Origin of the sequence: Kribbella rubisoli (assembly GCF_004217145.1) — a bacterium.
GTDB lineage: Bacteria > Actinomycetota > Actinomycetes > Propionibacteriales > Kribbellaceae > Kribbella > Kribbella rubisoli.
In genome coordinates this window covers 456,326-571,668 of the sequence record NZ_SHKR01000015.1, presented here as the reverse complement: position 1 = coordinate 571,668, position 115,343 = coordinate 456,326, and the positions used below count along the sequence as shown (strand labels likewise).

Here is a 115,343-nt window from a genome sequence, read left to right as displayed (position 1 = left end):
ACCAGCATGTAGTAGAAGGGGAACAGGAAAACGAAGGCCCCGAGTAGTAGAGCCAGGAATCGCCACAGACTATTCATCGAGCCTCCCGCCCGACGAACCGGCGTTCGAGCAGGGCCAGCAGCATCACGCCGATCACCAGCAGTACGCCGATCGCCGAACCCACATCGGGATTGCCCTGCTCGATGCCGCGTTGGTACATCACCAGCACCGGCGAAGCGGAGGCGCCGTCGGGCCCGCCGCCACCGGTGAGCAGGTAGGGCTCGGTGAAAAGGTTCGCCCCGGTGACGGTCGCCAGCAGGACGACCAGTGTTGGGGCGGGCCGCACTCCGGGAACAGTGACATTCCAGAAAGACTTCTCCTACCGTGAGCTGATCGTCAGCTGATGTACTGACAGCCCCAGGCTCGCGGCGACCGGCACCCGTCGGCGCCGGTAGGTCCCCGGGTCCGATCCCCGGTCTGCCTGACCTGGGCGCGAACGGACGAGGCGGAAGGGCTGCACGCGGCACGGCAGAGTAGGGTCTGCGCCCCATGCCGATCGCCTCGGGAGCTTGCCAAACCGGTGGGCGTACTCCCTACCATCGACCATGGGTCCGTCCAGCGGTCGCCCGCGGTCTGTGTTGCGTGGTCGACGCAGTGAGTGCGAGGTACTGGCCACCCTGCTGGACGGGGTACCTACAGGGCAGAGCTCCGTGCTGGTGCTGCGCGGTGAGGCTGGCTGCGGTAAGTCGGCTCTGCTCGACTTCATGCTCGAGCACGCGGCGGGCTTCCGCGTCGCGCGAGTCGTCGGCGTCGAGTCGGAGATGGAGCTCGCCTATGCCGGCCTTCACCAGCTCTGTGCGCCGATGCTCGACCGGATCGAGAAGTTGCCACCCCCACAACGCGATGCGCTGCGGGTCGCATTCGGGCTGCAGGACGGCGCCGCACCTGATGGTTTCCTCATCGGTCTTGCCGTCCTGACCCTGTTGGCGAGTGCGGCTGAGGAGCAGCCGCTCGCTTGCGTGATCGATGACGCGCAGTGGCTCGATCGAGCCTCCGTGCAATCTCTGGCCTTCGTTGCACGACGACTGATGGTCGATCCGGTGGCCTTGATATTCGCCGTGCGGGAGCCCAGCGACGAGCTGACCGGCTTGCCGGAGCTCAAGGTTCAGGGCCTCAGCGAGCGCGACTCCCACCTGGTCCTGGCCTCGGCGATTCGTGGACCGCTCGACGTACAAGTGCGCGACCGCATCGTCGCGGAAACGCGGGGCAACCCGTTGGCGCTGTTGCAGCTGCCGCGCGTGCTGACGCCGACAGAGCTGGCGGGCGGATTCGGCCTGCCCAACACGGCGGCTGTGGCGAGCCGCGTCGAACAGAGTTTTTATCGACAGTTCCAATCGCTTCCGGACGATACGCAACAGCTTCTGCTCACCGCTGCCGCTGAGCCCATCGGCGACATCACGCTCCTACGCCGCGCAGCCGAATTACAGGGAATCGGAGGCGACGCTGCAGCGCCTGCCGTGGCTGCAGGACTGGTCGAGCTCGGCGCCCGGGTCCGGTTCCGCCATCCGCTGGTCCGCTCGGCGGTCTACCAGTCGGTGTCCGCGGGCGACCGGCAGGCGGCACACCGTGCGCTGGCAGAAGCAACCGATCTGGTGCTCGATCCCGATCGGCGCGCCTGGCATCTCGCCCGTGCGGCGTCAGGGCCGGATGAGGCAGTGGCCGACGAGCTGGAGCGTTCGGCCGAGCGGGCGCGCGCCCGCGGCGGCGCGGTCGCGGCGGCCGCGTTCCTGGAACGCGCGACCGAGCTGACGCCCGATCGCGCGCGCCGTGCAACGCGTGCACTCGCCGCCGCTCAGGCCAAGCTCCTGGCCGGCGCGCCGGACTCGGCCCACGCGTTGCTTGCGGCGGCCGAGCTGGCGCCGCTCGACGGCATCCGGCGGGCCGGGCTGGAGCGGCTGCGCGCACAGCTGTCGTTCTTGCTCAGACGCGGCAACGAAGCTCCATCGCTACTGCTCAACGCCGCCGTACACCTCAAGGCGCTGGACACACAGTCGGCGCGTGAGACTTACCTCGAAGCGCTCGGAGCGGCGATCTTCGCCGGCCGCCTCAGCAAGAGCGGTGGCAGCGTGGCCGACACCGCCGCAGCAGCCCGCACGGCGCCCCGGGGCCCGCAGCCGGCACGTGCGATCGATCTACTCCTCGACGGTCTCGTGACAAGGTTCACCGAAGGCTACGCAGCGGGGGTCCAGCCGCTCCAGCGGGCGCTGCGCGCGTTGTCCGAGGAGGAGGGCCGCAGTCAGGACGACACCCGCTGGCTCTGGCTGGGATGCCGAATCGCCCCGGATCTGTGGGATGACGAGTCGTGGCATGAGCTGACCACCCAGCAGCTTCGGCACGCGCGGGATGCGGGCTGGCTGACCGCCCTCCCGATCGCGCTCACCTATCGTGCCGGCGTTGAGATACATGCCGGCGAGTTCGCCTCCGCAGCAGAGCTCATCGATGAGGCCGCCGTGATCACCGAGGCAACCGGCAGCCCCCCGTTGATGTACAGCTCGCTGGTGCTCTCCGCATGGCGGGGTCAGGAAGCCCAGGCCACGACGCTGATCCGGGCCAGCATCGAGGATGCAACAGCCAGGGGTGAAGGAAGGGCGATCGCCTTGGCGGACTACGCCACAGCGGTGCTCTACAACGGTCTCAGCCGCTACCAGGACGCGCTCGCCGCCGCGCAACGGGTCTGTGAACACGATGACCTGGGTCTCTTCGGCTGGGGTCTGACCGAGCTCGTGGAGGCGGCTGCGCGCAGCGACCGATCGGGCATCGGCGCTACAGCCCTGCGGCGACTCGAGGAACGAACCCGCGCCGCCGGGACGGAGTGGGCGCTCGGAATCGAGGCCCGCTCCCGCGCGACGCTGAGCGACGGCGACGCCGCCGACGCCCTCTACCGAGAGGCGGTCGAACGCCTCGCCCAGACCCGGATAACCGTCCACCTCGCCCGTGCTCAACTCCTGTACGGCGAGTGGTTGCGTCGGGGGAACCGTCGGGTGGAAGCCCGCCGGCAGCTCTACCTGGCCCACGACACGTTCAGCCGCGCCGGGGCCGAGGGATTTGCCGAGCGTGCCCGACGCGAGCTGCTCGCCACTGGCGAGACACTTCGAAGGCGGACGGTCGAGCCGCACGAGGAGCTGACCGCGCAGGAGGCGCAGATCGCCCGGCTGGCCCGCGACGATCTCACAAATCCCGAGATCGGCGCCCGGTTGTTCATCAGCCCTCGCACTGTCGAATGGCACCTTGGCAAGGTGTTCGCCAAACTTGACATCACCTCCCGCAAACAACTGCGCCGTGCGCTGCCCGACTCGAGCTCGGCCGCCTCGTCGTCAGACGATTCGCCTTGATCGTTCTCGACGATCTCCTCGATCGGTGTCCGGTCGACGGTGAGTACGACCTGAATGTTGCCACGGGTGGCACCCGAACAAGGGCCATGCTCGTCTGCCTCGGCCATCAGGTCCGCGCTGTGCCCGGACCGGCCGCCTTCGGTGACCGCCTGGGCGGTGTAGACGACCCGGTTCAACGCAGTGACTGACATTTCATTGCCTCTCCCAGTCGGGTCGAATGTCGCATCACATCGGTGTCGGAGAGGCGGACGGCTGGTCCAGCGTGGCGTGGACCCGGATCTCGACATTTCCCTCCAAGGCTCGCGAGACTGGACAGCTACGTTCGGCCTCATGGGCTGCCCGTTCGAGCGATGCGGCATCGGCTTCAGGGGCTAGAGCACGGACGTCGAGCAGGCTCGAGACGATCGTGGGATCGCCTGATGTCTCCAGCGTGACTGTGGCGATGACCTGCAGGAACTCCGGAGGCGTCCCCTGTCCCGCAAGTACAGAGCCCAGCGCCATGGCGAAGCAACCTGCGTGCGCCGCCGCGATGAGCTCCTCGGGGCTGGTCTTGCCTGCAGGCTCACCGAAACGCGATGCCAGCGTGACCGGCAGGTCCCGGATCGCGCCGCTTCCTCCCGAGGTGACCCCGGTCCCCCGGGCGATGCTTCCTGTCCAGTCAACTTGCGCCGTTCGCTGTACTGCTGTCATCTGGGATGCTCCTTCAATCATCGATGCGGACGGGACCCGCGGCTGCGGATTTGCCTGACACAACTGTCATGCCGCGCAGAGCCCCATCGCGCCCGGGAGACCCCGGGCCATATCCCCGGGCGTGGCCCGGTACACCGCAGAGCAATCCGTTCGGGCTGACGCAGTTCGAGGCCTCGCTCTGCGCTCGCGACCTGGATTCTCCTCAAATGCTGATCTCTACGCGTGCGGTTAAGGCGCGTGTTCCTCCTCGGACACACAACTCATCGCCAGGGGTCCCCATCGGGCGGGCGGCGTTCAGCGTCGTCGTCAGGTGGCCCGAGCAAGGGCCGCGTGTGCTGTTCGCGCAGCTGCGTGGATCCCAGCCTGCATCCGATGCTCTGCGCAACTTGTTCATGTCCCGGTGGACCGGATCGAACAGCGAGCCGATTCGCCGGTTGATGCGCGGAACGATCAACCGCAGCCGAGAGCTCATCGATCACAAGCACCTTCAGCCGGTGCCGTTCAGGTGCCTTCGCGGATGCGGGCGCGGACCGGCGTCAGCAACGACGTACCCGCAACAGCGGACCTGACCCCTGGCTGCGTGCCCATTCTTGCCAAATCGGCGCGTTGCTGGCGAAAACGGGCAATTCGTTTACATCTGTCCACGGCGCTGATCAGATTCGGTCACTCCAGACCACCGAGAGGACACCATGCGTTCTTCCGCCCGTCGGCTGCTCATGCCGGGCGCCGCGTTTCTCCTGGTCGTCGGTCTTGCCACTCCGACGACGGCCGGCGCCGAACCTCCCCCACCACTCCCCACAGCCCGCGGCGCGGCCGCGGCTGGAGGGACACCTCTCGACCTCACGCTCATCACCGGCGACAAGGTCACGGTCGCGCCCGGTCCCGGCCGCGCCGTGTCGGTGCAGGCCGTCGAACGCGCTCCGCGGTCGACCGGACCGGTACGGGTCAGCGTCGAGAACGGCGACACGTTCGTCTACCCCGGCGCCGCGATGCCGTACCTGGCGACCGGGCAGCTCGACAAGCAGCTGTTCAACGTCAGCGAGCTGGTGGCCCAGGGGTACGACGACGCGCGGAGCAAGGCTCTCCCGCTGGTCGTCACCGGCTCGCCCGGCGTGGCCGCCAGGACCGCGCGCCGCTCGGCGCTGCCGGGCACGACCACCACGCTCGACCTGCCGTCGGTCGACGGCGCGGCCGTCAAGGCCGAGAAGGCGGAAGCGGCGGCGCTCTGGTCGGCGCTGACCGAGCAGAGCGGTCTGCGGGCGAAGGCGAGCACTGCCGCGGCGCCCTCGTTCGCGGCGGGGGTCGGAAAGGTCTGGCTCGACAGCAAGGCGCGGACGATGCTCGCGGACACCACCGCACAGATCGGCGCGCCAACGGCGTGGGCGGCGGGCGTGACCGGCAAGGGCGTGCGGGTCGCGGTGCTGGACTCCGGTGTAGACCTGGGGCACCCGGACCTGGCACCGCGGATCGTGGCGACCAAGAGCTTCGTGGCCGGTGAGGACGTCGTCGACCGCAACGGTCACGGCACGCACACCGCGTCGACCGTCGCCGGTACCGGCGCGGCCTCGGACGGCAAGGAGCGCGGCGTCGCACCGGACGCCGATCTCATCGTGGGCAAGGTGCTCGGCGACAGCGGCTCCGGCCCGATCTCCGGCATCATCGCCGGGATGGAGTGGGCGGCGCGGACCGAGCACGCCAAGGTGATCAACATGAGCCTGGGGACGGCGGCCTGGCACACCCAGGACGATCCGCTGAGTCGGGCCGTGAACGAGCTGAGCGCCGAGACCGGTGCCCTGTTCGTGATCGCCGCGGGCAACTCGGGGAGCAGTCCGTACAGCGTCAGCTCACCGGGCACCGCGGACTCCGCCCTGACCGTCGGCGCGGTGGACGGTTCGGACCAGCTCGCCGACTTCTCCAGCGTCGGACCGCGGCTGATGGACGACGGCCTCAAGCCAGACCTGACCGCACCCGGCGTCGACGTCCTGGCCGCGCGGTCGCAGTACACGAACGACGGCGGCGAGGGCTACTACCGGACCGACAGCGGTACGTCGATGGCGGCTCCGCACGTCGCCGGCGCGGCCGTCCTGCTCGCTGCGCAGCACCCGGACTGGACCGGGCAGCAGCTCAAGGACGCGCTGATGAGCACCAGCAAGCTGACGCCCGCGTACACGCCGTACCAGGCGGGGACCGGACGCGTCGACGTCGCGGCGGCCTCGCTGCACGGCCAGCTCATCGCCAGCGGATCGGTCGACGCCGGCCTCGTCGCGTGGTCGCCGAAGCCGACCCGGACGCCGATCACACGCCAGATCAGCTATCGCAACACCACGGACAAGCCGCTCACGCTGCAGCTGTCCACCGACCACGCCGAGATCTTCCGCCTCGCCGCGACCCAGGTAACAGTGCCCGCGAGGGGCACCGCCGCGGTCGGCTTCACGGCGGACCCGAACGGACTGGCTCCCGGCCAGTACGCCGCCCAGGTCATCGCGAGTTCGTCGACCGGCACCGTGCACACGGCCGTCGGGCTGGCCGTCGAGCCCAAGAAGTACAACCTCTCCATCCACCTGAAGGACCAGACCGGCAAGCCGGTCAGCGGCGAGGTCGAGGTCACCGGCGCCGACGGGAAGTCCACTATGTTGTGGGCAACGGATGGCGAGCTCACCAGCCGGTGGGCGCCCGGCTCGTACACGATCGTCTCGACCCTGGACGTGCCCGGCAGCAACGGCCCGCACTCGCTCGGCCTGGCCTTCCTGACCGCACCCGAGGTCGACCTGACGGCGGACCGGGACGTCGTCCTGGACGCGTCGCGGAGCCGTCCGATCAAGGTCGACACACCCAAGCCGACGACCGTCACCACAAGCAGGTTCGACCTGTTCCGGTCCTTCACCTCGGCGCAACCGACCCCCGACGACAGGGCGGCGCTGCACGAGATCTTCATGCCGCCGCCGGACTACGACAGCTTCTGGGCGCTGCCGACGAAGAACAAGGTCCGCACCGGCAGCTTCGTGCTGACCACGCGGTTCCGGGCCGAACAGACGCCGCTGACGATCAGCTACGACGGCCGCAGACTCGACGACTCGCTGCTCGTTCAGCCCGGCTCCCCGGCGTTCCGCGCCGGTACGACGCGCGTCACGGCCGTCTTCGCCGGCACCGGCACGCCCGCCGAGTACGCCGCTCTGGCCGCGCGCGGCAAGGCGGTCGTCGTCCGCAACAGCATCGACGTACCGCCCGCGGACCGGGCCGCCGCGGCGCACGCCGCCGGCGCGGCCATGCTGCTCGTGGTCAACGACGGCATCGGCCGCTACAACGACTGGTACGGCGGAGCCGACGGCCGGACCCTCGGCCCGATCCCGACCGCGTCGCTCACCCTCGACGACGGCGAGGCCCTGATCAAGAAGCTCACCACGCGCCGGACCGAGCTGACCGTCGCGGCCAACCCGGTGCCGTCGTACCTGTACGACCTGGTCGACTACCACCAGGGCAAAGTCCCGGACGACCCGTCCGCGGCCACGGACCCCGGCAGCCTCGCCAGGATCGAGAACGACTTCGCTCCCCCGAACGGGCAGCAGGTCCTGGAGAGCCGCGAGGACAGCCCGGCGTACGAGTACTTTCCGGCCGCCTTCCCGTACGCCGTCTACGGGTCGATCCGGGTACCGCGGTTCCCGGCGAAGCCCGCGGTGGGGCACCGGACGGACTGGGTGTCGGCGGGCGCGAAGTGGCAGCAGTACGCCTCGATCAACGGCTGGGCGACGTTCACGGACATCACGAGCTACCAGCCGCGCAGCGTGCAGAGCCAGCGGTGGTTCGGTCCGATCGTGCGGCCGCGGATGCTCGAGTTCGAGCTCCCGCACCGGGTCGGCAACGCGATGGGCGGCATGATCGCCGGGTTCGGTGACGGCGGGTCCGCACACAGCGGCGACTCGCTCATGACACGCAGCTTCGCGCTGTACCAGGGCGAGGAGAAGCTGGTCGGGAACGGCCCGCGTCCGGACTTCGGCGTGGGCGACCTGGCGCCGGAGAAGCGGCCGTACCGGTTGGTGGCCGACACCGTCGGGAACGCCGAGCTGACGCCGTACTCGACGAGCACGCACACCGAGTGGACCTTCACTTCCGGGGAGGCGGAGAACCAGCCGCTGCCGCTGGCCCAGCTCGACTACGGCGTGGACGTCGATGCGTCAGGGCGGGCGAAGCGGAACTCGGTCTTCGCCGTCAAGCCGGTGGTGCTGGGCAGTAGTGCCCGGCAGGACGCGGTGGTCTCGGTCGGGCTGGAGGTCTCGTACGACGACGGGGCGACTTGGCAACGACTGCAGCTGAAGGAGAGCAAGGGCAGCTGGGAGGCGCACCTGCAGGCGCCGCCGCGGGCCGGGCAGGTGTCGGTGCGCGTCACGGCCAAGCAGCGCAACGGCGGCGGCATCAGCCAGACGATCGTCCGGGCCTTCGGGCTCAGATAATGCAGGCGGGCGGCCGGCGGACGCCGGCCGCCGCCTCGTTCGGTTATGGGACAAGTTGCTGGTGGCAACGTTCAGTTGGTCTGGGTGACGGCCTGCAGCTGGGGCAGTAGGAGGGCCGCCTGCTTTGCCCGGGCGGAGGTGCCGAGCATCTCGCGGGCCAGGAGGACCAGAGAGATCGGGAACATCACGATCGCTACCAGGATCACGAAGATCGCGGCGAGGCTGTCCAGGGCCGAGTCGTTGCTGCGGGCGTCGCCGCTACTCGGTGAGGAGAAGTTCAAGCTGTCGCGCTTGCCCGTCTCGAGCAGACACCGCAATTTCGGCTTGTACGGGCGCACCGTCGCCTTGCTTCCGTCGGCGAACCGGAGCCTGATGCGGCTGCGGATGAACACGCCGCGGGCCACCTTCGTCACCGGGGACAGTTGACGCCATGGACGGTCGGAGCGCTCGAGAACCGAGACACCGCCTTCGTTGACCTGCAGTCCAGTGACGGTCTTCTTCATCAGGACCATCGTCACGCCCGCGGGTAGCGGCGCCTCGCACGCGGCGCGAATCTCTTCGACCGTGTATTGCGGCAACGGGTCAGCCTGCTGCTTCGCCACGATGTCCCCCCGGAGGCCATGATCGATCCGTCCCGGAAGACTAGCGCCTGTCCACCGGCCACTCGGTGATCTGAGTCGCGCCGCCGCACTGGTGTCGTTCGCATGCGCGGCGACGGCTCGTCCCCGTGTCTCAGCCGCTCGGGTGTTGCGTGACGCTGTCTGCGGGACCGGCCCTGGTTGTTCGGGTGGTCGTGGTGGCGAAGATTTGCTTCGTGGGTTGTGATGCCTTCCCAGTGGCTTGGTGCGGGGGCACCATGGGGAGGAGTTCGGGGCGGCTGGTTTGTTGTGGGGGTGGGGGATGGTTTGTCATGCCTTCTTGGGGTTGGGGCGGTCGTGAGTCCGAGTGCGGCGGGGACGCCGCGTGGGATTCCGGGGCCTGATGCGCTGTCGGGGATGGCGTTGTTCGCTGCTGCATTTCAGCGGGCGGACCTTGATCCTCAGACCAAGGCGCGGGTTCTCAAAGCGCTCGGGGACACGATCCCGCTGGCGCCTCGTGGGCCCGGGGCCGCAGCGGCCGACAGGTCTGTCACGCCGGACATCCTGAAGGCGTTGATTCCGACGGCGGCCATCGTGGCTTCTGGGCTCGACCCAGCGAAGCTGACGCCACCGATTCCCGCCGTGTACTGGGAGGAAGACGGGAACGAGCTCCTGGTGAAGATCGCCGAGGTACGGGCGGACCTCCGCACCGGCGCGGTCGTCGTGACGATCCCGGTCTCGTGCGATCAAACCGGCGACGCGGAGGTCACCGTCTCGTTCATCACCGGTACGCCGGACCGGCCGGCGGGCGGGATCGCGACGTCGGAGGACCATCCGCGTGGACCGGCGCCCATCGTCGAGAACTGGGCCGAGCAGCTGATCGCACTGGCCTGGCACACCCTGGTGATAGCGACCGGGTCGCTGAGCCATGGCGGCGGCAACGACCGGTCAGGGCGGGAGCTTGTCACCGCGGGGTTCTCGGTGACCGCCGACGGACTCGCCGTGACACCGATCGGACGCCACACGTTCCTCGCCTCCCGGACGACCCCGTGACCGGCTTGCCGACACTGGATCCGGAGATCGCCGACCTGGGGCTGGCGATCGGCCTTCTGGCCCAGGGCGACAGCGGTGTCGAGCTCGACAGCGACTGGTTCGGTGATCCGGCCGCGCTACTCAGCGGCGTACTCGCGGACGACGGCCGCAGAGCCGCGATGGTGCGTTTCGCCGAGGCCGTACTCGCCGCGGGCGAACACAACGAGAGCGGCGGAGTGACGCTGCTGCACCTGTTCGACCTGCGAACGCTCGCTCCTGGCACCGACTTGCCCGACTTGACCATCAAGGTCTCGCTTGACGCGAATCCTGCGGACTACATCGAGATCGGCCTGGCCGTCTTCTTCAGCACCGAAGATCCGGCGACCACGACCGACGTGCGCATCCCGCTGTATCGCGCAGCCAAAGCCGGAAGATCGGTGGCGCAACCGTTCGCCTTGCTGGCGGGCGGCTTGGTCCATCTGTCGACGGACCTCACCCTCTCGTCGCAACAGCCGGCCGTCGACGAGTTCGGGCTCGCCGGCGTCAGCATCGGACTGGACACCGCGCTCACTGCGGGCGCAACGCCGCAGTTCCAGTTGGTCCTGAAGGACTTGCATCTGCCTGGCGCTGCCACCAGCCAAGACCTGACCATCGGCGGGGCGGGGCAGGATCTGGAGCAGACACTGCTGTCGCTCGTACTCGGTCTGGTCCGGCAGAGCGCCGACAGTCTCGCCGGTCCGGCCGGCGCGGATGTCCAAGCCGCTTTGAGCCTGCTCGGACTTGGAGCCGCGGCCGGCATCCCGCCATTGCCCGTGGCCGAACTGCTGAGTCAGGGTCCGAGCAGGCTGCGCGACTGGTTCACAGCCATCATGGGCTCGCCGACCGCACGAGACGCCTGGCTCGCTGTCCTCGCTGAGCTGCTGCACGGATCGCTGTCGTCCGGTCTCGTCAAGATCCCGATTCCCGGCGGTCGAGCCACCGCTGAGCTCGAGTTCGCCGCACAGACCGGGCCGAGTGGCCATTTGGTCGTCACTCCACGGCTCACCGTGCGCCTGTCGACCGACGTCGCCGGCGCCGTCCGGCTCGGCGCTGAAGCAACGGCCGACCTCTTCACCATCGACACCGCCAACGCAGCGATGCAAGTCCTTCCGAACGCCGAGATCGCCGTGACCGCAACCGGCGCCGGGGTGAAACTCGTCGACACCAACAACTTCGCGGTCGGCGCAGTACGGCTCGGCCTGACTCTGGACCACGGCGTACCGCGCGCACTTGTGCAACTGCTGGATGTCGATCTCGACGGCCATCCCTATGAGCAGTTGGACCTCTCCAACCCGGACGCCGTCGTCGCCGCTGCCGGCCAGGTCGCGGCCACGTTGCTCGCGGATGCCCTGGATGCGCTCGGCGGTGCCGGCGCGGAGCTCAAAGGTCTGCTGGGACTGGTTCCGACCGGTGCGATGCCGGCGCTGAACGGCGTCGACCTGCTCAGCAATCCGCTCGGCGCCCTCGCGCAGTGGTGGCGTGAACTGCTCACTGTTCATCCGAGCGAGGTGCCTGCCGTCCTGACCCGGTTGCGCAACCTCGTGGCCGGTCCTGCCCAGATCACCGAGGCGATCTCGGTGGTCGACGCCGCCGTCGGACCGTGGTCTGTACCGATCATCGACCACCTCCGGCTTGATCTCGCGCTGGTCGACGGCGTCCTCGTGGTCGAGCCTGTCGTCTCGCTGCTCGTCGACGACCTCGGCGGCGGATGCACCGAGGTGCGAACCGAGGTACGGGTTCGGCTCGCGGCGCTCGACCTGGCCGGCCCTCGGGCCACTTTCCCGTTGCAGATCGACCTGACCGTGAAGCTCCGGGCCAGCGGCGGGACCGAGGCTCGACTGGCACTCGGGCCGGTGGCCATCGCCGCGGACTTCATCGGTCTCCAGGCCGGTTGGAGCCCGGACCATGGCCTCGCCGTCCAGTTGCTCGCGCCGGGTCTGGCGATCGACACCGGAGTCGACCGGATCCCGCTCGTCCTGCCGACAGTTGATGCCGCGGGACATATCGACGTACCGGCCGAAGCGTGGAACTCGGTGGAAGCGCTGTTCGGCGTACTCGCCGCGAACGCGCCGCTGGGTTGGTTCTCCGACCTCGTCGACCTCACCGGCTGGACCTTGTCGGGCGGGCTGACCGGTCCGCGGCTGTCGCTGCAGTCGCTCGTCGCCGCGCCAGGTCCCACACTCACGGCCTGGCTGCGCGCGCTGGTGACCGACGCCGACCTGTTGGGGAGTCTGACCTCGACCATCGCTCATCTGCTCGGTGGGAGTCTCGACGGCTTGGCGGGATCGTTCAGCGGCTCCGGTACGCCGGTTGACCCTTGGCTCGCGGCGCTTACGCCAACCGGGACCGGACCAGCTCTGTCGGTCTGGATGGCTCCACACGGACCGGTACTCGCAGCCTCGGTGGCCGGTCAGGCGTTGACCGGTTGGCGTCCTGGCATGCCCGGTCTACCGCCGGACGGCCTGGCCCAGGCGCTCTTCGACGAAGCTCGTGCCGGTGCCGACGTCGCTGCCCTCGCGGCCGGACGGGACGGGATCGCCGTCGGGCTCGCGGCCCTCGTAGGTCGCTGGGTCGGTACCGACGGGCTGGTCGCGCCGCCACCCGATCCGATCGAGGCGCTGACCGTCGTACGGTGTCCCGACCTGGATCACACCGGCCTGGCCTCACTCCAACTGGACACGCTGGTGAACGGCGGTCTCCCTGCCAACGCCGTGGTCGTCCGCGTTGCCATCACCTCAGCGAGCGACCCGGCTTGGACGACTTCGGCCGGACGACTGCTCGACCTGACAACCCCTGGAGTCGCACCCGCCTCGTTCACGGTGGCCGCTCCGGCGACAGGTGACTGGGTCGTCGCCCTCGCACCGCGAGCGGACGCGACTCTCGGCGGAGTGGACGACCCAACAGGTCTGGTCGGCCAGGCACAGCGTCTCGAGAATGTACTGCGGAGTCTCGCGACCGCCGGGCCCGTGGTACTGGTCGCACTCGGCGGTGCCGGACACGCCGCACGAATGGCTGCCGACGCAGTGGCCGGTGTCACCCACCTGATCACCCTGGGTACGCCGTGGAGCCCGGTCACCTTCGATTCGGCGCGAACCGGAGTACCTGCCGATGCCGTGCGGCTGTTGCGCGCACTGCTACCGCCGCCGGATCCGGCCGAGCACGACGATGCCGATCTCGCGCTCGGACGGCAGCTCGTCGACGGCTTCATGGCTGCTGCTCGCGGGGTCCCGTTCGTGACCGATCTCGAAGCACCGCGGCCTCAGCTTCCCGTCCGTACCGGCCTGTCCGCCGTTGCCGTCTTCGGCGTACTCGAAGATGCCGCCGTGGCACGTGCGCTGACCGCGGTGTTCGCGGCCGGACTGTCGGGCAGAGCTCAGGCTCGGGTCGCCGAAGCAAACGCGTTGCCGGAATCGACCAGGGCGGCTCTGCGGGTGCCATTCGACCTGCTCCTGCCGCCGGGAGGCCATGGCGTAACCGTCACCGGCGCCGTTTCCCTGACTCTCGGCGAGGTCTCGGCAGCGAGCGCAGGCCTGGTTCTCGAACTCACTGTCGCCGATACGGACGGGTGGCTGATCGGCGGACCGGGCGTCGTACCGAGCGGCGGTGCACTTCCGCTCGAACTTCGCCGGCTGAGCGCTCGCATCGAGATCGCGTTGCATGGCGGCGAATCGTCCGCACAGCTCACCTTGCAGGAGGGCTCTGCCCTCGGCGCCGACTTCTCGGCCTTGCTCGCCGCACCACCCGGGCTGGCGACCGGAGAGCTGGAAACCAAGCCGATCCTGCCCGAGGCGCAGGCACTTGTCGCAGCGGTGACAGCGAAACTCGCGGCCGTGCCGACCGGTCCGGCCCAACTGCTTTCGTCGTTGTTCAGCGCGCTGGCGATTACTCAACCCGGCGGGGCGCTCGTCCCCGACGCCCTCCTGCATCTCCTGCATGATCCGCGCGGGCATGTGGCCGCATTGGCCGCGCAGGCGACCAGCCGGACAGCCTTGCTGGACGCCCTCGCCGCCATCGTTCCCGGAATGACTGTGACCGGTGACAGCGTTCGGGTTGCGTCCGGCCCCGTCACCGTCGCAGCCGATCTCGCCGCGCGCACCGTCGGCTTCACCGCGGCGGCGAACGACGGTCTCCTTGCCTGTCACGCGACCGTCGACTTCGACAGCTCCGGCCGCCCGACGGCGGCATTCGGCCTGGGCGATCCGGTCGCTGATGCCTTCGCGTTGTCGATCGAGACCGCTCCGCTGCGGGTCCAGCTGCTCCGGCCCCCCGGCGTACCGCCGATAGCTCTCTTGCCGACGCTCGATCTGGATGGTCTTGCCAAGCTCGCCATGACTGCGGTTCCCGCCGAGGCCACCCGGATCCTGCTCGAGGGACTGCGACGGATCGATCGCCGGGTCGGCCTGGTGCTCGAGGCGCTCACCGACGCACTCGGCATGCTGAAAGCCGCTGACGCGCAGGGTTTCCGGGCGATGTCGTCGCCGGTCGGACTGTTCGAGGATCCGGCCCGCTGGTTCCGGGAGGCCGGGAAGCTCTCGGTCGTGTCCGGCGGCCCGCTCGACGCCGACAAAGTCATCAACCTGTTCGAGTCGCTGAAGCCCTTCCTCGGCTTTGTGGCAAGCCCTCGCGGTCAGTGGCCGATCGTCAACGGCGTCACGGTGACCGCCACGCCAGGATCATCGGGTCCGGTGCTCTCCCTCGCCGTAGATGTCACGTCGTGGCTGGCCTTGCCTGCCTCGGTCGCGGCCGGCTTCACCGCCGGCCTGACCTTGTCAGGGACCTCCCCCAGCCCGAGCATCGAGGTGTACTTCGGGGTGCCGGACGGTCCAGCCGGTACGACGACCCCGCAGCATCGCCGGGCCGCGCATCTGCTGGTCGGCGGCGGCGCCCTACGGCTGATCCTTCGCCCGGCGACGGGCGCCGACGTCGAGCTCTACCCGAACACAGCGGGACTCGGGGCACTGCTCCAGACCGGTGTCGTCGAGGTACTGCCCCGAGCTCTCACCGAGTTGGCCGCGCTCTCGGGAGACGCCGTACGGACCGAGATCGGCGAGCTGGTCGGAGCGATGGGTCGCGGCCTGGCTCTCGCCGCAGGAACTCCTGCTGTCTTCGACTCGACTGCGTTGAAGGCGTTGGCCGCTGACCCGCCCGCCTACCTTCGTGCCCGTCTCGCTTCGCTTCTCACCGAGAGCGTTGCCGCGCTCGATCCGCTGCTCGTGCGGCTGCTGGACCTGCCCGCGGGCGAGCATGCAGCCGTACTGTCCGGTGCCGGCGTACTGACCGTTGACATCGGCGCCGCGCGAGCGGTCATCCATGCGAACCCGCTGGCGGTCTCGGTGTCGGCGAGCGTGACCGGCCTGCCCGTCATCGACGCCGTCGACCTCACGATGGACCTCGACGCCACCGGCTTGACCGGGTGGTCGGCCGGCGTCGGCCCGGCGACCATCGACCTGGACGGACCGATCGTACGGCCGTTCGTGCGGGCCGGCTCGGACGCCGGATCCGGCTGGGAGATCCAGGTCGGGCTCGGGCTCGACGCGCTGTCCCCGACCACCGCCGGTCATCGGGAACTCGCGGGGCGCTGGCGGCAAGCGGACGGTCTGAGCGTTCTCGTCAGCACTCGGACGAATACAGGTGACGTTGCGCAGGACACCAACGCCACAGCGGTCGCGCTCGCCGCGATCAGTGCCGTGCTGGACCTGGTCGGCGGATGGGTACTCGGCGTCCAAGAGATCCAGGACCTTCTCGACAAGGCCGTCGGCACCGGCGGCCTGAAGGTCAAGGACGTCCTGGAGGGCTCGATCCTCACCGACGACGTCCCGCCGCGGCTGCTGCCCGACGTGCTGTCCGGCTGGCCGGGAAAGCTGCTGACGCTGGCCGACGAGTTCGCCACGGCAGCTCCCAAGGTCACCGTGGGTCAGTTCGAGTTCGGAGCCGCGAACACCGACGGCGTGCTCGGGGTATCGCTGTCAACGTCCGACCAGGCGGGAATCGACCTCACCCCCGACGGCGAGCTGAGCCTGCGTCTCGTGGTGGATGCGTCGTGGATCGAGCCGCCCACCGGCCCGCGCCCCTCTCCCGGCATCGTGCTCGACCTGCTGCGCGTCAACGGGGCCGGCATCGAACCTGCACCGGGGATCGCGATCAACGGGGTCGGTCTTCGTCTCGGCAAGTCGACCGGGCCGCTGGTGGATGCCGGGTTGAAGCTGGAAACCGTCGCGCTGCATCTGTTCGGCAGCATCGTTCTGGGCGGTGGCGGTGTGCCGGATCTGGCCGGCGGCGTACACGTCGAGCTCGGCGGGCTTGCCGTTCCGCTCGGGTCCGGAGGCGGCGAGAACGCCGTCGCGAAAGGGATCATGCGGGACGCGGGCGGCAGCGGCGCGCCACCGCGGCCGGCGTTCAGCCCGGCCCTCGCGGTCCAGGACCACGGCACTGGCGTAGCAATCACCTTGCAGGCAGGTCAGGGCGACGGTCCGTGGTTCCTGCCGATCCAGCGCGCGTTCGGGCCCGTGTACCTCGAACAGGTCGGCCTCGGGGTCGCGTACCGGCAGAACCTCACCCCGCGGCAACTGGAGATGGTGAGCCTCTACCTCGACGGACAGGTGTCGCTGCTCGGTCTGACCGCGGCGGTCGAGAAGCTGCGGCTGAGCTACCACGTCTCCCGGCCACTGTTCTCTCCGACGTCGTGGGAGGTCGACGTCGACGGTTTCGCGATCGCAGCCAGCTTCGGCCCGTTGACCCTGGCCGGCGGTTTGGTGAAGTTCCCGCTCGATGCCCCGCTCAGCGGCGTCGAGTACCTCGGGATGCTCCAGATCGGCTACGGCACCTACCGGGTCGACATGTTCGGCGGCTACGCCCACCCGACCGCGCCCGGCGGCGAGGAGTTCGCCTCGTTCTTCGCCTTCGGGGTCCTGCATGCCCCGATCGGCGGCCCGCCGGCGTTCTTCGTGACCGGCATCGCCGTCGGCTTCGGCATCAACCGCGCCCTGCACACGCCGACGATCGACGAGATCGGCACCCATCCGTTCATGCAGGCGCTCCGTGCGTTCGGGCCGCCGCCCGAGCCGATGCGCCAACTCCAGGACATGCGCGCGATCGTGCCTGCGGCCCGGGGCGAGTACTGGGTCGCGGCCGGACTCAGCTTTACCAGCTTCGTCCTGGTCACCGGAGAGATTCTTGTGACGGTCCAGTTCGGCGACGGCCTCGAGATCGCCGTCCTCGGACTCGCCCGCGCGCTGCTCCCGACGCCGGTGCTCACGCTGGTCTCGATCGAGCTCGCGCTGCTCGCGAGGTTCTCGACCAAGGAAGGGCTCCTCCTGGTCCAGGCCCAGCTCACCGAGAACTCTTGGCTGCTCGACAAGTCCGTCCGGCTCACGGGTGGATTCGCGTTCGAGACCTGGTGGAAGGGCCCGAACGCCGGGCAGTTCGTGATCACCGTCGGCGGGTACCATCCGCGGTTCCATCACGACGGCTATCCCGAGGTGCCCCGGGTCGGCCTGCGTTGGCAGCCGAACGGCAACATCAAGGTCGAAGGCGGCGTGTACTTCGCGTTGTGCTCCGAGGCCATCATGGCCGGAGCCAGCATGCACGTCGCCGCTCACCTGGGACCGGCGCACGCGTCCCTGGACTTCGGCGGCGACGGCATCGTCTTCTTCGACCCGTTCTTCTTCGACATCGACGTGTACGCCGAAGCCCGGGTCGGCATCACCATCTGGCTGCTGTTCGGCAGCATCGACATCGACGTGTCGCTCGGCTTCGACGTCAACGTGTCCGGGCCGCCGATCCACGTCGAAGGACACTTCTCGATCTGCGGGGTGGGTATCCCGTTCTCGTTCGGCGACCGGGCCGACCCGGCCGAGCGGGCCCTGTCGGCCGGCGACTTCGCCCAGAAGTACCTTCGCGGCGAGAAGGACGCCCAGGTCGTGCAGGCAGCCGTCATCCGCGGCGCGCTGACAGCCGGAACGTCCGGTACGCCGAACTCGGGCGGTGTCGCCAAGCCGCCCGACGGAAGCGCCGACTTGCCGTTCCGCGTCGTACCCGAGTTCCAGATGACGTTCGTGACCACGGTCCCGAGTCAGCAGGTCGCCCTCACCTCCGCCGCCGGATCGCACGCCGAGACCGTGGCCACACCTGGCCTCGGCGTCGCCCCGATGTACGCCGCGACGATGAACTCGACACTCACGGTCAAGGTGACGTCGGACGTGAACCAGGCATTCAGCCTGGACGCTGTCCGGCTGACCCTGCGACCGGCAGCCCAGTTCCCGAAGGGCGTCTGGGGTCCGGCGCAGAACCCGGACGCGAAGACCATTCCCGCCGGCGACACCGTCAACGGGTGCGACGGATTCACCGTCGACACTCGGCTGCCCGACAGCCTGTTCACCGGCGCGAAGCCGATCAACTATCACCAGGTCGAACTGCCGCTGGCCGGGCGGAAACCGCTCCCGTTCATCACCAACCGCGGGCAGACCGACGGCCGGGTCGCGGAAGCGAAGGCGCTGAAGGACGCCGCGAAGGTCCTGGTGGCCGGCAGTCCGGGCGCCGATCAGCGGTTCGTCCGCGCCGCCCTCGTACTCGATGCCGCAGGCAACGGACGGACGACGGTCGCCGCGCTGCGCGGTGAACGCGCGGCGGCGCCGACGTTCGGCTCGCTCGCCGACGATCTCGTCGACAGCCCGGACGCGGTGTCCACGGAAGTGACCGCAGTCGTCGACCGCTCCCCCACGCCGCCGCGCCGGGTGCCACCGATGGTGAAGAGCGTGCTCGGCGTCCCGATGACGTTGACGCTCGACCGGCCGGTAAGGACCACGGTGCGGGACCGCGGCACCGCCGTACCGTTGGCTGCACCGCGCCTCGCGACCGTTCAGGCCGCGTCAGTGGGCCAGACCCAGATGGCGCTTCACCTCATCCCGCGGCGGGCGCAGGCTGCCGGACCGACCCTCTCGGCCGTCGGCGTGACACCGCTGACGCGGCTCGCGTCGGAGGCGGTCGGCGCCGTCGCCAACGCGGCGCCTACGCCCGCTGCGCAGCAGCGCCTTGCCGCGATGTCGGCGGGTCTCGTCGCTGGACTGCCGAAGACAGGCAAGAGCACCAAGGGCGGAGCGATCCTGCATGACGGTGAGCTTGCGGTGGTGACGATCGCGAATCGGCCGACGGGTAAGCACCCCGACGTCCTGAGTGTGACGGGCGGAGTGCTGACCCGGGTCCTGTGCCTCGCCGCCGGTGGCCAGGTGCTCGACGATCGCATTGTCGGGTCGGAAGGGCCCCGGATCGACGTCGAGTTGCCGATGGCAACAGAACGGGTCATTGTCGTCGGACTCGGACAGTCGGCCGCACTGGGCGGCTCCTTCGCGGGCTGGTACGCCGGACAGTCGCTGCCTGCTCTGGGCTGGGGAGCCGCACTCGGCGACGGCGTGGTCGTCACAGCTCAGGGCAGCAGAGTGCCCGGCAACCGTGAGCGAGGCGACGGCGGCTGGGTCAGCGGACGGGAACTGGCAACCGCGGCCCGCGTGGTCACCGCTTTCACCGACCCGGTCGGCGCAGTCGCAGTCGTCATCGACGACCAGGTCGGCGGCGACGCGGCGGCCGAGGTGTCGATCAACCTGGCCGACGCGGTCCGGTCGCTTGACGCAACCGGTACGCCGCAGCCGCCGCGGGTCCTCGTTGACGGAGTGCGGACGATCCTGATCTACGCGGTCGAGACCGAGGGCCCGAATCCACGGGTCTCGGTCGAGGGCTGCGGCACGGGACAGCTCGCCGGAGTACTAGGGACGTCTGTCGATGCGGTCGCGATGGCCGAATCGCTGGCCAGGTCCGGGATCGCCGCGGCGGTGCGGCAACCGCTGGTCGGCGGGCCCGGCGATCGGCAGGTCAGCATCGCTCTCGGCGACGATACCGCCGACGACAAGCCCAGCAAGACCGCCAAGAAGGTCACCAAGAAGGTTGCGAAGAAGGCCGTCAAGAAGGCTGCGAAGAAGCCTGCGAAGAAAGCCGCGAAGAAGGGGGCACGCCGGTGACGACTCCGGGCTTTTTCGAGCTGTACCCGAGTGCGCGTCCTGCCTTACCGGCCGGCGCCTACACCGCGACGGGCTCGCAGCAGGTGATCGCTCAGACTCCCCACGACGGCCCGGCGACCGTGCCGATCGACGACACCGCCTTCCATCTGGTCGTCGACGCCCCGCGCTACAAGCTGCCGCCGGACCAGATCCTGTCGACGTTCCCGCCGGCCGGGACCGAGGGAGACTGGCGCGAGCGACTGCCCCAGATCGTCATCAAGCGACGCACGCTGCCGTGGGAACGCAACCCCGCCCCAGGCAGCCCGGCCGGGCAACAGCCCCCGTGGCTCGCGCTCGTCGTACTCGCGGACGGCGAAGGGACGTTGTCGCCGGACGTCGATCCTTCGCGGTGTGTGTCGGCCGGCATCGACCTGGGCCCGGAGGCCGACGTACCGAAGGCGAAGTATCTCGAGGTCGGGCAGGACATCGTCGACAAGGTGTTCCCCTGCCGCGACGAGCTCGACCTGCTGTGCCATGTCCGCAAGGTGGATCTGCGCGACACCGAACTCGCCCTCGGCGACGACGACGGTTTCCTCGCGGTGGTGCTGTCCAGCCGGCTGCCGCAACCGGCCGCGCCCGCGAGCGCGGGGGCGGAGGCCAAGCCGCTCAAATACACGGCGTACCTGATCAATCTCGAGCGCCAGCTCGACGTCCTGCTGCCGACCGAACCCGCGCCGTCGCACTCCTTCAACGCCACCCTCACCACCGACCTCATCGACCAGCAACTGCTCGCGCCCGCTCCGGATGCCACCATCGACCAGATCGCCATGACGCTCGGGCCGGCGCTGCAGATCCAGGGCAAGGGCGTGGCGAAGGCAGTCGAGTCCGGCAGCCTCGTGCCCTTCAGTACGGCGCAGGGCATCGAGAGCAAAGCCGGCGCGTGGGCCATCGGCCCGGTCGTCAACGGTGTCGCCGGGTCGGCCGACTTCCAGACCGCGAGCGCGTACAAGGCCGGCGTCAACGCCGGGTTCGCCGAGGTGCTCGTCCGGAAGCTGCGATTCCCGGTGCTGGTTTCCTGGGAGTTCACCTGTACCGGCGAGGGCGGCTTCGAGCGGTTGATGAACAACCTGGACGTGGGGCTGCTCGGCACCGTGGACGAAACGACCGCGCCCCCGAATCTGGAGGTCGCGGCGACCGGGCACATCTCCCTCGCCCATCGCACCCGACGCGGCGAAGCAAGTCGTTCCTGGTACCGCGGTCCGCTCACGCCGCAGCCGACCGTGCGTGCCGAAGCCGTGCAGGGCGTCCTTCCTCTCGCCCACACCGGCGACCAGCTGCGGAAGGTGGTGCCGGACGGCCGGGAGGACATCTCGCTCGCGGCGCTGTTCGAGATCGGCCGGTTGCTGACGCTGAACAAGCCGACCCTGGTCGCGCAGTTGATGCAGTGGCGCCGCGAGCTGTTCGGCGCCGCGCGGGCCCGCGAACTCGCCGACGCGTTGGCAAGCTCGGTCGTGACCGGACTCGGCCTCGGCGCTGCGAGCGGCCGCAACGCGCTCGAAGACCTCGTGCGTACCGTCGTCGTCGATGCCTTCGTCACCCTGCCGGCCGATGCTCTCGGCCCATCGGCCCCCGCCGTCACGGCCGCGCGGATGCCGGCCGAGCTCCTGCAGCTCCAGACGTCCGACGTACTGGCCGGCCTCGGCCTCGATGCCGACCGGCTGATGGCGATCACCAAGGCCTACGGCGTCGACGGCCTCGCAACCGTGCCGGTGCAGACACAGGAGGCACCGACGATCCCGGCGGCCGGCGACAAGGCCTCCCTGCTGGCGTTGAACAACACCCTCGGCCTCCGGGTCGACGATCTGGTGATGAGTGCGTTGAAGGCGACCGAGGCGCCGCCGCACGGCCAGAAGCCCCGGCGCGGCCGGAAGAAGGACACGCTCGACCGGTTGATCGGCGAAGCCGCTGCCCGGGCGCGGATCAACGGGCCGGAGGACTGACATGGAACTGCAGACCAAGACCTACGTCGATGCGATGAAGGCGACCGTCGGAACGCTGGCCCTGACCCTCACCCAGCTCCCCCGCCCCGACGGCGTCGAGGACGGCATCAGGCCGGACGGCGTCGTACCCGCGGAGATCGTCCGGTTCCTGGCCCAGCTGCGTCTGCTCCAGGGCGTGCCGTTCAGCTATCTGGTACCGGACGCCGAGCTGATCCCGGCCGAGACGATCCGCTTCTTCTACCTCGACCGCAACGCGACGGACGCCCTTGTCGAGGGCGCATTGAGCGCGAGCACGGTCAATGCCGCGGACCGCATCCAATTGGCCGAGCTGTACCGGACCGTGCGCGACGAGGTCGATGCAGCGGAACGCCTGGTACGGATGAAGGATTCGGACGCCCCGGCCGTGGACGCCGAAGGACGACCGATCGGCGCCGGGGGTCAGATCAGCGGCTTCCTGCTGCGTTCGCGCCTCGTGTCGGGGTGGCCGGGTCTGCACGTCCGCGCCTATGCGACGGACACGCGCCCGGACGACCAGACCATCCCTGATATGGACACGAGTCCGGACCGGGTCCGGTTGCTCCGGATGGAGCGACTCGCGCCGGCCGTTCTGCTGGTGCTGTTCGACGGTGTCCCTGCCGTCGTACACCTCGAGGAACCTCGGTCCGGCATCCAGTTCGGCGTGCGGCTCGACCCGGGCGCCGATCCGGCCCAGCAGACCGCGGTCGTGACGGTCCGGGATGTGGCTGCTCCGAACAACGGTCCGATCAAGTCCGGTGGCCAGGACGTCACGGTGCCGGTGCCGTTCCGGCCGGGCGCACCGGGCGTCATCAACATGAAGAAGCTCAACCAGGACATGATCAACATCGCCGCAACCAACATGGGCGCATCCGTCGACTCCGCCGAGTTCGCCCTGCAGATGCTGCGCTTCCCGCTGCGCCAGGTGTTCGGTGACACGTCGGTTCCGGCGACAGCCGATGCCTTCGTGGCGACGATCAAGATCGGCGCCCTCGCCGACAGGTTCCAGCTGGCCGCGAAAGTACTGGGTGGTCTGTGATGAGCCAGTTCGACCCGGACCAGGTGCGGGCGGCGGCGTTGACACCTCGCTGGGCCGCGCTCAGTCAGCTCGGCGCGATCGCGGCCGACCTGAACAACTTCGACACCTTCCTCGTCCGCGAGCCCCGGCTGCTCGTTCCGGTCGACGTCCAGGCGCTGGTGGTACGGGCCGGAGGCAACGATTCCGAGCCGATGGTGCGGCTGCACTGGCGGGACGGCAAGACCGAGCCCCCGCCGTTGGACGTCAACGACGCCGGCACGCCGCGCCCACCCGGCGTACACCTGCTGTGGTCGCCGCCCGCGGCGCTCAGCCGGGGGACGTTCGTCGACGATCCCGCCGCCCCTGGGGACGCGACCCGGCGCAGGCTCAGCCTGCCGGTGTTCCCGGACCGCTGGGTCGTGATTCGGCTCGCCGTACCACTGGGCAGTCCCACTCCCCTGGCGACCGGCTGGGTCGTCGAGGCCGACACCGGCAACGTCACGCCGCTGTCCGACTGGCCGGCTGGAGTCCCAGCGTCGGTTGCCGATCCGGTACCCGCGGACCAGCTGACCGCGCACGCCGGCGGTGCCTCGTGGGCCCAGTCGTACGACGCGGCGCTCGGCCGATTCAGCTTCTACGACGATCTGGCCGACCTGACCGGCACGAAGGTCGAGGGCGACGCCGTGTCCTATCTCGTGGCGGCGTGGTGGTCGATCTCCGGACATGACCCGCTCGACGGCGTCGGCACGGACGTCGGCTACCGGAGCCGGCTGAAAGACCTGAGATGGAACGACCCCGATCATCCGAGCACCAACACGGATCAGCGCGCGGCTTCCGATCGGCGGTACCGCGTGGCCGACACCTTCGGGTTGCCGGCGACCCAGCGGTACACCCAGCCGCTGGCGTTCGACGCCGGCAAGGCCGCCGCGTCCGGCGTACTCCCAGGCTCGGTCAGTCCGGTGGCGCAGACCCTTTCGCCGATGGTGAGCGGATTCCTGCACGACGTGGTCGCGGCGGCGGCACTTCCGCCGGCGCCGACGCGCACGACCTTGCTGCACGGACGCATCCACGGCGTCCCGTTGAACGGAGCACCGACCCCGGACAGCCGGCCGGCGTCCGACGACCTGCGGGTGGTGCTCGGCAGTTCCACCCCGGAGCTGGCGGCGACACTGTCCGCGGCCGGCACCGACCTCGGCCCGGCCGACCCAGCCGACCATGACGCTCGACGCGACGCCGAACGGCTGCTGGCGGCCTTCGCCTCCGGCGAATTGATCCGGATCGGGAACAGCGACATCTGGTCCGACGTCGCCGAATACGAGCACGCGCACGGATTCGTCTCGCAGCCCGGCGGCGTCGAGGGCGTCGACCGATTCGTCGACAAGCCGGCGCCGTCGGCCGACCCGGGCGCGCGCTTCCGCCGTACGACGGTCTCGGGCACCGCGGGCAAGACCCCGATCGTGCTGAAGGCCAGTGTGTTGTGGAGCGCCATCGAGCGCCCGCAGTTGACTGCCAAGGAGACGTTCGTACCGCAAGCGATCTCGCGCTTCGACGGGCTGCTCAACGCGATGCCGCCCGCGGCCCCGGCCGTCGTTCGCGAGGTCCCGCGGCCGGCGCCCGCGTTCCACCAACCGGCCGCGCCGATGGTCGGTGTCGCCGGCGGCGGCCGCGTCCTGTCCGCGGTCGAGCGCGAGGAAGCCAACGGAGTCCTGGTCTGCCGGCTGTCCGATCAGGTCTCCCGCGGCCACAGCGGAATTCTGGCCGGCGCCGAACTGCTGGCGAGTCTGGGCACAGCCGCGATCCCGGACGAGATCCTCGCCCTCGCCCGGGAGTCCCTGGCAGAGGACCCGTTCCTCAGCAGCTGGCGGACCAACCGCGCCAAGGCCGGCGGGACCGACAGCTCCCTGGCCTCGATCCGGTACCTGGCCGAGTCCGCCGTCGCACACGCGTACTACTCCGCCGACGACAGCCGGCTCGCGACCTTCACCGGCGCGGCGGTGAACTCCGCGGCCACTCGGCAGAAGGCGACCGAAGGCTTGCTGCGTGCCTCCCTCTCGGCCGGCGTCTGGGCGCATCCCGAAGGGGTGACGATCTGGGGACAACCCTGGCGGCCGCTGTTCTGCGATTGGGAGGTGAGCTTCGGTCTGGTGCCCGCAACCGGCTGGCAGCTGACCGGAACCGATCTCGAGCCGCTCGCCGACACGCTCCCGACAGCGTCCGAGACGCTGACTTTCCAAGGCCGTTCTCCACTGGCCGCAGGCGCGGCCGGCACGATCGCCGCAGGCCTGGACCGCTGGCTGAACGAGGAGAGACAGCGCGATATCGGCGGCCACGGCCTGGCCGATCCGTCGACAGAGAACGCCTTGGCGGGTTTGCGCGACTCCTTGCGCGAGCTCGATCTGATGTCACTCGCCCTGGACGGCATTCGCGAGCAACTGCTCGGGCTCAGCTATGACCGTGGGCTGTTGCACAAGGACTCCGAGCAAGCCGATGACGGCACCCGGCAGGCTGTCGTGTCGGCTCTCCCCCGACTGCTGGCCGAAGGTCTGATCACGATGACATCGGCGCGCTTGGTCGACGCCTTCGGTCGCTGGGTACCGTTGCCACTCGATCGGGTGCTGGTTCCGGAGCGGGTCCGGTACGGCGACGACGGTGCCATGCTCTGCCGCCCACGGCTGACGCCGCCGTCCCGCTGGCGGTTCGACCTGGTGGACGCCACGTCGACGTCCACGGAGGCAGCCTTGGCCCGCGTCGATCAGGCCGATCCGGCCGCGCAGGTGAATCCGGTTGCCGGCTTCCTGCTCCCTGACCACCTCGACGAGTCGCTGGAGGTGTTCGCCACCGACGGCCGGCCGCTCGGCGAACTCCTGCACGATCCGTTCTCGGACGCAGTGTCCTGGGAGATCGCACCGGGCCGCACGGACGTCGCGCCGGCGGCAGGACCTACCGACGATCCCGATGTCACTCATCACCGGGTCGGCTGGATCGCCGCCGGCGTCGTCGCCGCCGATGCCAAAGCCCGGCAGGGTACGCCGGACCGCGCCGGAGCGGAGTCCGCGTTGTCGGCGCTGCTCCGTGCCATCGACACGACGCTGTGGACCGTCGATCCGCTCGGTTCGCTCGGCACCGAACACATCGCCGGCGTGGTGGGCCGGCCGATCGCCGTCGTGACTGCGCGGCTGTCGCTCGACGTACAGCGCGATCTCGACAACCGCGTGTACTCCGACGAGTCGCTGCGGACCGGCCGGCAAGCGGCGTACGACGCGCTCGCGCAGGAAAGCTTCGAGGTCAGGCTCGGTGAAGTCACCCGTTCCGACGACGGCCTGCTCGGCTATTTCGTCGACGACGACTTCTCGGTGTTCCACCTCGTCGACCGCGTGATCGCGGACGAGGCGCTGCCCAGCGGCCGCGGGCGCGGCGTACTGGATGCCGACAACGCCGCCCCGCTGGCCCCGGTCCCGATCGATCCGGAGCTTCCGTACATCGATGCCGAAGGCAGCATCCGGATCCGTCCCGGCCAGACGATCCGGCTGACCCTGCTGATGCACCCCGGCGGCAAGGCGCACCTCAGCACCGGGATTCTGCCGCGGACGAGCCAATCGCTGGCGAGGGACTGGGTTCAGCCCGGTCTCGCGACCATCGCGCCGTCGCTGCGCAGCGGACCGCTGCTGATCGACGCTGACAAGGTCCGGCTGCCGAAGGTGGCGTCGTTCCCGGCCGAACAACTCTTCACCCACCGGGACACCCCTTCGAGCTGGAGGGACGACCCGATCCTGTCGGCGACCCAGTCGGCGCTGCTGCCCGACACCCAGCCGGAGGTTCAAGAGGGCTGGATCCGGATCGCCCCCGATCCCGGCACCCCGGCCGACGGCACGCCGACGAGCAGCTAGGAGACCGCGATGGCGAGGTACGACTGGCCCGCCCCGCCCAGGGGCGACGACAGGCCGCAGGCGCGCGCTGCCTTCCTCGACCGGTACCGGCCGATGCAGGATCCGGGCACGACCGGCCCGCTGCCCAAGCGGGCCCGCAGCCGCAGCCGTCGCGCCGTTGCGCACACCGCGCCGTCCGGCGACCACAACCTCTGGCTGCCGATCGGCCCGACCGTGATGACCAACGGGCAGGCCGGCGGCGATCCCAACGTGGCGGGCCGGATCCGCGATCTCCAGATCGAACCCGTCAAGGGACGCCGTCTGTACGCCGCCTCGGCCGGCGGCGGGGCCTGGTTCTCGGCCGACCGCGGCGAGACCTGGACCCCGTTGGACGACTTCCAGCTGAGCGACCTCAGCGACGTGGCGACGATCTCGAGCGCCCTGTCCTGTGGCGCCGTCCACGTGATCTGGGGCGCCCAGGACGACGGGTCCGACGACGTCGTCTGGGTCGGCACCGGCGAGCCGCGTCTCGCCGCCGGCGGTCTGATGCCCGCGCTGCCGGCCGGTGGTGACCCGGGCGGCGGCCTGCCCGGCGGAAACCTCCTCGGCGTCGGCTTCCTCAACCGGGACCCGGCGGTAGCCGCCGGCGCCTGGCAGGTGGTCAAGGGCGATGTCAGGACCACCGACCCGGATACCCTGCGGGGACACGGGTTCTTCCGAATCGCCGGCGATCCGTCGGTCAAGAATCAGCTCGTCGCGGCGACCACGAACGGCCTCTATGTACTGGTCCCGGGCGGGACGTGGACGAAGGCAGTGAGCTGGGTCAACGGCCTCGCGACGCAGCCGCTCGATGTGGTCCTCACCCGTCTCGCACCTGACAAGCTGCGGATCTGGGTGGCGACTGCCAGCGCCCTGATGGCGGCCGAGCTGACCGGCGCCGACGCCAACCCGATCAACCTCGGAGCTCTGGTCTTCACGGCCGTAGGTCTGCCCGGCGTCGCCAAGAATCCGCTCCCGCGGACCGCCCGGCTGAACCGGGGCGGCACCCGCATACGGCTGGCAACTGACGGCACGAAGCTCTTCGCCCTCGGCCGCGCCGTCATCCCCGCCGGCAACTCGCGCCAGGATCCCCCGGCCGCGTTGTGGCTGGTCGATGCCGCGGCGGCGTCGCTGGCGGGTCTCGCGGCGGTCAGGCTGACCGGGATGGCCGAGGACCTGTTCTTGTCGGCCTCGGACCAGTCCGACTACGACATGTGCATCGAGACCCACCCGACGACCGCCGGCCGGGTCTACGTCGGCGGTGCGACCGTGTCCACGTCGACGGGATGGAACGCGGCCCTCTACCGGTGCGACACAACGGCGACAGCGGCCAACCCCACCCTCGTCGGCGAGGGGGTGCACGCCGACGTCCACGTCGTACGCGGCGGGCCGGTCTCGCCGGCCGATGCGACCAAACACACGCTGTGGGTCGGTTGCGACGGCGGGCTGTTCCGCTCCGACGCCGACGGAGATGCGGGCACGTTCGCGAACCTGAACGACGGTCTGGCCGTGCTGCAGCCCGGGTTCGTCGCGAGCCATCCGACCAACCCCGGTGTCGTGGCGGCCGGATTCCAGGACAACGGAACGGCGATCCGTACCGGTGACGGAGTCTGGCGCCAGTCGTTCCGGGGCGACGGCGGCGGAGTCGTCTTCGACCCCGCCGACAAGGGCCGGTACTTCCGGCAGTACACCCAGGCGACCTGGAACAGCAGCGACGGTTCCGGCATCGCGCCCGTCGAGCGCCGGCAGGCCCGTGCGAAGAGCGCCCTCAAGACCTCGGAGACGATCGAGTCCCAGGCATCCCTGTTCTACTCCGGCGCGACAGCCGTCAGACACGGCGACGAGACCCACCTGGCCTTCGGCAGCGACCGGGTCTGGTACAGCCGCGACTGGGGCCGCTCCTGGGTGACGTTGCCGACAGCAACCGATCCGCGCGGCGGCGACAATCCGAACCTCGCCCAGGACGTGCTCAATCCGGTGGCCGGGCCGGCCACCTACAGCGACACGGTCGGCTCGACGGACTGCTGCAGCAGCACCTATGTGGGGACCGGGGCGAGCGGTTCCGGTGTCATCACGGTCAAGCTGAGCGTCGCGCCCAACGACGCCGGCGGACGTCTCGTGCTACGTGCGGTCGCGCTCTACGCGACCGGCGTGGTCTGGATGGTCGGCAGCCGCGCCGCCGGAGCTTCGGCGCCCTTCACGTGGACGCCGATGGCCACGACGCCACGGCAGAAGATCAAGGATCCACTGCCCGGGGCCGAGACAACCGCCTTCCAAGCGGGGCAGCCGCTCGCCTTCCTCCCGGCAGCCGGCATCGTGAGCGATCTGTCTGTGCACGATCCTGCCTTGGGACCGCTCGGCTCGTGCTACGTCGCCACGACGGGCACGCCGTACGGCGGCACCGGACGGGACACGTTGTGGTTCTTCGACGGCAAGGACCAGTGGATGCCGACCGGTCTGCGCAACCCGCATGCGAACGGCACCTGGTCGACCCCGGCGGACCGAGTCACGTCACCGGCGCTCGGTGTCCTCGTCGATCCGGACCTGCCGAGCACGGTGTACGTCGCGACCAGCGTCGGCGTGGTCAAAGGCACGCTGACCATCGGCGGCGCGCCGACGTACTCGTGGGTCTGGGAGCGATTCATGAACGGCCTGCCGACGGCCGCCGTCCAGGACCTCTCGCTGTTCTCCGGCTCCGGCGTCAAGCTGTTGCGAGCAGCGATCCAATCGCGCGGGGTGTGGGAGGTAGACCTCGGCCAGGTGGTCACCAAACCGCGGACGTTCCTGCGGCTCTATCCGACCGACACGCGGCGGGTCCTGCCGACTCCGACAGGTGGCGCCCTGCTCAACGGCGACCAGCAGAACCCCGTTCATTGGGACGACAGCCCCGACATCGTCATCGATACGACCGGTGCGGCCGCCGCTACCGGACCGACGGAGTCCCAGCTCGCGAAGGTCCCCAAGGCCGGCCCGGCCACCGATCGCGCCCAGGTGTCCACGAAGGCACGCCACCTGAAGGTCCACGTCCTCGTCCATCATCGATGGAGTGACGCCCTGCCGGCAGCGAAAGTGAAGGTCGCGCTGCTGCGCCACAGCTATCCCCCGGACGGCGTCGTACCGATCACTCTGCTGTGGCCCGCGCTGGTGGCCGCCGCGCCCTCGGCCGCGCAGCCCGCAGCGCTGCCCGACGGCTGGTCGAGAGCATCGACGGACCTGTGGCAGAGCCCCGCGGACGGCGTCGACACGCGAGTCCCGAAGGCAGTGACCTTCGACGTCGATCTCAGCGCCGATGCAACCGGCTCGGCGGTGGTCTTCCTGGCAGTGGTGATGAGCGAACTGGATCAGATCAGCGCCGCCGATCTCGCGCTGGGCGGGGCGAACACGGCCCAGACCGGCGACCAGCTGGTCACCTCCTCGCCGCACGCCGCGGCGAAGTCGCTGCAGCTCAGCTGACCGTCCCTAATCGAGGGCGACGGGATCCTCGGTGAGCAGGAAGACACCTCCGCCCGCGTAGCCGGTGACGGCCACCCTTCTCCCGTCGAGCTCGGCCAGGTCCGGGTCGATGCCGAACGGCTGCTGCCCCGTACGCCGCAACAGCCAAGCGTGATCCGGCGTCGTCAGAACCACCGTCACCTGATCACTCTTCGAGTCCGCCGCGACTCGGCGGATCGAGATGGTGCCGGTCGTCGAGGTCGTCTTCACCGACGCACCACCACCCGGACCTCCGGGTCGGCGCCCGGTTGCTCCCGCACCAGAACCAGCGACGGCGGACGTTGCCTGCCGGCCGGGACGAACGCGACATGGACGCGCGGCGACCGCTCGGCCGGTACGCCGCCCGCTGCACGCTCGGTGCGCTCGGTGCGCTCGGTGCCGAAGCTGCGGATCGCCAGGTCCGACGGGAGTTCCCGACCGACCAAGCCGACCAGCGTCTCGCGGTCGATGGCAGCTTGCGGCAGGGCTTCCGGCGTACTCGCCAGAATCGTCTGATCCAGTGCCGTCCCTACTGCAGTCAGGGTGACGCGGCGGGCCAGGGTCGCTGCAGACGCCTTCGGTGGATCGACAACGGACCGCCGGCGACGGCCTGCGGGCGGAGAGCCGCCGTCCGGCATCTGAAACGGTACGGCGGAGGGATCACCGAGCAGCTGGAACTGCGCGAGCGTCTTCACATCGGTCGGATCAATGAACGGCTGGCCGGCCACATACCGCTGCCTCGCCGCCAGCACGGCTCGGCCGAGCGACGCGCCGTTGAGCACCTCTTCACCGAACAGCCGGCACATCACATCAGCGTAGTTGTTCGTGCTGGCCGGGCCGTAGGCAACGGTCGTCGCAGCGAAGACTCCCGCGGCGCCGTTGATCAGGTAGGTCATTGCCAGGCCGGCCTGGCCGCCCGCAGCCGATGGCGGCCAATGGGCAGAGCCGTAGCAGCACTCGGCGGCGACCACCTGACCGGCCAGGCCCGGGAGGTTCTTGGCGGCAAGAGCCGTCGGGAGATTCCAGTTGCTGGGCGTGGCCTGCCCGTACCAGTCCGGATCGAACTCGGCGCCGTGACAGTTGACGAAATGCAGCCTCGGCGCGAACTGGTTCTTGGTCCAGCTCGGGCCCTCCGCCGGCGACGTGTTCACGACGCCGCTCACGTCCGGCAGGCCCGCGATCGACTTCCGGGTCGAGACCTGCCACACCTTCGCGCTCACCGCGAACACCGGCTCCGGGGAGAGCCGGATCATCGTTCGGGCGGTCGCGGCGAGGTCGAGCTGCGTGAGCAGGGCGCCGCAGTCGTGCACCCCGGTGAGGTCGGGCATTCGGCTGACCACCCGGGTCGGGCCGCGATAGGCGGAGGCCGCGAAGGTCAGCGGGGTCGGGCAGGCGTACGGCAGGTCGCTCGGGATGAACTGGTCCGGATCGTCCTGCGGATCGCCGGTCCACAAGGGATTCTGGAGATTCACCAGACAGACCAGCTCCGGACCGCCGAGCAGCATGAGGTACGCCGGGTCCCATGCGGTGAAGATCTGGTCGATGAGCGCCTTCGTGCCGGCGACATCGGCCACAGCGGAAATCTGGGCGGCGCCGACCTTGCGGGCGTCAGCAGCCGAATCCAGTGCTATCAGCCGGGTGGTGATCCCCCTGGCAGCGTCTGCCTTGACGAGCGCAGTGACGGCAGCCCGAATCTGCCGCCACCCGCCCGCGCCGTACTTCGCCCGCGCCGCGGCGCGGTTCGTCACGATGACCTTCAGAATGACAGGCGGCGCCATCCTAGACCGAGTCGATTGCGGTCCGGCGCCATTCAATGCGCGCGACGGCGCTCGACGCCACGCAGATCAGCAGTAACACGCCCACGATCAGCCATTCGGCCGAGCCGTCGCCATGATCCGGATCGAATCCGAATGCCTCCAGCCACTCGTGCCAGAACAATGTCACGACGAACAGCACGCCGGTGACAGCAGCTAGTACGGCCTCGAACCAGAATCGCCGACGAACAGTCACCCGTGATTCGGCCATCGTTTACTCCCTCCAAAAGATCGAAATGCCGGCTATACGCCCGAGAGGTCGATGGTGAACATTCCCCGGCCATGAGTGACGCAGATCAGGGTTTCGTCACTCCAGATCAGGTCTTCGACCGAGCAACTGGTCGGGCCTTCGTTGGTGGCCGACCAGCTAGTCCCGCCGTCGTCACTCGCGAACAGGCCCAACTCGGTGCCTAGATAGAGGAAATCCTGCCGACGTGGATGCACGGTGATCGCCCGGACCGGTGCCCCGGGCAAACCGGCCCCGATGCTCCGCCAAGTCGTCCCGCCGTCGTCGCTGCGCCAGACATTGTTGGCGACATAGCCGCCGAAGGTCGCCAGTACGACGTCCGGTTGGCCGGCCGGCAGTGCGATCTGTGTGCAGAACCGCCCTGTCACGAGCGGCGCCGCGCCCACGCCGTCGACACGCTGCCACAGCGGGGCCGGATCCGTGCCGTCATCGCTGTGCCAGACCTGGCCGTCCTCGTAGCCGACCCAGACCCGATCCGAGTCGCCCGGCGCGATCGAGATCGCACTGATCGCATTGAACGGCCGCGGGGAACCGGGCGAAGCCGACGGCGGCTTGATCCGGGTCCACTTGGGTCCCGACGTCGGGGTGTTCGGCGCCTTGACGTCGTTCGTCCGCCAGAGCGACTCGCCGCCGGCGAGCATTCGGTCGGAGTCGTTCGGATCCAGGGTGAACGGCGCGATGAACGCTGCCCGCTGGGTCTTGGCGTCCGCGATGGTGAACGGGGCGGGCTTGAAGTCCCAACGCTCGTTGACCGCGTCCCAGAACTGTCCACTGATGTAGCGATCGCCGGTCGTGTCGTCGGAGGTTGCCCCGTCGAGGTTGCGGTGGATGTTCAGGAAGACGTACTCGCCGTAGAAGATGTCCGGATCCTGGGGGTCCGCTGCACAGAACCCGCCGTCGCCGCCGAAGATCTCGATCCACTTGTCGGCGCCGTTGGGGGGATGGAAGGCCAGGGTGCCGTTGTCCTGGGCGCCGCCGATGATCGTGCCCTCGGAGTTGACGGCGCCCGAATAGAACTGGGTCACGCCGTAATCGTTGTTCAGGTTCTGCCAGCCGTTGACCTTCGGCAGGTCCGGATCGTCGCCTACCGTGCGGATGTCCGGCGCCCGGTAGACCCCGCCGTCGTTGCCGAACAGCACCGTACTGTTGCTCTGGCCGTCGAAGTTCGGGTGGGATGCGATCGCGTGCTGATCCGCGTGGGCGGACTCGCGGCTCCACCAGGTGCTCATCTCGTTCACAGTGTCGCCGCCATCGGTGCTTCGCCACAGGTCGACGCCGCCGACGACAACCAGGTCGGAGTCCTCGGGATCCCCGGCCCAGATGACGTTTCCGTACCAGCCCTGGTCGCCCAGGTACGACGCGGGATCGCCGTCGGCGTTGAGCGACGTACGTGCGGTGAAGCTGGCGCCGCCATCGGTGGATCGCCAGATCTCTCCGTTGCGGATGTCGACCGACGCGTAGACGACCTCGGGATCCGCGGTGGCGTAGGCCAGTTCGACGCGACCCTCCCACGGCGTGTCGTGCTCAGCCTCCGTCCAGGTCTGGCCGCCGTCAGCTGTCAACCACGCCGTCCCGCCTCGCAGCGAGCCGGCGACAGCCTTGTCCGGATCCGTCGGGTGGCACTTGACGTCTGCGATCTGCGCGGTCAGCACCTTCGTCCAGGCAGTGCGACCCGCATCGGCACTCCGCGACAATCCGCCGGTGCCGGCGGCGAGGAGAACTTCGCCGGTCGCGTTCAAGGCGATCCGGTTGACCGTTGCGAAAGGTGCGCCGAGGGTGGCGGGGAGCTGGCTCCAGGTCACGCCGTCGACCGTGCGGAACAGCCCGGCTCCGCGGATCGCATCGACGTTGAAGAAGCCCTCGCCGGTCCCCGCATACAGCACGTCCGGGTCGGTGGGATCGATCGCGACGGAGGTGACAGCCAGATTCGCCATCAGGTCGTCGACCGGTTGCCAAGTCTGCCCGGCGTCGTCGGTGCGCCAGAGACCTCCGCCCGCGCTGGCTGCCCAGATCGTGTCGGGCTCCTGCGGATGGAAGACCAGGGACCGCGTCCGTCCGCCGATGTTTCCGGGACCGATCGAGACCCAGTTCGGACGGGCCAGCCCGGCGGTCGGCGCCGGATGCATGCCCAGTCGCTGTGGAGCGACCGTGGTTCCCGTCGGCACTCCTGCCACGGCGGCCCGCTCGGCGCGTCGCAGGCGGATGCTGTCGAGCTGGCGGGCAGCGCCCAGCAGGGCGTGCGTGGGGAACAGCCCACGTTCGTCACGCGCTTGGTTCCTTCGGAACAGCTCCCGGGCGCGAGGCATGTCCGGGTACTCCAGCCGTCGCAGCGCACGCGCCAACGCCGACTCGGGGATGGCCTGGATCCCCGCCGAGGACAAGCCTCGGGTCTGTCGCAGAGTGCGTACCTGCTCGATGGTGAGGCCTCGGTCGGCTAATCCTTCGTTGCTGGTCGTCACGTCACGACCCTTTCCGAGTTCCGCGGATCCGTGTCACTGCCGCAAAGGCGGAGGCCGCCGGCGAGTGCCACGTCGATCCAGGACGGTTTCCCATAGGGGAACCTCGTCACCCTCCCGGCTCGCGGTCAGGGTGACGACGGTCGTACCGTCGGAGAACGGCTTCGAGTCGAGCTGGTAGACCCGGCCCCCCGTTGACGTCGTCCGTTGCGCTCGCTCGCCGAGTTCGGCGCCCCCGAGCGTGGATGGATCGACGTCCTGCAATGCGTGCATCTGGCCGGTATCAAGGTCGACCAAGACCGTTCCGCCGGCCTCATCGCCCACGCCGGAAAGGACTTCCGCCGTGGGCGCAGCGCCGCCGTGATACCGCTTCACGGCCCGCCAGGCAACCTGGGACTGGCTCCCCTGTGGTTGCGCGACAGCCACGAAGCCACCACTGGTATCCCATTCGTCCGCGGCCCAGTCAGGTACGGGCAGCGGGCCGATGTCGTTCCTGACATCACCGTTCATGGCGTCGAGCAGGGCCAGCTCGAGCCGGCGTTGCTGTCGCCGTACGACGAGTAAGGCGGAGTCAGTAGCCAGCAGCGGGCGACCGGCTCCGGCGACGCGCCACCGCGTGTCACCGGTGGCCAGATCGATTGCCACGATCTCGTCGCCCGGCAGATTGACGAACCCGGTGTTGCCTGCGGCATCGGTGATCCCGCCCGGAAACGCCCGAGAATCAAGGGCCATGATCGACATTCTGCTCCTTCCGATCAGCCATGGGAACGCAACCCGGCCTCGACCAGGTGCAACGCATGCAGCGGATGAGGCGACACCCGAAAGCCGACGGAAGCCGCAGTACGGCGTTCATCGCTGTCCTCCCCCACGAACACGCACCGAGCCGCCGGCAAGCCCGCCCTATCCCGCGCCAGAACGAAGAACGCAGGCTCCGACTTGTCCATCCCCTCGACCGAGCTGAACAAGCACAATCCCGCGTCGACGAGACTCGCCAACCCCGACGTGTCCAGCAGCTTGTTCATGGTGGCGGCAGTTTCGTCGGTGTTGGAGATCAATCCCAGCCTGGCTCCGTCCGACCGGAGCCGCGCCAGAATCTCCGGCACAAATGGGTACACATCCAGGCGCGCGAGATGCCCCTGCTCGAAGACCCCGCTCGCCAAGGTGTCACCAAGATCGAAAAAGACCGCTATACCGTCGTCCATCGCCTCTCCCCCCGGACGGCGCCCACAAATTGAGCGTCCCACCGGCAGTGCCAGGCCGCAAGACCATCTGACCATTTCTCGACGTCGGGCGGCGCCATTGCCAGGAAGTGCACACCATGGCTAGCGTCGAAATGGGCTGTTCGGTGGGGGGAGGCACTGTGGCCGATAATGGGTCGATTTCGCTGGGTGCATTTGCCGACAAGCTCGGAGTCGGCTTGCCGCATTGGCAGCTGGAGGCTCTCCGCCTGTCGGCGGCGGTCCAGCTGGACAGGAGAGGCCAAGGTGCCACGCGCCGGCTGGGAGTGACACGCTCGATCCTGTTGTGGGCGATCTGCCAGACGTCCTGGGCCGTGGCCGAGGTGATGTCGAGGGCGGGTCTCGACGTACCGGAGTACGGTCGGGTCCTGAAGATCATCAGCGTCCCGATCGTTGACCGCAAGCAAATGGATGTTCAAGGCATCCTCTTCGAGCCCGAGCTCGCGGATGCTCTTCGCCATCACCTGAAGGTGCAAGGGTCCGAGGTCAACGAGGTAGATCTTGCCGATGCTCTCCTGCAGTCCGCGCTGACGGATACAGGTGTGGGCAGACTCGGCATGCGCCTGCATGATCTCAAGGTCGATGTCGAGCGTGCCCGCCGCGAGTTGAGCGAGTTGGCCGCAGGATCCGATGGCATCCGGGACGAAGAGCTGTCGCGCAGTGTGAGTTCGGTCCGCAACTCCCTCGGCCCGACGACTCCGGTGACGGCCGGCGCGATCGTGAAGGCCCTGCAAGTCCATCACCCGGAGTACGCCGATGGCTCCTTCGCCTCTGTGGAAGTTCATGCTGACAAGGGACAGCGACGTACCGTCGACGAGTGGCTGGTCGCGGTTCGGCAGTCGTACGGCCCGGGTGTCGTCCAAAACACTCGCCACCAGGTGCTCGACGGCAATCTGACCGTACTGGCACTGGCCGAGCTGGAGCCTGCGGTGGCGCAGGACCTCGATCAGAACGCCGTTCGGGACCGGATGCGTCGTGAGGCGCCGGTGGAACCGCGACACTTGGCGGCGTATCGCACGGACTGGTCGACCGACTCGCCTGCGACGAAGGATCTGCTCGGCCGTGAAGACCTGGCGGTGGCCCTGGCCGAGCGGGTCAAACGATTGGCTTACGACGACCCGGAGCCGCGAGAAGCGTTTCTGGTGCATATCGACGGGCCGTGGGGCGCCGGGAAGTCATCGCTGTTCTACTTCCTCCAGGACAAGCTCAGGCATGACAATCCCGAGCAGGGCAAGCCCAAACGGGAATTCCTTCCGGTCCCGATCAACGCCTGGCGCGAGCAGCGGGTCGGCGTTCAATGGTGGACCCTGCTCAGCGCCCTGCAGCGGGAGATCGCGCAAGACGCGACCGGATGGCGTCACCTGTGGGTGTGGGGCCGGACCTTCTTCGACCGGTTCCGGGCCCGATGGGTGCCGTTCGTCATCGCCGTACTGGTGCTCCTCGGGGTGATGGCGGCCGGCCTCAGGGGAATCGACCTCACCGCGGGAGGAAAGCTGGCGGACTCCGCCCTGAAGCTGACGTCGCTGGCATCGGTCGTGTTCGCCGGGATCGTGGCAGCGACTCGCTACCTCCTGCCCGGGTCGAAGAAATCTGCCGAGAGCCTGACGGAGAACAGCGAGAACCCGACGCGCCAGGTGGGTCGGCTCTTCGCCCGAACGCTGTCACGGGCCCCTCGTCCGGTGGTCTTCCTCATCGACGACCTGGATCGCTGTGACGCCAAGTACGTCGTGGAGTTCCTCGAGGTCGTACAAACCCTCGTGAAGGAGGCGCCGGCGTTCCTCGAGGATCGCTCGCACGGACAGCGTTCGAAACGCAGGAAGCCGGGGCCGTACGGCTTCGTGGCGGCCGACGGTCGGTGGATCCGCTCGAGCTACGAACAGCAGTTCGCTGCGTTCCAGGCGACCACCGAACCAGGTCGTCCACTCGGGTACCTGTTCCTCGAGAAGGTCTTCCAGCTCCACGTCCTGCTGCCCGTCGTGACGCCTGCCGCGCGCGAGAAGTACTTCACGACCCTGCTGACGCGCGGCGCGATCGAGGCGGACACGACCGCCGAACAGCTGAAGCTCATCGCCAGTGCGCAAGCCGCGGTCGACGGCGCCAACAGCGAGCAGGGGTTGATCTCGGCCGGCCGGATCGCGCAGGGCATCACCGACCCCGGCCGACGCATCGAAGTTCTCGGGCGGGCGGCCGTGCGGTTCTCGGAGCGCGCGATCGAGAACGCGACCACGCACGACCTGGCCCCCTTCGTCCCGTTGCTCGATCCGAATCCGCGCAGCATGAAACTGTTCGTCAACACCTACGGGGTCCTGCGGTCACTGCGGACACTCGAGGAGGCGTTCGTGCCGACCGAGCAACTGGCGCTGTGGACCGTGATCGAGATCAGGTGGCCGCAACTCGCCGACCACCTGCGCGCGCACCCGTCGACGATCGACGACTGGAAGGACAACAAGGACCCCTTGGCGGTCGAAGTCGACCAGCTGCTCCGCGACGAAGCGGTCACAGAACTGCTGCGTGATCCCCGCTGGACCAACCTGAACAGCACCGTGATCCGTGCGTGCGCCGGTGTGGTCTGATTCTCCACCCGACAAGCCCGACCGGGTGTTCAGCGTCGTTTGATCGGCAGGGTGTGGGTGCCGTCGCAGAACGGCGGGATGCCGGTGCGCCCGCAGCGGCACAACGCGACCGTACGCCGGGACGCCGGGATCGGATCGCCGTTCTCGTCCACGAGCTGGAAGTCGCCGCGGACCAGCAGCGGACCGTCCGGGTAGGCGCGAATCTCGTTCATGAAATGCCTGTACCCACAGGGGAATCCGGCCGGGTACCGGGATGCATGCAACTACCTTCCCCGCGGGGGCGGCTCAGCACCTGGTTGACCAACCGGCTGACGCGTCGCGACAACACACCTCTCACTCCAGAGATCGACCCACTTGATCGCCCGTACGCCGACGACGATCTACAACTCGCCCTATGGGTCGCCTATGAACTGCAGTACCGCGGCTTCGACGATGTAAGCCCTGATTTCCAATGGGATCCCGACGTCATCGCCTTCCGTACGAGGCTGGAGCGGCCGTGGACCGACTGGCTGGAGACGAACTGCCGGGTCACGACGACGGCAGAACCGGTAGCGACGCAGTTGCGGGCGTTGACGGATGCCGCTGACGGGCCGCGGTTGGCGCCGTACCTGCGCAGGCATGCCACCAGGGAGCAGTTCCGCGACTTCGTCCTCAACCGGTCCGTGTACCAACTGAAGGAGGCCGACCCGCACAGCTTCGGCATCGCTCGGCTCGACGGCGCGGCCAAGGCGGCACTGGTCGAGATCGAGGCCGACGAGTACGGCGGCGGCCGCGCGGAACGCATGCACTCCGAGCTGTTCCGTACGACGATGCGCTGGCTCGGCCTCGACGACACCTACGGCGAGTACGTCGGCGTTGTACCGGCCGTCACGCTGGCGATGTCGAACGTGATGTCGCTGTTCGCGATGCACAGCCGCTGGACCGGCGCGCTCATCGGCCACCTGGCCGCGCTCGAGATGACCTCCACCCTGCCAAATCGCCAGTACGCCGCGGGCGCCATCCGGCTAGGCGCCTCCGAAGACGAAGCCCGCTACTTCACCGAGCACGTCGAGGCCGACGCCGTACATGAACAGATCGCCGCCCACGACCTGTGCGGAAGCTACGTGCGACAACACCCCGACGCGATCGGCGACGTGCTGTTCGGTGCCCGCTGTTCACTCGCGATCGACGGCCTCTTCGCCGATCACCTGCTCACCAAGTGGAACAACAGCTCCCACCCCGTGGAGTCAGTCGGGGCGGGACTGCTCATTCCTCGTTACCTCCCGGCGTCGTCCGGCGGGCGAGGTCTGCATCGCGGATCTCGTCGGTGGTCTGGGTGAGGATGGTGATCTGGTCGGCCAGGTCCGGGTGGGTGGTCCGAAGCGACCGGGCCGCATCGGACAGTGGCTCGACCAGCCGCGCGGCGTCGTCACTGCCGAGGACCTCGCGCACGCGGTCGATCGCAGTGCGCGCGTCGCCGGAGACGGACCTGGCGGCGTCGGCGGAAAGTGCTGTGATCTGGCCGGCGAGCTGACGAAGTCTGGCCGCGTTGACGCGAGCCCAGTCGGCAACAGCACGCTCGGCGGAACGCTGATTGCGCGCCGCGTCGACGCGGTGTTCGCGGGTCGTACCGGCGTGCTCGACGGCCTGCGGCTTGAGCCGTAGATACCGTCGCTCAGCAGCCTGCCGACTGGCAACCCCGAGCGCCGGCGCGAGCTGCGCCCACGTCAGGCCGCTCGCCCGCGCCACGTCGATGAGCATCGGCTCCCACTGGTCGAGGCTGCCGCGCAGCCGGGCGAGCGCTTCCAGCGCCGCCACCAGCTCTGCCGCGTCCGCGTCGTCGAGACGATCGGCCGTCTCGAGAAGCTTGATGCCGTCGATCAGAGCCTGCCGCTGTTGACTCCAGGCCACTTCACACCATCCGTCATCTACTGGATGACACCTCGGCTTGTCATCGATTCGATGACATGCTACAACAGTGGCGCGTGTTGACACCACTAGAGCTGACATCAGGAGGTGTACGACGATGTTGATGCGCACGGACCCCTTCCGCGAGCTGGACCAACTGACCCACCAGCTCCTCAACGGCTCCGCCCAGCAGGGCACCTGGTCGAGGCCGAGCTCCATGCCACTGGACGCGTACAGGTCCGGTGACCAGTACGTCGTCGCCTTCGATCTTCCCGGCGTCACGCCGGACGCGATCGAGCTCGACGTCGAACGCAACGTGCTGACCGTGAAGGCGGAGCGCCGCCCACCACGCGTCTCCGACGACGTCGAGATGCAGGTCGCCGAACGGTCCTTCGGGATCTTCTCGCGGCAGCTGTTCCTGGGCGAGACCCTCGACACCGAGCGGATCGAAGCGACGTACGACGCAGGCGTCCTCACGCTGCGGATCCCGATCGCCGAGAAGGCCAAACCGCGCAAGATCGCCATCACGGGCACTGATTCACAGCGCGAGATCAACGCCTGAACCATGCGAGACCGATGCCCGACGGGCGGCATCGATCTCGGTTCGCGAGCTGACGGGTGTGGCCGCACGACCAGCGGCCCACCCGGGCAGCAGAGACCAATGCCGGGTGGACGCCCTCACAGCAGGAGAACGAAATGGCGCAGATGGATCGCACCGGAGACATGGCCGCCGGCGGACCGCCGGAGCTGCCCGCACTGGGCCCGGTCGACGTGACGCATGCCGAGGTCTTCGCCCGGCTCGCAGTCGAGATGCACGACGCCGAAGGACTCGAGGAGACCATCGACTCAGTCGTGCAGTTCGCGCTCCAAGCATTGGACTGCAGCTATGCCGGTGTGGCTCTGTCCACCCGTGGCCGGCCCGAGATTCCCGCGGTCACCGACTCCGTTGTCGCCGAGATCTACCAGATTCAACTCGACACAGGTGACGGGCCGTTGGTTGCCACGATGCGAGACCAAGTCACCATCTCCGTCTGCGACACGACCACCGATTCACGGTGGCCGAAGTGGGCCGCCAGAGTCCGCCAACTCGGCGTACGCAGCGTGCTGGATGTGCCGTTGCTGCTCGGCCCTGAGTCGTCCACGGTCGGCGTACTCGGCCTCTACAGCCGTATCCCCGACGGTTTCGGCGCGGATGACGAAGCGATCGCCCAGATCCTTGCGCGGCACGCTTCGGTCGCCGTCGCGAATGCGCGGAATCTGCAGAACCTCACGGCAGCCGCCGACGCCCGCAAAGTCGTCGGCCAAGCCATGGGAATCCTGATGGAACGATTCCAGCTCGACGCCGACCGAGCCTTCACCGTCCTCAAGCGCTACTCCCAGGACACCAACGTCAAACTCCGGGACGTCGCCCAAGAACTCATCAACACCCGCTCACTCCCCGGCTGACGCCCGCATCGCGGGGGCGCCACTAATAGAGAGCAGCGCTCTTGACATAGTGCGCCGCTTCTACTCATGCTTAGCCCTGAGAGCACTGCTCTCTAATGCGTCTCCTGCTCACGGATTGGTCCACCCATGCAAAGCACTCCCCTGGCCCCCGCAGACGGTCTCGCCGTACAGGCCAACGCCGAGCCCGTCACAAGGCGCGCCGGCGCGATCGCGATCGCCGCGGCCGGCATCGCGTTCCTGCTCTACCCGGCCATTCGCCCGTACGGCGACGAAACGACCCTCGCCGGCGCTCGCGGCATGGCCTCTGCCTCCTGGATCGCCGCCCACCTGTCCGCGATCGCCGGCTTCATCCTGCTGGCCTTCGGCGTCCAGGCCCTGTACGGCGTACTCCGGCCGACACCAGCCGGCAAACTCGCGGCCCGGGCGCTGGTCGCAACCTGGCTAGGCACCGGCCTGACCCTCACGTACTACGGCGTAGAAGTCTTCGGAGCCCACGTCATAGCGCAACACGCCCTGGACAGCCATGACGCCGGCGCTCTCGACATGATCAACGACTTCCGCTTCAACCCCGCCGCCGTCACCCTCTTCGCCGTCGGCCTCCTACTCCTCGCGGCAGGCACGATCCTCGCCGCCACAGCCATCTGGCGCTCCGCCCTCCTCGCCCGCTGGTCGGGCATCCCCCTGGCCGCAGCCTTCACCCTGTTCATCCCCCAGTTCTTCGCCACCCCCGGCCTCCGCATCCTCCACGGCGCACTAACCCTCGCCGCCTGCCTCTACCTCGCCAGAACCCTCTGGCGAAACAAGCCTTGAAGCCAGTGGTCCTTGGCAGTGACAGAGCCGAAACAGCGGAAACAGGCCCGGGCCGTGGAACGCGACGACCCGGCAGACTCCTTCGGTTGTGAGTGTCAGTACGTGCAGCGCGTGCGGCCGGAGCGCGCCGTCGCTGCCGCCGGCGTACACCGCGAAGGCAGGTTGTCCGTTGGCGGAGGTCGGGACCAGCACCGCCGGTCCGATCGCTCGCATCTGTTTGGCCAGGAAGGCGAGGATCGTGTCGCGCCCTTCGAACCAGGTCACGATCGGCGGCATCTCCCATCTGGCGTCCTCGGCCAGGACCGCGACGAGTTGATTGACATCCGCGGTTTCGAAGGCAGTCACATAGCGGTCGAGCAAGGCCCGCTGTCGCGGCTCAGCAGGCTCGGTCAGGTCGTCCTGGCTGAGCGGAACCTGGGCTCGGGCGCGCTGGAGCGCGCTGTTGACGGCGGCTGTGGTCATCTCCAGCAGCTGGGCCACTTCCGCGGTACGCCACTGCAGCACGTCGCGGAGAATCAGCACGGCTCGCTGTCGCGGCGGCAACTGCTGGAGCGCTCCGACCAGCGCGAGCCGCACTGTCTGTCGTTCCACCACGACCGTCGCCGGATCGGCCGGTGCAGCGGTGAACAGGAAGTCAGGTATCGGCTGGAGCCACGGCACCTCCCGAGCTTGTGGGCCAAGCGCCGCATCCAAGTTTGTCTGGGGTGCGCCGAGATCCGCGGGCAGAGGCCTGCGTCTACCTTTCTCCAGCGCCTTGAAACAAGCGCGGGTCGCGATGCGGTACAGCCAGGTACGCAGCGATGACCGTCCCTCGAACGCGTCGTAGGCTCGCCAGGCGTCGAGGTAGACGTCTTGCACCACCTCTTCGGCCTCGTCGACCGAGCCGAGCATGCGGTAGCAGTAGGCAAGCAGCTCACGCCGGAACGGTTCGCTCAGCCTTCCGAAATCCTCGTCTCCGGCCTTGGCTTCAGTCATGACGTGCATGATCCACCGATTCTGTGGTGGCTCGATATGCGGCTCGCCCGGTCGGTGTTGTTCATCGTGATGTCCGCTCAGTGGATGGCGATGTCAGCCATGTCGATGGCGACGAAGGTGATCTGGTCGTCGCCCATCGGGGCGTAGGCCCGTCGCGTGGCGGGGATGACGATGCCGTCCACCTCGCGGTAGTCGGCCGCGTGAAGCTGCGACTCGACCGTCTGGCCGACGATGTCGATTGTGAAGTCGTGACGGCGCAGCAAACCGTCCGGGCCGAAGCAGAACACCTGCGTGCGGGTGTGGCTCTTGATGTGATCGGGGAAGATCACCTGCAGCCGCCGCCAGGTTTCACCGTTGACCTCGATCGCGGAGATCTCCTCACAGACGAACCCCGGCCAGGTGAACAGGAACGGCGTGTTCAGATACGTCCACAGTCCTTCCCCGGTGAAGTACGCGAGATGCAGGTCGTCCCACGGCGTCTCGAACTGGTGGCCGTCGAACGACCGTTCCGGGTCGTCGCGTGCCTCGACCGCCGTACCGATCGGTCGTTCCAGGACGACCCGGTCGGGCTCGAAGACCGACCGTCTGTCCTGGCCGACGAAGTCCATGGTCAGCCGCTCCCGCCTGGTGTCGACCTCGAAGCGGACCTTCGTCAGCGCATCGCTTTGTCCCTTGATCTGCCAGAAGGCTCCAGATATGGCGGCGTCGACAGTGATCGTATGGATCCGCCTCCACCGGTCCACGCCGCCGTGTGCGGCAACCGCGCTCGCGAGTAGATCGTTCATTGCTCTTGCTCCTCTATCCAGGGATGCCCCGGCCACCCGAGCGGTGGCCGGGGCGGTCAGGTCAGTCGACGATGATTCCGCCGGTCAGGTTGGCGACGGTGCCGGTCATCGCCGATGCCCGGTCGGAGGCGAGGAACACTGCCGCGTCCGCGAGCTCGGCCAGCGTGGTCGGGCGCCTGCGATGGGACATCGCGCCCGCGGCTGCGGTGAACTGCTCCTTGGTGATGCCGAGCGCGTCGGCGTGCAGCCCGTACACGACATCGATGACCGGTGTCTCCACCATGCCCGTGGTGCGCAAGCAGATCGAGCGCACGCCGTACTGCGCCCATTCGGCCGACAGCGCACGGTTGAGACCCTCGAGCGCCGCCCATCCGACGCTCATGCCGCCCACGAGCGGAAGAGGCATGCGGGCCGGTTCGGGTGTGTGCATCATGATGACCCCCGAACCGCGGGCGATCATGTGCCGTGCGGCGGATTTCGCGGTCACGAAATGAGCTTGGGAATAGGTCGTGATCGGGCGCAGGAAATCCTCGACCGGCAGTTCGGCGAGTGGGATTCCCTGCAGTCCCCGCGGTGAGATTCCGATCGCGTTGAACGAGACGTCGACGCTGCCCGCGTCGGCGACGACCTGGTCCAGGTGCTCAACCACCGCCTGCTCGTCGCCGGCGTCCACGACCGCCGTCTCAGCTTTGCCGCCCGCAGCGACAATCTCCTTGGCGACCGAGTCGATGACGCCGGGATCGCGCCCGGTCAGAAACACCCGGGCACCTTCATGGGCGAAACCGCGCGCCACCGCACCGCCGACCGCGCCGCCGGCGCCGTAAACGACGATGTTCTTGTTCTCCAGCAACATAACCTTCTCTTTCCTGTTTGTTCACGCCAACGCACAAAGTCCGTGGCCGGTGAGCTCGGCCCCGGCGCCACCGAGCTCGGTGACAGGCGTCACCTGCGGCCGTACGGCGGCGAAACGCGGAAGCCGCGCCCCGCTCCGCTGACCACCGTGGTCTGTGACTGGTGCGATGAGCTCATGCCTGTACAGAGGCGAGCCCACCGCGAAACTCATCGCTGCGGCCCTCGCCGGTTCCGAGGATGGCTGGGTGGAACCACAAGTACGGGCCAGCCTTGAGGCCGGCGACGAACTCAGCCGGCATGCGAGTCGCGCCGCCGGACTTGATCGTGCACTCCGAACGTGACCTCTAGGTGATCGACCGCAGGCCCCCACCCGCTTACGCCCCGGGCATGGAGAACGCAATCCGGGACTTTCGGCCCTGGTGTCCTTCCCCGTCGCTCGGCGATCGTCGTGGAGGTGGCCACCCTGACCACGATGTCCTGAAGGATGTCCGATGAGCACGAGTCAACAGTTCGACCATTCCCGGTTGCAGATTCTCGGGCCGGCGGAGTGCCTCAGCCTGCTCGGTTCGGTTCCGCTCGGGCGGCTGGTCTACACGTATGCCGGGCTGCCGGCGATCCGGCTGGTCAACTTCGTGCTGGACGACGACACGATCGTGCTGAGCACGGGGCAGGGTGACAAGTTCCGCGCGGCCGAGCGAGGTGATGTCGTCGCGTTCGAGGCCGACGCCGTGGATCTCGAGCGCCACACGGGCTGGACTGTCACGGCCATCGGCCACCTGTCGGTCGTCACGACCGAAGAGAGCGCCGAACTGCGCCACAGGCTGCCGTTGCATTCGTGGCTACCGATCGACGACCCGCAACTCGTCCGCCTGGGCATCGAGTCCCTCCACGGTCGCGGGCTGGTTCCGTGGGGCCCGAGTCCCCGCTCTCGTTAGTTCATTTTCGGCGGTGACTATGCGTACTGTGGTCGCGTGGCCGAAGACTCGCGGTCCGGGCGGGGAAGCTGGGACGAAGGTGCGCTGGAGTACGCCGGCCTTTCCCGGGTGCGTCTGGATGCGCTCCTGCAGGAACTGCTCGGTCGCGTCGACGAGATCATGGAGTACCAGGAGCGACTGCGCGCGCTCCTCGACGCGGTTGTCGGCATCGGCGCGGATCTCGACCTCAACAGCACCCTTGACCGCATCGTGACGGCGGCCTGCGAACTCGCCGGCGCGCGGTACGGCGCTCTCGGCGTCGTCGGCCCGGACGGGAAACGGCTGGTCCGCTTCATCACCCGCGGCGTGACCGACGAGGAGATCGCCGCGATCGGCCCGTACCCGGAAGGCCACGGCATCCTCGGTCTCCTGATCGAGCACCCCGAACCGATCCGTCTGCACGACCTCGCCGAGCACCCGCGGTCCTACGGCTTCCCGAGCAACCACCCGCCGATGAAGAGCTTCCTCGGCGTACCGATCCGGACCCGCGAGCACGCCTACGGCAACCTGTACCTGACCGAGAAGACCGGCGACGCCGACTTCACCGAGGACGACGAGCGCACGGTCACCGCCCTCGCCACCGCGGCCGGCGTCGTGATCGACAACGCCAGGCTGTACGCCGATTCCGAGCAACGCCGGCGTTGGCACGAGGTGACGGCAGAGATCACCCAACTGATGCTCGGCGAGTTCGACGCCGACGAAGCGCTCCACCTGATCGTGCAGCGTTCCCGGGAGGTCGCGGGCGCACAGGTCGCAGCCGTAGTGCTTGCCGAGGGCGACGAGTTGGTCGTCCGAGCCGTCGACGGGCGACCGGAGTTCACTCAGTACGCCGGCCGGCGACTCCCGGCCGACCTACCGCTGCTTCGCCTCGTCAGCTCGGGCAGCGGCGACCAGATCGTCGTCGAGGACCTGGCGCAGCTCGTCAAGGAGGCCGGCGGACTGACCCAGTTCCCCGAAAGCGCGAATCTCGCCCGAGCGACGATCGCGCCGCTGCCCGCCGGGACAACCGCGACCCGCGGATTCCTCGCCGTGGTGATGGAACAAGGCGCCAACACCAGGGTCGCCGAAGGCGCCGATCTGATCCGGATGTTCGCCGGCCAGGCCACCCTCGCGATGGAACGTGCACAGGCGCAGCGGGACCGCGACCTGCTCGTCGTACTCGAGGACCGCGACCGGATCGCCCGGGATCTGCACGACCTTGTCATCCAGCGCCTGTTCGCGACCGGACTCCAACTCCAGGGGATGCAGCGACTGGTCCAGGCCGAGCACCAGCAACGACTCGGCCAGGCGGTCGAGGACATCGACAGCACCATCCACGATCTCCGTGCGGCGATCTTCGAGCTCCAGCAGCCGCCCGACTCCAGTTCACTCCGCGGTGACGTCCAGAAACTCGTCACCGAGTACGCCGAGCCACTCGGCTACCGGCCCCAGTTGATCTGCACCGGTCCGATCGACACCCTGGTGCCCGCCGTCGTACGACCGCAGATCCTCGCCACCGTTCGCGAGTCGCTGTCGAACGTCGTCCGCCACGCCCAGGCTTCCGAGGTGACAGTCGAGGTCAGCGCCGACAGTGAACAAGTCGTCGCGCGCATCACCGACAACGGCGTCGGGATCGGCGAGCAGCACCGCAACAGCGGTCTGCGCAACCTGACCGAGCGCGCTCAGGCACTCGGCGGCGCCGTCCGGGTCACGGACAACGAGCCGCACGGGACGATCGTCGAACTCCGCGCACCGCTCGCCGGCAACTGACGGCCGAACGGCCTCCCAGGTCGGGACTCTTGCCCGCAGCGCCACCCACCTCCCTCCGGCGAACCTGAAGAAGGAGAACCAATGGGAGGAGCACCCCGTGTCCGAGAAGCTTCCGGCCAACGATGTCGACGTCCTGCTCGCGGCGGCGGTTGCCGCGCCGAGTATGCACAACACCCAGCCGTGGCGGTTCGAGATCGAGGGCCACGCGATCGACGTCCACCTGGACGGATCCCGCACACTTCCAGCTGAGGACCCGACCGGCCGGGCGATGCGGATCGCCGCCGGTGCCGCCACCTTCAATCTCCGGTGCGCGGCCGAGAGCCTCGGGTACGGCACCTGGTTCGGGCTGGCGCCGTACCCGGAGGAACCCGATCTGCTCGCCCGCGTCGTCCTCGAGCCCACGGGGGCGCGCAACGAGGAACTGCTCGACCTCGCAGCACAGATTCCATACCGCCACACCGACCGCCACCCGTCCGAGACCACCCCACTGGCCGACGACGTGCGCGTGGCGTTGGTGCACGCCGCGTACGCCGAAGGCGCCGAGCTCACCTGGCTCGGCGAGACCGAGGTCCACACGCTCCTCGACCTGGTACTCGACACAGACCTGCGCGAGATCCACGACTGGCACCGGCGCGCCGAACGTGGCCGCTGGGTCGGCGGCGAGCGCAGCGCCGACGGCATCCCCAGCTCGGCCCTCGGACCGCGATCGACCAGTTATCCCTCGGCCGTCCGGGACATGGGCACCCGCCCGACCGATCGACTCCGCGACGAAGGACGGTTCGAGGAGAGCCCGGAGCTCGCAGTACTGTCCACCGACTTCGACGAACCGGGCGATCAGGTCGTCGCCGGAGCCGCCCTCGAGCGTGTGCTGCTGACCGCGACCCGGGCCGGCGTGAGCGCATCGTTCCTCAACCAGCCCCTCGAGTACAAGGACCTGCGCACCAAGGTCCAGCGCCTGACCGAGCGCCCGGGGCACGCTCACATGATCATCCGATTCGGCCGCACCCGGCACCACAGCGGCACCGCTCGCCGGCCGGTCGCAGACTTCCTGCCCGAGGAGCAGTCATGACCACATTGCGCCAGGAGATCGACCGTTGGGAGGCCGACCTCGAGAACATCGCCAGCACCAGCCAGTCCGACGACTGGTTCCTCGAAGAGCAGCGGCTGACGGAGGCTCTGCACACACTCACTGCCTTCCGCGGCCGCATCATCCCGGCCCTCGTCGCTCAGGAACCGCATGACGGGATCCTCGTCGACGAGATCGAGCATCTCCTCGACCACCTCCAAGACCTGCGTGACGACCTCTACCGGACCGTCCATCCGCCGAACTCCTACCGGGAGGTCGCCGAAACACTGGGCGCTCTGCGTGCCCTCAGCCGGGTAGCAGTCCGCTTCGAACGAGCCCTCGAAGACGTCTGAGTCATCAACCTTGGGCGAGTGGCTGGTCGCCGCGTAGGTGGCGGGCGTACCAGTCCGGCTCCGGAGTTGCCGGAGTCAGTCGGATCCGTACGTCGACCGCGAACGCACCAGCGGGGGCGGCCACCAGCGGGTTGATGTCCAGCTCGGCGAGCTCGGGTACTGCGTTCGCCAGCCAGGCGATCCGCTGCATGACGTCAAGCACAGCGTCCTGATCAGCGGCCTGCGCGCCGCGGTATCCGGCCAGCACGGGAGCACACCGCAGCGAGTGGAGCATGTCGAGCGCATCCAGATCAGTCAGCGGTAGCCCACGCCACTGACGGTCGGCCAGTACGTCGGTCAGTACTCCCCCGCTGCCGGCCATCAGCAACGGCCCGAAGAGCCGATCCCGGACGACACCGATGACGAGTTCGGTTCCGGCCGGAGCCATCGCCTGGACCAGCACCTGCGGGCTTCCGGCCGCGGCGGCGATCTCGTCGTACGCCTGTCCCAGCTGCACGGCACTTGCCAGGCCGACCCGGACACCGCCGATGTCTGTCTTGTGCACCACGCCGGGTGCGGCTGTCTTCAACGCGACCGGGTAGCCGACAGTCTCCGCCGCGGCGATCGCCTTCGAGCGTGACTCAGCGGTCAGGACCAGCATCATCGGCACGCCGGCACAGTTCAGGAGCTGACTCGCCTCCTCTGGATCCAGCCAGCCGCCGTTGGGCGTGCGTCGCAGGAATCGTTCTACGACGACGCGTGCCCCCGCCGAGTCGACCCGCGCCAGCTCCGGTACGACGCCCTGCGGCCGGGCTCGCCACTCGGCGTAGCGGACGGCATGGGCCAATGCACGGACCGCGCTCTCGGGGAACGGGAAGACCGGAATCCTGCGCCCGTCGGCCAACGCGACCTCCGGACCGGCGTGCGCCGATCCGACGCAGTTCACAACGATCGGGAGATCGGCCTGATCCCCGGCAGCGGCGATCGCGGCATAGATGTCCGCGACGTTCCCGGCCCGCGTCACGGCGTAGTTCACCACCAAGCTGTCGACCTCGCCGCTCGCCACGATCATCCGCAAGGCCTGTTCGAGACTCGCCGGCGATGCCGCCGCGCCGAGGTCGACAGGGTTCGCCGGACCCACTGCACCGAGCGCTGCAAGTTGCTGCTGGACCGCCGCACTCAGTTCGGGCAACTCCAGACCGAGCCGGCTTGCCGCGTCCGCGGCCAGGATGCCCGCTCCCCCGGCGTTCCCGACGACCGCGACCCTGCGACCCTGCGGCAGCGGCGGTACGGCGAGCACGCGCGCCGTCTCCACCAGTTCCTCGACCGTGTCCATCCGCAGTACGCCGGACTGCGCGAACAACGCATCGACGGCTGTCTCCGGTGTCGCGGCGGCCGCGGTGTGCGAGACGCCGGCCCGGCGGCCGCCGACCGAGCGGCCGCCCTTCACGACCAGGACCGGCTTCGTCCGGCCGATCATCCGGGCCAGACCGCCGAACTTGCGCGGGTTCCCGAACGACTCCAGGTAGAGCCCGATCACCGCCGTCCGTTGGTCACCCCACCAATGCAGCAGTACGTCGTTGCCGCTGACATCGACCTTGTTGCCGAGCGAGACGAACTCGGAGATGCCCAGTCCGGTCCGTCCGGCGTGCTCCAGCACCGCGATGCCCACCGCGCCCGACTGCGCGGCGATGGCGAGCGCCCCCGGCGTGGGCGACACCTCCGCGAACGTCGCGTTCAGGCTCACCTCCGGGGCCGTGTTCACCAGGCCGAGGCAGTTCGGGCCGATCAGCCGGATGCTGTGTCGGCGAGCGACCGCCAGCATCTCCCGTTGCAGCTCGCGACCAGCCGACCCGAGTTCGGAGAATCCGGCCGTCAGTACGACCGCGCCCCCGACGCCGCTCTCGCCGCATTCCGTCAGCACGCCGAGCACCTGTTCTGCGGGAACCGCGATGACCGCCAAGGTCGACTATGCGTGGAACCGCCGAGATCGACGGGTACGACGGCACGTCCGCGATCTGGTCGGCTCGCGGGTTCACGGCGTACACGGAACCGGTGAAGCCGCCCTTGACGATGTTGAGCAGGAGCTCGTGCCCGATGCCACCGGGTTTGCGGCCGGCACCGATCACGGCCACCGTCTGCGGGGAGAAGAGGCGATGCAGCGAGCGGTTCTCTGCCGCCCGCTCCCGATCGGCGATCCGCTCGAGGGTTGCGGGGTGGTACGCGGTGTCGAGCACCAGTTCCACCACGCCGCTGTCCATTGTGCGAACCTGCTCGAATCCGGAGCCGACCAGTACGCGCAGCATCTTGGCGTTCTCGCCCAAAGTGTCGGCGCGCAACCGTTCGATGCCGTTCTCCCGGGCCGTCGCCGCGAGTTGCTCCAGCAAGAGGGTCCCGATCCCGCGGCCGTGCACGGAGTCTTGCAGCAGGAAGGCCATCTCCGCCTCACCGGTGCGGAGCGCTTCGTAGCTCGCGACACCGACGACGTGGTCGCCGTACTCGGCCACCAGTGCCACGTGTCCGCCCGACTCGGCCGCAAGGTGATGGGTGTAGTCATCGGCCATGGTCCGACTGACGCCGAAGAACCGCAGGTAGATCGACTCGTCCGACACCCGCGCGTTCATGGCCGCCAGCGCCGATTCGTCATCCACGCGGATCGGCCGGATCCGAACCACCGACCCATCCATCGCCAGCACGTCCCAGCCCGTCCCAGGTGGTGTACCCGGCCGCGCGATCGCCGTCATCCCAGCTCCCTCCCACACCCCACCAGCCCACTGCGACAGGTCCCCCCGGGCCAGTGCCGTAGGGTCCCCGCCCACCGGGACCTTCGCCTCTAGAACGAGACCACCGCCGACCACGACGCTGGGAACGCGGTTCGAGATGGTCTTGCGCAACGACCTCGACCGCGGCGAGGACCTGCCCGAGATCCGCAACTGGCGAAGGAGGCCCGCATGACGGTTGTCGTAGGCATCGATGGTCGCCCCGACTGCGAGAACGCTATCCGTTGGGGCGCATCCGAGGCGGCTGCTCGCGGAGTGGCGCTGCACTTGGTGCACGCGTTCATCTGGACCGAGTTCCGCGTGCCACTCGGCGGGAGCGACGTAGCACCAGGGCTGCGCGCCCAGGCCGATCAGATCGTCGCGGACGCGGTCGAGCTGGCCCGGAAGTTCGCGCCGGAGCTGCCGGTCGCAGGCACCCGCGTCGGTGGCTTCCCGTCGGCCGTACTGCTCGCGGAGTCGAAGACCGCCGACCTCATCGTGATCGGCAGTCGCGTCACCGGGCGTCTCCTCGGCCTGGTGGTCAGTTCGGCGGGTATCGAGTTGTCGGCACACGCTCACTGCCCGGTGGTCGTCGTACGACCGACCGAGGACGCGCTTGCCGGGAACCTGGTGGTGATCGGGTACGACGGTTCGCCGACCGCCGGTGCCGCGGTCGACTTCGGCCTCGAGTACGCCCGCAGGCATCAGTTGCCGGCCCGGATCGTCACGGTGCTCGACGACGAGGACGACGACGATCGCGACCTGCTTGCCGCGGTCCGCCCGTACGCCCGTCAGGCCGAGCTGATCGAGGTGACAGGCCATCCGTCGGAGTTGCTGCTGGAGTGGTCCGCCGATGCGCAACTGCTCGTCGTCGGTTCGCGGGGACGCGGCGGTTTCGCCGGCCTGCTGCTCGGATCGGTGAGCCAGACGATGCTGCACCAGTCAGTGTGTCCGGTCACCATCATCCCCCGTGCGGCGATCGAAGGTCCTCTGTAGCCGGGTCGTTCGGCACTGCCGCCGGGCGGGGCCGCCTGGTGTCCTGGAGTTGACCCCGAAGGAGGCTCTGATGTCCAGCAAGGTATTGGTCGCTTACGCGAGCAAGATGGGCGCGACCGTTGGCATCGCCGACGCGATCGGCGACGAACTGCGGGCGCACGGACATACCGTCGACGTTCTCGACGTCGCGCAGGTCAAGGACATCGAGCCGTACGACGCCGTCGTACTCGGCAGCGCGCTCTACATGCGCCGATGGCGGAAGGAAGCCGTCCGCTTCCTTCGCCACAACGTCGACGCGCTCCGCACGCGCCAGGTCTGGCTGTTCCACAGCGGTCCTGTCGGCCCCGACAAGGATCAGGATGAGGCGATGCCGGCGGCCGTCGCCCACCTCGCCCGCGAGGTCGGAGCGACGCCCGCGGTCACCTTCGCCGGCAGCCTCGACCCCGCCACCGCCACCGGCTTCCTCGCCCGTCGCCTCGCAACCGGCAACCTGGCTGGCGACTGCCGCGACTGGGACAAGATCAAAGCCTGGGCCGCCGACATCAGCGCCGCCATCGAAGCCAGCCGACGCAGCACCTGGCACCGCCCCACCCGCACGGCCGGCTACTACCTCGGCTGAACACCTACGTCCTGTCGAGCTGCAGATCGACCGGGCCGGCCCGGAAATGGCGGGTTACGACCTGTACCTTCCTGGGCGCGGCATCAGCTGCGGGGTTGCTTCTTGGTGTGTTCGATCGCGAAGACGGCGGCTTCGGTGCGGCGTTCGAGGTTGAGCTTGCGGAGAAGCGAGGAGACGTAGTTCTTGACGGTCTTCTCGGCCAGGAACAGGGACTGCGCGATCTGACGGTTGGTCTTGCCCTCGGCGATCTCCGCGAGGATGCGGCGCTCCTGCTCGGTCAACAAGGCATAGCGCGGATCCTCGGTCTCGGTCGGGTGCCGAAGCCGGTCCAGGACCTTCACGGTCATGCTCGGATCCAACAGCGATTCGCCGGCAGCGAGGCGGCGTACCGCGTCGACCAGCGCCTGACCGTGGATCTGCTTCAGCAGGTACCCGGCAGCGCCCGCCATGATCGCCGTGAACAGCGCCTCGTCGTCCGAGAACGACGTCAGCATCAGGCAGGCCGGCGGCTCGTCCATCTGCGAGCGGACCTCACGGCAGACGGTGATCCCGTCGCCGTCGGGCAGCCGGACATCCAGGACGGCGACGTCGGGGCGTACAGCGGGGATCCGCGCGATCGCCTCCGCCGCGGTCGATGCGTCACCGACGACCTCGATGTCCGGCTCCGCGTCGAGCAGCTGGTGCAGCCCGAGCCGCACCACCTCGTGGTCGTCGAGCAGGAACACCTTGATCGTCATCACCATCTCCTTCGGCTTCACGCCGTACCCCGCCCGAACCGGCGCCCGCTTCAGCATCCCGCGACTCCCACGCTACCCGCCAGGGGCCACGGTCCCGGCCGGCCCGGGACCTTTGCCGGGACCGCTTCCGCCCGCCGCGAGCGTCGGCCGGCAAAGCGAGCGGACCGGAACTTCTCGCACTCCAGGGTCAGATGTCCAGTTCGTGTTCGCGGAGACGGGCTCGGGCCTCGTCGAAGTCCTCGCGGGTCATGTCGCCGGCCGCGTAGCGGCGTTCGAGGATGTCGAGGGGTGAGGGGAGAGCGGGGCGGGGCCGGCGGTGTGGACGGCGGAGTAGGTGAACCGCCGCCCAGGCCGCGCCGCCCCACAGTGCGATCACGGTGACGGCCCAGAGCACCGCGCCAGTGGCTGAGTGCATCATCAGTTCATTCCCGTCAGGCAACCTTTGCGGTGCGGGTCAGTAGGCGGCCGAGTTCGTCGCCCCAGCTCTGGGCGCGTTCGATCTCGACGTCGCTGATCGGGCCGGTGGTCTCGTTCACGAAGAAGCTCTCCGACGTGCTGAGCGGCCGGAGGCCCATTCGGCGCAACAGTCTCGCCGCGGACCGGGCCGCCGAGCCCGGCAAGCGCCGTACCTTGGCGATCCGGGTGTCGAAGGTGGCTACCCGGAGCAGGTCCGACTGACGTCCTGTGGGCGGCTCGAGCACGGCCAGCCACTCACGGATGCCGACCTCGATCGGGAACACCACGTCGCCCTGCTTCCACGCCTCCTGCCGCGTCGACGGCCGGCTCATCGAGAACGCATGCGTCGGGCCGCCAACGATCAGCAAACCGACGTCGCCGGGTACGACGCTCGGCGCCCGGTTCACCGGCACCGTCTCGGCCGGAAGGTACTGACGCAACCCGTCACGGATCGCCCTCGCGATCCGCTCGGTGTTGCCGAACATCGTCTCGTAGACGATGAGCGCACGAACAGTCTCGGACATGATTGCTACCTCCGATCAGTGCGTTCGGACGGCCAGGCGGCCGTCGTCCAAGCGGTTGCCCTCGGCATCGGTCAGGTGGTGCGGGACGATCGCGACCGGGCAGGTCATCGCGGCCGTCGAGCGCCGTGCGACCGGGTCGACCGGTAACGGGCCGCCGTGCGCGCCGACGACGATCAGTCCGACGTCGCCGCTCTCGTGCACCAGTGCCGCAGCCGGCGGCCGGCTGCTCAGGAACCGCGTCACCTTCACGTTCGGGAAGCGGCTCGTCCACGGTGCCAAGGTCTCCGACAAGATGCAGTCGGCGCGGCTGATCCACGAACCGTCCGGATCCTCGTCCACGAAGGCACGCTCGGCCGGCAGCCCGGCGTGGACGACGATCAGGTCGCCCTCCCGCCCCGCCGCGATCCCGAACGCGAACTCGAGCGCCTCGGTCGACAACGCCGTACCATCGATGCCGACGGCAACCTTCCGGTCGACCAGCGACGGCTTCCAGGACAGCGGTACGACGACCACCGGGCAGCCGGCCCGCGCTGCCAGCGTGATGTTGGCCTGGGTGTGGACCAGCCGCTGTGGACCGCGGCTTCGAGAGCGCCCCACCACCAGCATCCGGGCCTTCCGTGCGGCAGTTGCGAGGACCCGGAGCCGGGAGCCCTCCTCGGCGAGCGCGACCAGTTCGGTCGCGTACCCGTCGCGGTGCCGCACGTGCGCCACCGCCACCCGCAGCGCAGCGTCCGCCGCCTCGGCGGGCGGCTTCGGTGCGTAGCCCGGCATCATCGGCGAGTACGACCCGTGCGCGGAGTACGGCGCGACCAGCACCAGCTCCGCACCCGTCCGCAAGGCCTCCGCGGACGCGTAATCCACCACGCGAATGTTCTCCGCGCTTCCGTCGACCTCGACCACGACAGGGCCGGTCCGGTTCCAGTCACTCATCTTTCTCACCTCAGGATTGCGTAGGTACGACGGCCAGCGGGCACCCCGTGTGGTGCAGAACTCCTCGCGTCACAGAGCCGAGGAGCATGGACGCCAGCTGGGTGTGGTGGTGGGTGCCGATGGCCAGGAGCTGGGCGTCGGACTCTTCGGCCGCGGTGACGACGCCGTCGACAGGGTGGCCGCGCCGGACGTCGACCTGGATGGTCAGGTCCGGGTACTTCTGGTGCCAATCAGCGGCGACGTTCTCGAAGTGCCGCCGGGCATGCTCGGCCCACTCGGAGCTGATGCCGGCCGAGTTCACCGCGTCCCAGCTGAAGACGGCCGGCAGATCCCAGACGTGCAGGATCCGGATCGGAAGCTTCCGCTCGCAGGCCGCGGCGGTCGCGAACTCCATCACGGCGGCGTTGTCGTCCCCGTCATCGAGGGCGACCAGCACCGGCCCGGCGTGGTCGGACGGCTTCCAGTACTCCGGCACGATGACGACCGGGACGCTCGCCCGCGCCGCGACCACCTCCGAGGTGGAGCCGATCAGCAGCCGTTTGAACGCTCCCGTCCCCCGGCGGCCCACAACCAGCATCCGGCTGTTCGCAGCCGCCTCGGACAGGATCCGGGCCGGCGGCCCGATCATCAGGCCCGCCTCGTGATCCAACGCGCCCGGACTCGCGTCCAGGTGCTTCTGGACCTCGTTGATGAGGTCCATGGCCGCGTCGTCGACGAGATCCGGTTCCCAACCGGCGGTCCGCCGGAGGCGTTCGTCGATCACATGTACGGCCTGGAGTGGCTCTTGCCGAAGTAAGGACTCTTGCAGAGCCCACTCCAGGGCACCCGTATCACGCCAGGAACCGTCGATTCCCACGTGAATGACCGGCTTGACGGTCATGTCGGTCATGTCGGTCACCGCAGCCACGGGTACTTGCGGACGAAGTCCAGGCTGCTCCACCATCTGCCCATACCCCACACGTTGCCAGCAGCAACCAGTGCGAGGACGACGACGGTGATGGCGCCGAGGATGTGGTCGTCCAGCACCGGGTTGGTCTCCGGCGGCAGGTTCGCCGACCACATCAGCAGATACAGCAGGGTCCCGGCGACGGCAGCGATCCGCATCCCGATGCCGAGCGTCAGCGCCAGCCCGATACCGGCCAGACCAATCATGAACAGCGGGGTAACCCACCAGTCACCGACCAGCGAGTGGTAGAAGTCGGCCATCGGGCCGCTCGTGCCCTTGCCCAGGAAGCCGGCCGTCGGGTCGCCGCCATCGATCCAGCCCTTGCCGGACGGGGTCGCGTAACCGAGGCCGAACACCTTGTCGACGAAGGCCCACAAGAAGCTGAGGCCGAACGCGATCCGCAGGACGCCGAGCGCTCGCCCGGCCGCCGTGGTGATGATCGGGTGCCGATCGCCATCGGGCCGCAGTGCAGGAGCCGGCAGGTGCTGCCGGTGCGTGGTGGTCATGGTGTCGTCCTTTCACTATTCCGACACCTCGATCCTGCGATCTCACGTCGCCAACGGTCAGAGCCCTTGTCACCTCTTTCCCGGGAGCCGAACGACCCCTCTGTCCCGGGACGTATGCCGCTGTCCGCGGCGTGCCGCCGGGGCGAGGCTGGATGCCATGACTGTCCCGGGAGGTGCCCATGGCCGGTGATTCCCTCGACCGATGGTTCTGAACACCCAAGGAGGTCAATGTCATGTCGACACAGCCCACCCCGATCGTGATCGGGTACGACGGCTCACCAGGCAGCATCGCAGCCCTGAAATGGGCCGCCGCCGCGGCCGACCGTGCGATGGCACCACTGCAGATCGTCGAGGCCTTCGAGATCGTGATCCTCACCCGGCCGTCCCCAGGAAAGGTGGTCCCGCTCGAGGCGGTGCGAGCTTCCCGCCAGAAGGGTCTGGACGAGGTCGCCGCCGGCGTCCGTGAGCAGCACCCGGGTCTGCGGGTCGAGACCAGCCTCGTCGGCGGCTCCGCCGCGAAGACGCTGGTCGACGCGGCTCGGGACGCCAGGCTCGTGGTCCTCGGATCGCGTGGACTCGGCGGCTGGAGCGGACTGCTCGTCGGCTCGGTTGCGGTCCAGGTCACCGCGCACGCCGACTGCCCTGTCGTGGTGATCCCGCACGACGAGCAGCCGCACGGAGACGCGGGACCGACCGTCATCGTCGGTGTCGACGGCTCCAAGGCCTCGGCGAAGGCCATCGACTTCGCCTTCGACCAGGCCGAGTCGTTACACGCACAGGTCGTTGCGATCCATGCGTGGACAAGTCCGTTCCTGACCTATGCCGACGGTGCCTCGATGCTGCAGTTCGACGAGGAACAGATCCGCGAGGAATCGCGCCTGCTCGTCGCCGAGTCGGTAGCCGGCGCGGCCGCAGACCACCCGGACGTCAAGTGGACGACCGAACTCGCCCTGGGCTCGGCGGCCGAGGCACTCGTACGCCGTTCGGCCTCGGCTGAGCTGGTCGTTGTCGGCTCGCGTGGCCGCGGCGGATTCAGCGGCCTGGTCCTCGGATCCGTGAGCCAAAGCGTCCTGCACCACGTTCATTCACCCATCGCAGTCGTTCACTGAGCGCTCGCGGAGCCACCATGTGCCAAGTCCGAGCCCTTCCCGAACAGCCCACCGCAGTCCGCCGGACCCGGTTGGTCCGCGGCCAGTTGGCGGACTGGGTGCCGTCCGCCTGCGCTGTCGTCGCCGAGCATCTGCTACACCGCGGCATCGCGCCCACGGGCTTCCCGTTCGCCCGGTGTCACCAGCTGCCCGACGGAGCGGTCGAGGCGGAGGTCGGTTTCCCCGTCGCCGCCCCGATTCCGGAAAGCGGACCAGTCGAGCCGTCCACTCTGCCGGGCGGACCGGCGGTCGCGATCTGGCACACCGCTCCGGACGAGAAGATTGATCTGACCTACCAAGCCATCGACAAATGGCTGGCGTCCGACGACGCGATCGCGACCGGAGACAGCTGGGAGGTCTACCACGACCTGCCCACCTGCGACTACGTCGGCACCCGCATCGAGGTTGTCCAGCCCATCACCTTCGTATCTGCCTGATCCGGCCGACGGGAGCAGCGGCCGAAACGCACTGTTCATCAGGACCTTCGGCCCTGCCCACGCCGCATCCTGACGGCTTGACTGGAGCTGCCAGGAGTACGAGTCCAGGAGGTCCTCATGCCCACCCAACTACCGGTGCTGGTGGGGATCGACGGATCCCGCGACGGTCTGATCGCGCTGACCTGGGCAGCGTCGTACGCGCTGCTGCACGCGGCGCCGCTGCACGCGGTGCATGTAGTGGACGAGGACCGCCACGTAGCCGTCGGCGCGCCGCCCGCCACCCGCGACGACGGCAGCGAAGTACTCGACGACGCCCTCGACGAACTCGAACTGATCGGCTTCGGATCCGCGTCGCTCGAAGTCCGGCACGGACGGCCGGCCCAGATCTTGCTCGAGCAGTCCGAGCAGTCCCAGGCGCTGGTCGTCGGGCGCCGCGGCATGGGCGGCTTCGCCGAACTCGTTCTCGGCTCGACCTCCCAGGTGTGTACGGCGCTCAGCACGAAGGTGCCTCTGGTCGTCGTGCCCGATACCTGGAACCCCAAGGCCCCGCCCCGCGGGCGGATCGTGGTCGGCATCGACGGATCCGTCGAAGGTCAGGACGCGCTCCAATTCGCGTTCGAGCTGGCCCCGACGACCGGTGCCGAGATCGTCGGTGTCCACGCGATCGAGGCCCCGGAGAGCTACCCGGACCCCAACGTCTGGGACGACCCGGACCGCGAGCCGTGGCGCGACACCGCCGACGAACTGCTCGCGCGGACCCTCGAGGGGTGGATCGCGAAGTACCCCGACGTCGCGGTCCATTGGCGCAGCATCACCGATCACCCGGTTCTCGCCCTGGCTCGCGAGTCCCAGGACGCCGATCTCGTGGTGGTGGGAGGACTCGGCCGTACGGCGTTCTCCGAGCTACGGATGGGGACCGTGGCCCGCGGCCTGCTGTACCACTCCCACAGCCCGGTCGCCGTCGTACACCATCCGGACTCCTGAGAGGACCGCGCTCACAGCGGGCGCAGCAAGACCGCCCAGCGCAGGGCGGTCTGGCTCTCGGGCGGGGCGTCGATGCTGAACTCACGTCAGCGGTACTGCACCTCGAGCGCGGTACGACGACAAGCCTGGATCGTCACGATCGCCGGGACTGCCGGACGGACCTCGACGACAACGAGCTCACCCGAGCATCCGTCCTTCGCCCACTCCAGGGCTGTCGGCCGGCGGAAGTGTTTGTCCGCGATGACCGACCACCGAGCGAGTTCGCGGAGATCGTCGTCGGTCAGCACCAGGCCGGCTCGCTCCGCCGCGGTCGTCGGGATCGTGCGGGTTCCGCGGAGACCGGCGTACACGGTCTTCGTCCGCTTGGCGCCGCGGTGCTTGACGATCATCGGGCGGGCGCCGGGATGGACGGAGTACAGGTCGGCATGTGCGGCCGACGGCTGGCCGAGCCCCCAGGACGCGCGTACCCGGACGAACGTGCTCTCGCCGCGGGCCGTGCCTGAGCTCCCGAGATCGGAGCGCACCATCCGCTGCACGGTCACCGGCATCACCACCCGGAGATGATCGATGCCCTCGGCCTCACGGTTGCCGACGGCAACGGCGCCGAAAAGCGACGCGAAGCACCGCCGGCAGGCGGCGATCACGTCGGCCCCGGTGGTCAGGTGCAGGAAGACGTCGTCCCGGACGGCGTCGGCCGACGTCACCGGGCTGCAACGAACGACGACCTCGGTACTGTCGCCGCCCAGCGCCTGATAGGCCTTCAGGATGTCGTCGACCACCGTCTCGGGCAGCGACGCATCGCGGAAAGCGGAGCGGATCTCTGCTGCGGCCACGACCAGGTCGCGACCGGCCCGGAACCTGCGGACGGACCGCGCGATCACGGGCCCCAGCCGCGCCTCCCGGACGAACTCACCGTAAGCGTCCGCGGTCACCGCGAAGCCTTCGGGAACCCGGATGCCCTCACCGGCCAGTTCGGCCAGCCGGGCAGCCTTCACGCCTACCTGTGCCGCATCCACGTGACCGTCGAGCCGGACGGCGTACTCGCTGTTCATCGTTCCTCCGCTCCCCTCAAATCCCTGATGTCCCTGAAACTCACAGCGAGGCGGCGACGAGCTCGGTCAGGTGGACCAGGCGGCTCGTGTAGCCCCATTCGTTGTCGTACCAGCCGAAGACCTCGACCAGGTGATCTGGACCTGCGTGCGCTGCGCGCCGAAGATGCACGACGCCGGGTCGCCGATCCGTCTCACTTCAGACTCACCCGGACCGGCTGCCGCGGTCAGAGCCCAAGGTCCCGACCTGCGGGACCACCCGGCCCACTCAGCCCACCCGTCAATCGCGGATCAGCACGTCCCCGACGGCTCGGCGAGGCGTCGGCGGGACCGAGGAACCGTAGCCGAACCGGATCACCGTCTGCGGACGCTGCCACGGGCCGAGCGGATCGTTGATCTGCGCCCGCAGTTCCTCATGCTCGATCGCCTGATTCAGCAACGACATGGACAGCCCTCGTGCGGTGGCTTCGAGGAGCACGTGCTCCAACGCCTGCCCGGCTCGCAGCCACTCGATCGGCCCGTCGTACCGGGTCGCGAGGACCGCGAGTTGCGGCTCCCGTTCGAAAGCGGCCACCGGGCGCACAGCATCGGCCTGCGTGGCGGCCATGTCCCGCGCCACCGACTCACCGCCTGCCGCCCGCGAACCCAGAGCGCTCGACGGCACACCGTCGACCGGCCGATCGCCACCGACCCAACGTCTACGCTCAGCAGTCCGCGCCGACGACGCGTCGTCCGCGGCCACCGCCTCGTTCGTTGCCATCCGCAACCACCATTGCCGGGCCGATGTATCGAGCCATTGCAGTACTGCGCCTTCCATCCGAGCGCACAGGTCGAGCTCGGTCCGGAGCTGAGCCGGCAACCGCTCGTCCGTGAACGGCTCCCGGTTCGTCCGGCGCTCGGTCAGGTACGGCGCGAGCGCCGCCAGCTGTCCGTTCGGCCGCTCTCCCAGCTCTACGACGGCGATGAGATCCGGGCGCCGCTGATCGACCAGGTGGCGCACCTCGGAGCCCATCCCATCCGCCGCGGCCGCCACCCGCAGGTTGAAGATCGCGGCACCCAGCGATATGAACAGCATCCGTCGCGACGGATCCTCAGCCGGCAGCTCCCGCTCGCGGTCCCTGTACACCTCGACCGTCCGCTCCACGAACCGGAACCGCCACGGCTGGGTGTTATGCATCGACGGCGCCGCCACCGCGGCCCGCAGCAAGTCGTCCCGCACCGTTTCCGGCAGGCCGGTGGTCTCATCTGTGGTCATGCCGTCAGTGCACCGCACCCCTGGCCGATGACCGTAGAGGCGAAAGGCCCGTCCCTGTCCCCGCACTTCCGCCCCTGAAGGTCCAAGGTCCCGGAGTGCGGGGACCGATCGGCAGATGCGAACGGCCATCCGCCGGGTCGATGCTCGAAGAACACCGGCTCAGGAGGTGGCTCGTGCAGGACATGCAGGTACGACCGATGCCGTGGGTCCGGCAGCTGGTGATCGACGCCGGCCGCGCGGCACGCCGGCGCCATGCCATCCACGGCTTGTTCGAGGTCGACGTCACGTCCGCGCGGGGTGCCCTGCGCCGAGACGACGCCAAGGAGCTCTTCACCGCGTTCGTGATCCATTGCGTCGCCACCGCGGTTGCCGCCGACCCCAGCGTCCAGGCGTACCGCGATCTCCGCGGCCGCATTGTGGTCTTCAACCAGGTCGACGTCGGCCTCCCCGTCGAAGTCGAGGTCGACGGCTCGCCGTTCGCCTTCACCCACGTCCTTCGGGACGCGGGGCGCCGTACGGTCCAGGACCTGCACGACGAGATCCATGCGGTCAAGACGGACCCACAGCTGAGCTCATCGGTTCGGAAGGCGCCGTGGGTCCATGCATACCTGCTGCTGCCCGGCTTTGTCCGCGTGGCGCTGCTCGGTGCTGTACACCGACTGCCCCGCCGGCAGCGGGCTCTGGCCGGGACCATCGGGGTGACGGCGGTGGGCATGTTCGGCGCTGGCGCCGGGTGGGGCATCGGGTTTCAGCTGCACACCCTCAGTGTCGTCATCGGCGGTATCGCCCGACGGCCCATCTTCTTCCAAGGCGTGCTGGTCGAACGCGAGTTTCTCCAGCTGACCGTCAGTCTGGACCACGACGTCGTCGACGGCGCTCCAGGTGCCCGTTTCGTCGGTCGGCTCCGCGAGCTGCTCCTGGCCGGCGACGGAATCCGCTCGCACCTCACCGAGAAGGAACCGGTATGAGTCACAAACCTGTTGTCGTGGGCATCGACGGCTCCCCCGCCGCAGAGGTCGCGGTCAAATGGGCCGCTGCCGAAGCCGCCTCGCTGCACACCGGACTTCAGCTGCTGTACGCCGCGACGCCCGGCGCCTCGGTGTCCCCAGCAGGCGACATCGTCTACCACGCGGTCATGTTGGCGCGTGGGCAAGAACCTGCTGTCCCGACCGACACCCGGATCGAGAAGGGCACCCCGTCGGTGATCCTGGTGAAGGCCTCCGGCGAAGCCGCGGCGGTGGTGATCGGCAGTCGAGGTCTCGGCGTGATGATCGGCGGACTTGTCGGGGCCACGGGCCTCGACCTCGCAGCGAACGCGCGGTGCCCGGTGGTCGTAGTACGCCCGGACCTCGGCAGCCTGGCCGGCGTACGCGTCGTCATCGGGTACGACGGTTCGCGGGCAAGCGACACCGCGCTCGACTTCGGTCTCGACTACGCCCGCCGGCACGACCTCGCCGTACGCGTCGTCGCGGCCCAGCCCGAAGGAACCGAGCTGCACCGGATCACGGAGGCCGAGCTGCACCGGGCGGTCCAAGCACGCGGTGGCCACGAGGCAGAACTGATCCAGATCACGGGCCATCCCGCCGAACACCTCCTGCGACTCGCCACCGACGCGAGCCTGATCGTCCTCGGCGCCCGCGGCCGCGGCGGCTTCGCCGGCATGCTGATCGGCTCCGTCAGTCAAACAGTCCTTCACCACGCCGACTGCCCCGTCGCGATCATTCCCGCGGCTGCCATCGGAGGCTGACATCACCACGCACCCCGCCACGCCTGGCCACCTGCCACCGGGTCCGAAGGCCTCCGGGACTATTGGTTCTTGAGGAATCTGGTCGGGTCGCCGGCAGCGCTGGCGGCGGAGGCCAACCAGGCCTGCAGTCCCTCGGGATCGCGCCGGTCGAGCTCGTCCAGGCATCGCTGGCGTTCCACGACGATGCGGAGGCGTTGGGCGTCGGTCCTCGCTTGCCGGAGCGCGTCGTAGCTTTCACGCCATTGCCGGCAGAGGTCCGCTGTACTGCGTTCCGGTACGTCGCGGCGACTGGCCGCCGTACCCGGGCCCCGCATCCCGGTGCACCACTGGACGACAGGCGGCGAAGTCGCACCGAGGAGAGCGACGAGCCAGAGCACACTCGATCCGAGGACGACGGCGAGGCCCCCGGCCAGCACGATCGCCGCAGCTCCTGCAGCAGCGGCAGTCATGACCTGCCGCCTGGTCCAGCGGGCCGTATCACTGGCGCTGTACATGGTCGCAGCCGTCGCTCCAGCCAGGAGACCGGTCAGGAACGCAAGCGCCAGGACCTGCGGAAACAGCAACAACACCGCAAGAACGCCGAGCAGGAACGACACCCCGCAGAATGACCGCCACACACCGCGATAGAACGCGCCGAACTGGCCCACCGCCGCGTTGCCGTCGGACGAGAAGCCGCGAGATCCCATGGCCGATCCCCCCTTGCCCATCGGCTCCCTTCAGTGCACCCCATGTCCCCGAGCCCGGACCAGGGCCGAAAGTCCCAACCTTTCAAGAGTCCCGCCGGCCCGTACGCCGTACGGCTCGAGCTCCGATCACTCCGGGGGGACGATTGCCATCAGCTGAGAATGCGGACGCGCTCATGGGTGATCGCTTCGATGTCGGAGGCGGCCGCGTGCAGCAGCTTGTGCGCCAGGTCCGACAGGGCGCGTGCCACGGCGAGTTCGTCGCCGATCTCGGCGATCTCGCTGTCGACCGGGCTCCGGTGCGCGGCACCCCGACCGATCAGGTGAGTCTTGTCGGTGGTGTGCAGGCGAGCCTCGGCGTGGGTCGTGTGCTCGTCCTCGTGCTCGTCGACGAAGATGTCGACGCGCCAGCGTCTGCTCGTGATCCTCGTGGTCATCGTCCTGTCCTTCCGCGTAGAAGTTTCCGCTCTCGCTGCCATCGTCTGTGCTCCCCCCTCGACCGGCCAGGGCCATCCGGTCCATCCGCGGCGGGGACTTCTGCCCTGTCGGGCCGTCCACCACCCGCCCTGTCCGGTCGCAGTCGTGCGAACCGCTGTCCGAAGCGCATCAGCGGAACATGGCGGAACCGCCGGCCCTGTCGACGGGCCGGCGGTTCCGAATCGCGAGGTCAGGCGGTGTGCGGCACCGCAGCGGTCAGTTTCGGCATGACCTCGGCGTCGGCGGGAACCCGGCGCAGGTGGGCGTAGCCAAGGAGCGACATGACCAGCAGGAGCCCGGCCGCCGCCAACGCGGCGATGGCGGCGATCAGAGCGATCTCGCCCATCTTGCCGAAGGCGTAGGCGTTGAGCAGCAGGCCGCGCAACGTCTCACCACGGAAGACGGTCTGCACCTGGCCGGCCAGCTTGGCGTCGTTGGGATTGGCCAGCGACTCCGCGGACAGCTGCGAGTACGTCTTGCCACCGGCCATCTCGTTGATGTGCACGGCGATGAAGTGGTTCGCGTACGCCTCGGCCTGGGCACCGGTCACCAACTGCTGCCCGGCGTACTGCGACAGGTACGGCTTGACGGCCGGGTCGTTGAGGGACTCGCTGCCGGCCTTCGGGAAGAAGATCTGCTGAGCGGCGAGCTGACTCTGGACCTGGTTGTCCACAAAGTTATGGGCCCACAGCAACAGACCGCCCGCCGCGACCAGAACGATCGCCAGAACGAACCCGGCAGAGGTGAGCAGCGCATCGAACGTCTTGCGGCGCATGATCGGTTCCTTTCAAGCCGCAAGCTGCGGCAACAGAGTGCTGAACGATGTTGCTTAGAGTCTTGGTCCACATCACCTGCCGCGACTACGCACCAAACGACCCTGATCCGGGGGCCGATCGGCCCGATCTCCTCGGGTCGACGCCAGGAGGCTCGCGCCGCGTACGTGCCCTCGGCCGCAGACCATCCACGACTCCCCCACTCCGCGCAATAGAAGTACCAGTCATGCCGCCCTGGGAAGATTGACGACGAGGCTTGCGCCGCCGGTCGGCGAGGTGTCGATCTCGATCGTGCCGCCGTGGCTCTCGACGATCTTGGCGACGATCGCAAGGCCGAGACCGGCGCCACCGGACTCGCGGGTGCGAGCCGCGTCGAGCCGCACGAAGCGGTCGAAGACCCGTGACCTGTCTGCGGGCGCGATGCCGGGTCCGTCGTCCGCGACTGTCAGCAAGACACCGCCGGCGGACTCCGACAGCGAGAACGTGACGAGGCTCCGGGCATGCCGAGCCGCGTTGCCGGCGAGGTTTCCGACCATCCTGGCGAGCGCGGCCCTGTCGCCACGGACCTGCCCGGCCGAGACGGCCGCCGTCTCGATGGTCAGGTTCGTTGCCTCACGCAACTTCCTGGCCGCGGCGAACACCACGTCATCAAGGTCGACCGGCGTATCCGGACAACCGGCCGGCTCCTCGTCGGCGCGGGCGAGCAGCAGGAGATCGTCCACCAGGCACTGCATCCTCAGGTCCTCGGCCAGCACCGTGGCGGCAAGTTCGGCGACGCACGTACGGTCGGGATACGCCCGGGCCACCTCGGCATGCTGACGGATCGTCGCGATCGGCGACCGCAGTTCGTGCGAGGCATCCGAGACGAACTGCAGGCGGCTCTCGTGCGAGCGCTGCAGACGGTCCAGCATCCGGTTCATCGTCGTTGCCAGGCGTCCGACCTCATCCCTGCGCGCGGCGGGAACACGCCGATGGAGCTCGGCTGCGGTGATCTCGTCGACTTCGCGCCGGATCGCGGTGACCGGGGCCAGCATCCGACCCGTCACGAGCCACGTCACCCCTCCGACCACTCCCATCATCAACGGCACGCCGACCACGAGCACCCGCCGTACGAACCGCGTCGAGTCCAGTACGTCGACCAGCGGCCGTCCCACGATGACCTCCCCCGCACCGGAAGCCGCCGAGGCGAAGACGAAGTCCTCGGTGTAGCCCGGAGGCTCGACAGCAACGCAACCGCTGCCTGGCGACGCGATACGCGCGCCTGCGGTGGCCGGATCGACCCATTGGATCAGCTCGGTTGCCGTCGAAGGCGGCCGATCGTTGCCCGCGGCAAGTTGTGCGGCACGTTCGTGGGAGTCCTGGCAGACCTGGCCGGTAAGTACGTTCCCCAGCAGCGCGACGAGCAGCAGAGCCCCGCCCACCAAGGCGATCCCGACGACGAGAACCGCCGCCAGCGTCACCCGTATCCGCATCACGCCACCTCGCCGTCACTCGATCATGCGGTAGCCGGCTCCGCGCAGCGTCGTGATGCAGTCGCTCCCGAGCTTGCTGCGCAACCGGCGGATGTACACCTCGACGATGTTCGGATCACCCTCGAAGTCGTAGTCCCAGACGTGATCCAGGATCGTTCGCTTCGAGACGACCTGCCCCCGTCGGCGGATCAGGAATTCCAGTAGTTCCAGCTCGCGCGCCGTGAGCACCAGCTCGGTGTCTCCTCGCCACGCTCGCCGAGCGGCCGGGTCCATGCGCAGGTCGCCGGCCTCGAGCACGCACGGACGCTCCGGCGTACCGCGGCGCACAAGGGCACGCAGACGGGCGACGAGGACGTCGTACGAGAACGGCTTCGTCAGGTAGTCGTCGGCGCCGGTGTCCAGCGCCCGGACCAGGTCGGCGTCGGCATCCCTTGCCGTGAGCATCAAGATCGGTGTCCAGACACCCGCGCCGCGCAAGGTCGCGCAGATCTCGAAGCCGTCGACCTGCGGCAGCATGATGTCGAGCAACATGACGTCGTACGTCTGCTCGCGGGCCAGCCACAGTCCGTCCGTGCCGGTCAGAGCGACGTCGACCGCATAGCCCTCGGCCTCCAGACCGTTCCGGACACCCACGGCCAGGCGGAGCTCGTCCTCGACCACCAGTGCGCGCATCTGCCACCTCCCGGCGACTGTGCTCCATTGTCGCTGAATCCTGGCTGAACGCCGCGTTCAGCAAGGGTTCAGTCCTACGCACCTACCGTCGTTCCATGGCCACCATCGAGGCAAGCGGTCTGTGCAAGCGGTACGGCGCACGCAACGCTCTCGACGGCCTCACGTTCACGGCGGACGCGGGCGAGGTGATCGGTCTCCTCGGGCCCAACGGCGCCGGCAAGACCACCGCGATCCGGCTGCTCACCACAATCCTCGAGCCGACCGGCGGAACGTTCACCGTCGCCGGCTTCCCCGGAGATCAGCCACATCAGATCAGGCAGCGCATCGGCGTGCTGCCCGAGAGCGCCGGCTACCCGGCCCGCCAGTCAGGCGCCGAATACCTTCGGTACGCCGCGCGGCTGTTCGGTCAAAGCAGGCGCGATGCGCAAGCCGCCGCTGAGCGGCTACTGGCCGATGTCGGCCTGAGCGAACGCGCCGGCGCGCGGATCTCGACGTACAGCCGAGGAATGAAACAGCGTCTTGGCATCGCGAGGGCGCTGGTCAACGAGCCGGCAGTGGTGTTCCTCGACGAACCGACACTTGGCCTCGACCCGGCTGGTCAGAGCGAGATCCTGGCCACCATCGCGGACGTCGCCCGGCGACGCGGCGCAACCGTCGTACTGTCGACTCACACTCTGACCGAGGTCGAGCGAGTCTGCGACAGCCTCCTCATCCTCGACCGCGGCAAGCTCCGGGCCGCAGGCCCGATCGCCGAGATCGTCGGCGGAGCCGGCAGCCTGAGTACTGCGTTCCTCCACCTCACCGGGCAGGACAGCCATGACTAGCTGGAACGTCGTCGCAACACAGGAGAGCCGCGACCTCTGGATCGGTGGGCGCGGCCCGGTGCTGATCTTCGGGTACAGCATCTTGCTCAGCGCGATCACCTACCTGGCTGCCACCAACCGCGCGATGAACTTCCTCGAGCAGCGCGAGGCCGTGAACCTCATGGTCCAGGTCGCTCTGGCCGTCGGCGTCCTCCTCACGGTAGCGATCAGCGCCGACACGATCAGCGGTGAACGCGAACGCGGCACGCTGGAGGCTCTCCTGCTCACACCGGCGCCGCGGCGCGCGATCGTCATCGGCAAACTCGCTGCCGCCGCGACGATCTGGCTGGCCTGCCTGATCGTCGCAATCCCGTACCTGTGGGTCCTTGGGCGCGGTGTGTCCGGCGCGGGCCAGGCTGCTGTCCTGACACTGGTGGTCGGCACGCTGGTGGCTGTCGGGCTAGGCGGTCTCGGGATGATCTTCAGCGCCTGGTCGAACTCCAACCGGACCAGCCTTGCCAGCGGACTACTGCTGCTTCTCGTACTGTTCGCGCCGACCCAGCTTCCGGCCCTGCCGAAGACAGGCTTCGGCCAGCTACTGACCCGGATCAATCCGATCGGATCGGCCCTGCACTACATCTCACAGGTCCTGGTCGCCCGGCGTAGCTGGACCCAGGACCTCGACTACCTGATCTCACCGCTGGTCATCGCCGTGGCCGCGGTCGGGGCCTTACTCATAGCGGCCCCGCGACTCGTCCGGCTGACTGCGGGGACACGATGAACCTCCTGAGCCTGATCGCACCCCTTCTGCTCGCCGACCCGACGATCACCATGGACCACGACCAACTGACGGCTCAGATCGGGCAGACCCTCACCGTCGAGTCGGTCGTCAACAACTCCGGTCCTGGTGTCGCGCACCTGAACGTGGTCAGCCTCGACGGCGTCTACGTCGATCTCGAGGACTGGAGCCAGGACGTCACCCAGCCAGTCTCCGGCGGCAGTCAGAGCTCCTTGGACTGGGACTTCCAAGCAGTCAACCCAGGGCATTTCGCGGTGTACGTCGTACTCATCCCGAAGAACGGCGCCCTCGTCGCGGGGCCACCCGTCCACATCACCGTCGCACCACGCCAGACCCTCGACACCGGCGGTGCCGTACCTGTCGCCATCGTCGTACCAACCCTCCTCGCTGTAGCCACCCTCATCGGGCGGGCGGCTTCGAAAGGCTCAGGTGGGTTCTGAACTGGTATCGATCGCCGCGGTAGGCCGCGCGGGTGAACTCGAACCTGCGGCCGTTCTGGTCACGGGTGGTTCGCTCAACGATCAGAATCGGCGCTTCCAAGCCGACGCCGAGCAGGGCCGACTCGGTGGCGTCGGCCGCCGCTGCCGCGTGGGTCTGTTCGGCGTCGGTCGGGATCACGCCGTAGTGCTCTTCGAGTAACGCGTAGAACGACTTCTGCTCGATGGCCCGCACGTCGAACTCGGCGACGATCCCCTGCAGTACATGGATGGTCTCCACACAGATCGGGTCGCCGTTCACGAAGCGCTGCCGGGCGATCCGCAGTACGGGTGTGTGCGGCGTGACCCCGAGCCGGCTGCCGATCAAGGTGCCGGCCGGGATCGTGGCGTGGCTGAGAACCCGGCTGGTCCAGGTCCCGGGTGCTGTCGGGTACGTCGCTCCGTGGGTGCCGCTGATCTGTTGCGCGACCTTGGGGCTACCGACGAACATGCCGCGGCCGTGCTCGCGGACCAGCCGGCCGTCGCGCACCAGATCGTCGACCACCGCTCGCAGCGTGGGTCGGGAGATCTCGAGCTCGGCCGACAGTTGGCGCTCGGACGGGATGGGCTGGCCGACCGCTCGTGACTCGACCAGCCCAAGGAGGTGCTCGCGCGCCCGATCTCGCTTTCGCAGGCTGCCTGCCACGAAGACCCTCCTTGGTTCTGCTGGAAGGTTTCGTATGTTACGCCGCAGCGCTGGGCGTAGAGGTCAGTGCTCCGGTGGCTGGTAGTTCTCGCAGCTCCCGGCGTTGCTCAAGGAGTCCTCGTAGGTGGTGGAGTGTTTGCGGTACTTCGCCACGCGCGCGTCTGCCTGTGTGGGCGAGACGGTGTCGTTCTTGGCGTAGTAGGCCCAGTCGACCTGCTCACGGTACTCACTCGTCGAAGTGCCCTGATGCCCGTCCAGATCGATGAACCACAGGTTCCAGTTCATGCTCATGTCCTGCCGGGGCAGCACAGTGTTGCCGTCCTGGTCGACGGTGTGGTCGGCAGTGAGCTTGCCGTCGATGTAGTACCTCGCGTGGCCGTTGCCGACCTGAGTGACATAGGTGTGCCAGCCGTCGAGCGACCTGTCCTGACGGCTCTCCGCGGTTCGTGCGTCCCACGGGTCCTCTCGGAAGGTGTGCCAGCTCGTCTGGAAGTTGACGGGGCCGGCCTCTCCCCAGCCTCCGTTCGGCAGGTACTCCGTGAAGTCGAGCTCGCTGTAGATCGGGTCGTAGTCGAACTTCGTCGGGCCGATCGCGAACGCGGTCTCGTTGATGTGGTCGCCGTCGGTTCCGATGGCCGGCGTGTCGGCGTACCGGACGCGGGTCGCGTAGGTCCCGTTCCGCAGATTCATGGTTGTCCGGCGGAGCTCGGCGTTCGTCGTACCGGAGACCGCGCCGTTGGTCGTCGCCTTGAGCTGAGCAACCTTCTGGCCGCCGGTGGTGACGAAGGAGATGTTGCTTGCCGGCCAGGCAGTGCCCGGCACACCCGGCCCGCCCATTTCACTGCGCGCATTCCAGCCGTGGGCGGCGAGAGCAGGATCGGTGGGCGCGTTGTACTGGAAATCGTCGAACAGTACGCCGCAGTTGCTCGATTTGCGGTCGGCCTGATCGGACGATCCGACGGCGGCCGAGGCGCCGCTCACCACCGAGGCGATCGACGCGGCGGCGGCGAGGAAGATGGTCGTTCGCTGACGTGACATGGCTCTTCGTGTCTCCTTCGGCAGGGACGGGCGGAAGCCGATCAGGGTCGAGCATGAATGCCAAAAGAGTGAACTGCAAGAGTTCCACGGATCTTTTCGAACGGACTCAACATAAGCAGTATCGGCCGGGAATCACTGGTAAATACCAACAATTGATATCCGCAACTCGTGCCGCGGCTGGCAGGACACCCGGATGGTATTTACCACTTGCCGGACGGTCAGAGCTTGGGCTTGCCGGGCTGGTAGAGCCACGTGTGGAAGAACGCGCTCAGGTCGCGGTGAGTCAGTCGCTCGACGAATCGGACGAAGGTTTGCGTCGAGACGTTGCCGTGCCGGTACGTCGCCGGCCACCGGTTGAGCACTTGGAAGAAGGCGCGGTCGCCGATCTTCAGGCGGAGCGCCTGCAAGGTCATCGCACCGCGGTTGTACACCAGGTCGTCGAAGATGTGATCCCGTCCGGGGTCGGCCACCTTGCCGGTCCAGTCCTTCTCGCCGGCGTACGCCTCCGCGAAGCTCTGTCCCACCGGGGTGCCGTTGAACTTTTCCTGGTAGAGCCATTCCGAGTAGGTGGCGAAGCCTTCGTTCAGCCAGATGTCCGACCAGTGCACCGGTGTGAGACTGTCACCGAACCACTGATGGCCGAGCTCGTGAGCAAGCAGGTCACCATCGACCTCGCTGGTGCGCTGGTCGTACACCGGTCGGCTCTGCGTCTCCAGGGCGTAGTCGACGCCGACGTCGGCGAGGATGCCGCCGGTCGAGTCGAACGGGTAGCGCCCGTACATCGACGACTCCCACTGCACGATCTGCGCCGTGGTCTGGTTGAACACCTTGCCCTGACCGGCCACGGTGTCGATCGACTTGCCGATCGCGGTGATGTTCGGGAGGCCGGCCGTCACACTGCGGGTGACGTTGTAGTTCCCGATCGCGATCATGGTCAGCTCGCTGGCCATCGGCTGGTTCATGTGCCAACGGAAGGTCGTCCGGCCGTTGTGCTTGGTGGTAGGCCCCGGTTCACCATTGGCCAGCACGGTAAGTCCGGTCGGCACGGTGATGGTCTGGGTGTACGTCGCCTTGTCGTCGGTGCTGTCGTTCACCGGGAAATACGTCGCCGCGCCGATGGGCTGATTGACTGCGACCGCGCCGTCCTTGGTGGCGACCCAGCCGGAAACGCCCAGCGCCGGGTCGTCGACCTTCTGCGGGACGCCTGCGTAGGTCACCGAGACGACAAACGTGCTCCCCCGCCACAGGCCGCGCCGCGGAGTGATCACCAACTCCTGCGCACCGCTGCGGGCGAAAGACGCGTCGCGTCCGTTGACCGAGAGCTTGCTGATCTTCAGTGGTCCCTGGAAATCCAGGTTGAACCGGGAGAGATTCTGCGTGGCTCTGGCAAGGATCGTCGTGGTCGCGTTGATCGCCTTGGTCCTGGGGTCGAACGCCAGCCTGATGTCGTAATGGCTGACGTCATAGCCGCCGTTGCCCATGTCGGGGAAGTACGGATCCCCGGCCCCTGGTGCGCCCGGCGAGAACACCGACACGCGTCCGGCGGCGGCATCCGCCGGCAGGCCCGTTGCGGCCACCAGCCCAACAGCCAATGCGCAGATGATCAACAGATAACCGCGGCGACGGTCGACACGTCCCACAATTCCTCCTCCGCAGTCCTCGAGGACTGGCGCGAACGGATGGTCCATCGGGCGTGATCCGCAGGATGAATCTGGCCCAACCGTACAGTCCACTACCCGACAAGTCAGCCAGATCCGGGGCCTCAGGCTCGAGCTTTGACTCGAGCTCTGTCGTGAGGGCCGTGGTTGTCGAGTAGTTGTCCACAGGTTGTGAACTCGTCCGGTTCAGGCCGATGAAAGTCCATATCTTCTTTGGGCAAGGAGGTGCTCGATGAGTGCTGGCAAAGACAGGGACCGTCGGAACGGCTGTGGTGGCGGACGACGGCGCAAGGACGCAGACGGGGATCGGTCGCACCCGACCCTGATGCCGCTGACGATGACCCAGGCGAAGCGGTTGGTGCGTCTGGCCGAGCGTGCGGTCGCCCAACGCGGGCTGCCGCTGCGGTACGACGGCTCGGCGGCGCTGGTGCCGATCGGAGGAGACAGCGACATCGCAAACGGGATGGTCGCGGGTCTCGTGAACCTCGCCCGCACAGTCGCCGGATTGCCAAGACAACAGTGGCGCGCCGCGGTGGCTGCGCACTTCGACCAGATGATGCCTGTCGACGGACGGCCGACAGTTCCGGATGATTTGGAGGGCGAGCTCTATCTTCGCTTGGTATGTGCGACCACGATCGAGCCCACCTGGGCCGAGAGTGTGCCTGAGTTCGTGCCAGGTGTGGTCACCGTGCCGGCCAGCTACGTCGGGCGCGGCGTCGCGATGCATTTCGACGTCGACAGTCTCGGGGTGCCGTGGGAAGAGGCCTCCCGGATAGGCCTGGCGAATCTGCGCCGACTGAAGGACCAGGTCGAGTATGTGCAAGGACCGGATGCCGACGTCGCCATGCTCACCGGCAGTATGTTCACCGCCTCCCGAGCACTGGTCCTCGATACCGTGCTGCGCGAATCGCTGCGAGTCGAGAGTCCGCCGCTCGGCTGCCTCGTCGCCATGCCCGCACGAGACATGTTGCTCATCCACGTGTTACGAGATCACACCGTGGTCGGCGCCTTCGGGATGCTCGTCAGAATCGCGAGCAGCTTCTTCGCGGACTCACCAGGCCCTGTGAGTCCACACGTCTACTACGTGGCAGACAACGAGTGGCAGCAGGTGACCGACTACACGAGCGGCCTCGCACGCCTCCGGGCCGGCGGCCGGTTCTCGGAGGCCCTACAACGCCTGAGCATCAGGGAGGACCCGGTCGGGCAATCCACATGATCGGTCCGCCGATACCGGCTCGGTGCGGACAGCAGCAGCCATACTGAAGACGTGCGGCACTCCGGCGTCGGTTGTCGCGGGGTTCCGGGATAAGTTGCTGACAGCAACCATTCGGGCCACCTGGTGCAGGCCGAGCACGAGGTGCGGGTCCCCGGCATCACGTCACCCCGAAGGTAACCCGGCGGCGCCACGGTCCGTCGTACCTCGGCCTCGGCCACCTGACCTGGTCGAGCGGCTCTGCAGTCCTCTGATCCGCAGTCTCGGACTGCGGCATCCCGATCACGGTGTCCGCGACACCGATGAATCGCAGTGGGCCGTACGACGGCTGGACAGCCGAGGTTGCCCCGTTCAGACCGGAGGACGACTCCAGCCCTGACGACAGCGTAGTGACGTAGGCGGCAACGAGGACCGACCCTACCGAAGCCACAACGCCAGCTATCCGTGTGGAGGATCTCAATCGACGTGCTAGTGCTGCCGCAAGAAACGTTGTGGTTGCAACCCAAATCTCCCCGGCTGCGACAACACGAGCGGATAACCCCGCGAGTTGTGCCTTCTCTGCTCGCACACCAGCAGAGAAGGCACAACGACGGCGGATATCCACTCCTCTGACCGATCACGGCCACGCCGTCGACGTCGCCGGGCCTGGTGCGCGTTACGACCCCAACGTTCGTTGATACCGTACTAGCACCCAGTCGCGCGCCAAGGAGACGGCGGGGTGAGCTGATTATCAGAAGGGCATTGCGGTCGGGCGAACACTCGCACGAAGCAGTCCGTAGACGCCGCCGACGCACGACGCGGTTCCGGCGCATCCGAGATGTCTGACCTGTCACCTATCCTGGCCGTATGGGCGACACCTCACCCGAGCGAAAGAAGTCCGCTTGGAAGGCTGTGCTCGGTGCCGCGCTGACGATCCTCATCGGGCTCGTCCTGGTCTGGGCAGGGGCCGAGGACTACCGCTTCCCGTGGGCGAAGCCGGCGCCCACATCCCCGGTCACGACCAGTCCGACCCACGGGTCCGCACCGCCGGCCCGGACGACGGCGCACCCAACGGTGAAGCCCACACCCAGCTCGCCGAAACCCAGTCCCCCGCCACCGACCCGACCGAGGGTTCCGCCGGCGTTGCTGTCCGACCTCCCGCCGGTCGACAACTCCGACGGCGCGAACTCGTCCATCGACCTGCGCTTCGAGGGCCTGACCGTCAACGGCACCGACTACGCGAACAGCCTGACCTACCGGTGCAATCTGTTCTGCAACGGAACCTCGCCGCAGACGTGGGAGGTGAGCCTCGGCAGGAGGTACACGCAGTTCGTCGCGCGAGCCGCAGTGGCCGACACCGCCGGCGGGGAGAAGACGACCACGAAGATCGAGGTCGACGTTGACGGCGAAGCCCACTTCTATACAGCACGCGTTGGCAAGTCCGTGCCGATCAAACTCGACGTCCGCGGCGCCCTCCGGCTGAGGATCCGGATCTTCGCCCCGACCGATCTCAAGTCCCCCATCCAGGCCGGCGCCGACGCGGCGGCCGGCAAGGGCAGCCAGATGCCCAACGCCGGACTCACCACACCCCAACTCCTCACCTGAACACTGCGATCTGGCTTTTCGGGGTTGCGTCCTCTGGTCATCACGCCGGCCTCGGCGACGACGAGATCCAGATGATCGGGGACACCGGCGGTTCGGTCTCGATCAGTCCGGATGTCGAGCTCAAGATGGGGTTCGGGCAGCCCGAGACCGGTCGGATGCTCGCCGCGCTCCGGCCGACCCTTCCCGCGGATGACGTGCCCGCGGTGGCCGGCGACCTGTTCGCCACGATGCGTACGGCGGCAGGTGCCCGGGGTGGGGCGAGTCGGTTCAGGGCGTTCTCGAGGACTCAGGCGGGTGCGGGGTTCGCGGGGGCGGCGGGCCAGTTGTGTTCGCGGCGGTGCAGGAAACCGGCTACCACGAAGACCACGCCCCAGCACAACGCGATCAGACCGAGCCAGACCGCGATGCCAACCGCGGCGCGGCCGGGATTGGCGACAAAGAACACGCCCAGAACGATCGACAGTGCGGCGCCCAGGAGGAGCAGCCAGCGGGGTGAGAGCCGGTAGCTGCTGAACGCCGTGAATGCCTCGAACACCCCACGGACAATGAGCCAGATGCCGAAGATCCAGGTCAGTGTCTGCGCCGTCACGCCCGGACTGAAGATTGCGAAGAACGCCACGATCACCGCGATCACACCCAGGAGCGCACGTCCCGCCCGGCTTCCCTGACCACTGGGTCGAACCGCCTGCACCAGCAGGCTGATGCCTTCCAGCAACGCCCAGAATCCCCACAGCAACATCAGGGCGAGCCCGGTCTCGATCGGCCAGGCGATCGCCGCGATCCCGAACACGATGGCGACCGCTCCGCGGACCACCATCATCTTCCAGCTCGACGTGAACAGCTCCCGATCCATGTCCAGACCTCCCCCGGCCGGCGCACACGACAGGTTGTGCGATCAGGCTCATCATGGTCCGGATCGAGGCCCGGAAGATCATCCCCGCGAGGTGAGGTTGCCCCGGCCGCGAGACGCCAGGGTTTGATCACGCGCGTTTCGCGTACCGGAGAAAGGACGCTGCAATGAGTTTCTGGGACATTGTGTGGTTCATCATCATCAGCTTCGCGTTCGTCGCCTACCTGATGATGCTGTTCTCGATCATCACGGACCTGTTCCGCGACAGCGAGACCTCAGGATGGGTCAAAGCCATCTGGCTTGTCGCCCTTCTCTTCTTCCCGTTCGTCACCGCGCTGATCTATGTCATCGCCCGCGGAAAAGGGATGGCACGGCGGACGGCGGCCAGCCACGCTGACCTCCAGCGCCAGCAGGACGACTACATCAAGCAGGTCGCCGGCGCAGCCAGTCCGGCCGACCAGATCGCCCAGGCGAGCTCGCTCCTCGACACCGGCAAGATCTCGCAGGCCGAGTTCGACGCCCTGAAGGCGAAGGCGCTCGCGGCCTGATCGGTCACCGACAGCCACCTGCCTGCTCGTCCCTGCCGGCGACGGCCGTCCGGGCGAGCAGGCAGGTCCGAGCTACAGTCCGCTCTCGGCGTCCAGGCGGCCGCTCTTGATGGCGTCCATGAACACCCGGTAATCGCGCTCGTTCTGGTCGGCGTACGCCTCGGCGTACTCGGCCATCGCCTCGGGGAAGGCATCGTCGCTGTTCAGGTACGTCGCCAGCGCGATCCGGTCACCGGATCGCGCGTGCGCCCTGGCCAGCGTCCAGCTGCACAGCTGGCCGTACATCGTCATGCTGCGCGGGTCCATCTTCTCCACCGCGGCCGAGGCCCTCATGTCCCGCAACTGCCGGATGTAGAAGTCCCGGGTCTGTCCGTCGATCCCTGCGACCCGCTGCCAGCCGAGGAAGATGTCACTGGCTGCCTGCATGAGACCTTGCCCCACCACGACGCGCTCGCCCTCGTTGCGGGGAGCAGACCGCTGCCGGAGCACGGTGGGCACCATCGTCTTCAGCACCGAGGGCTCGGCCTCCTTGACCTGGAGGAGAAGCGGATCACCGTCGTCCCTGCCGCGCAGCAGGACGATCCAGCACCGCGTGCCGACACTGCCCACCCCGACCACCTTGCGAGCCAGGTCGACGAACTCGAACTGGTCGAACAGGTCCCGTCGCTCGGGCGGCAACGACCGGCGGTAGAGGGCCAGCAGCTCCTTGATCCCGTTCTCAAGCTGTTCCCGGTCGGTGTCGGGCAGGCATTCGGCGATCGGAACCATCAACGGCGGGTCTGCCTTGAGCCGGACGCCGTCATCGGTCATCTCGGTGAGCTTCGCGGACGCCTTGAGCCTTCCGCTACCGCGTGCCTTCAGCAAGGTCTCGTCGACATTGATGCGCCGACTCGAGGACATCTTGCTGCGCAGCGCCGCCTCGACCTCATCGATGTCCGCACGGGCGTACCAGACGTCCAGGGCTCGCATGGTTCCGAACTCGGCACTGGCGTCGCGATAGCGCCGGATGCTCTCCAGGACGCACTTGCGGCGTTCCTTCCGCGAGAACCCGTTACCCCGGCCGGCCACCGCCAGGCTCGCGGCGAGACGTTTGACGTCCCACTCCCACGGACCGGCGATGGTCTCGTCGAAGTCGTTGATGTCGAAGAGCACTCGCCGTTCGGGAGATCCGGACACCCCGAAGTTCGACAGGTGGGCGTCACCGCACAGTTGGGCGCCGAGACCCGATACCGGTGCCGCGCCGAGGTCGGTGGCCATCCCGAGGGCGTTGCCCCGGAAGAAGGCGAGCGGCGACATCATCATCCGGCCGTGCCGCACCGGCACGAGTTCGGCGATGCGGGACCGGGCCTGCTGCTCGAGCAACGTGACCGGATCCGGACGGTTCGAGGGTAGGACCAGCTCCGCCTGCTCGCGCGGCGGCAGCGCCGCCCGCGCTGCGAGTCCGAGGCGGGCCCGGTCGGCCGGAGCGAGGCGACGGGACGCGTACGCCGGTCGTCCGTCGGCGCGAGCCGATCTCGGTGCGGGTGAGGCCTTCCCTGCGTCCACCATCGTGATCCGTGCGCTCATGCTGCTCTTCCCCTCCGGACATGGTCACGCCAGGTCAGCAGACTCTGATCCCCCACGGGCCAGCCAACACCGGAGGTCGCTTGGCGAGCATCACCCCGGCCGGATGAACCGGCCGAGGCCGGTTCGGGCTTCACTGACGTTGTGAGAGACAGCGAGGCCGGTTACGCCCAGCTCCCTCCGAGGGCCCGCCGCCGCGTCGCGGTGGCGTCGCTGCTGCGTTCTCTGCTGGTGTCGTCGGTCATCTGTGCGGGCTATTTCCTCCTGCCTCTGCGCCTGGACGGCTCGGTGGCCGTACTGGGCCTGGTCGGCGGGCTGACCTTGGTGGGAATCCTGCTGGCATGGCAGATCCGTGAGATCGCCCGCTCGCCCTATCCCCGGCTCAGAGCCGTCGGGGCGATGGCGACGTCGGTGCCCCTGTTCCTCGCGGTGTTCGCGTCCACCTACTTCCTGATGGGACGTGCTCAGCCTTCGAACTTCTCCGAGCCGCTGACCCGGCTCGATGCGGCGTACTTCACCGTGACCGTCTTCGCGACGGTCGGCTTCGGCGACATCGTGGCCGTGTCACAATCCGCCCGCGTGGTTGCCACCCTGCAGATGCTCGGTGATCTCATCATCGTCGGTCTTGTCGCTCGCACACTCCTCGGTGCCGTGCAGCGCAGTCTCCGTCATCGCGAGTGAGCCGGGTCCTGCCGACGCACCATGCGGAAGGAGTTCACCACCCGGCAAGACCGGCGAGAATCGGAATCCCCAGTGCCACTTGAAGGGCGATCGGCCTTGCGTCGGTATTGATGCGGATGATCTCGTCCCGGATCGTCTGCGGTTGCTTGGCGAGCACCTTCTCGAGCTCGGTGTTGGTCATCACCTCCGCATCGCTGTCCAGCGCCTGGGCGACCTGCTCCTGCTGCGCCGGCGGGAGGACCGTGCTCGAGTCCGCCAGGTTCGTGAAGGTGAACGACAGCGTGGCCAGCATGATGGCACCGGCGAATGCCAGCCCGAACGAGAGTCCGAACGATCCCGCGGCCGAGTTGACGCCCGCCGCCTCGCTGACCCGCTCTTCCGAGATCGGCCCCAGCGTGTAGTTGTTGAGCTGCGACACCAGCAGCCCCAGCCCCACGCCGGCAATGATCAGCGGACCGATCAGGATCCAGCCGGAGTCCGCCCGGGGCACGATCGGGAGCAGCAGCAGCAGGCCTACGGTCAAGGACGTGAATCCCCACCTGATGATGCTGCTCGGGCGTCGCCCGCCCGCCTTCTTCTCGGCCAGGATCGCCGTCCCGAACATGCTGAGCGAGAGCGGAGCGAGCGACAGGCCCGCCTGCATCGCGTTGTACTCGAGGACCATCTGCAGATAGATCGGCAGCACGATCATCGTGCCGCCCAGAGCGATCTGCTGAAGCATCTGCCCGGAGATACCGAGTCGGTAGACAGCCGAACTGAACAGGCCCGGGTCGAGGAGCGTCGGCTTGCCCTGCCGCTTGCGTCGTACCAGCCAGTAGACGAGCGCCGTGAGAGCGATCGCGCCCGTGGCCATGATCAGACCGACGAACTCCCCGCCTTCCTGCCACACCAGCACGCTCAGCACGATGCCGCCCATGCCCAGCACCGACAGGATGGCACCGACCACGTCCACTCGCCGGGATCCGGTGTACGGCACGTCGTGAACGAGATGCTGGCCGCTGACAACGATGCCGATCACCAGAACCTCGAGCAAGAACGCTATCCGCCACGACAGGTAGGTGGTGATGAAGCCTCCGAGCAGCGGTCCGACGGCGGCAGCCAGAGCAGCGGCAGCTCCAACCATGGCATAGGCCTTCACCTGGGCCGCGCCTTCGAAGTTGCCGTGGATCAGGGACTGCATGGCGGGCAGCAGGAGTGACGCCCCGAGGCCACCGACCAGGGCCCAGAACACGATGATCGCGGTCAGGCTCTGAGCCAGGGCCATCGCCAGAGCGCCGATCGCGTAGCCGAACAGGCCCAGCAGGTAGGCGCGCTTACGCCCGATCAGATCACCGACCTTGCTCCCGATCAGGATGAAGGCCGCGGACACCAGCGCCTCGAGCGCGATGGCGGACTGGACACCGCTCACCGTCGTGTCGAGGTCCTTCACCACCGAGGAGATGGACACGTTCATCAGCGAGGTGTCCACGACGAGCACGAACATCGCCATCGCCAAGAGGACGGCGAGCCTTGGGCTGGCTGCCGTCCCCGCCGGAACGTTCCGTGTCTCTTCGGTCATGACAACATCTCAGCCCGCGAGGATCTTGGCCTTCTGTGCCTGGAACTCCGCCTCGGTGAGAACGCCCGCATCCTTGAGTTCGCCCAACGACTTGAGCTGCTCCAAACGGTCGGCCGTGGTCGGCGGGGCCGGTGCCGATGCCGGTGCCGCGTAGGTGGGTGCCGATGCCGGTGCCGCGTAGGTGGGTGCCGGGGCGGGCGCAGCGTAGGTGGGTGCCGGCGCGGGCGCAGGTGCGGCGGGTGCCGGCTCTGGTGCCGCCGCAGCGTCCTGCTTGGCGAACTTGGCGTCCTGCCGCCGCCGCACCCGGCCCGCGACAGCCGACGCGGTGCCCGCGACAGCCGCGGTCTTCGCTAATCCTCGCAACAGTGGCATGTCAGGCTCCTCAACTCGTCGATTCCAGGGCTTCCATGGCGTCGAGTACGTCCATCACGTCCTGGGCCGGAATACGTCCGCCGGCGATCATCTGGCCGCCCGACTCCAAGGCCGCCGCGACGAACGGGATCGCCCAGGTGTTCTCGTAGACGATCAGCGCCGCCAGAGTGCCGGGTTGCATCGCGCCGGCCACCTCACGGAGGTCGTCTTCGTCCAGGATTCCCGTCCGGGCACCGTTGAGCGCGGCGAAGCCGCCGCCCTCACCTGACGACTCGGCCAGGTCGACCATGTAGATGGAGTCGTTGACATCCTTGCCGACCACCATCACGTCGTACACGTTGACGATGCCGCGCTCGACGAGGTTCACCAGTTCCTCGGCCGTTCTACCGGTCAACTTGTTGCCGGTGAACTCGAGAAGTACATAGTCGATGGGGCCATGAACCTCTGTGTCTGGCATGACTGTCCACCCCTCCACACGGATGTCGGCGACTCTGCGTCCTGTTCATCGCCACAGTGCCTCGCGCTGCCGGCGGCGTCATCACCCACGCGGGATGAGCTCAGGAGGGCAGGCTCGCGGAGGCCGCAACCGGGTGCGGCGTGAGCTGCCGGATACTCAGGATCATCAGGCCCGCGGTCTGGAGCATCGCGACCAGGTCGGCGATTCCCTGCTCGTCGTGGACCTGCAGCCGAAAGACTCCGGACGTCTTGTGATGAGCCAGCGGGCCCGCGCAGAAGACGAGAACGGGAGGTTTCAGCTCCCCCTGCACGGCAACCTGGTACGACGAGCCGCGGCACTCATGCGCTGCCATCATCTTCCCCATCCGGATCGATGTCGATCCGCTCTGTCGATGCCGGGGCAGTGCCCAGGATCCGGTGGACCTCGACGACCTCGATGCCCAGGGCCCGCAGTCTGGCCAGCAGACCATAGAGGGCCGACTCGTCGGGGATGCTGTACACGACGGTGCTGACCTGGTCGACTGCCAATGTCACAGCCTCCATGTCCCGGAGGTCCTCTTCAGGTACGGCGCCCGCAACGCGGATCTCGTACGTCGCGTCGACCATCGAACCCACTCCGTTCCGAACGTGTGCGTTCGACGCTCGCAAAGGTGACGTGCCGCGGCTTCATCCCTGTGGGGTGAACTGCCGCGCCGAACCGGATGCAGGTTCGGTCCGCCTGCTCGAGCCGATACTGCCGAGTCTCAGAACGTCCGGCAATCGGACGAGAAACGCTGGTTTTACAGGGTATTCCGTGATTTCTTCAAAGGGTGCGATTCATCGCGCACCGCCTCCCCAGCGTTTTGTGATGTCGCACGCCGTCGCGAGGAGGGGAGATGCCGAGCGATCAGTACGTAGGGGTGGAAAACCAGCGCAGTACGTCACCGGATGCACCGTTCTACGGTCACCTGAGGTCCCGGACCAAGACCTCGGTGATCCCACCGGGGACAGTACCGCGGCAACGCCTTGTCGACCGCATGAGCCTGGGGGTTCAGCGGCCGCTCACGCTGGTCTGTGCGCCGGCAGGCTTCGGCAAGACGATGCTGCTGAAGTCATGGGCAGGGCAGTACCAGGGTCCGGCCGTCGTCAGACGAATCGCCTTGGATGCCGCCAGCGAAGACCCGCCGGCAATGGTGGAGTCAGTGCGGGAGGGTCTGTCCCGCCGCGATCGCAACGTGCAGGTGCTCTTGGTGGACTGTGGCGACCTCACGGTGACGCCCAAGTTCGGACGCAGTCTGCAGCGCCTGATCCGCGGCAATGCCGGACGCGTCCGGATCGTGCTGGCGACCCGGTCCGACCCGCCGCTCCCGTTGCACCTCTATCGGCTGGCAGGCACGATCGCCGAGATCCGGGCCGCGGACCTGGCCTTCACGATCGACGAAACCACAGCACTGATGCGCGAGCACAAACTCGAGTTGACGATCTCGGAGGTCGCCGAACTCCAGGCCCGCACCGACGGCTGGCCGGCCGCCCTGATGTTCGCGGCCATGAACCTGACCGGGAAGGCCGACGCGGACCAGGTCATTCGGGACTTCCGCGGCGACTCCGGGAACCTGGCGGCGTACCTGATGACCGAGGTACTCGATGCCCAGCCGCCGGAGATGCGCGAGTTCCTGCTCCGGACCTGCATCGTCGACGAGGTCCGGCCGGAGTTGGCCGCACTCCTGACCGGCCAGGCTTCTGCCGGTCGGTCGTTGCAGTTCCTCTCGCACGGCAACTCGTTCATCCAGCCTGTTCCGGGAACAGCAGACTGCTATAGCTACCAGGCGTTGTTCCGCGAGTTCCTTCGCGCGCAGCTGATGTTCGAATCGCCGACCCTCGTCCCTGCACTCCACCGCGATGCCGCGGCCTGGTTCGCCCAGAACGGTCAGCCGTTGCATGCGATCCACCACGCTGTCGCGGCCGGTGACTGGCAGCACGCAGCCCGGTACCTGGTGGAGGATTTCGAGGTCGCCGGTCTCCTCGTCGGGCGCCGACGGCAACAGCTGACAACGTTGTTCGCCGGCTTCCCCGATGATCTGGACGGTTCGGAGGCCGCGATCATCAACGCCGCCCGCGCGCTGGCCGAGTTCGATGTCGACCGCTGTACGTCGCAACTCGGCAAGGCCGCGGTCCGCCTGGACCGTCAGACGTCCGCTCGACGACAGCCGGCCGAGTCGGCCATCAGGGTGCTGCAAGCGGTCTGCGCAAGCCTCAGCGAGAATCCCGAGAGCGGGCTGGTCCCGGTCCTGATCGCCGAGGCCGACCTGAGAGCGACGTCGCCGGAGTCAGCCGTTGCGCATCCGGAGCCGAGACTGCTGGTTGCCGGCAGCAAGGGCCGCGTGCTGCTCCAGCGCGGAGACTTCCCGGCCGCCCTGGGAGCCTTCACCGAGGGGATCGCGCTCGCGGAGGAGAACGGCGCCCAGGATGCCCTCGTCGACTTCCTCGGCATGGCCGCGCTGGTGGAAGCGGCCTGGGGACATCTGCGGCGAGCCGGGGAAGTCGTCGCGCACGCGACCTCGGTGGCAGAGTCGGGGGCGCAACTGCCGCAGTCCGCGATCGTGGCGGGGGCCTGGGTGCACACCGATCGGAGCGAGCTACCCAGCGCCGAAGAAATGGTGCAGCGTGCCGAGGAAGCCGCACCCACCCATGACACCCGGGTTCTCGCGGCCGCTCTCGCCCTGGTCAGGGCCAGGCTGCTGCGGGCGACCGGCAAGATCGATCGTGCCGCCGCGGAGCTCCGGGCGGCGCGCGACTCCTATGGCGCGCAGGGTGGCTGGCTCGGGGAGGCCCTGACCATCGACGAGGCGAAGACGCTCGTGGCACAACACCGGCCACGCGAGGCCATCACGACGATCGAGCAGTCCGCGGGTCGTGACAACGTCGGATCGCGTCTGGTGCTGCAGCGAGCAGCTGCCGAGGCCGGCGACCCCCCGTCCCCTCAACCGCTCCCGGCCACGGATCGCGGCGTCGCACTCGAGATCCAGGTCGACGGCTGGCTCGTCCAAGCCGCGGAATCGATCAGGACCGGAGACACCGGTCGTAGCGGGCTCTGCCTGGAACGGGCGCTCAGACTGGCTGCACCCGAGCAGCTCCGCCGTCCGTTCGCGGAGGCGCCGCCGGCGCTGCGACCGCTGCTGCGGCCCAGCGGTGACCTGATGACACATCACCCGTGGCTGCGCACGCCGGGTCTTCGCGGTCGCGACCGGACCGCCAGTCGCTGGGGAGTGACACCACGTGAGTTGGTCATCACCGCAGCGTTGACAAGCAAGGAGCACGAGGTGCTCGAGTACCTCGCCGAGTTGCTGACGACCGAGGAGATCGCCGAGACGATGTACGTCTCCGTCAACACGGTTCGGAGCCATGTCCGGAGCATTCTGCGCAAGCTGAGCGCATCACGCCGCAACGAGGCCGTACGGCGGGCCTGGGAGTTGGGGCTGCTGCCCTCGCGCCCTGAGGCCTAGCCCACCCGCCCGCAACCGGTCAGGCGCCGTGCTTCGGCCGGACGTCACGACCGTGGAAGGTGAGCGCCCAGATCACCAGGACGTCGAGAGCGACCATGATCGTGGTCCAGCCGGGAGACGCGGAGAGGAAGGCCATATTCGTCAGAATGCTCACGACGGCGATGACCACCCCGACGGCCCGCGCCCACACCTGACCGAGCAGGACACCGAATCCGGCCACCAGGACGGCAGTGCCGACGATCAGATGTGTCCAGCCCCAGGCGGTGTAGTCGACATGGATGGCCAGACCGCTCTTCGGCACCGCGTAGTAGTCGTCGTTCAGCAAAGCGACGATCCCCTCGAATCCGTGCATGGTACCGATGACCATCATCACTACGGCGGCGAAGACGATCGGGCCCACCCAGCCCCCGTGCGGCGCCGCGACGCGCCTGTCGATGTCCGACATGGTCAACTCCTCATCGTGGCGGTCCGGGTCGCCAGTCGTAGATGACCGACGTACGCAGGACGACGTCCTGCAGAGAGTGCTGGCGGCCGCCGGCACACAACAGCAGTCCGAGCGGGAACAACACACAGAACAGGGCCCGCAGCAGCGCAACAAGGGGACCTGTCCGTTCACCACCACGACCGACGACCCGCAGGCCCATCACGTGGCAGCCGTAGGTCCGTCCGGTGATCGACCAGGCGACGAAGAGGTAGCCGACCAGAACCAGCAGTACGGTCGTCACGGCCGGCAGCGGCGATGCCTCACTGAACTGGAAACCCCGCGGACGGACCAGGAACCTCAGCCCGTTGACGCCCACATAGCCGGCCAGCACCGCTACCACCACGACGATTCCGTCGATGACACCGGCGACCGATCGGGTCACGAGTCCTGCTCGCCGTCCCTGGTACTGCAGCGCCTCCCGCGGGACGATCGACACCGGCCCGTCCGTTCTCATGGTTGCTGGGGCGTCATCTCGGGTTCGGCCCGGGTGCGCCGCAGCCTCAGCCGCGCCACCACCCGGCCCACCGCCTCATCGCCGGAGATGCCTTGCAGGCGCACGCCGCGGACAGTGTCGGAGGCAACAGATCCGGTGGACTGCCGGATCATCTCGGCGAGATCGACCTCCGCGATGACCCCCTCCGCCAGCCCGGCCATGTCGATCCGGGCCAGCACCTCTGCCGCCACCGCGGGAACCATCCGGTCCAGTACGACGGACAGTTGGCGTCCAAGCTCCGTACGTCCTTGGCCACCGCGCCTGGCCAGACCTTCCAGCAAGGTGGCTGCCTGGTACCGCTCGGCCAGCATGGGCGGTCGCAGGATCACGACGGCGACCGGGCTGACAACTCCCCCGACCCGCCGTCCGACCGGGCTGAGAAGTCCCCCGACCCGGCGTCCGATCGACTGGGCGGCGGCCGCCGCCAGCGTGGCGGCTCCGACCGCCGCGTCGAGCACGATGATCACGTCCTGGCTCGCCGGAGGCGCGTCAGGCGGGTTCTCGGACTGCTCTGAAGTACCCACGCGACCATGCTCCGTCGCGACGCCGGGCGCCACCTCATCCGTGGTGGGGTAAACCGCCTGATCAACGCTCGGCTTCGCTCCGGGCCGAGGCGGCGACGCGATAGTCGGCGATTGGGCGGTAGCGATCGTAGAGGGTGGTGAGGACGCTGAACAGGAGCACGAAGAACAACGCGTCCGTCAGGTGCAGCCGGCCTGGTCCACGGGACAGCAGTACGTCGGCCAGCACCACGAGTACGACGTTCGTCGCGAAGACGATCCCGAACGAGACCACAACCGAGTTCCACGAATAGCCGCGCTTCGCGGCCCACAGGCCGAGCGCGGCGTTGATCACGAGGAAGACCGCGATGCCGAGGAACAGTTGGAGGTTGTTCGACTCGACGCCTGGCAGCACCTCGCCGTAGATCACGCTGATCAGGCCGATCAGGAAGGTCTTCTCCAACGTTGTCGTATCGAGGACTTTCCGGTGCGCGGCTTGGTAGGCGGCGCGCTGGCGGGCGTCGTCGATTCCCTCAGGTAGCGGGTCGGCGCGGAACCGCCAGGTCCAGTCGGCCGGACTCAGCCGCGGACGGATGACGAAGTACACGACCGCGAGCAGAACGAGGACGGCGACGACGAGCGCCGGGAGGAACCACGGAACATCCCGGATCGTGTCGGTGAGGTCCAGCTGGGCGATGTGGATCCAGTACTCCTGCGGCAGCTTGACGAAGATCCAGATCGCGGCGGCGACGAGTACCCAGAACCGGAACGCGTAGCGCAGCGGGTTCCGTCGGGTGCGCACCCCTTCGTAGGCGATGAAGAAGTACTCGAACGTGTTCGGGAACAACAAGAGCAGCAGCCGGGCGCCGCTCAACTCGAACGCCACGACGCCGACCTGCCGGAAGAAGAACAGGAAGCGGCCGATCCGGACCGCGCCGTGATTGGTCCAGTTCCGCAGCGTCGCCAGATAGGCGATGGAAAGGTAGAAGACGTCCATCGCCTTGTCGTAGCTCTGGTAATTCGGCGGGTCGTACCCGAAGGTCTGGAAGATCGTCTGGTCGACGCCGTCGAGCAGGGGACAGGCGATGATCGCCGGCAACGGGAACACCGGGATCAGCAGCGGCAGCGCGAAGCGCGCGAGAACCACACACCAGAACACGACCTCGACACTCATGTCAGAACTCCCCACTCCGGCGCATCCGGCGGGGGCGGCCGTCGGGATCGTAGATCAGCCGGTACAACGGTTCGGCCCAGAGCGCCTGGAACCGGGTCACGTGTTGCGTCTCGTGCGGGCGGATGCTTCCGGACGGACGGGGGCCCTTCCTGCCACCGGCATACCAGGACTCCAGATCCGCGGCGGTGCGCTGCCACAGCTCGAACCCTGTCAACAGGTCGAGCTGCGCCAGACTGGACCGCGGCCACCCGAGATGCTCCGACCACACCTCGAGCCGCAGGTCGCGGGCGAGCCGACGGGTGCCCTCAGCAACTAGATCCCGGTCGTCGGGGGTCGCGTCCAGAACCGCGCAGGTGAGTTCGCTGTCACTGGTCCAGGAACGACGGTTGAAGTTGTCCGAGCCGCAGGTGAACCACACGTCGTCCACGATGCAGATCTTCGCGTGCACGTAGATCGGCGCCCCCGCGGCGTTCTCGAGGTTGTAGATGCCGACCCGGGCAGGCGCAGCCTCGCGCAGCAGCCGCACGGCGCGCAACTGACCGAAGCGTTCCGGGGGGCCGCTCACGGGGCCGTCGGCATCCGGGTACCGCGGTACGACGATGATCACGCGGAGGCCGGGCGACCGCTCGAGAGCATCGCGGATCCCTTCCGCGATCAGCTCGGACCACAGGTACTGGTCCTCCAGGTAGATCAATTTCCGGGCCCTGGCGAATGCCTTGCCGTAGGCCCGGGCGATGCTCCGCTCCCCCTGCGGCGCGAACGGATAGCCGGGACGTTTGCGGGCATACGTTCGCAGGACCTGTACGGCGTGCGGCCCGGCCGGCGGCGGATCGGGGAACTCCTCCGGCAGTGACTTCGGATGGCGCGGCATCCGCGCGAGTCGTTGCACGATCATCCGGTACGGCGTCCGCCGGTCGAGCGGATGACCGTCGTCCCAGCGCTCGACGAAGGTGCGGAGCAGATCGCCGACGACCGGTCCCCGGATCTCCAGCGCCGCGTCGTGCCAGGGCGTGCGGTCGCCGTACCTGCGATCCATCGGCGCCTGTTGCGGATCGCCCAGATGCTCGCCGTCGTCACGACGCTGGTGGGACAGATCGATGCCGCCGACGAACGCGACACCCAGGTCTGCGCGACCCTTGTGCCGGATCACGAACAGCTTCTGGTGGTGCGAGGACAGATGCCGGACCCGCTGGTCGAGCAGCACCTCGGCGCCGGCCTCGTTGAGCTTCGTCCCCAGCCGCTGGTTCTCCCGTGCGTTGAATCGCAGGTGATCCGAGTGCGATCGCCAGAGCAGACCCCTGACCTCGACTCCCGATCGGGCCAGATCAGCCAGCACGGTTCCGATCGTCGGACCGTCGGGCAGCAACTTCTCGTCCGAGTCGCCACGCCAGTCGGTGAAATAGACCCGGTCACCGGCCCGCAGCGCGCACAGTTCTTCGTACAACCGACGGAAGTAGGTCGCCCCGTGGATCAGCGGACGGACCAGGTTGCCGTCGACCCAGGACCCGTCCACGTCTCCCACCCGGTCGATGTCGGTTCCGGGATTGCCGCGCTCGTCCGGTCGGAGGAACCATTGCCCGGCAGTGTCGTCGATCATCGTGACCTCCCTCGGTCGCGTGGGCGCTCAGACGTCCGCGGTATCGCGGGAGAGCCCGCTGCGCTGACCGAGCTGTTCGAGATACCCGACGAGCACGCGGTGGAGCTCGTCCGCGCCGCGGATCGGCCGGTCGGGTATCACCAGGTCCGGTGGAGCCAGGAGCAGCGCCCGTCCCTGCCACCCGCCGAGTCCGCCGTGAGAGCCGACCAGACCCTCGAACGCGGAAACCTCGCCGGTGTCCTGGTCGACAGAGCTGTTCACATACAGGTCAGGTGCCTCGGGCATCGATACCGCTCGCAGCAGGTCTGCGGAGGCATGCGGCCCGAACGGCTCGAGCGGGTCGACGCCGGTCACCTTCGCGTCGGACAGCCGGTGTACACCCGACGGCCCGAGTGCCAGCGGCCCATGCTCGGTGCTCAGCACCGCGATGAAGCCGATCCCGTCGTGGTCCACGAGCCCGGGGATGAGAGCCGGCCAGCGACCGGTGATCTCCTCCATCGTCAGCCGGCGCTCCTCGGCGGCGTACACCAGGCCGAGGTTTCCCGACCCGAGGACGACCAGCTCCGAACTCGTGGTGACCGCCGGCGGTGCGGCACGGTGCTGCACCCGCAGCGCCGCATGATGGGCCACCCGTCCGGTGCCGGAGCCGCCGCCGGACAGATCCGCCAGAAGGCCGTTCAGGCGGCCCCAGCCCTCGACCGACTGCTCGACCGTTTCGACCCGTGCGGCGGTCAACTGCGAGCAGACCGCAGCCAGGTCGATCCCGTGCCGATCGGCGAAGATCGTTCCCTGGGACTGACCGTGGTCGGACAGGATGACGAGGCGGTACGGCCGCGGCGCCGCCGCGGCGACGGCCTCCAAACAGGCCAGAACACGATCGAGCCGATCCAGCGTACCCAGCGACTCCGGCCGCAAAGCGCCGGCGTGATGGGCCACCTCGTCATAGTCGACATAGTCGACATACACAACCCGCGTGCCATGCATCATCTCCTCGGCCACCAGCGCGGTGTTGAGGTCGCGCAGTACGACGTTCGTCACCGCGCGCATGCCGGCGAACAGCCAGCCGCGCTCTCCTCTCGGGCGAACATCGAGGCGGCGTTGCCGACGCGACTCGAACCGCTCCCGCGCAATCTCCGCGACCGCCCCGGACAGGCTGCCGGCGAAACCGTCCGGCCGGGCGAGATACCAGGCAGCACGGCGACGCGTGTCGGCCGAACCGCGGGCGAGCTCGATCTTGCTCATGGTCAGCACCGACCGCTCGGCGTCGCCGCTGAAGAGGTTGGAGATGCTCACGCCGCCATCGGCCAGCAGACCGCGGCCGTCGGAGGCCCGGCGCTCGATCTCCGCCGCATCAGCGGTCCGATTGGCGACCAGTACGCGCCCCAGGGCCCGGTCGTACCAACGGAAGGCGGGTACGCCGTCGATGCGGCCGTGCAGGATCCCCAACTGACTGGCGGGCGTGGTGGGTGGCAGCACCGGGGTCCACTCCACCAGCCGATAGCCACCGTCGCGGATCCAGCGCCCCATCGTGGGCAGGCTGGCAGCGAGAAGTTTCCAGCGCAGTACCGGGAAGGGCACGCCGTCGAGCTGGACGAAGATGACGCCGGGAGCCTCGGGATCCTCGACAGGCTTCTGCCGCCGCCTGGTCCGGCGTACGAGGGCCGCGGTGAAGGCTTCCGACGTACCAGAGGTGCACAGCCACGCCACGATCGTCGCCACGGCCGCTGCGATCCACGCCGCGGCGAGCACGACCCAGAACGAATCCGCCTCGACCCCCGGGATCAGTGTGAGCGCCCCCGCGAGGATCACGGCCTGTCCGAGCACCGCTACGAGGAGTACCGCGAGCCATCCGATCGCGGCGCTCGCGGCCACCAGCAACGGGCGCACCAGGGCACCGACCAGGAACGTCGCCGCCGCCGAGGCGAGCAACTGCGGGAACGACGAGAATCGCAGGCCGGGCAGCACGGCACCCGCGAGGGCGAGGGCCAGGACCGAGCTGACATAGGTCGCAACGACCCGGCCGAGATCACCGGCGCGGACCAGCGGCGTGGACACGGTGGCGCGGCCGTTACCTACGGAGGGCGCGCGGACGCGTCAGCGCCCAGATGATCCACACGTCGAGGGCGATCAGCAGCAGCGACCAGAACGGCTGATAGGGAATGAAGAAGAAGTTGTCGATCGCGCTCAGCACCACCAGGAACAGCGCGATGACGCCGGCCCAGACCGCCCGGGAGAACAAGCCGATCCCGGTCACGATGAGGGCCAGGCCGAGGATCAGGTGGATCCATCCCCAGGCGGTGATGTCCAGATCGAAGGCGTAACCCCTGACCCGCACGAAGTAATCGTCGTTGATTATCGCGGCCAGGCCGGTGATCACCTGGAAGCCGCCGATCATCAGCAGCATCGTGGCGGCGAAGGCGACTCCGCTCATCGCCCAGCCCGAGTCGGCCTGCGACTCGACAGCGCGGTCGTCGGTCATCTGTCTCCACCTCTCCTGCACAGTCCTCGACGGACGTCGAGTGCGCGTCGACAGTAGGACCGCGCCGACCGTTGGGGCGTCACCCTTGGCGGACGGTATCCGGGCGCGGTCCGTGGAGTCGCGAAGGATCATCCCAGGTGGGGGATGCCGGTCCGGGACGATCTGAGCGATCTTCGAAGCCCAGGCCGGCCGGACCAGGGAGGTTGCGACGATGTCCGCAGGCTCCACGGACTCCCCCGACGGCAGGATGCCGGCCGCCGACGCGCCGACTGCCCCCGGGGCGCTGCCACGCGGAGTTGTCGTCCTCCTCGGCACCGCAGGCGCGGTCGTGACGGCCGCCGGGATCCGCAGCTTCGCGGAGATCGTCGGTCCGGTCTTCCTCGCGCTCGTCCTCACGATCGCGGTGAGTCCGCTGCGCCGGTTGCTGCTCAGGCGAGGCGTCAAGGGGTGGTTGGCCGGGCTGATCGCACTCGTGGTCGTGAACGCCTTCTTGCTCGGAGTCGCGGCGATGCTGGCCTTCTCGGTCGCCGAACTGGCGGGCCTGCTGCCCACGTATCAGGACAAGTTCGCCGAGTTGGTCGCGGATGCCCGCGGCTGGCTGGCCGGCCTCGGCGTCGGCCAGGAACAGCTCGAGGCTGTCCTGCAGAAGTTCGACCTCGGCAAGTTCTTCGACATCCTGCAAGGCTGGCTGAGCGGACTCCTCGGGATCTTCTCCGTCCTGGCCTTCATCGTCGCCGTGCTGTTCTTCATGGGCATCGACGCCGTGGACTTCCCGGGCCGGCTGAGGCAGGCGGCACAGGTCAAGCCGGACGTCATTGCCGCTTTGACCGGCTTCACGCGAGGTACGACGCGGTACCTGATCGTCTCCACCGTCTTCGGGGTGATCGTGGCGGCGTTCGACGTCGCGGTCCTCTATCTGCTGGACATCCCGCTGCCCTGGCTGTGGGGACTGCTCGCCCTCATCACCAACTACATACCGAACGTCGGATTCTTCATCGGGGTGATCCCGCCCGCGCTGCTGGCACTTCTCGACCAGGGCTGGGGAGCCTTGTTATGGGTGATCGTGCTGTACAGCGTCATCAACTTCATCATCCAGTCGATCATCCAGCCGAAGGTCGTCGGCGACACGGTCGGGCTCTCCACAACCCTGACCTTCCTCTCGCTGGTCTTCTGGGCCTGGCTTCTCGGCCCACTGGGCGCCGTACTGGCCATTCCACTGTCGCTGCTGGTCAAGGCCTTGCTCCTCGACGCCGCGCCCTCCACCCACTGGCTGGCCGGCCTGATCGCCGGCGGCCCACTCCCGGAACAGGCCCCGCCGGCAGCGCGTGCGGAGCCTCCCCCGGACGAAGTCGCCGCCGAGCAAGCCGAGCAAGCCGGGCACGTCGGATGAGGAGGTCGCCATGTGGCGCTCAGTTCTGCTGCACGAGTTCGAGGATCGCAACATCCGATCCTTCGAAGGCCTCCCCGGCAGCCTGTCGCCGGGCTCGCTCGCGCTGAGCCCGTCCGAAGGCATCATCCTGATCGCACCGGGCCGCAGTCTCCACTACGTGCTGGAAACTCCCCTGCTCGACGTGATCGGGGTCAGCTGCCGGGTGCGGTTCAGGCACCCAGGGCGAGCCGTCACCTCGTCGGTGCGGATCCTTCGCCTCGGCGACGAGTTCGTTCTGAGTCTCGAACCGTTGACCACGTTCCAGGCTCTGGTCCGCGTCCGGGTCCACCGGGTCTGGCACGACATCGGCCAACTGCCGAACCCCAGTTCGAGCTTCACGGAACTGGGATTCGACTGGCACACCAGCGGCAAGACGTACATCCGTGTGGACGGGCGGCTCGTCGGCTACCACGATGCGCTCAGCCGAGGATCCCGGCTCACGATCGAGGATGTCGCGTTCGGCTCGCCGGAGTCGCTCGCCACCTCGCCCGACCCGCACTACCAGCTGGGCGAGTTCTCCGTCCGCGCCCTCAGCCGCCACGCGCGCTGGCCGCGGCGGCACCTGACAGGTCTGCACAAACCCTGACGTCAGATATCTTGCCCGCGAGCCTGGGTGATCGACCAGATGATCCACACGCTGAGCCCGATCACCACCAGCGACCACGCCGGTTGGTAGGGAATGAAGAAGAAGAAGTCCAACGCGGTCAGGCCCGCGATCACGATCGCGACTGTTCCCGCCCAGGCCTTGCTGGTGAAGACGCCGCCGGCGACCAGGATGGCGCCGATCCCCAGCACCAGGTGGATCCAGCCCCACCCGACAGTGGAGAGGTCGAAGGCGTAGCGCCGGCTGACGACCAGATAATCGTCGTCGAGGATCGCGGCCAGCCCGGCGACCGTGGAGAACGTGCCGATGATGAGCAGGGTGAACCCGGCGAACGCGATGCCGCCGACCGCCCCGCTCGGGACCTTCTTGTGTGAGTCCATGGGGTTCAGGTCGCTGTACGTCATCCTGCTCGCCCTCCTGGTCATCTGACTTCTTGAACGACGATGCCCCGCCGATCCCCCGTACCGCATCGTCCGGCGAGGAGGAGATGGCGACGGTGTTCGGCTACTGCAGGCCTGTACGGCGCTCGCGCGTCGCCGCGCGCGCTGCTCCGCCCACCAGAGTGCCGATGGCGATCCCGACGGCGAGGTTGATCAGTCCGGTCGCGATCTTCGACGACGTCGAGCCCTCGGTCACGAAGGGAGCGAGCGCTGCCGCCACTGTGGCCAGCATCATGATCCAGTTGAAGAACTGCCTGGGCCGGGGTGTGGAGATCAGCAACAGATGCATCAGGCCGGTGGCGATCAGCGCGGCGACAGCGCAGTACAGCGCGTACTTTCCCGTGTCCGCGTCCCCCCACGTCCCCTCGCCCTCAGGTGCGAGAACGGGTACGCCGAAGACGCCGCGAGCGATCAGGATGCCGACGACCGCGATGAGTGCGGCGACGACAGCTGTGGCCGCACCGCCGGCCCACAGCCGGCCGCCTGCCACCACGTTCGCATCGCCTTGCGCGGGGTGAACTGTCATGACAAGTGCTCCTTGTCTTTCGGCTGCGATGGCGGCCACCGGCGGAGCGCCAGCCGCTCGGCCAACCGACCGAACAGCGCTCCTACGGCCGCCCCGACCAGAACGTCGCTCGGGTAGTGCACACCCGTGTACACCCGGGAGAACGCGACGACCGACGCCATCGCCCGCAACGCCGGACGCAGCCCGGGCAGCATGCCTCCGACGGCGACGGCGAAGGCCGCTGCGGACGCGGAGTGCCCGGACGGGAAGGATCCCGAGGAAGGCATGCGCACCCACCGCTGCACCGGAACGCCGAGGCCGGGCCGGTCGGGCCGGATGCGTTCGCCCGTCAGCTTCTTGATCGGCTGGTTCACGACGAGGGACGTCGCGCCGATCGCGGTGAGCCCCGACAACGCCGCACGCCGGCCGCGCGGGCCGCCGCACAGAGCAAGCGCACCGGCCACCACGAACCACAGCTTGGAGAAGTTGGCGAAATTCGACACCCGTCGCAAGGGCTCGTCCAGGACCGGCGTCGACAGCCGTGCCACTGATCGGTAGACGGCGCGGTCGTAGCCGGCGATAAGGTGCGGCGAGTCGCTCACGCAGCGGCTTCCGTCACTCTGTGACCGTCCCGGCCGAGCGCGATGCGCACCAGCTCGGCCAAGCCGTCCCGAAGGCCCTCTGGAGCAAGCGCCGACGGCGACGTGCCGGGGTGCTGGTGCGCGATGCGTACCCGGAGAACTCGGGGCCGGATCCGGAACTGCAGCGGTGTGTCGAGGACGAGTGCCTCCCCGTCGACGCCGGCAGGCAGTTGGCGATCGGCATCGACCTCGAAGGACGGAGCCGACCACTCGCGCCACGGACGCTGACGCTGCCCTTCACCCGCGGGCGCCCCCATAACGGTGATGCCGAGTACGCCGTCGTCGATGCGCGGACGGGTGCCGGAACCCACCGCGCGACCGAGTCGGTACCGGTTGTTGGAGACGAGGAGGGCCGCGCCGCCGCGGTGTCCGTCACCGCCCGGCCCGGTCCAGCGCATGTCCAGTTCGCTACCACCGGCGCCGAGTGCGTCCGGCACGGTATCGAGGATGGTCCGGATCTTGGCGGCGCGGTACCCGCTGCGCTGCACGGCCTCGGCGTACAGGCCGAGCGACACGTTGTTGACGAACACCCGGCCGTTGACCTCGGCCAGGTCCACCAGCCGCTCGCCGCCGTCGACGAAGGCGTCCAGGGCACCGACCACATCGTCACGGTCGACCCCGAGGTCGAGCGCGAAGTGGTTACGCGTGCCCGCAGGTATACAGGCGTAGGGCAGCGAGAGTTCGGCGGCGATCGCGGCGACGACCGCCTGCGATCCGTCCCCGCCGGCCATCGCGAGTCCGTCGGCGCCCCGGGCCACCGCACCGCGGACCAGGGTTTCGAGGTCGTCCCCGCGCTTGAGCTCGATCGGCTCGATGCCGCGATCGCGCGCCTCCTTGGCGACTGCGAAGCGTGCTGCCTTTCCCCCGCCGGACTTCGGATTGAAGAACAGCACCGGATGCTCCGGAGGCGGCACGCGCGACAGATCCACGTGGGCGGCAAAGCTGGCTCGAGTCGCCGCCAGAGTGACCAGGAGCCCCGCCAGGACGAACAGATCGACACCGAACTTCCCGCCCGCAACAACGAAGATCACCGCACCGGCAAGCGCCAGCGCCGCCACGGTCAGCCCCAGCACGCGCGCGATCCCTCGACGCAATACGCCGAACCATGCCGCGACAGCAGCGATCACAACGCAGGCGAGCACACCGAGCCCCCGCGGAAACTGATTCACGGCGACCGCCACGGCAAGCACGGCCGTCGCCGCCCCCACCACCAGCGCCACAACCGCCGCCATCCGGCGCCTCACGAGTTCCACCCCATCGGACCGCCTCAGAATCTCCGCTCCGGCGCCGAGTCCCGACGCCAGGCCCATCCTGTGCGGCCGCCATGCCCGAGGCATCCCACACCCGGGATGATCCGTCCCCGGACCGACCGGGATCGCGGCCTGATCCTCCCTGCGGGGTGATGCGGCGACCGCTGGTTCTGCTGAATCGTCGGCGGAGTACGCGGATCGCAGGGTGGGGACCGGGCTCGTCCGACGAGCCCGGCCGGCGACGGCGAGAAGGGTGGCCGATCATGCCAACGACTGTTGAACACCTGACGCTGGACGAGCGCAGTGCACGCGGTCTGGCGGCGCGCGCGCGAGCCAATCCGGACAGTCACACCGGGTGGACTCCCGCCCCCGACCGCCCGGACCCGGTGTCGCTCATCGAGGAGCAGAACCTGCGGCGTGACGGGGACCTGCTCCCGGTGCGGCACGGCCGGATGATGGCATCACCGTTCACGTTCTACCGCGGTGCCGCCAAGATCATGGCCGTCGACCTCGCCCTGACGCCGACCTCCGGTCTCGAGGTGCAGTTGTGTGGTGACGCGCACCTGTCGAACTTCGGCGCCTACGCCTCGCCGGAGCGAACGATGGTGTTCGACATCAACGACTTCGACGAGACCCTTCCGGGCCCCTTCGAGTACGACGTCAAACGCCTGGCAGCGAGTCTGACGGTGGCCGCCTCCAACAACGGGTTCTCGAAGTCGGACGCCCATGCGATCACGAAGACCATGGTCACGTCCTACCGTGAGGCGATGGCCGAGTTCGCCTTGATGAGAACTCTCGACGTGTGGTACGCCCACACCTCCGAGGAGGACATCAAACAGTCGATCGCCGCCTTCCTCGCCGGTGCCAACGGCAAGGGCGACGGCAAGGGCGACGGCAAGGGCAAGCACAAGCACAAGGGCAAGCACGGCGGCAGCGCGGACGACACGACCAGCATGACGGGCAAGCAGCGCAAAGAGGCCACGAAGCGGTTCGAGAAGAACGCGCAGAAGGCCCACTCCCGCAACAGCGACCAGGCGCTGTCCAAGCTCGGCGAAGAGGTCGACGGCCGCTACCGCATCGTCAGCGTCCCGCCGGTGATCGTCCCCGCCCGTGACCTCCACACGGCGTACGGCATCAAGCCCGGAGAGCTCGAGGACGTCGTGTTCGACCTGTTCCGGGATTACCGTTCCACCCTTCGGCCCGACGTCCGGCAACTGCTGGAGCGCTTCGAGATCATCGACTGGGCCCGGAAGGTCGTCGGCGTCGGCAGCGTCGGAACCCGGGCGTTCATCGTCCTGCTGCAGGGCCGTGACCGCGACGATCCGCTGTTCCTCCAGGTCAAGGAAGCGACCAGGTCGGTGCTCGAAGGACCCTTGCGCAAGAGTGCGTTCAGGCAACCGGGCGAGCGAGTGGTCCAGGGCCAGCGCTTGATGCAGGCCAGCAGCGACATCTTCCTCGGCTGGTCGAAAGGGGTGCAGGCCGATCGCTACTACTACTGGCGCCAGCTGCGCGACATGAAGGGCTCTGCGCTCGTGGAGCTGATGGCGCCGGCGACCATGGCGTTCTACGCCCGCACCTGCGGATGGACGCTGGCCCGTGCGCACGCACGATCGGGCGACGCGGTGTCCATCGCTGCGTATCTCGGCGACGACGATGCCTTCGACCTGTCGATCACCGACTTCTCCGAACGGTACGCCGCCCAGAACGAGCAGGACTTCGCAAACTTCACCGATGCGATCAGGACACACCGGATCGAAGCTCTCCAGCAAGTATGACCCGGTACGACGGAACGAAGCTGGTGCCGAAGTCGTTGCGGGGCTACGACTCGGCCTGGCTGACGCGCGACATCATCGCCGGTCTGACGCTGGCGGCTGTGGCGATCCCCGAGGTGATGGGCTACACGTCCATCGCCGGTACGCCGATCGTCACCGGGTTGTACACGATCATCTTCCCTACCCTCGTCTTCGCCCTGCTGGGCTCCTCGCGGCTGCTCGTCGTCGGCGCGGACTCGGCCACCGCCGCGGTGCTCGCCGCGGGCATGACCGGTCTCGGTATCGCCGGCGTCACCCCCGGATCGGCCGACTGGCTTGCCCTCACTAGCCTGACGGCGCTCGTCTGCGGCGTACTGCTCATCGTGGCGCGGCTGCTGCGACTGGGCTTCGTCGGGGACTTCCTCAGCGCGTCCGTACTGATCGGGTTCCTCACCGGTGTCGGCATCCAGGTCCTGTCGGGGCAGATCCCCGACCTACTCGGCATTCCGAAGGGCAAGGGCGGCTGGTTCGAACAGCAGTGGCACTGGATCACCTCACTCTCCTCGGTCCGGCTCGGCACACTCGCCTTCGGCCTGAGCACGATCGTGATCATCCAGCTCTTCAAACGCGTCATCCCGGTCGTCCCGGGTGCCATCGTCGCCGTCATCCTGCTGACTGCCATCTCTGCCCTGACCGACGCGCAGGCGCACGGCGTGGCCGTCGTGGGTGCCGTCAAAGGCGGCTTCCCGCCGCTCGGCCTGCCGTCGGGAATCTCGTGGTCGGACGTATCCAAGGTGCTGCCGACCGCCGTGTCCTGCTCGGTGCTGATCATCGCCCAGAGCGCTGCCACCTCCCGCAGTTTCGCGTTCAAGCACGGAGATGCGGTCGACATCAACCGGGACATCGTGGGACTCAGCGGGGCCAGCCTCGCCGCCGGCCTCACCGGCACCTTCGCGGTCAACGGCAGTCCGACCAAGACGCAGATCCTCGACGAGCAGAAAGGACACACCCAGCTCGCCAACCTGACGATGGCGGCGGTCGCGCTGCTGTTCACGCTGTTCTTCACCGGGCTACTGGCGGACATGCCCACCGCAGTGCTCGCCGGGATCGTCTTCCTGATCGGCGTCAGCCTGATCGACCTGCCCGGCCTTCGTCGGCTGTGGATGCGACGCAAGAACGAGTTCGTGGTGGCTCTCATCACGACGGTCACGGTTTTCGCCGTGGGCGTCGAGCCGGGAATCATCCTCGCCGTCGTGCTCTCGCTGCTCGACCTCGTCCGGCGGCAGTACACACCGGGCGACTATGTCATCGGTCAGGACCGGGCCGGCGAACCGACCTATCAGCCGGCGGTGCCAGGGGCGCAGAGCCTGCCCGGTCTCGTCGTCTTCCGCTACGACGCGGAACTCTTCTACGCCAACGCCAATCGCTTCGCCGACGACCTCGAGTCGGTGATCTCCGCCGCTCCCGACCCCGTCCGCTGGGTCGTGCTGGACTGCGGCGCGATCGACGACATCGACTACTCGGCCGGCGTGACCCTGGCCAGCCTGGTCAAGTACTGCCAGGCCCACAACGCCCGCTTCGTGCTTGTCCGGCCCGATACCCAACTGCTCGCGACACTGCGTGCGTACCACACGCTGGACGCGATCGGCGAGGACAACATCTTCCCGACCTTGGCGGAGACCTTCCGCGCCTACCGGGCCGACCTAGCTGCGAGTGCGCCGTGATGGTCCCTGAGAGGAGAAGCGACTCATGAGCGAGACCGGCATGGCAGCGTCCTCGGCGACTGGCGTCGAGGCAGCGCCGTACACCCTGGCGGCCGAAGCTGTGGTTGCCGCGGCCGGCTCGGATGCCGATGCAGGGCTTACGGGAGCCGAGGCGACGCGCCGGCTCTCGTCGTACGGTCCGAACGAGATCGCCGCGGAGAAGCCGCCGTCGATCTGGGCCGTCGCCACTCAGCAACTGCGCGACCCGATGAACCTCATGCTGGTCGCGGTCGTGGTCGTCAGCCTGGTGATCGGGGAACTCTCGACCGGCATCATCGTTGCCCTGCTCATCCTGCTGAACGTAGGACTGGGCACCCGCCAGGAGTTGACGGCGCGGGCGAGCGTCGATGCTCTGTCCAACCTGCAGGTGCCGCAGGCGCGGGTGGTCCGCGACGGCGACGTGGCGATGATCGCGGCCACGCAGGTGGTTCCTGGCGACATCGTCCAGGTCGAGGCGGGTGACATCGTGCCCGCCGACGGTCGCATCGTCCGGTCCGCGACGCTCGAGGCGCAGGAGGCCGCGCTGACCGGAGAGAGTGCGCCGATCGCGAAGGGCGCCGGCGCACTGGCCTCCTCCGACGTCGGCCTGGGCGACCAGACCAACATGTTGTTCCAGAGCACCTCCGTGACCCGGGGCACCGGCACGATCGTGATCACCGCGACCGGGATGCAGACGCAGATGGGCCGGATCGCGACGATGCTGACCTCGGTGACGCGCACCCGGTCACCGCTCCAGCGGGAGCTGGACTCGCTGACGAAGGTCCTCGGACTCGTTGCCTGGGGCTCGGTTGCGGTGATCGTGGTGGTCGGCCTGATCCGTGGGACGCCGGCCAAGGACCTGCTGCTGCTCGGCACCGCCATGGCCATCTCGGCGATACCGACCGGCATGCCGGCGTTCGTCTCGGGCCTGCTCTCGCTCGGTGCGAAGCAGCTGGCCGAGGCCAAGGCCGTGGTGAAGAACCTCACCGATGTCGAGACTCTCGGTGCGACCAGTGTGATCAACACCGACAAGACCGGGACGCTCACGCTGAACCAGATGATGGTCTCGACGCTGTACGTGAACGGGTCATGGTTCACCGTCGATGGAGAGGGGTACCGCACCAGCGGCGCGATCCGTTCGGTGGCAGGCGGCCCGGTCCCCGACTTCACCCGGCTCGGCCTCGGGCTGGCACTCGACACCGACGCAGTCGTCGGCTACGACGGCTCGGTGATCGGCGACCCGACCGAGGCGGCGCTGGTGGTGCTGGCCGCGAAGCTCGGCATCGACGCGGACGAGACCCGGCACAGATACCCGCGGCTGTCGGAGGTCCCGTTCGATTCCGAGTACAAGTTCATGGCGACGTTCCACCGGGTGACCGTCGACGGCGTGGAGCAGGTCATCGAGCTGATCAAGGGCGCACCGGACGTCGTCCTCGCGCGCTGCAGCCAAGCGGGTGGACCACTCAGCGGCTCGCAGGTCCCGATCGCGGAGTCGCAGGACGGCATCACCGCGGCCAACGAACGGATGGGCCGCAAGGGTCTGCGCATCCTCGCGTTCGCGGCCCGGCTGGTCGCCGATCACGAGCTGACCACGATGACCGACGATCCGATGTCCTTGACCCGAGGGCTGTCGTTCGTCGGGTTGGCGGGAATCATCGACCCGCTGCGCGCGGAGGCCAAGAGCGCGGTCGGTACGGCGCTCGCCGCCGGTATCGACGTACGCATGATCACCGGTGACCACGCGGTCACGGCTCAGGCGATCGGCGCCGAGCTGGGACTCGGTCCCGGAGCGATCAGCGGGCCGGACCTGGTGGCGCTCACCGACGAGCAGCTGAAGCACCAGTTGCCCGCATTGCACGTATTCGGACGGGTCACGCCCGAGGACAAGCTGCGGCTCGCCCGGGTCATGCAGGAGGAGGGCATGATCGTCGCGATGACCGGCGACGCCGTCAACGATGCGGCTGCCCTCAAACAGGCCGACATCGGGGTGGCGATGGGAAGCGGCAGCGAGGTCACCAAGCAGGCCGCGCGGATGGTGCTCACCGATGACAACTTCGGCACGCTCGTCCACGCGGTCGAGATCGGGCGGCGCGTCTACGACAAGGTCGTCTCGTACGTGCGCTACCAGATGACGCAACTGCTGTCGCTGGTCCTGCTCTTCCTCGCCGCCACGGTGTTCGACATCAATGACGGGGTGGCGATGACTCCGTCGATGGTGCTCTTCCTGTTGTTCTTCGCGACCGCCGTCGGTGTCGTGATCATCGCCGTCGACCCCGGCGATCCCGACGTCATGCATCGTCCCCCGCGCGACGCCGGCGTACCGATCACGAACCGCAGCGCGGTGATCACGTGGATCTGCTATGCCCTGGTGCTGTTCGTCGTCACCTTTCTGCCGCTGGTCGCGGGGCCGGACGAGCTGAGTACGACGCACGGCAGCGTGTCGATGACGATGACCTTCGTGGTGATGGGGCTGGGGACTGTGTTCAACGCGGTGGTGAACCGTCGCGACCCGACCAGCGGTCTGACAGCACCGATCGTGAAGGCCCTGGCGATCGGCCTGGTCCCCGTCGTCCTGCTTTTCCTGGCGACCCAGCTGCCGACGATCCAGACCGGGCTGCTCACCGTCTCGCTGTCTCCCCGACAGTGGCTCACCTGCATCGGGCTGGCGGCGATCCTGCCGATCGTCGTCGAGTTGAGCAAGTTGGTCAGGAGGCGCGGGCAGCAGCAGCGTACGGCGCTCGGGCCGGAGCACGCCGTCGCGCCGGCCCGTGCCTGGAGCGCGCCCGGAGCCTAGATCCGCGGCGTTCCGGCTCGTCCGCTCGGGGTGATGCACAACGTTCGGCCGGGCGGTCGACTGGTGTCGCCGGTGAGTACGAAGGCAGGAGACAGCGCATGACATCTCGCGAGCGGCGGATCGCCGACTTCATCGAGCCGTTCCGGGTCGAACCGGGCTCGAAGGTCAACCTGGCCAAGGACTTCGAGCCGGACTTCAGGGGCACGATCCGTTCGAAGAAGCGCGGCCGCAAGCTGCTGAACCAGGGCATCGAGCTGCTGTCCGAGTACCAGTCCCGGCTGTACGCGCAGCACACCCACGGTGTCCTCGTTGTCCTGCAGGCGCTCGACGCCGGCGGGAAGGACGGCACCATCCGCCATGTCATGACCGGAGTGAATCCGCAGGGTGTGGCCGTGAGCAGCTTCAAGGTCCCCTCCAACGATGAGCTGGATCACGACTACCTCTGGCGCTACGGGCTGCGCCTACCGGCACGCGGTCAGATCGGCATCTTCAACCGATCGCATTACGAGGAAGTGCTGGTCGTCCGCGTGCACCCCGAACTCCTCGACCGGCAGAAACTCCCGCCCGGATCCCGCAAAGGGCTGTGGAAACGGCGTTATCGCGAGATCAACGAGTGGGAGCGAACCCTCAGCGACAACGGCATCATGATTGTGAAGCTCTTCCTGAACCTGTCCAACGAGGAGCAGCGGACCCGCTTCCTGCGCCGGATCGACCTTCGCGACCACAACTGGAAGTTCTCCGCGGCCGACATCCGCGAGCGCGACTACTGGGACGACTACCAGCGCGCGTTCTCGACGATGCTGTCCAGGACCAGCACCGACTGGGCGCCCTGGTACGTGATTCCCGCCGACCGCAAGTGGTACGGACGCATCGCCGCTGCCGCGGTGATCGCCAACACGCTGATCGAGATCGATCCTCGCTATCCCAAGGTCGGGAAGAAGACACGCGAAGCCCTGCAGGAGATCAGGCGCGACCTCGAGGCACAGGCCCCGGAGGGCGCGGCGGCCGATCCGTTCAAGCAACAGTAGGCCGAGGGGGGTACGGCGAACGTGGCCGACGACGGCAAGCACCCGGCGATCAAGACGCCCGCGTGGCAGGAGTACGTGCCGGGTGCGGGCGTGGCCAGGTCGTACCAGCGGGCGTGGCTGCCCAAGGACATCGTCGCCGGCCTGGTCCTGTCCGCGCTGCTGGTGCCGCAGGGCATGGCGTACGCCGAGCTTGCCGGCTTGCCGCCGGTGACCGGGCTCTACACCTCGATCCTGTGCCTGCTCGGCTACGCGGTCTTCGGTCCGTCCAGGGTGCTGGTGCTCGGTCCCGACTCGTCGCTGGGCCCGATGATCGCGGCGACGATAGCGCCGCTCCTGCTGGCCAACGGTGATCCCGCTCGGGCCGTCGCGCTCGCGTCGATGCTGGCGGTGATGGTCGGCGTGGTGATGACGGTCGCCGGGCTGGCCCGGTTCGGGTTCGTCGCGGACCTGCTGTCGAAGCCGACCCAGATCGGCTACATGAACGGGCTCGCGCTGACCATCGTGATCGGTCAACTGGCCAAGCTGTTCGGGTTCTCGGTCGACGCCGACGGGCTGCTGGCCGAGGCAGGCGCCTTCTTCTCGGGGCTCGCGGACGGCGACGCCAACACGACGGCCGCGCTCCTCGGGATCGGTTCGCTCGCCGGCATCCTGCTGCTGAATCGGTTCCTGCGCAAGCTGCCGAGCGTCCTGATCATCGTGGTGCTCGCCTCCATCCTGGTCAGCGCGTTCGACCTGCAGTCCCACGACGTCGACACGGTCGGCAAGCTCCCCCAGGGGTTCCCGCCGTTCACTGTCCCAGGGGTCAGCTGGAGCGATCTGCCACCCTTGTTCGTCGGAGCGCTGGCCATCGCTGTCGTCGCGCTCGCCGACACGATGTCGACGGCATCGGCATTCGCCGCCCGCAGGGGCGACCGGGTCCGCGGGAACCAGGAGATGGTCGGCATCGGCGCCGCCAACATCGCGGCAGGGTTCTTCCAAGGCTTCCCGGTCAGCACCAGCGGGTCCCGCACGGCGGTCGCCGAGCAGGCCGGTTCCCGGTCCCAGGTGACCGGTATCGTCGGCGCCGCGACGATCACCGTGGTCCTGGTCGTCGCCACCTCTCTGATGCAGTACGTGCCGCAGCCGACCCTGGGCGCGATCGTCATCGCCGCCGCCCTGTCGTTGGCCGACATCGCCGGGACGCGCCGGTTGTGGCATCAGCGGAAGACCGAGTTCGGGCTGTCCATCATCGCGCTGCTCGGCGTGGCCCTGCTGGGTGTCCTGCCCGGCATTCTGATTGCCGTCGGCCTGTCGATCCTGAACGTCTTCCGCCGCGCCTGGTGGCCGCACGAGGCCGAGCTCGGCCGGGTGGAAGGAATCGCCGGCCTGCACGACACCAAGAGCTATCCCGACGCCGAGCTCCTCCCTGGTCTGGTCGTCTACCGCTTCGACGCACCGCTGATCTTCGCGAACGCGCGGATGTTCGGTGAGAAGGTGCGGGAGATCGCCTCGGACGATCCCGAGGTCCGGTGGATCATCGTGGCCGCCGAGCCGATCACCGACGTCGACACCACGGCCTCCGACATGCTGCAGGAGCTGGACGCCTGGCTCAACGCGCGCGATGTCTCCCTGGTGTTCGCGGAGCTGAAGGATCCGGTCCGCTCGAAGATCGAGCGGTACGAGCTCACCCGCACGATCAACCCGGCGCATTTCCTCCCGACCCTCGACGCGGCTGTCGCCGAATACGTACGGCAGACGGGCGCGAGCTGGCACAGTCCGCAGCCGAAGACCGACGACCAGGATTCGCGGCGGTGAGCCGGATCATCCCGCGGGGGTGACGACTCGGGACCGCAGGAGATCGAGCCTGGACTGACATCGAAGATGGAGGACGTCATGCCTGTGCAGTTCCGGGGATCGATCAACGTCGATATTCGCGACTCAGTGCCGGACTGGTCGCCGTTCGAGCCGGCGAAGGCGCCGGACGGTGCGCCGAATGTCGTCTACATCGTCCTGGACGACGTCGGCTACTCGGCCATGAGCTGCTACGGCGGGCCGATCGAGACCCCTAACATCGACGCGATCGCCGCTCGCGGGGTGCGTTTCACCCAGTGGCACACGACGGCGCTGTGCTCACCGACCCGGTCGTGTCTGCTGACCGGCCGCAACCACACGCGTAACAGCATGGCGTGCATCACCGAAGCGGCGATCGGATTCCCGAACGCGAGCGGCACGATCCCGCCGGCGAACGGGATGCTCTCGGAGATCCTCGGAGAGCGCGGCTGGAACACCTACATGGTGGGCAAGTGGCACCTGTGCCCGACCGACGAGATGAACCTCGCGTCGACGCGCCGCAACTGGCCGTCCGGCCGGGGCTTCCAGCGGTGGTACGGGTACCTCGGGGCCGAGACCAACCAGTGGTATCCCGACCTCGTCTACGACAACCACCCGGTCGAGCCGCCGCGCTCCCCCGCGGAGGGCTACCACCTGACCGACGACATCACCGACAAGGCGATCGAGTTCATCAAGGACGCCAAGGCGATCGCTCCGGACAAGCCGTTCCTCCTGTACTACGCGCCTGGCGCCTGCCACGCACCCCACCACGCACCGAAGGACTGGATCGAGAAGTTCGCCGGCCGTTTCGACCAGGGGTACGAGGCGATGCGGGACGAGACGCTGGCGCGCCAGAAGAAGCTCGGTCTGGTACCGGAGAACACCGAAGTCGCACCGCTGAATCCGATCGGCTCGCCCCAGACGCGCAGCGGCCCGGACCACCAGCCGTTCCCGGAGCTGGACTACACCCGGCCGTGGGACACGCTGAACGCCGACGAGAAGCGCCTCTTCGCCCGGATGGCCGAGGTGTACGCCGGATTCCTCGCGCACGCCGATCACCACATCGGCCGGTTGCTCGCCTACCTCGAGCAGATCGAGCAGTTGGACAACACCATGGTCGTGGTCGTGTCCGACAACGGTGCGAGCGGCGAAGGCGGTCCGAACGGCTCGGTCAACGAGATGAAGTTCGCCAACGGGATCCGCGACGACCTGGCCGAGAACCTCGCCAAGCTCGACGACCTGGGTGGCACCAGGACCTATAACCACTACCCGAACGGCTGGGCGATGGCCTTCAACACCCCGTTCAAGATGTGGAAGCGGTACGAGTACAACGGCGGCACCGCTGACCCCTGCATCATCTCGTGGCCGAAGGGCGTCCGGGCACGCGGCGAGCTCCGTCACCAGTACCACCACGCGATCGACATCGTCCCGACGATTCTCGACGTACTGGGCGTCGAAGCGCCGGAGACGATCAAGGGGCACACCCAGAGCACCTTCGACGGGGTGAGCATGCGCGGCAGCGTCGACGACGCATCCGCAGAGTCCGGACGAAAGACACAGTTCTACTCGATGCTGGGATCCCGCTCGATCTACCACGAGGGGTGGAAGGCGGTCACCACCCACCCGACCGTTTCCGGCTGGGCCAACTTCAACGCCGACGAATGGGAGTTGTACCACGTCGAGGTGGATCGATCCGAGATCAAGAACCTCGCGGCGGAGCAGCCGGACAAGCTGCGCGAGCTGGTGAACATCTGGTTCGCGGAGGCCGGGGCGAACAACGCGTTCCCGCTCGACGATCGCTCCGCGCTGGAGATCCTCACCACCCCACGGCCCCAGCTGAGCGCGCCGAAGGACCGGTACGTGTACTACCCGGACACCGCCCCGGTGTCGGAGTGGCAGGCGGTCAACACCCGCAACCGCTCCTTCACGATCGGCGCGCTGGTCGACATCCCGGCGCCGGGAGCCGAAGGTGTGTTGTTCGCGATGGGGGCCAGATTCGGTGGCCATGCGCTGTACGTGAAGAACAATCGTCTCCACTACGTGAACAGTTTCGTCGGCGCGCTGGAGCAGCAGATCGTCGGGACGAAGGACATCCCGACGGGTAAGAACCTGATCCTGTCGGCCTCCTTCGAGAAGCAGGGGATGGACCCGGACGCCGCGACCGGAACGCTCTCGCTCTTCCACGGGGACGAGAAAGTCGGCGAGGGACACATCAAGACCCAGCTCGGAGCCTTCGCCATCGCGGGTTCAGGCCTGTACGTCGGCAGGCACGGCGGCGAGCCGATCACCGACGACTACCCGGGCGAGCCGCCGCACTACTTCACCGGCGGCACGATCAACCGGGTGGCCGTCGACGTCAGCGGTGAGCCGTACATGGATCTCGAACGCGAAGCCGCCCTGATGCTGATGCGAGAGTAGGAGATCCCGGCTGTGACGACTGATCACGCCCTGCTGGCGTCCTGGCGGGACACCCCGGCACGACAGGTGATCGTGGACTACGTCGACCGAGCCGTGCAGGAGGGCGGGGCGCAGTACGTCCCGCCCTCCGAGCGAATCGCGGTGTTCGACAACGACGGCACACTGTGGTGCGAGAAGCCGATGCCGGTCGAACTCGGCTTCATCCTCCAGCAGCTCGCCGAGACGGCCGAACAGGATTCAAGCCTTCGCGCACAGCAGCCGTGGCAGGCTGCCCGGGACAAGGACTACGCCTGGCTCGGGGACATGATCACCAAGCACTACCACGGCGACGACAGCGATCTGAAGGTACTCCTGGACGGCATCCTCCAGACGTTCGCCGACATGAGCGTCGACACCTACGCGGAGATCGCCGAGCGCTTCCTCCGGACGGCGCGACACCCGATGCTCGGGCGGCTGCTCCGGGAGTGCACCTACGTCCCGATGGTCGAACTGTTGCGCTACCTGGAGGCCTACGGGTTCACGACCTACATCGCGTCCGGGGGCGACCGCGACTTCATGCGACCGATCACCGAGGAGGTCTACGGTATCCCGGCCGAGCGCGTCATCGGCAGCTCGGCCGGGCTCAGGTACCGCGGTGACGACACCGGAGGTTCGATCGTCTACGAGGCGAAGATGGACGGCTTCGACGACGGCCCGATGAAACCGGTACGCATCTGGAGCCGGACCGGCCGGCGACCTGTCGTTGCCGGCGGCAACTCCAACGGCGACGTCCCGATGCTCAGGTACGCCGGGCGTCCCTCGCGTCCCGGACTCCGGTTGCTGATCCTGCACGACGACGAGGAACGCGAGTTCAGCTACACCGCCGGAGCCGAGGCGTCACTCGAGCAGGCCCGCACCCAGGACTGGACGGTGGTCAGCATCAAGAACGACTGGGCAACCGTCTTCGCCGACAAAGTCCGCGACGACTAGAAGCTCCCGATCCCCTTGCCGATCATGACGACGCCGATGACGAGGAGAAGGACGGCCATAACCACCGTGTTCTCCCGGACCAGCCATTCGCGCAGAGTCTCGAGTGGCTGGGCCATTCGGTCGGCGGCCGCGAGGTCGGCGATGACAGGCAGCGCGACGGTAGCCGCGGCGATCGCCGTGTAGACAGCGATGACGACGACCGTCTGCGTGGTGTCGATGCCGCCGGCACCAATCGCGATGCCCGCCCCGGCCGCCATGATGAGGTTCTTGGGGTTCAGCGCGGACAGGAGAAGGCCGAGGCCGATGCCCTTGACCGGTGTCAGCGTGTCGATGGCCGACATCCATTTCGGTAACTCGGGAGCTGCCTGACCGTGTGGACGGCCCCGCCACTGTTTGGCGGCCAAGAGGATCAGAAGTATGCCGAGGGCGAGTCTGATCGTGCCCTGGATCGGGCGCGATGCGTCCGAGTCGTCCTCGGGCAGGGCAGCGGAGAGCAAGGTGAAGGACACGATCGCAACGACGATCCCGGCGATCCAGCCGCCCAGGAACCCGACGCCGGTAGTCTTCGCGTTCGGCGACAGCAGCATGAGGATCGCCGCGATGATGGGGATCGGACTGATCGCGACACCCAGCGCGAGGGGAAGGATCTCCCCGAGCACACCGCCCATACCTACCCCTCCGCACCGCCTGTCAGCACTCGTTCAGGGCCGCTGTTTGCCGTCGAGCTGGGCATCCCTGTGGCTCCTTGTGATGGCCGACGGTCAGCGCGCTGGACAGCTCTCCTTCAACGCGGTGCCCAACGACGTCGCCGCGGTGCCCACCTGCCTGAGCGCCGAGCTGATCGCCGGCCCCTTCTGTCTGAGGTTGTCCGCGGTCAGGCCACTGGCCGCGGTCTCCAACTCCGAGAACGCCGTTTTGACGCCGTCTACGGCGGGCCGCAGTGCGTCCGATGCCGAGGCTGCCGCGGTGTTCAGGCTGGTCTTGACGTCGGCCACGGCGGCGTTCAGCGCGGTGAGACCGTCCTGTAGCGGCTCTACTTTCGTGAGCGTGTCCAGCGAGGACTTCAATGCCGACGAGGCAGCGCAGTCCGCCGTCGGCTCCCCTGCTGCCGGCGTCGAACTGTCGCTGCAGGCCATTGGTACGACGAGCAGGACGACGGCCAGCAGAGCGCCGACGACCGCTCGACGTACGCCGGTTCGCGGCATGACCGCTCCCCCGCGACTACTCCGCGGCTTTCTTGACCTCCGCGGCACTGTCCGCGTCGACCTCGTGCTTGGTGAGCTTGGCGGCGTGCGAAAGGGCCTTGTCGACGTCCGTCACCCACGTCTCTTCGAAGAGCGCCACGATTCCCGAACTGTCGACCGGCAAGGCGTCTTCGACGTCAGCCTTGATCGCCTTCTTCTCCCGGTGGGATTTCAGGCCGCCGATACCGAGTCCCGCACCCGCACCGATCGCAGCGCCGGCCAGCAGGCTCGGCGGGAAGATCAGCCCGACGACGGCACCGCCTACCGCGCCCCACATCGCACCCTTCCTCGCCGTGTGGAAATCGTCGTCGACGTGGATCTTGCCGTCGGAGTCACGGCTGACCAGGACGAGTCCGTCGACCTTGATCACATCGTCCGAAGCGGCCTGCTTGATGGCGTCCCAGTCACCTTGCGCTGCGCCCGCGTCCGGATAGGCGGCGATGTACAGATCGACTGGAGCCTTGCTGTCAGATCCCACGGGTCTCTCCTCTGGATCGGGCGACCGCGACCGCGCGCGGTCGCGGTACTTCTCGCCCTCACCATCGCCTCGACCCCGGGTGGAAAGCCTCACCCCGGGCGGACTATGTACGCCGAGCGGCGTGCCCTCCCGGGTCGGATCACCCCGCGCGGATGATGCTCACCATCGGCCCTCGCGCAACGATCCAAGTCGGCTGTCGCCCCACCGGGGGTGCCTGGGAAAGCGCGAAAGGAATGACATGGGGTGCTTCTTCGCCTTGCTTGCCGGGGTCTTTCCGCGCCTGGCACTGCTGTTCGTCTGGGTGGCGCGCCCCAAACTGGTGGACGCCGCCTTCGACTCGTGGTTCTGGCCACTGCTCGGCATCATCTTCCTACCCTTTGCGACGCTGATGTACGTCGTCCTCTACACCGGGGGCGGCCTGACCGGCTTCGACTGGTTCTGGGTCGTCTTCGCCGGGTTCCTAGACATCGTCCATTGGGGCGCCGGCTGGACCCAGCGCCGCCAGGCCCCCGGCTACCCGGGCGGCGTCCAGGCCTGACACCGAGGTTCATCCACGCGGGGTGAGGTTCCGTTCGCCCGTGGCGGCGACGATCGATCCCTTAGCCCGAGCGGCGAGGAGGCGCGGCATGGCTGTTCCAGACCCAACGCTGTCCGGACGTACAGAAAGCGGCGTGCCGGCCGGGACAGCCGAGGCGAAGCGGCCCTCGAAGGGGCGTTCGGCCGCGGTGATCGTCTGCTTGGTGCTGGCGGCGTTGCTGACCACTCCGGCGGCGATCGCGTACTGGGGACAGCGCACGCTGAACGACACCACGCGCTACGTGAACACCGTCGGCCCGCTGGTGGACTCGCCGGAGGTGCAGGACGCCATCGCTACGAAGGTCACCGACACGATCCAGGAACAGGTCGACATCGAGGCGCTCCTCAACGCCGTGTTCGCAGGTGTCATCACCGACCGTCCGCGTCTGCAGCGACTGGTCGGGCCGCTGTCCGGCGCGATCAACAGCCTGATCGACCGCCAGGTCCGGGAGTTCCTCGCGTCGGATGCGTTCGCCGACCTCTGGACAGCCGCCAACACCAGGGCCCAGCAGACGCTCCAGCGCATCCTGAAGGGTGATCAAACCGGAGCCGTCTCGCTGCAGGATGAACAGATCGTCCTCGACGTCTCTCAGGTCATCGACCAGGTCAAGCAACGCCTGGTCGATCGAGGCCTCACGATCTTGCAGAACGTGCCTGTCCCCGACGTCGACAAGCAGATCGTGCTGGTGGAAGCGCCGCAGGTGAAGCAGCTGCGAACGATCTATGCGTTCGCGAACCCGGTTGCGCAATGGCTGATCGTGGTGGTGGCCGGGCTCTATCTGCTTGCGCTGGTGCTCTCGCGCCGGCGTCCCCGGACGACGGTAATCATCGGGGTGCTGCTGGCGGTGAACGCGTTATTGATCGCCGCGGCGCTGACCGTCGGACGGCAGTTGTTCATCGACGCACTGTCGGGTACGACGTTCGGTCCGGCGAGCGCGGTCTTCTACGACACGCTGCTGTCCTACCTCGAGCGTGGCCGGCAAGTGTTCTTCCGGCTGGCTCTGGCGATCATTGTCATCGGCTGGTTCACGGGACCCAACAAGTCCGGCACCGCCGTACGCGCTGCCATCCGCGATGGCTTGGAAGGTATCGGCGCGGCCCTGTCCAACGGTCCGGTCGGCACCGCGGGCCGGTGGGTCGCGGTCAACGCCCGGTGGCTGCGCGTGGCCGTCGGCCTGCTGGGCGCCGTCGTACTGCTCTGGGGCAACAACATCTCGACCGGCAGGCTGTTCTGGTCGCTCGCGCTCGTGGCCCTGTTGCTGGTCGTCGTGCAGCTCCTGGTCGGCGCCGGCCGGGCTTCGTCCGCCTCCCGTCCCGTCCCACCGGCCGAAGCCGTTCCCGGAACCGCGAACTAGCCGGCTGTGGCAGCGGCGGCGGGCGCACATGAACATCGTCTGGGCCGCTCTGGTCATGGTCGTTTCGACGGCGGTCACCGTCACTGCAATGCTTCTCGTGCGCAGGCGGGCGCCGAAAGGCAGCTACTTCAGTGACGGTGATCGCGCCTCGGGTGTCTTCGGCGTGCTGGCCACCGGGTTCTCCGTGCTGCTCGGTTTCATCATCTTCTTGTCGTTCACGTCGTACGACCAGTCGCGAGCCGGCGCCGAGTCGGAGGCGACGATCGTGGCGCAGCAGCTTCAGACGGCCCAGTTCATGCCCGGCAAGACGCGTGCGGAGCTCACCGGTGAGCTGAGCTGCTACGCACGGTCCGTGGCCGGGGTCGAGTGGAATGCGCTGAACACAGGCACGCTGGGCAATTCGGTCAACCCGTGGGGCGTGGAGATGTTCCGGACGATCTCGACCGTCGATCCGCGAACTCCGACCGAGCAGTCGGCGTACGACCGCTGGATGGATCAGACCGCCGATCGGGAGCAGGCGCGCATCGACAGGGTGCACGGGGCGGAGGGGATCATCCCGGCGCCCGTGTGGCTGGTCCTGTCGGTGATCTCGGTGGTGATCTTCGTGTACCTGCTGTTCTTCGCCGACCCGGGCGAGCGCGCGCTGACGCAGGGCATCCTGATGGGCAGCGTGACGGTCGTCATCACCCTCCTGCTGTTCCTGCTGGTGTTCTTCGACCATCCACACGGCGCCGGCGTCGGCAGGCTGCAGCCGACAGCGATGGTACGAACCATCGGCCTGATCGACACGCAGGTCAAGCTGCTCGGGCTCGACGTGACTCTTCCGTGCGCGGATGACGGCAGCCGGCGCTGACGAGCGGCCCGGGCGCGGCCGGACCTGGCAGGAGGTGCTCGTCACCATCCTGCTGGTGGTCGCCGCCCTCGGT

At 68.2% G+C, this 115,343-nt stretch carries 99 protein-coding genes and 2 pseudogenes (2 of these 101 running past the window's edge); 45 read left to right on the top strand and 56 right to left on the bottom strand.

Annotated features, from left to right (window positions below; genetic code table 11):
* Both EV645_RS32110 and EV645_RS32105 read right to left on the bottom strand, forming a co-directional pair.
* Positions 1–77, bottom strand: the 5' portion of a protein-coding gene (locus EV645_RS32110) for a carbohydrate ABC transporter permease (RefSeq protein WP_130447786.1). 748 nt of this gene lie to the left of the window's left edge; only the first 77 of its 825 coding nucleotides appear in the window; its start codon is at positions 75–77; its stop codon lies beyond the left edge, outside the window.
* The gene (locus EV645_RS32105; protein ID WP_242000785.1) at positions 74–325 is read right to left on the bottom strand and encodes a hypothetical protein; all 252 of its coding nucleotides are present in this window, start codon (positions 323–325) and stop codon (positions 74–76) included. The genes EV645_RS32110 and EV645_RS32105 overlap by 4 nt, the downstream gene beginning before the upstream one ends.
* Before the next feature lie 259 nt (positions 326–584).
* On the opposite strand from EV645_RS32105, the gene EV645_RS32100 reads away from it, so the two are divergent.
* Entirely contained in the window at positions 585–3,371 is a 2,787-nt protein-coding gene (locus EV645_RS32100) for a helix-turn-helix transcriptional regulator (RefSeq protein WP_130447785.1), read from the top strand.
* Between the two features lie 225 nt (positions 3,372–3,596).
* On the opposite strand, the gene EV645_RS32095 is transcribed toward EV645_RS32100, so the two are convergent.
* Entirely contained in the window at positions 3,597–4,061 is a 465-nt protein-coding gene (locus tag EV645_RS32095; protein WP_130447784.1) for an OsmC family peroxiredoxin, read from the bottom strand.
* 689 nt (positions 4,062–4,750) lie between these two features.
* Between EV645_RS32095 and EV645_RS32090 the strand changes: the two genes are divergently transcribed.
* Positions 4,751–8,509: a S8 family serine peptidase gene (locus EV645_RS32090; protein WP_198681991.1), complete on the top strand. Its 3,759-nt coding sequence runs from the start codon at positions 4,751–4,753 to the stop codon at positions 8,507–8,509.
* Positions 8,510–8,580: 71 nt separating this feature from the next.
* Here EV645_RS32090 and EV645_RS32085 read toward each other — a convergent pair whose 3' ends face one another.
* Positions 8,581–9,111, bottom strand: coding sequence for a hypothetical protein (locus EV645_RS32085; protein WP_130447783.1), 531 nt, complete (start codon positions 9,109–9,111; stop codon positions 8,581–8,583).
* A gap of 333 nt (positions 9,112–9,444) precedes the next feature.
* Here EV645_RS32085 and EV645_RS32080 point away from each other — a divergent pair, with 333 nt between their 5' ends.
* From EV645_RS32080 to EV645_RS32055, 6 genes are read left to right on the top strand one after another with little or no spacing between them, the layout of a single operon-like run.
* Entirely contained in the window at positions 9,445–10,140 is a 696-nt protein-coding gene (locus tag EV645_RS32080; protein ID WP_130447782.1) for a hypothetical protein, read from the top strand.
* The gene (locus EV645_RS32075) at positions 10,137–20,168 is read left to right on the top strand and encodes a DUF6603 domain-containing protein (RefSeq protein WP_130447781.1); all 10,032 of its coding nucleotides are present in this window, start codon (positions 10,137–10,139) and stop codon (positions 20,166–20,168) included. Before EV645_RS32080 ends, EV645_RS32075 begins: the two co-directional genes overlap by 4 nt.
* Positions 20,165–22,147: a hypothetical protein gene (locus tag EV645_RS32070; protein ID WP_130447780.1), complete on the top strand. Its 1,983-nt coding sequence runs from the start codon at positions 20,165–20,167 to the stop codon at positions 22,145–22,147. The genes EV645_RS32075 and EV645_RS32070 overlap by 4 nt, the downstream gene beginning before the upstream one ends.
* Position 22,148: 1 nt before the next feature.
* On the top strand, positions 22,149–23,201 hold the full coding sequence (locus EV645_RS32065; protein WP_130447779.1) for a hypothetical protein: 1,053 nt from the start codon (positions 22,149–22,151) through the stop codon (positions 23,199–23,201).
* Positions 23,201–27,067, top strand: a complete 3,867-nt coding sequence (locus EV645_RS32060; RefSeq protein WP_130447778.1) for a hypothetical protein — start codon at positions 23,201–23,203, stop codon at positions 27,065–27,067. The genes EV645_RS32065 and EV645_RS32060 overlap by 1 nt, the downstream gene beginning before the upstream one ends.
* 9 nt (positions 27,068–27,076) lie before the next feature.
* Entirely contained in the window at positions 27,077–30,538 is a 3,462-nt protein-coding gene (locus tag EV645_RS32055; protein WP_130447777.1) for a beta propeller repeat protein, read from the top strand.
* A gap of 6 nt (positions 30,539–30,544) precedes the next feature.
* Here the strand turns inward: EV645_RS32055 and EV645_RS32050 are convergent, their stop codons facing one another.
* From EV645_RS32050 to EV645_RS32025, 6 genes are read right to left on the bottom strand one after another with little or no spacing between them, the layout of a single operon-like run.
* Positions 30,545–30,787, bottom strand: a complete 243-nt coding sequence (locus EV645_RS32050; protein ID WP_130447776.1) for a hypothetical protein — start codon at positions 30,785–30,787, stop codon at positions 30,545–30,547.
* Positions 30,784–32,304: a C25 family cysteine peptidase gene (locus EV645_RS32045; protein ID WP_206751458.1), complete on the bottom strand. Its 1,521-nt coding sequence runs from the start codon at positions 32,302–32,304 to the stop codon at positions 30,784–30,786. Before EV645_RS32045 ends, EV645_RS32050 begins: the two co-directional genes overlap by 4 nt.
* A gap of 31 nt (positions 32,305–32,335) precedes the next feature.
* Positions 32,336–32,581, bottom strand: a complete 246-nt coding sequence (locus EV645_RS32040) for an ABC transporter permease (RefSeq protein ID WP_130447774.1) — start codon at positions 32,579–32,581, stop codon at positions 32,336–32,338.
* Between the two features lie 32 nt (positions 32,582–32,613).
* Positions 32,614–35,076: a WD40/YVTN/BNR-like repeat-containing protein gene (locus EV645_RS32035; RefSeq protein ID WP_130447773.1), complete on the bottom strand. Its 2,463-nt coding sequence runs from the start codon at positions 35,074–35,076 to the stop codon at positions 32,614–32,616.
* Positions 35,077–35,109: 33 nt separating this feature from the next.
* Positions 35,110–35,805 carry a PQQ-binding-like beta-propeller repeat protein gene (locus tag EV645_RS32030; RefSeq protein WP_157997200.1) on the bottom strand — a complete coding sequence of 232 codons (696 nt, stop codon included), beginning with the start codon at positions 35,803–35,805 and terminating at the stop codon, positions 35,110–35,112.
* Positions 35,806–35,828: 23 nt separating this feature from the next.
* Positions 35,829–36,275, bottom strand: coding sequence for an HAD family hydrolase (locus EV645_RS32025; protein WP_130447771.1), 447 nt, complete (start codon positions 36,273–36,275; stop codon positions 35,829–35,831).
* A gap of 158 nt (positions 36,276–36,433) precedes the next feature.
* Between EV645_RS32025 and EV645_RS32020 the strand changes: the two genes are divergently transcribed.
* Positions 36,434–38,884: a P-loop NTPase fold protein gene (locus EV645_RS32020; RefSeq protein ID WP_157997199.1), complete on the top strand. Its 2,451-nt coding sequence runs from the start codon at positions 36,434–36,436 to the stop codon at positions 38,882–38,884.
* Between the two features lie 29 nt (positions 38,885–38,913).
* On the opposite strand, the gene EV645_RS32015 is transcribed toward EV645_RS32020, so the two are convergent.
* A complete protein-coding gene (locus EV645_RS32015) occupies positions 38,914–39,096 on the bottom strand; it encodes a CDGSH iron-sulfur domain-containing protein (protein WP_130447769.1) in 183 nt (60 codons plus the stop codon).
* A 45-nt stretch (positions 39,097–39,141) separates the two neighbouring features.
* Here EV645_RS32015 and EV645_RS32010 point away from each other — a divergent pair, with 45 nt between their 5' ends.
* A complete protein-coding gene (locus EV645_RS32010; protein ID WP_130447768.1) occupies positions 39,142–40,203 on the top strand; it encodes an iron-containing redox enzyme family protein in 1,062 nt (353 codons plus the stop codon).
* Here EV645_RS32010 and EV645_RS32005 read toward each other — a convergent pair.
* On the bottom strand, positions 40,130–40,774 hold the full coding sequence (locus tag EV645_RS32005; protein ID WP_130447767.1) for a hypothetical protein: 645 nt from the start codon (positions 40,772–40,774) through the stop codon (positions 40,130–40,132). The genes EV645_RS32010 and EV645_RS32005 overlap by 74 nt on opposite strands.
* Positions 40,775–40,889: 115 nt before the next feature.
* On the opposite strand from EV645_RS32005, the gene EV645_RS32000 reads away from it, so the two are divergent.
* The 3 genes from EV645_RS32000 to EV645_RS31990 all read left to right on the top strand — a co-directional run bounded on the left by EV645_RS32000 (position 40,890) and on the right by EV645_RS31990 (position 43,027).
* A complete protein-coding gene (locus tag EV645_RS32000; RefSeq protein ID WP_130447766.1) occupies positions 40,890–41,333 on the top strand; it encodes an Hsp20/alpha crystallin family protein in 444 nt (147 codons plus the stop codon).
* A gap of 134 nt (positions 41,334–41,467) precedes the next feature.
* Positions 41,468–42,217: a GAF and ANTAR domain-containing protein gene (locus EV645_RS31995; protein WP_130447765.1), complete on the top strand. Its 750-nt coding sequence runs from the start codon at positions 41,468–41,470 to the stop codon at positions 42,215–42,217.
* 126 nt (positions 42,218–42,343) lie between these two features.
* Entirely contained in the window at positions 42,344–43,027 is a 684-nt protein-coding gene (locus EV645_RS31990) for a hypothetical protein (RefSeq protein WP_130447764.1), read from the top strand.
* Here the strand turns inward: EV645_RS31990 and EV645_RS31985 are convergent.
* The 3 genes from EV645_RS31985 to EV645_RS31975 form a co-directional block, all read right to left on the bottom strand.
* Positions 42,971–44,002: a sigma-70 family RNA polymerase sigma factor gene (locus EV645_RS31985; RefSeq protein ID WP_130447763.1), complete on the bottom strand. Its 1,032-nt coding sequence runs from the start codon at positions 44,000–44,002 to the stop codon at positions 42,971–42,973. The genes EV645_RS31990 and EV645_RS31985 overlap by 57 nt on opposite strands.
* Positions 44,003–44,079: 77 nt before the next feature.
* Entirely contained in the window at positions 44,080–44,787 is a 708-nt protein-coding gene (locus EV645_RS31980) for a hypothetical protein (RefSeq protein ID WP_130447762.1), read from the bottom strand.
* A gap of 61 nt (positions 44,788–44,848) precedes the next feature.
* Complete coding sequence (locus EV645_RS31975; RefSeq protein ID WP_130447761.1) at positions 44,849–45,640, bottom strand: SDR family NAD(P)-dependent oxidoreductase; 792 nt, start codon at positions 45,638–45,640, stop codon at positions 44,849–44,851.
* 490 nt (positions 45,641–46,130) lie between these two features.
* On the opposite strand from EV645_RS31975, the gene EV645_RS31970 reads away from it, so the two are divergent.
* The 4 genes from EV645_RS31970 to EV645_RS31955 all read left to right on the top strand — a co-directional run bounded on the left by EV645_RS31970 (position 46,131) and on the right by EV645_RS31955 (position 49,781).
* Positions 46,131–46,574 carry a pyridoxamine 5'-phosphate oxidase family protein gene (locus EV645_RS31970; RefSeq protein WP_130447760.1) on the top strand — a complete coding sequence of 148 codons (444 nt, stop codon included), beginning with the start codon at positions 46,131–46,133 and terminating at the stop codon, positions 46,572–46,574.
* A gap of 36 nt (positions 46,575–46,610) precedes the next feature.
* Positions 46,611–48,362: a GAF domain-containing sensor histidine kinase gene (locus EV645_RS31965; protein WP_198681990.1), complete on the top strand. Its 1,752-nt coding sequence runs from the start codon at positions 46,611–46,613 to the stop codon at positions 48,360–48,362.
* A 97-nt stretch (positions 48,363–48,459) separates the two neighbouring features.
* The gene (locus EV645_RS31960; RefSeq protein WP_130447759.1) at positions 48,460–49,431 is read left to right on the top strand and encodes an Acg family FMN-binding oxidoreductase; all 972 of its coding nucleotides are present in this window, start codon (positions 48,460–48,462) and stop codon (positions 49,429–49,431) included.
* On the top strand, positions 49,428–49,781 hold the full coding sequence (locus EV645_RS31955) for a hypothetical protein (protein ID WP_130447758.1): 354 nt from the start codon (positions 49,428–49,430) through the stop codon (positions 49,779–49,781). The genes EV645_RS31960 and EV645_RS31955 overlap by 4 nt, the downstream gene beginning before the upstream one ends.
* Before the next feature lie 4 nt (positions 49,782–49,785).
* On the opposite strand, the gene EV645_RS42410 is transcribed toward EV645_RS31955, so the two are convergent.
* The 3 genes and pseudogenes from EV645_RS42410 to EV645_RS43445 form a co-directional block, all read right to left on the bottom strand.
* A complete protein-coding gene (locus tag EV645_RS42410; RefSeq protein ID WP_422386655.1) occupies positions 49,786–51,525 on the bottom strand; it encodes an acetate--CoA ligase family protein in 1,740 nt (579 codons plus the stop codon).
* Positions 51,526–51,579: 54 nt separating this feature from the next.
* A pseudogene (locus tag EV645_RS43450) lies at positions 51,580–51,684 on the bottom strand (hypothetical protein); the annotation flags it as partial.
* A gap of 61 nt (positions 51,685–51,745) precedes the next feature.
* Positions 51,746–52,447: pseudogene (locus tag EV645_RS43445) on the bottom strand (N-acetyltransferase family protein); the annotation flags it as partial.
* A gap of 264 nt (positions 52,448–52,711) precedes the next feature.
* Between EV645_RS43445 and EV645_RS42400 the strand changes: the two are divergent.
* Together EV645_RS42400 and EV645_RS31940 are read left to right on the top strand one after the other, a co-directional pair.
* Entirely contained in the window at positions 52,712–53,515 is an 804-nt protein-coding gene (locus tag EV645_RS42400; RefSeq protein ID WP_198681988.1) for a universal stress protein, read from the top strand.
* Positions 53,516–53,585: 70 nt separating this feature from the next.
* A complete protein-coding gene (locus EV645_RS31940) occupies positions 53,586–54,134 on the top strand; it encodes a flavodoxin domain-containing protein (protein WP_130447757.1) in 549 nt (182 codons plus the stop codon).
* Between the two features lie 83 nt (positions 54,135–54,217).
* On the opposite strand, the gene EV645_RS31935 is transcribed toward EV645_RS31940, so the two are convergent.
* From EV645_RS31935 to EV645_RS31910, 6 genes are all read right to left on the bottom strand, one after another.
* Entirely contained in the window at positions 54,218–54,928 is a 711-nt protein-coding gene (locus tag EV645_RS31935; RefSeq protein WP_479684501.1) for a transcriptional regulator, read from the bottom strand.
* A 130-nt stretch (positions 54,929–55,058) separates the two neighbouring features.
* Positions 55,059–55,289 (bottom strand): SHOCT domain-containing protein, encoded by a 231-nt coding sequence (locus EV645_RS31930; RefSeq protein WP_130447756.1) that lies wholly within the window; start codon positions 55,287–55,289, stop codon positions 55,059–55,061.
* A gap of 13 nt (positions 55,290–55,302) precedes the next feature.
* Positions 55,303–55,851: a flavodoxin family protein gene (locus tag EV645_RS31925; protein ID WP_198681987.1), complete on the bottom strand. Its 549-nt coding sequence runs from the start codon at positions 55,849–55,851 to the stop codon at positions 55,303–55,305.
* A 15-nt stretch (positions 55,852–55,866) separates the two neighbouring features.
* Positions 55,867–56,781 carry a universal stress protein gene (locus tag EV645_RS31920; RefSeq protein ID WP_130447755.1) on the bottom strand — a complete coding sequence of 305 codons (915 nt, stop codon included), beginning with the start codon at positions 56,779–56,781 and terminating at the stop codon, positions 55,867–55,869.
* Positions 56,782–56,791: 10 nt separating this feature from the next.
* Positions 56,792–57,670, bottom strand: coding sequence for a universal stress protein (locus EV645_RS31915; RefSeq protein ID WP_198681986.1), 879 nt, complete (start codon positions 57,668–57,670; stop codon positions 56,792–56,794).
* 5 nt (positions 57,671–57,675) lie between these two features.
* Positions 57,676–58,233, bottom strand: coding sequence for a hypothetical protein (locus EV645_RS31910; protein ID WP_130447753.1), 558 nt, complete (start codon positions 58,231–58,233; stop codon positions 57,676–57,678).
* Between the two features lie 233 nt (positions 58,234–58,466).
* On the opposite strand from EV645_RS31910, the gene EV645_RS31905 reads away from it, so the two are divergent.
* From EV645_RS31905 to EV645_RS31895, 3 genes are all read left to right on the top strand, one after another.
* Positions 58,467–59,342, top strand: coding sequence for a universal stress protein (locus tag EV645_RS31905; RefSeq protein ID WP_130447752.1), 876 nt, complete (start codon positions 58,467–58,469; stop codon positions 59,340–59,342).
* Positions 59,343–59,359: 17 nt separating this feature from the next.
* Complete coding sequence (locus tag EV645_RS31900; RefSeq protein ID WP_130447751.1) at positions 59,360–59,818, top strand: GyrI-like domain-containing protein; 459 nt, start codon at positions 59,360–59,362, stop codon at positions 59,816–59,818.
* Between the two features lie 117 nt (positions 59,819–59,935).
* Complete coding sequence (locus EV645_RS31895; RefSeq protein ID WP_130447750.1) at positions 59,936–60,802, top strand: universal stress protein; 867 nt, start codon at positions 59,936–59,938, stop codon at positions 60,800–60,802.
* Between the two features lie 86 nt (positions 60,803–60,888).
* Here the strand turns inward: EV645_RS31895 and EV645_RS31890 are convergent, their stop codons facing one another.
* The 3 genes from EV645_RS31890 to EV645_RS31885 form a co-directional block, all read right to left on the bottom strand.
* On the bottom strand, positions 60,889–61,854 hold the full coding sequence (locus EV645_RS31890; RefSeq protein ID WP_130447749.1) for a PEP/pyruvate-binding domain-containing protein: 966 nt from the start codon (positions 61,852–61,854) through the stop codon (positions 60,889–60,891).
* A gap of 40 nt (positions 61,855–61,894) precedes the next feature.
* On the bottom strand, positions 61,895–62,023 hold the full coding sequence (locus tag EV645_RS42945) for a hypothetical protein (RefSeq protein ID WP_422386652.1): 129 nt from the start codon (positions 62,021–62,023) through the stop codon (positions 61,895–61,897).
* A 108-nt stretch (positions 62,024–62,131) separates the two neighbouring features.
* Entirely contained in the window at positions 62,132–63,106 is a 975-nt protein-coding gene (locus EV645_RS31885) for an Acg family FMN-binding oxidoreductase (protein ID WP_130447748.1), read from the bottom strand.
* A gap of 182 nt (positions 63,107–63,288) precedes the next feature.
* Here EV645_RS31885 and EV645_RS31880 point away from each other — a divergent pair, with 182 nt between their 5' ends.
* Entirely contained in the window at positions 63,289–64,074 is a 786-nt protein-coding gene (locus EV645_RS31880; protein ID WP_242000800.1) for a 2-oxo acid dehydrogenase subunit E2, read from the top strand.
* A complete protein-coding gene (locus EV645_RS31875; protein ID WP_130447746.1) occupies positions 64,071–64,853 on the top strand; it encodes a universal stress protein in 783 nt (260 codons plus the stop codon). Before EV645_RS31880 ends, EV645_RS31875 begins: the two co-directional genes overlap by 4 nt.
* 59 nt (positions 64,854–64,912) lie before the next feature.
* Here EV645_RS31875 and EV645_RS31870 read toward each other — a convergent pair whose 3' ends face one another.
* From EV645_RS31870 to EV645_RS31850, 5 genes are all read right to left on the bottom strand, one after another.
* Positions 64,913–65,539, bottom strand: coding sequence for a hypothetical protein (locus EV645_RS31870; protein ID WP_130447745.1), 627 nt, complete (start codon positions 65,537–65,539; stop codon positions 64,913–64,915).
* A gap of 149 nt (positions 65,540–65,688) precedes the next feature.
* Positions 65,689–65,973 (bottom strand): DUF1876 domain-containing protein, encoded by a 285-nt coding sequence (locus tag EV645_RS31865; protein WP_130447744.1) that lies wholly within the window; start codon positions 65,971–65,973, stop codon positions 65,689–65,691.
* Between the two features lie 230 nt (positions 65,974–66,203).
* Positions 66,204–66,788, bottom strand: coding sequence for a hypothetical protein (locus EV645_RS31860; RefSeq protein WP_130447743.1), 585 nt, complete (start codon positions 66,786–66,788; stop codon positions 66,204–66,206).
* 222 nt (positions 66,789–67,010) lie between these two features.
* Positions 67,011–68,258: a sensor histidine kinase gene (locus tag EV645_RS31855; RefSeq protein WP_130447742.1), complete on the bottom strand. Its 1,248-nt coding sequence runs from the start codon at positions 68,256–68,258 to the stop codon at positions 67,011–67,013.
* A gap of 15 nt (positions 68,259–68,273) precedes the next feature.
* Positions 68,274–68,930, bottom strand: a complete 657-nt coding sequence (locus EV645_RS31850; RefSeq protein ID WP_130447741.1) for a response regulator transcription factor — start codon at positions 68,928–68,930, stop codon at positions 68,274–68,276.
* A gap of 95 nt (positions 68,931–69,025) precedes the next feature.
* Between EV645_RS31850 and EV645_RS31845 the strand changes: the two genes are divergently transcribed.
* From EV645_RS31845 to EV645_RS31835, 3 genes are read left to right on the top strand one after another with little or no spacing between them, the layout of a single operon-like run.
* Positions 69,026–69,754 (top strand): ABC transporter ATP-binding protein, encoded by a 729-nt coding sequence (locus EV645_RS31845; protein WP_130447740.1) that lies wholly within the window; start codon positions 69,026–69,028, stop codon positions 69,752–69,754.
* Positions 69,747–70,514 carry an ABC transporter permease gene (locus tag EV645_RS31840; RefSeq protein WP_130447739.1) on the top strand — a complete coding sequence of 256 codons (768 nt, stop codon included), beginning with the start codon at positions 69,747–69,749 and terminating at the stop codon, positions 70,512–70,514. Before EV645_RS31845 ends, EV645_RS31840 begins: the two co-directional genes overlap by 8 nt.
* Positions 70,511–70,972 (top strand): hypothetical protein, encoded by a 462-nt coding sequence (locus EV645_RS31835; RefSeq protein ID WP_130447738.1) that lies wholly within the window; start codon positions 70,511–70,513, stop codon positions 70,970–70,972. The genes EV645_RS31840 and EV645_RS31835 overlap by 4 nt, the downstream gene beginning before the upstream one ends.
* Here EV645_RS31835 and EV645_RS31830 read toward each other — a convergent pair.
* From EV645_RS31830 to EV645_RS31820, 3 genes are all read right to left on the bottom strand, one after another.
* Entirely contained in the window at positions 70,932–71,654 is a 723-nt protein-coding gene (locus EV645_RS31830) for a GntR family transcriptional regulator (protein ID WP_130447737.1), read from the bottom strand. The two genes, EV645_RS31835 and EV645_RS31830, sit on opposite strands and share 41 nt — an antisense overlap.
* A gap of 63 nt (positions 71,655–71,717) precedes the next feature.
* Positions 71,718–72,692, bottom strand: coding sequence for a glycoside hydrolase family 16 protein (locus EV645_RS31825; protein WP_130447736.1), 975 nt, complete (start codon positions 72,690–72,692; stop codon positions 71,718–71,720).
* Positions 72,693–72,910: 218 nt separating this feature from the next.
* Complete coding sequence (locus tag EV645_RS31820; protein WP_198681985.1) at positions 72,911–74,332, bottom strand: M1 family metallopeptidase; 1,422 nt, start codon at positions 74,330–74,332, stop codon at positions 72,911–72,913.
* A gap of 250 nt (positions 74,333–74,582) precedes the next feature.
* On the opposite strand from EV645_RS31820, the gene EV645_RS31815 reads away from it, so the two are divergent.
* Together EV645_RS31815 and EV645_RS31810 are read left to right on the top strand one after the other, a co-directional pair.
* Positions 74,583–75,566, top strand: coding sequence for a DUF1444 domain-containing protein (locus tag EV645_RS31815; RefSeq protein WP_130447735.1), 984 nt, complete (start codon positions 74,583–74,585; stop codon positions 75,564–75,566).
* A gap of 843 nt (positions 75,567–76,409) precedes the next feature.
* Positions 76,410–77,147 (top strand): NPCBM/NEW2 domain-containing protein, encoded by a 738-nt coding sequence (locus tag EV645_RS31810; RefSeq protein WP_130447734.1) that lies wholly within the window; start codon positions 76,410–76,412, stop codon positions 77,145–77,147.
* 286 nt (positions 77,148–77,433) lie between these two features.
* On the opposite strand, the gene EV645_RS31800 is transcribed toward EV645_RS31810, so the two are convergent.
* A complete protein-coding gene (locus tag EV645_RS31800) occupies positions 77,434–78,000 on the bottom strand; it encodes an HdeD family acid-resistance protein (RefSeq protein ID WP_130447733.1) in 567 nt (188 codons plus the stop codon).
* A gap of 164 nt (positions 78,001–78,164) precedes the next feature.
* Here EV645_RS31800 and EV645_RS31795 point away from each other — a divergent pair, with 164 nt between their 5' ends.
* Positions 78,165–78,545 (top strand): PLDc N-terminal domain-containing protein, encoded by a 381-nt coding sequence (locus EV645_RS31795; RefSeq protein ID WP_130447732.1) that lies wholly within the window; start codon positions 78,165–78,167, stop codon positions 78,543–78,545.
* Positions 78,546–78,617: 72 nt separating this feature from the next.
* Here EV645_RS31795 and EV645_RS31790 read toward each other — a convergent pair whose 3' ends face one another.
* Positions 78,618–80,111: a DUF2252 domain-containing protein gene (locus tag EV645_RS31790; protein ID WP_198681984.1), complete on the bottom strand. Its 1,494-nt coding sequence runs from the start codon at positions 80,109–80,111 to the stop codon at positions 78,618–78,620.
* Between the two features lie 141 nt (positions 80,112–80,252).
* On the opposite strand from EV645_RS31790, the gene EV645_RS31785 reads away from it, so the two are divergent.
* Positions 80,253–80,789 carry a potassium channel family protein gene (locus EV645_RS31785; RefSeq protein WP_130447731.1) on the top strand — a complete coding sequence of 179 codons (537 nt, stop codon included), beginning with the start codon at positions 80,253–80,255 and terminating at the stop codon, positions 80,787–80,789.
* 34 nt (positions 80,790–80,823) lie between these two features.
* Here EV645_RS31785 and EV645_RS31780 read toward each other — a convergent pair whose 3' ends face one another.
* From EV645_RS31780 to EV645_RS31760, 5 genes are all read right to left on the bottom strand, one after another.
* Positions 80,824–82,347 (bottom strand): MFS transporter, encoded by a 1,524-nt coding sequence (locus EV645_RS31780; protein WP_198681983.1) that lies wholly within the window; start codon positions 82,345–82,347, stop codon positions 80,824–80,826.
* Between the two features lie 9 nt (positions 82,348–82,356).
* Positions 82,357–82,719, bottom strand: coding sequence for an SHOCT domain-containing protein (locus EV645_RS31775; protein WP_130447730.1), 363 nt, complete (start codon positions 82,717–82,719; stop codon positions 82,357–82,359).
* Between the two features lie 10 nt (positions 82,720–82,729).
* Positions 82,730–83,176 (bottom strand): DUF6325 family protein, encoded by a 447-nt coding sequence (locus EV645_RS31770; protein WP_130447729.1) that lies wholly within the window; start codon positions 83,174–83,176, stop codon positions 82,730–82,732.
* 100 nt (positions 83,177–83,276) lie between these two features.
* The gene (locus EV645_RS31765) at positions 83,277–83,531 is read right to left on the bottom strand and encodes a hypothetical protein (protein ID WP_130447728.1); all 255 of its coding nucleotides are present in this window, start codon (positions 83,529–83,531) and stop codon (positions 83,277–83,279) included.
* Positions 83,515–83,781: a hypothetical protein gene (locus EV645_RS31760; RefSeq protein ID WP_130447727.1), complete on the bottom strand. Its 267-nt coding sequence runs from the start codon at positions 83,779–83,781 to the stop codon at positions 83,515–83,517. The genes EV645_RS31765 and EV645_RS31760 overlap by 17 nt, the downstream gene beginning before the upstream one ends.
* Before the next feature lie 269 nt (positions 83,782–84,050).
* Here EV645_RS31760 and EV645_RS31755 point away from each other — a divergent pair, with 269 nt between their 5' ends.
* Positions 84,051–86,657 carry a helix-turn-helix transcriptional regulator gene (locus EV645_RS31755; protein ID WP_130447726.1) on the top strand — a complete coding sequence of 869 codons (2,607 nt, stop codon included), beginning with the start codon at positions 84,051–84,053 and terminating at the stop codon, positions 86,655–86,657.
* A gap of 19 nt (positions 86,658–86,676) precedes the next feature.
* Here EV645_RS31755 and EV645_RS31750 read toward each other — a convergent pair whose 3' ends face one another.
* The 7 genes from EV645_RS31750 to EV645_RS31720 form a co-directional block, all read right to left on the bottom strand.
* Positions 86,677–87,102, bottom strand: coding sequence for a DUF7144 family membrane protein (locus EV645_RS31750; RefSeq protein WP_130447725.1), 426 nt, complete (start codon positions 87,100–87,102; stop codon positions 86,677–86,679).
* Positions 87,103–87,112: 10 nt separating this feature from the next.
* A complete protein-coding gene (locus tag EV645_RS31745) occupies positions 87,113–87,595 on the bottom strand; it encodes an RDD family protein (protein WP_130447724.1) in 483 nt (160 codons plus the stop codon).
* Positions 87,592–88,158, bottom strand: coding sequence for a hypothetical protein (locus tag EV645_RS31740; RefSeq protein ID WP_130447723.1), 567 nt, complete (start codon positions 88,156–88,158; stop codon positions 87,592–87,594). Before EV645_RS31740 ends, EV645_RS31745 begins: the two co-directional genes overlap by 4 nt.
* Before the next feature lie 61 nt (positions 88,159–88,219).
* Positions 88,220–89,308, bottom strand: coding sequence for a hypothetical protein (locus EV645_RS31735; RefSeq protein ID WP_130447722.1), 1,089 nt, complete (start codon positions 89,306–89,308; stop codon positions 88,220–88,222).
* A gap of 1 nt (position 89,309) precedes the next feature.
* Positions 89,310–90,905: a phospholipase D family protein gene (locus tag EV645_RS31730; RefSeq protein ID WP_130447721.1), complete on the bottom strand. Its 1,596-nt coding sequence runs from the start codon at positions 90,903–90,905 to the stop codon at positions 89,310–89,312.
* A gap of 27 nt (positions 90,906–90,932) precedes the next feature.
* Positions 90,933–92,960, bottom strand: a complete 2,028-nt coding sequence (locus tag EV645_RS31725; RefSeq protein WP_130447720.1) for a phage holin family protein — start codon at positions 92,958–92,960, stop codon at positions 90,933–90,935.
* Positions 92,961–92,973: 13 nt separating this feature from the next.
* Entirely contained in the window at positions 92,974–93,384 is a 411-nt protein-coding gene (locus EV645_RS31720) for a DUF7144 family membrane protein (protein ID WP_130447719.1), read from the bottom strand.
* A gap of 211 nt (positions 93,385–93,595) precedes the next feature.
* On the opposite strand from EV645_RS31720, the gene EV645_RS31715 reads away from it, so the two are divergent.
* Both EV645_RS31715 and EV645_RS31710 read left to right on the top strand, forming a co-directional pair.
* Positions 93,596–94,774, top strand: coding sequence for an AI-2E family transporter (locus EV645_RS31715; protein ID WP_130447718.1), 1,179 nt, complete (start codon positions 93,596–93,598; stop codon positions 94,772–94,774).
* Between the two features lie 10 nt (positions 94,775–94,784).
* Complete coding sequence (locus tag EV645_RS31710) at positions 94,785–95,399, top strand: hypothetical protein (protein WP_130447717.1); 615 nt, start codon at positions 94,785–94,787, stop codon at positions 95,397–95,399.
* Positions 95,400–95,401: 2 nt separating this feature from the next.
* Here the strand turns inward: EV645_RS31710 and EV645_RS31705 are convergent, their stop codons facing one another.
* The 4 genes from EV645_RS31705 to EV645_RS31690 all read right to left on the bottom strand — a co-directional run bounded on the left by EV645_RS31705 (position 95,402) and on the right by EV645_RS31690 (position 98,247).
* Positions 95,402–95,821, bottom strand: a complete 420-nt coding sequence (locus EV645_RS31705) for a DUF7144 family membrane protein (RefSeq protein ID WP_130447716.1) — start codon at positions 95,819–95,821, stop codon at positions 95,402–95,404.
* 100 nt (positions 95,822–95,921) lie between these two features.
* Positions 95,922–96,383, bottom strand: a complete 462-nt coding sequence (locus tag EV645_RS31700; protein WP_130447715.1) for a DUF6069 family protein — start codon at positions 96,381–96,383, stop codon at positions 95,922–95,924.
* Entirely contained in the window at positions 96,380–96,964 is a 585-nt protein-coding gene (locus EV645_RS31695; RefSeq protein ID WP_130447714.1) for a phosphatase PAP2 family protein, read from the bottom strand. The genes EV645_RS31700 and EV645_RS31695 overlap by 4 nt, the downstream gene beginning before the upstream one ends.
* Complete coding sequence (locus EV645_RS31690) at positions 96,961–98,247, bottom strand: diacylglycerol/lipid kinase family protein (RefSeq protein ID WP_198681982.1); 1,287 nt, start codon at positions 98,245–98,247, stop codon at positions 96,961–96,963. The genes EV645_RS31695 and EV645_RS31690 overlap by 4 nt, the downstream gene beginning before the upstream one ends.
* A gap of 269 nt (positions 98,248–98,516) precedes the next feature.
* Here EV645_RS31690 and EV645_RS31685 point away from each other — a divergent pair, with 269 nt between their 5' ends.
* The 7 genes from EV645_RS31685 to EV645_RS31655 all read left to right on the top strand — a co-directional run bounded on the left by EV645_RS31685 (position 98,517) and on the right by EV645_RS31655 (position 110,764).
* Positions 98,517–100,028 carry a DUF2252 domain-containing protein gene (locus EV645_RS31685; RefSeq protein ID WP_130447712.1) on the top strand — a complete coding sequence of 504 codons (1,512 nt, stop codon included), beginning with the start codon at positions 98,517–98,519 and terminating at the stop codon, positions 100,026–100,028.
* Entirely contained in the window at positions 100,025–101,728 is a 1,704-nt protein-coding gene (locus EV645_RS31680; protein ID WP_130447711.1) for a SulP family inorganic anion transporter, read from the top strand. The genes EV645_RS31685 and EV645_RS31680 overlap by 4 nt, the downstream gene beginning before the upstream one ends.
* 25 nt (positions 101,729–101,753) lie before the next feature.
* On the top strand, positions 101,754–104,540 hold the full coding sequence (locus EV645_RS31675) for a cation-translocating P-type ATPase (RefSeq protein WP_130447710.1): 2,787 nt from the start codon (positions 101,754–101,756) through the stop codon (positions 104,538–104,540).
* A 98-nt stretch (positions 104,541–104,638) separates the two neighbouring features.
* Positions 104,639–105,568 carry a polyphosphate kinase 2 family protein gene (locus EV645_RS31670; protein ID WP_130447709.1) on the top strand — a complete coding sequence of 310 codons (930 nt, stop codon included), beginning with the start codon at positions 104,639–104,641 and terminating at the stop codon, positions 105,566–105,568.
* A 21-nt stretch (positions 105,569–105,589) separates the two neighbouring features.
* Positions 105,590–107,362 (top strand): SulP family inorganic anion transporter, encoded by a 1,773-nt coding sequence (locus EV645_RS31665; RefSeq protein ID WP_242000784.1) that lies wholly within the window; start codon positions 105,590–105,592, stop codon positions 107,360–107,362.
* Between the two features lie 78 nt (positions 107,363–107,440).
* Positions 107,441–109,795, top strand: coding sequence for an arylsulfatase (locus EV645_RS31660; protein ID WP_130447708.1), 2,355 nt, complete (start codon positions 107,441–107,443; stop codon positions 109,793–109,795).
* 12 nt (positions 109,796–109,807) lie between these two features.
* The gene (locus EV645_RS31655; RefSeq protein WP_198681981.1) at positions 109,808–110,764 is read left to right on the top strand and encodes an HAD family hydrolase; all 957 of its coding nucleotides are present in this window, start codon (positions 109,808–109,810) and stop codon (positions 110,762–110,764) included.
* Here the strand turns inward: EV645_RS31655 and EV645_RS31650 are convergent.
* The 3 genes from EV645_RS31650 to EV645_RS31640 all read right to left on the bottom strand — a co-directional run bounded on the left by EV645_RS31650 (position 110,761) and on the right by EV645_RS31640 (position 112,486).
* A complete protein-coding gene (locus tag EV645_RS31650) occupies positions 110,761–111,432 on the bottom strand; it encodes a GAP family protein (RefSeq protein ID WP_130447707.1) in 672 nt (223 codons plus the stop codon). The two genes, EV645_RS31655 and EV645_RS31650, sit on opposite strands and share 4 nt — an antisense overlap.
* Positions 111,433–111,525: 93 nt before the next feature.
* Positions 111,526–111,969: a hypothetical protein gene (locus tag EV645_RS31645; RefSeq protein WP_130447706.1), complete on the bottom strand. Its 444-nt coding sequence runs from the start codon at positions 111,967–111,969 to the stop codon at positions 111,526–111,528.
* A 16-nt stretch (positions 111,970–111,985) separates the two neighbouring features.
* Entirely contained in the window at positions 111,986–112,486 is a 501-nt protein-coding gene (locus tag EV645_RS31640; RefSeq protein WP_130447705.1) for a DUF1269 domain-containing protein, read from the bottom strand.
* A 238-nt stretch (positions 112,487–112,724) separates the two neighbouring features.
* Here EV645_RS31640 and EV645_RS31635 point away from each other — a divergent pair, with 238 nt between their 5' ends.
* The 4 genes from EV645_RS31635 to EV645_RS31625 form a co-directional block, all read left to right on the top strand.
* The gene (locus tag EV645_RS31635) at positions 112,725–113,024 is read left to right on the top strand and encodes a hypothetical protein (RefSeq protein ID WP_198681980.1); all 300 of its coding nucleotides are present in this window, start codon (positions 112,725–112,727) and stop codon (positions 113,022–113,024) included.
* An 88-nt stretch (positions 113,025–113,112) separates the two neighbouring features.
* A complete protein-coding gene (locus tag EV645_RS41980) occupies positions 113,113–114,417 on the top strand; it encodes a hypothetical protein (RefSeq protein ID WP_157997198.1) in 1,305 nt (434 codons plus the stop codon).
* A 28-nt stretch (positions 114,418–114,445) separates the two neighbouring features.
* Positions 114,446–115,270, top strand: coding sequence for a bestrophin-like domain (locus EV645_RS31630; protein ID WP_157997197.1), 825 nt, complete (start codon positions 114,446–114,448; stop codon positions 115,268–115,270).
* A protein-coding gene (locus EV645_RS31625; protein ID WP_130447703.1) for a hypothetical protein crosses the window boundary here: on the top strand, positions 115,251–115,343 show its 5' end (the start). It continues 561 nt past the right edge of the window; only the first 93 of its 654 coding nucleotides appear in the window; the start codon lies at positions 115,251–115,253; the stop codon falls past the right edge of the window. Before EV645_RS31630 ends, EV645_RS31625 begins: the two co-directional genes overlap by 20 nt.

What these genes read in the sequence shown, in the direction of transcription:
- EV645_RS32100 (WP_130447785.1), top strand. Translation starts at nt 585, where the DNA reads ATGGGTCCGTCCAGCGGTCGCCCGCGGTCTGTGTTGCGTGGTCGACGC.
- EV645_RS32095 (WP_130447784.1), bottom strand. Translation starts at nt 4,061, where the DNA reads ATGACAGCAGTACAGCGAACGGCGCAAGTTGACTGGACAGGAAGCATC.
- EV645_RS32090 (WP_198681991.1), top strand. Translation starts at nt 4,751, where the DNA reads ATGCGTTCTTCCGCCCGTCGGCTGCTCATGCCGGGCGCCGCGTTTCTC.
- EV645_RS32065 (WP_130447779.1), top strand. Translation starts at nt 22,149, where the DNA reads ATGGAACTGCAGACCAAGACCTACGTCGATGCGATGAAGGCGACCGTC.
- EV645_RS32060 (WP_130447778.1), top strand. Translation starts at nt 23,201, where the DNA reads ATGAGCCAGTTCGACCCGGACCAGGTGCGGGCGGCGGCGTTGACACCT.
- EV645_RS32055 (WP_130447777.1), top strand. Translation starts at nt 27,077, where the DNA reads ATGGCGAGGTACGACTGGCCCGCCCCGCCCAGGGGCGACGACAGGCCG.
- EV645_RS32040 (WP_130447774.1), bottom strand. Translation starts at nt 32,581, where the DNA reads ATGGCCGAATCACGGGTGACTGTTCGTCGGCGATTCTGGTTCGAGGCC.
- EV645_RS32030 (WP_157997200.1), bottom strand. Translation starts at nt 35,805, where the DNA reads ATGGCCCTTGATTCTCGGGCGTTTCCGGGCGGGATCACCGATGCCGCA.
- EV645_RS32025 (WP_130447771.1), bottom strand. Translation starts at nt 36,275, where the DNA reads ATGGACGACGGTATAGCGGTCTTTTTCGATCTTGGTGACACCTTGGCG.
- EV645_RS32015 (WP_130447769.1), bottom strand. Translation starts at nt 39,096, where the DNA reads ATGAACGAGATTCGCGCCTACCCGGACGGTCCGCTGCTGGTCCGCGGC.
- EV645_RS32010 (WP_130447768.1), top strand. Translation starts at nt 39,142, where the DNA reads ATGCAACTACCTTCCCCGCGGGGGCGGCTCAGCACCTGGTTGACCAAC.
- EV645_RS32000 (WP_130447766.1), top strand. Translation starts at nt 40,890, where the DNA reads ATGTTGATGCGCACGGACCCCTTCCGCGAGCTGGACCAACTGACCCAC.
- EV645_RS31995 (WP_130447765.1), top strand. Translation starts at nt 41,468, where the DNA reads ATGGCGCAGATGGATCGCACCGGAGACATGGCCGCCGGCGGACCGCCG.
- EV645_RS31990 (WP_130447764.1), top strand. Translation starts at nt 42,344, where the DNA reads ATGCAAAGCACTCCCCTGGCCCCCGCAGACGGTCTCGCCGTACAGGCC.
- EV645_RS31985 (WP_130447763.1), bottom strand. Translation starts at nt 44,002, where the DNA reads ATGACTGAAGCCAAGGCCGGAGACGAGGATTTCGGAAGGCTGAGCGAA.
- EV645_RS31980 (WP_130447762.1), bottom strand. Translation starts at nt 44,787, where the DNA reads ATGAACGATCTACTCGCGAGCGCGGTTGCCGCACACGGCGGCGTGGAC.
- EV645_RS31975 (WP_130447761.1), bottom strand. Translation starts at nt 45,640, where the DNA reads ATGTTGCTGGAGAACAAGAACATCGTCGTTTACGGCGCCGGCGGCGCG.
- EV645_RS31970 (WP_130447760.1), top strand. Translation starts at nt 46,131, where the DNA reads ATGAGCACGAGTCAACAGTTCGACCATTCCCGGTTGCAGATTCTCGGG.
- EV645_RS31955 (WP_130447758.1), top strand. Translation starts at nt 49,428, where the DNA reads ATGACCACATTGCGCCAGGAGATCGACCGTTGGGAGGCCGACCTCGAG.
- EV645_RS42400 (WP_198681988.1), top strand. Translation starts at nt 52,712, where the DNA reads ATGACGGTTGTCGTAGGCATCGATGGTCGCCCCGACTGCGAGAACGCT.
- EV645_RS31940 (WP_130447757.1), top strand. Translation starts at nt 53,586, where the DNA reads ATGTCCAGCAAGGTATTGGTCGCTTACGCGAGCAAGATGGGCGCGACC.
- EV645_RS31935 (WP_479684501.1), bottom strand. Translation starts at nt 54,928, where the DNA reads ATGCTGAAGCGGGCGCCGGTTCGGGCGGGGTACGGCGTGAAGCCGAAG.
- EV645_RS31930 (WP_130447756.1), bottom strand. Translation starts at nt 55,289, where the DNA reads ATGATGCACTCAGCCACTGGCGCGGTGCTCTGGGCCGTCACCGTGATC.
- EV645_RS31925 (WP_198681987.1), bottom strand. Translation starts at nt 55,851, where the DNA reads ATGTCCGAGACTGTTCGTGCGCTCATCGTCTACGAGACGATGTTCGGC.
- EV645_RS31920 (WP_130447755.1), bottom strand. Translation starts at nt 56,781, where the DNA reads ATGAGTGACTGGAACCGGACCGGCCCTGTCGTGGTCGAGGTCGACGGA.
- EV645_RS31915 (WP_198681986.1), bottom strand. Translation starts at nt 57,670, where the DNA reads ATGACCGACATGACCGTCAAGCCGGTCATTCACGTGGGAATCGACGGT.
- EV645_RS31910 (WP_130447753.1), bottom strand. Translation starts at nt 58,233, where the DNA reads ATGACCACCACGCACCGGCAGCACCTGCCGGCTCCTGCACTGCGGCCC.
- EV645_RS31905 (WP_130447752.1), top strand. Translation starts at nt 58,467, where the DNA reads ATGTCGACACAGCCCACCCCGATCGTGATCGGGTACGACGGCTCACCA.
- EV645_RS31900 (WP_130447751.1), top strand. Translation starts at nt 59,360, where the DNA reads ATGTGCCAAGTCCGAGCCCTTCCCGAACAGCCCACCGCAGTCCGCCGG.
- EV645_RS31895 (WP_130447750.1), top strand. Translation starts at nt 59,936, where the DNA reads ATGCCCACCCAACTACCGGTGCTGGTGGGGATCGACGGATCCCGCGAC.
- EV645_RS31890 (WP_130447749.1), bottom strand. Translation starts at nt 61,854, where the DNA reads ATGAACAGCGAGTACGCCGTCCGGCTCGACGGTCACGTGGATGCGGCA.
- EV645_RS31885 (WP_130447748.1), bottom strand. Translation starts at nt 63,106, where the DNA reads ATGACCACAGATGAGACCACCGGCCTGCCGGAAACGGTGCGGGACGAC.
- EV645_RS31880 (WP_242000800.1), top strand. Translation starts at nt 63,289, where the DNA reads ATGCAGGTACGACCGATGCCGTGGGTCCGGCAGCTGGTGATCGACGCC.
- EV645_RS31875 (WP_130447746.1), top strand. Translation starts at nt 64,071, where the DNA reads ATGAGTCACAAACCTGTTGTCGTGGGCATCGACGGCTCCCCCGCCGCA.
- EV645_RS31870 (WP_130447745.1), bottom strand. Translation starts at nt 65,539, where the DNA reads ATGGGATCTCGCGGCTTCTCGTCCGACGGCAACGCGGCGGTGGGCCAG.
- EV645_RS31865 (WP_130447744.1), bottom strand. Translation starts at nt 65,973, where the DNA reads ATGACCACGAGGATCACGAGCAGACGCTGGCGCGTCGACATCTTCGTC.
- EV645_RS31860 (WP_130447743.1), bottom strand. Translation starts at nt 66,788, where the DNA reads ATGCGCCGCAAGACGTTCGATGCGCTGCTCACCTCTGCCGGGTTCGTT.
- EV645_RS31855 (WP_130447742.1), bottom strand. Translation starts at nt 68,258, where the DNA reads ATGCGGATACGGGTGACGCTGGCGGCGGTTCTCGTCGTCGGGATCGCC.
- EV645_RS31850 (WP_130447741.1), bottom strand. Translation starts at nt 68,930, where the DNA reads ATGCGCGCACTGGTGGTCGAGGACGAGCTCCGCCTGGCCGTGGGTGTC.
- EV645_RS31845 (WP_130447740.1), top strand. Translation starts at nt 69,026, where the DNA reads ATGGCCACCATCGAGGCAAGCGGTCTGTGCAAGCGGTACGGCGCACGC.
- EV645_RS31840 (WP_130447739.1), top strand. Translation starts at nt 69,747, where the DNA reads ATGACTAGCTGGAACGTCGTCGCAACACAGGAGAGCCGCGACCTCTGG.
- EV645_RS31835 (WP_130447738.1), top strand. Translation starts at nt 70,511, where the DNA reads ATGAACCTCCTGAGCCTGATCGCACCCCTTCTGCTCGCCGACCCGACG.
- EV645_RS31825 (WP_130447736.1), bottom strand. Translation starts at nt 72,692, where the DNA reads ATGTCACGTCAGCGAACGACCATCTTCCTCGCCGCCGCCGCGTCGATC.
- EV645_RS31815 (WP_130447735.1), top strand. Translation starts at nt 74,583, where the DNA reads ATGAGTGCTGGCAAAGACAGGGACCGTCGGAACGGCTGTGGTGGCGGA.
- EV645_RS31810 (WP_130447734.1), top strand. Translation starts at nt 76,410, where the DNA reads ATGGGCGACACCTCACCCGAGCGAAAGAAGTCCGCTTGGAAGGCTGTG.
- EV645_RS31800 (WP_130447733.1), bottom strand. Translation starts at nt 78,000, where the DNA reads ATGGATCGGGAGCTGTTCACGTCGAGCTGGAAGATGATGGTGGTCCGC.
- EV645_RS31795 (WP_130447732.1), top strand. Translation starts at nt 78,165, where the DNA reads ATGAGTTTCTGGGACATTGTGTGGTTCATCATCATCAGCTTCGCGTTC.
- EV645_RS31790 (WP_198681984.1), bottom strand. Translation starts at nt 80,111, where the DNA reads ATGAGCGCACGGATCACGATGGTGGACGCAGGGAAGGCCTCACCCGCA.
- EV645_RS31780 (WP_198681983.1), bottom strand. Translation starts at nt 82,347, where the DNA reads ATGACCGAAGAGACACGGAACGTTCCGGCGGGGACGGCAGCCAGCCCA.
- EV645_RS31775 (WP_130447730.1), bottom strand. Translation starts at nt 82,719, where the DNA reads ATGCCACTGTTGCGAGGATTAGCGAAGACCGCGGCTGTCGCGGGCACC.
- EV645_RS31770 (WP_130447729.1), bottom strand. Translation starts at nt 83,176, where the DNA reads ATGCCAGACACAGAGGTTCATGGCCCCATCGACTATGTACTTCTCGAG.
- EV645_RS31765 (WP_130447728.1), bottom strand. Translation starts at nt 83,531, where the DNA reads ATGATGGCAGCGCATGAGTGCCGCGGCTCGTCGTACCAGGTTGCCGTG.
- EV645_RS31760 (WP_130447727.1), bottom strand. Translation starts at nt 83,781, where the DNA reads ATGGTCGACGCGACGTACGAGATCCGCGTTGCGGGCGCCGTACCTGAA.
- EV645_RS31755 (WP_130447726.1), top strand. Translation starts at nt 84,051, where the DNA reads ATGCCGAGCGATCAGTACGTAGGGGTGGAAAACCAGCGCAGTACGTCA.
- EV645_RS31750 (WP_130447725.1), bottom strand. Translation starts at nt 87,102, where the DNA reads ATGTCGGACATCGACAGGCGCGTCGCGGCGCCGCACGGGGGCTGGGTG.
- EV645_RS31745 (WP_130447724.1), bottom strand. Translation starts at nt 87,595, where the DNA reads ATGAGAACGGACGGGCCGGTGTCGATCGTCCCGCGGGAGGCGCTGCAG.
- EV645_RS31735 (WP_130447722.1), bottom strand. Translation starts at nt 89,308, where the DNA reads ATGAGTGTCGAGGTCGTGTTCTGGTGTGTGGTTCTCGCGCGCTTCGCG.
- EV645_RS31730 (WP_130447721.1), bottom strand. Translation starts at nt 90,905, where the DNA reads ATGATCGACGACACTGCCGGGCAATGGTTCCTCCGACCGGACGAGCGC.
- EV645_RS31720 (WP_130447719.1), bottom strand. Translation starts at nt 93,384, where the DNA reads ATGACCGACGACCGCGCTGTCGAGTCGCAGGCCGACTCGGGCTGGGCG.
- EV645_RS31715 (WP_130447718.1), top strand. Translation starts at nt 93,596, where the DNA reads ATGTCCGCAGGCTCCACGGACTCCCCCGACGGCAGGATGCCGGCCGCC.
- EV645_RS31710 (WP_130447717.1), top strand. Translation starts at nt 94,785, where the DNA reads ATGTGGCGCTCAGTTCTGCTGCACGAGTTCGAGGATCGCAACATCCGA.
- EV645_RS31705 (WP_130447716.1), bottom strand. Translation starts at nt 95,821, where the DNA reads ATGACGTACAGCGACCTGAACCCCATGGACTCACACAAGAAGGTCCCG.
- EV645_RS31700 (WP_130447715.1), bottom strand. Translation starts at nt 96,383, where the DNA reads ATGACAGTTCACCCCGCGCAAGGCGATGCGAACGTGGTGGCAGGCGGC.
- EV645_RS31685 (WP_130447712.1), top strand. Translation starts at nt 98,517, where the DNA reads ATGCCAACGACTGTTGAACACCTGACGCTGGACGAGCGCAGTGCACGC.
- EV645_RS31680 (WP_130447711.1), top strand. Translation starts at nt 100,025, where the DNA reads ATGACCCGGTACGACGGAACGAAGCTGGTGCCGAAGTCGTTGCGGGGC.
- EV645_RS31675 (WP_130447710.1), top strand. Translation starts at nt 101,754, where the DNA reads ATGAGCGAGACCGGCATGGCAGCGTCCTCGGCGACTGGCGTCGAGGCA.
- EV645_RS31670 (WP_130447709.1), top strand. Translation starts at nt 104,639, where the DNA reads ATGACATCTCGCGAGCGGCGGATCGCCGACTTCATCGAGCCGTTCCGG.
- EV645_RS31660 (WP_130447708.1), top strand. Translation starts at nt 107,441, where the DNA reads ATGCCTGTGCAGTTCCGGGGATCGATCAACGTCGATATTCGCGACTCA.
- EV645_RS31650 (WP_130447707.1), bottom strand. Translation starts at nt 111,432, where the DNA reads ATGGGCGGTGTGCTCGGGGAGATCCTTCCCCTCGCGCTGGGTGTCGCG.
- EV645_RS31645 (WP_130447706.1), bottom strand. Translation starts at nt 111,969, where the DNA reads ATGCCGCGAACCGGCGTACGTCGAGCGGTCGTCGGCGCTCTGCTGGCC.
- EV645_RS31635 (WP_198681980.1), top strand. Translation starts at nt 112,725, where the DNA reads ATGGGGTGCTTCTTCGCCTTGCTTGCCGGGGTCTTTCCGCGCCTGGCA.
- EV645_RS41980 (WP_157997198.1), top strand. Translation starts at nt 113,113, where the DNA reads ATGGCTGTTCCAGACCCAACGCTGTCCGGACGTACAGAAAGCGGCGTG.
- EV645_RS31630 (WP_157997197.1), top strand. Translation starts at nt 114,446, where the DNA reads ATGAACATCGTCTGGGCCGCTCTGGTCATGGTCGTTTCGACGGCGGTC.